This window comes from Pseudomonas sp. Pse79 (genome assembly GCF_024519615.1).
In the GTDB taxonomy this organism is placed as follows: Bacteria; Pseudomonadota; Gammaproteobacteria; order Pseudomonadales; family Pseudomonadaceae; genus Aquipseudomonas; species Aquipseudomonas veronii.
On record NZ_JALJRR010000014.1, the window covers coordinates 1 to 113,435 of the forward strand.

Genomic DNA, 113,435 nt, shown 5'->3' on the forward strand with positions numbered 1-113,435 from the left:
TGCGGTGTGTGAAGACGAAACGAACCGAAAGTTCGACTCTTACAAAACACCGAAAGCTATCACATACCCAATTTTCTGAAGCGAGGCCAGCTGGCCACGACTCAGTACCCGAATTTCTTGACGACCATAGAGCATTGGAACCACCTGATCCCATCCCGAACTCAGCAGTGAAACGATGCATCGCCGATGGTAGTGTGGGGTTTCCCCATGTGAGAGTAGGTCATCGTCAAGATTAAATTCCAGAACCCCTGTTTGCTTATGCAGACAGGGGTTTTGTTTTGGGCGGTCGGAAAGGGTCAAGTGGCTCGCCCCCCTCGGTACTCGATAAAATTGCGCAGTTATTTCTGAACCAGACCACTAGAATAGGTACCTAACCTTTTTTTAGCGTCCGAGCCCTATCTATGCCCGATCCGGTTGATGCCCCCAAGGTGTCGGATTTACCCCTGGACGACCTGGTGGCATGCCATGAGTGCGATTTATTGATGCGCAAACCTGTGCTCGCCCTCGGCGAAAAAGCCCAGTGCCCGCGCTGCGGTTACGAGCTGTACGCACATCGCCACAACGTCGTCGAACGAAGCCTGGCCTTAGTCTTGGCAGCGCTATTGTTGTACATCCCCGCGAACTTTTTGCCCATCATGCAGCTCAATCTACTCGGGCAGTCCTCGGAGGACACCGTGTGGACCGGCGTCGTCGGCCTGTTCGACACCGGCATGCACGGCGTCGCTGCCGTCGTGTTCCTGTGCAGCATGGGTATTCCCCTGCTCAAGTTGCTCTGCCAATTGGCGGTGTTGCTCAGCATCCGCTGGAACATCGGTCGCAGTTACGGGCTGCTGCTCTACCGCATTTACCATCACCTGAGAGATTGGGGGATGTTGGAGGTGTACCTGATGGGCGTCCTGGTGGCGATCGTAAAGCTCGCCGACATGGCCTCCATCACGATTGGCCTGGGTCTGGTCTGCTTCGTCAGCCTATTAATGGTTCAGGTTCTGCTTGAGGTGGTGATGTCGCCCCACCAGATCTGGCAAGCACTGTCAGGAGAGGATGATCATGCGGGCGATTGATGCAGGCATTCTGATTTGTACCGAATGCCACGAATTGAACAAGCAAGAACCAGACACCGATGAGCAAACCTGCACCCGTTGCGGTGCGCTGGTCCATGCCCGTCGCCCCAACAGCCTGACGCGCACCTGGGCCTTGCTGATCACCGCTGCGATTCTCTATATCCCGGCCAACCTGTTACCGATTATGACCGTCAATTCCCTCGGCCAGGGCGATCCCAGTACCATCATGTCCGGCGTGATCCAACTGGTGCAGCACGGCATGTTCCCCATCGCCGCCGTGGTGTTCATCGCCAGCATCCTGGTGCCGACGTTCAAGCTCGTAGGTATTGGTCTGCTACTGTTCTCGGTGCAGCGTCACCAACCGCTGTCCGCGCAACAACGGATTATCATGTACCGCTTTATCGAATTCATCGGCCGCTGGTCCATGCTGGATATCTTCGTGATCGCCATCCTGGTGGCGGTTGTAAACTTTGGACGGCTTGCCAGTGTCGAGGCCAACCTCGGCGCGGCGGCGTTCGCCAGTGTGGTGATCTTGACGATGCTTGCCGCAGTAACTTTTGATCCCCGACTGATTTGGGATAACACGGAGTCGGACGACGACCATGAGTGATTTGCCTAAAGCTAAAACCCGCCCGGCTTCCAACTGGTCGGCTATTTGGGTACTGCCCCTGATCGCCCTGATCATCGGCGGTTGGTTGGGCTGGCGTGCCTATTCTCAGCAAGGCATCGAGATCCAGGTACGCTTCGAAAGCGGCGAAGGCATCCAGGTCAACAAGACCGAAGTAGTCTACAAAGGCATGCCCGTGGGCAAGGTCAAGACCCTGGCCCTGGACGACGAAGGCAACAATCGCGGGGTGATTGCCACCATCGAGATGAACAAGGACGTCGAGCAATACCTCAAGACCAATACGCGCTTCTGGCTGGTCAAACCCAGCGTCAGCCTCGCCGGCATCACCGGCCTGGAGACCCTTGTGTCAGGGAACTACATTGCCGCCAGCCCCGGCGACGGTGAGCCCACACGCAAATTCAAGGCGCTGTCCGAAGAACCGCCCTTGTCCGACGCCAAGCCAGGCCTGCACCTGACCATCAAGGCCGACCGCCTTGGCTCGCTCAACCGCGGCAGCCCGGTGTTCTACAAGCAGATCCAGGTCGGCCAGGTCAAAAGCTACCTGTTGTCCGAGGACCAGAGCACCGTCGAGATCAAGGTCTACATCGAACCGACCTACGCCAGCCTGGTGCGCAAACACACGCGTTTCTGGAACGCCAGCGGCATCAGCATCGACGCCAACCTCTCCGGCGTGAAGGTGCGCAGCGAATCGCTCTCCAGCATCGTCGCCGGCGGTATCGCCTTCGCCACCCCGGAGAATCGCAAGGACAGCCCACCGACCGACTCGAGCCTGCCCTTCCGCCTGTATGAAGACTTCGACGCCGCCGCCGCCGGTATCAAGGTCAAGGTCAAACTCACCGACTTCGAAGGCCTGCAGGCCGGGCGCACCCCGGTGATGTACAAAGGTATCCAGGTCGGCAGCCTGAAAACCCTGAAGATCGACCCGGACCTGTCCAGCGCCAACGCCGAGCTGACCCTTGACCCATTGGCCGAAGACTACCTGGTACAGGACACCCAGTTCTGGGTGGTCAAGCCGTCGATTTCCCTGGCTGGTATCACTGGGCTCGAGGCGTTGGTCAAAGGTAACTACATCGCGGTTCGCCCCGGTGACAAAGGTTCTCCGCCCCAACGGGAATACGTGGCTCGAGCCAAGGCGCCGCCCTTGGACCTGCGTTCCCCTGGCCTGCACATGGTGCTGTTCACCGATAGCCTCGGCTCCCTGGATGTCGGCAGCCCGATCCTCTACAAGCAGGTCAAGGTCGGCTCGGTGCAGAGCTACCAGTTCTCGCGCAAAAACAAGCAACTGGTGATCGGCGTCCATATCGAGAAGGAGTACGCCAACCTGGTCAATGGTTCGACGCGTTTCTGGAACGCCAGCGGCGTGACCCTGACCGGCGGCCTCACCGGCGGTATCCAGGTGAAAAGCGAATCCCTGGCCAGCCTGATGTCCGGCGGTATCGCCTTTGAAACGCCGGAACCGAACGTGCCGCTGAAAAAACGTATCCCGCGTTTCCGCCTGTTCGCCGATCGTGAAACGGCCAATCAGAGTGGCACCCTGGTGACTATCAAAGTCGACCGCGCCGACGGCCTGCGCCCCGGCACCCCGGTGCGTTTCAAAGGCCTGGACGTCGGTAAGATCGAGAGCGTCGACCTCAGCGCCGATCTGCAATCGGTGCTGCTCGGTGCGCGCATCACCCAGGTGACGGATCGCATCGCACGCGTCGGCAGCCAGTTCTGGGTGGTCAAGCCGGAACTGGGCCTGATGAAAACCTCGAACCTGGAAACCCTGGTCACCGGCCAATACATCGAAGTACTGCCCGCGCTGAAAAACGCCGGGCCGCAGAAGAGCTTCGTCGCGTTGGACCAGCCGCCCGAAGCCGTTCATCAGGAGGCTGGCCTGAGCCTGGTACTGAGTGCCGCACGCCGTGGTTCGCTCAAAGAAGGCGTGCCCGTCACTTACCGCGAAGTCACTGTGGGCAAAGTCACCGGCTACGAATTGGGCCAGACCGCCGACCGCGTGCTGATCCACATCCTGATCGAGCCCAAGTACGCGGCGTTGGTGCGCAGCGGCAGCCGCTTCTGGAACAGCAGCGGTTTTGGTCTCGACTTCGGCCTGTTCAAAGGCGCGACGGTACGCACCGAGTCCCTGGAAACCCTGGTTGCCGGCGGCATCGCCTTCGCCACGCCCGATGGCGAACGCATGGGCAGCGCCGCGCGGCCGCAGCAAACCTTCCCGCTGTTCGACAAGTTTGAGGATGAGTGGCTGACCTGGGCGCCTAAGATTCCGCTGGGCAAGTAGGCCGAGGCGCGGCTATCGCGGGCAAGCCCCCTCCCACAGATGAGCGCATTCCTACAGGATAAACGCGGTCACTTGTGGGAGGGGGCTTGCCCGCGATGAGGCCCTCAAAAACACCACCAAACCCCAGCCCACAAAAAAGGCCGCGATCCATAAGATCGCGGCCTTTTGGCATTTCACCGCCGAACGTCAGACCTCATCCAACTCCGGCTCATCCGCCTGCACAGTCACCGTTGCCTTCACCGCATCATGGCGCCGGATGTACTTCCAGTCCGCCTCATCAATGTAGATCCCGTTCGGCCCGCTGCCGCCTTCCAGGTCGATCGCCACCTGGGCCGATACCTGCGGCTTCACGCTCGCCAGGATCGGCACGAAGCCCAATTGCAGGCTGGTCTCCAGCAGCGCCGCCTGGTTCTTCTCATCGATGTCGGCCGCTTCGTCGAGGTAGTACGGCAAGCGCACGCGCCCGGCCTGGTCGCGGTCCATCAAGTGCAGCAACAAATACATGTTGGTCAGCGCCTTGATGGTCATGGTGGTGCCGTTGGACGCCGCGCCATCGATGTCGGTGTGAATCACCGGCTGGCCATGCACCTTGGTGATCTCGAACGCCAGCTCGAACAAGTCCTTGAGGCCCAACTGGTTGTGGTTGGCCGCCACCAGGCGCGCCAGGTATTCCTTGGCCTCTTCGTTCTTGTTGTCCTGCTCGGCGCTCTGGCTCAAGTCGAACACCGACAGGGTTTCGCCTTCTTCGTACTGACCGGCGCTGTGGATGATCTGGTCGATATGCTTGAGCGCTTCCTTGTTCGGTGCCAGCACGATGCGGAAACTCTGCAGGTTCGACACCTGGCGCTTGTTGATCTCGCGGTTGAACAAGGCCAGTTGGTGTTCCAGGCTGTCGTAGTCGCTGCGGATATTGCGCAAGGTCCGTGCGATATCGGTGACCGCCGCGCGCCGTGCCTTGCCCAGGGTCAGGGCTTCGTCGGTACGGTGAGCATAGGCGTTGATCAGCAGTTGCAGGCGCCGCTCCACGTCATCCTCGCTGTCGAACTTGGCCACGCCCTTGAGGCGAACCTGGGCATACAGCGCTTCGATCTGGCCATCAGCGCGCAGCAAGCCTTGCCAACTGTCCTGATAGTCATTGAGCAGCGGCAGCAGGTTGTCCATGGAATCGTCGACCGGGTCCATGAACGGCGTGCCGAACGGCAAGTCCGCCGGCAGCAACTGGCGACGGCGCAAAGCGTCATCCAGGGTGCGTTGCTTGGCTTCCATATCGCCGATCTGGCGACCGACCAGTTGCAGCTTGGCCGACAGTTGCTGGACACGTTCGGTGAACGCATCGCTGGAGCGTTTCAATTCATCCTGGGCGGCTTCCATCTGCGCCAGCTGTTCCAGCTTCTCGCCTTCTTCGGCGCTCAGGGTTTGCGCACGGCGGAAATCCTCCAGGGCCTTTTGCGCGTCCAGCACTTGCTGGTACAGCGCTTCGGTCTGGGTTTTGCTCGCGGCGCGGTCAGAGGCCACCGCCTGCTGCGTCTTGAGCTGCTTGAGTTCTTTTTCCAGGCGCTCTTTCTGGTCGCGCAACGCCGCACGATCCGCCAGGGCCTGCAAGGCGGGCGGCTCGATGTGGGAGATGTCGATCGACAGCCCCGGCACTTCAAAGCGCTCGCCCTTGAAACCATCGAGGATCAGCTCCAGGGATTTGACCCACTGGCCGTCCTCATCCAGCGTGATGCCATGTTCACCCAGCGGCAGGCTGAACAGCGAACTGTTGAACAGACGCATCAGACGCTCGACATCTTGCTGTGAGAATTCTTCGCGCAGCTTGGCGTAGCTGTTGTTGTCTGCGTGATCGAGCTGTTGCTTGACCGACTTCAGGCGTTTTTCCAGCTCGCGCAGGCGCTCGTCCAAGTCCTCGGCGCTGAACTGCCGCGACTGCGCCAGGGCGCCGGCGAGTTCATCGTGGGCATCCTTGGCTGCCAGCAGTTGCTGTTCCAGCACCCTGACATCATCGACCAGCGCAAAGCGATGCTTGAGCACCGACAGCTCGCCCAGCCAACGCTGGATACCGCTGATTTCGCGCTCCAGGCGCATCAGCTCCTGGGTGCCGCCACGTTGGTCGTGCTGCAACGCGTCCTGCTCGTTGCGGTAGTGCTCGGCCTGGATGGTCAGCTCTTCCTTGCGCGCACTGGCGTAGTCCGACCAGGTGCCCAGCAGCGAGTCCAACAGCGGCGACAGGCGATGCAATTTGCCGCGCAGGATGTCGCGTTGTTTCACGCCATTGGCCAGGGCCTCGACCAGCGGGCCGGCGGCGACCAGGGAGTTGTAGTCCTGCTCCATGCGTCGCACGTCGCGGAAGGCTTCTTCACACGCGGCGATGTAATCGACACTGCCGGAGCGCAGGCTGTGCTCAAACGCATCGAGGAACAATTGCTTGAGCTTGGCTGCGGTGATTTCGCGCATGTGCAGCAGGTTGATAAACAGCGCGCGGAAGGTCTTCAGGCTCTGTTCGCTGGTGGAACGCAGCGGGATCAGCGTCAGGTCCAGCGGGATCGACGTGTGGCCGCCGACCAGCAAACGGCGTAGTTCATCGGGCTTGAGTTCGTAGGCTTTCAGGCCCTCGCGCTCCAGGTTGGTGAACAGCTCTTTCTGGCGCAGGCAGGTGTCGTTTTTCTGGTAGTGGGCCAGGTCGAGCTTACCGGCGTAGGCAAAGAACTGGTGACCGAAACCACCGCCCGGGCCGCGCCCGACCACGCCGATCACATGCGGGCCGTGGGGCAGGGAGACTTCCACGAGGATGTAGCTGGTGTCGGTGGCGAAGTAGAAGCGCCGCGATTGTTCCAGGGTGTACTTGCCGAAACTCATGTCCGACATGCGCGCCAGGATCGGGAACTGCAAGGCGTTGATCGATGCGGATTTACCCAGGTTGTTCGCGCCGTACACCGACAGCGGCTCTTCTAGCGGGAACAAACCGAGGCTGTAGCCGGCGGTATTCAATAGGGCGAAGCGGCGGATGCCGTAGCGTTCCTTGCTCATGCGTCGGTCTCCTGTTCTTCGGCAATGGCGCGGGCCAGGGCGTCTTCTTCGCTTTCGTCGGCAAAGTCGCTCAAGTCCAGCGGGTCATCGGTCTTCAGCAGTTTTTCATCGCTGTCTTCGTCGATGATCACCGGTGTCGGCAATGGCAGCACGCTGTGGATGCTGGCCGCGAGGTCGCGGTCCTGTTGCACCGACAGGCACACATCGAGGAAGCGATGCATCGGCGGCAGGAAGCGATAGATGCCGTTTTCTTCGCTGGCAAAACCCAGTTGGGTCATGCGGCGCATGATTTTCTCTTCGAGCTCTTCCTGGGTTTGCACTTCGGCCTGGATAAACAGGTCGCGGTATTTTTCCAGCAGCGACGGCAGTTCATCGCGGCCGAGGCTGCCGCCGTCGAGCACGGCAATCGGGTCGCGGCCCTGGTCGGCCAGGTGCTCGACGATGATGAAGGTGAACAGCGCCAGGCGCTGCGCGGTCTTGTTCACCTGCGCGCTGGCGATGGCCGAATCCGGCACGAAGTAATAGAAACCACGGGTATCGCACACCAGTTCAAAGCCCAGGGCCTTGAACAGCGTGCGGTACTGGTCCTGGAAATTCGACAGTTGCGCGTACAGCTCCGGGTCGCGGCGGCTGACGTGGTAACCCTTGAACAGCTCGCGAAAGATCGGCGCCAGCTGGGACAGTTCGGATAGATCAAGATGCATAAGGGGTGCTCGCAGAATTCTCGGCGGCGTCGGGCGTGGCCGGGAGCAGGGCGAATGAGCGCAGGCTGACCTGATGCTCGTGTGTGTGGTAATCGCGGCGTTCCAGGCGCTCGCGCTTGAAGCGTTTTTCGCGGGATAGGCGCGAGAACCAGTAGAGCAATTCGTCGGTGGCGCCGTCCGGTTCCTGTTCCAGCAGCCAGGTCATCAGGTCCGGCATCGGCAGCGCGTCTTCGCAGCGTTCGAGCATTTCCTTGACCGTGCGCGGTGCGCGCTGGGCTTCGCCTTTATGGGATTTGTGCGCCTTGGGGAAGCGCGCCGGTTTCGGCTCGAAGTTCGCCAGGGCGTACACGTAGGCCTCGACCTGGCTGGCGCTGCCGAGGAAGGTGCTTTGCGGCCGGGTGAACATCGGCATCGCGGCCTGCGGCACCGCGTCCAGGCCTTTACGGCGAATGGCCGACAGCGCCAGCGCGGCGCCACGGGTCACGGCGTTGTGCCGACGCGCTTCTTCACGCAGCGGCAGCAGCAGCTCGCGGGCGTGACGCAGGGTCAACTGGGCGCTGGTCTGCATTTCGAGGATGCGTGCGTGGGTGCGCAACAGCATGTCGTCGTCGACCAGATGGCCGAGGCGCTGCTGCTCGGTGAGCAGGCGCAGCAGCACGTTTTCGACCTTGCGCACGCCTTGTTCGAAGGCGCCGTCGGCGTTCACCAGTTGGATCATCGGTTCGACGTATTCGTCCCAGGTCGCCAGCACTTCGGCGTAGCGCTGACGCAACGGGATCTGCCGGTCGCTGGTCTTGGCGCGGTCGGCCACGGCGGCGAGGGCTTGTTCGTCGTTGGCGAGTTTTTTCAGCACGTCGCGCACGCGCATGTCGAGCAGGCGCAGTTGCCGGGCCAGGTCGTGGCCGTCACGGATGTCGAAGGCGTCCTGGATATAACCGGCCAGGCGCTCGAGGTGGCGCAGGTAGGCTTCGATTTCCAGGCACAGGCCAAGCCGGTGCTCCTTGCGAAGATAGGCGAGGAAGTCGTGGATCTGCGCATTGAGCTCGAAACGGTTCGGGCTCTTGGCGACAGGCACCAGGATATCCAGGCGAATCCACACGTCCAGCAGGCTGGTGATGTCCTGGGGCGTGCTGTCCAGTTGTTGGGCGGCCAGTTGTGCGCGCAGCTCGCCGAGGCTCAGGGTGCCTTGGTCGAAGTGTTCGCACAGTGGCTCAAGTAAGGCCCAGTGTTCGGCGAGGGCGCGCAGGACGCGCTTGGGTTCGATCATGGGAATGGCCGGCTGGTTGGCGATTAAAAGTCGCGATTGTACTGCATCAGGCGCGGGATTTATCCACAGCCGGTCAGTGCGCAGTGGGCGATTGTTACCGAACAGCGGTAGAATCCCCGCTCTTTACTTATCCACAAGTGGCCGAGCTGTGCTTATCGAGTCCCGACGTCGCGCTTACTTGACTGCCATGCAGGTGGTCAACTGGCTGCCCCGCACCGAACTGCCGTTTGCCGCCCCGTCGCGGCCCGAGCTGCTGCAGGCGCTCGAGCCCGATGACGGATTGGAAACGTCGGGCGAGGAGGCGGCTGCGCCCGTGGCGGTGGTCAAGCCTGAGCCGCCGACGCGGCCGGTGGTCGAACGCGCCAAGGTCGAGGTGCCACGCCCGTCGCCGATGGCCAAGCCGGCGGTGGCTGAAGAGGTGGCCCCGGTGGTCAAGGCGCCTGTCGTCCCACCGCCGCGGTTTGCCCTGCAATTGCTGCGGGCCGGGCGTTGCCTGTTGCTGGTCGAGCTGCCTACCGGCGAGCGCTTCCAGACCCGCGATCCGGCCTACATGCTGCTCAAGGACATGCTGCGCGCTGCCGGCCTGCCCGACAGCCCGCAAATCGTCGGCGACCCGGTGCGCTGGCCGTTGCTGGTGCGCGGCACCATGGACCAGGGCCCGGACGCCGCGCGGGATTTTGTGCAAGGTTTTGTGTCGGCACGCCTGGAAGACGAACCCTGCGTGTGCCTGTGGCTGATCGGCCTGCCCGCCGTGCGGTTTGCAGGCGAAGCCGATGCCGAAGTCTGGTACCGCGAGCTGCAGGTCGAAGGCCTGGGCTCGGTATGGGCCCTGCCGGGCCTGGAATTATTAATGGAAGAGCCACAGCGTAAGGCTGATGTCTGGCAAGCCATGCGCCGGCTGATGGCGCGCTGGAAAACAATCGATGAGTGAGGCTTTATCCTTCCGCCCGATGACCGAGGCCGACCTCGACGCCGTGCTGAAAATCGAATATGCGGCATACAGCCACCCCTGGACCCGCGGGATCTTTCTCGACGGGCTGGGCAAGTACCAGATCTGGCTGATGTTCGAAGGTGAGCAGCAAGTGGGCCACGGGGTGGTGCAGATCATCATCGATGAAGCGCATTTGCTGAACATCACCGTCAAACCGGAAAACCAGGGCCGCGGTCTCGGCCTGGCGCTGCTCGAGCACCTGATGTCCCGCGCCTATGCCGCCAGCGCACGGGAATGTTTCCTCGAAGTGCGTGACAGCAATGCCGGCGCGTTCCGGCTGTATGAACGCTATGGCTTCAATGAAATCGGCCGTCGGCGCGATTACTACCCAGCCGTCGGCGGTCGCGAAGATGCGGTCGTGATGGCCTGCACCCTCGTCGACTGAACACGCAACCCATGTGGGAGCCAGCCCCTCCCACATTTGGATCTACGGGGTGTCAGCGGTTGCCGTCTACAGGGTCGAGGTCGGCCAATTCGGCCTCATCCAACCCGTTGCCGCCGCCGATGTCATCTTCATTCACGATGCTCAGGTCCCAATCGGCCTGTTCGCCTTCGCCTTCTTCCTGTGCATCCCGTGCGCCGTCCTCGCGGATCAGGTTCTCCGGGCTCATCTCGTCATCGGTCGTCTCGGCCTCGCCCACCCGTTTATCGCGCATCCGGTGTTTGCGCTCGACAAGCGGCAGTTCATCGCCAATTTGCGCCGTCGGCTCTTGATCGTCAAAGTCCAGCTCGCGCACCGAGCCCATGCGATCCTCATTGTCATCAATCGGTTCCGGCTGTGTAGCGCCGTATGGACGTCGTGATTCAGTCATGGCCAATCCTCATACTGTGGGGCTTATAGTGTGTGGACAGGCCTGGCGCACCAAGATTCAAGTCATCGCCTGCCGTCTATCTTTATTCCGGGCGTGACCCGGACGGGCGGTCGTCTGTCAAAGCTGCGCATCATTCCTGAGGCTTTCCCTGATGAACGAACTACAAGAGCTGCTTGATAACAACGAACGCTGGGCGGATGCGATCAAACAGGAAGATCCCGAATTCTTCGCCAAACTGGCCCGCCAGCAAGCACCGGAATACCTGTGGATCGGCTGTTCCGACGCCCGCGTACCGGCCAACGAAATCGTCGGCATGCTGCCGGGTGATCTGTTCGTACACCGTAATGTGGCCAACGTGGTGCTGCACACCGACCTTAACTGCCTGTCGGTGATTCAGTACGCCGTCGATGTGCTCAAGGTCAAACACATCCTGGTCACCGGCCACTATGGCTGCGGCGGTGTGCGGGCGTCGATGCAGGACCGTCAGTTCGGCCTGATCGACGGCTGGCTGCGCACTATTCGCGACCTCTACTACGAAAACCGCGATCTGCTGGCCAAGTTGCCGACTGAGGAAGAGCGCGTCGACCGCCTCTGCGAATTGAACGTGGTTCAGCAGGTGGCCAACGTCGGTCATACCAGCATCGTGCAAAACGCCTGGCACCGGGGGCAGAGCCTGTCGATCCACGGTTGCATCTACGGCATCAAGGATGGCCGCTGGAAGAGCTTGAACACCACCATCACTGGTTTTGAGCAGTTGCCGCCGCAGTATCGCTTGCGCCCGCTGGGTGAAGCCTAAGGGCGCTTGCGCTCGCGCCACAGGGTCATGAACGTCTGCCCTTCGGCGTTCAGCGGCTCCTGGCTGCCGGTGATCCAGCCCCGGCAGTTCAGCTCGCCGCATTGGCACGCGAACTGCCGGAACAGCGCGTCCTCGGTGCTGGCGTAATCCAGGGTCAACAGGGCGCCGGCCGCGATGGGCTGCACGGTCCAGAGTTCCAGGTAGGTGGTGTCCAAAAATACATTCGGGTTGCAGGAGTGGCGCAGCAGGCCGCAGAACCAACAGTCGTACAAGTGGATGCGCGGCGACAGTTGCAAGGTGTGCGGGCGTCGCTCGTTCACCGCGTAGCCGGAGACCTTGGCAATGCGTATGCGACTCTCAAAGGCGATGCGCGCCTTGACCCTGGCCCCGGCGCCGTCCCTGGCGTGGCTGACCTGGAAGTATTTGGACGAAGGGTAGCCCTGCCCGACGAACAGTGTCTTGAACGGGTAAAGGCAGTCATTCACAGGGTTTACAGCCTTATCCATGGCGCGAGTTTTCATAACTCTCCTGGGTTGGGCTGCATCGACCTGCGGGTGGTGTCTGACTGCCAGTCTTGCAGCGGATGGGCCCGGATCAAGACTCGCTGAACATAACGCCGATTTCTACTGTCAACTTTGACAGTAGAAATCGGTTTTTTTTTGCGTTTTTACAGCGCCGGGGCGCTGATCGTCGGGGTGGGCGCGGCGTCTTTCAGCTGTTTGAGCTGGGCTTTGATCGCGGACGTGGCGCATTTGGCGTTGGCCTGTTCCGGGGTCAGGTTGCGCACCGAGGTGTAGAACAATTCGCAGGTCTGTTCTTTACGCGTGACCTGCCAGGTGTTCATGCACGCCTTGAGCAGCACATTCGCATCGCTCGCCGGTTTCTGGCCCATTCCGGCTTGCCAGCAGGCGGCGCTCAAATCCTGGCCCATCACTTTCAAACCGGCCTCGTCGGCCTTCTGCTCGTTACCGTCATACGTGTCGGGGCTTGCCGCGTACCAGATGTAACTGGGGTGGTTGGCGCCCAGGACCGAGACGGTTTTGCCGGGGATCGGGCTGATCTGCGCCAGGCCCAGCACGCCCACGGTTTGCCCGTATTGTTGCTTGATCCAACTGCGCACCGGTGCGCCGAACGCGACCATCGGCAACGCACCTTTGGGCGGCAGGCTCAGTTCCTTGACCATGCGTGTCTGGTAGTCGGTGAAGTAGCTGTAGACGTTTTCCAGGTCTTTCCCGGCGTTGGACGGCGCGGCGATCGGGGCGATGTCGATGATGGTCTGGTAGGCCGGGGTTTCGGTGGCCGGAATGCCATTGTCGACGAGCAGGGCGGCCCAGCGGTCGGTGGTGGCCGATTCCAGGTAATCCTGGGCCTGGGTCAGTGAGTAATCTGGCGGAAAGTGCAGCAGTTCGATGCTTTTGCGGTTTTCCAGGGCCATGCCCAGCGGCAGGAACAAGTACCAGTTGTAAGCCCACTTGCCATCGCTGTTAAGCCGGCTCGCGCCCTGGTAGGCCAGGTCGGCGGTAGCGAGCAAGCTCGTCAGCGGCTGGCCATAGTTGTCGGGCACGCCACTGAAGGTCGCCGCGACCTGGCCGTCATGCTTTCTGACGCTGACCTTGGCGCGGCTGTAACCGTCGCGCTGCAGGCTCTGGTTGAGGTAGTGCTCGACGGTCTGCTCCAGCGTCCACGGCCGGAAGCAGATCACGTTGCAGTTATTGGGGTAAGCGAACAACTGGGTAACCCGTTGCGTGCTGCCCAGCGGTACGTCGATGTCGGCCTGTACGACCGCACTCGCGATCAGTGCGGCCAAGGTGAAGGACAACCTGGTCGGTTTAAACATAGATGATTCCTTGTCAGCGAGAGCCCGTCTGCGCGGGGTGAAAGCCCACCTCCACACAGTAGCGGCTGACCAGGAAAACCGCGTGCAAAATCGCCGGGCGTGTCGCTATTGGATAAGCCGTCCTACACCTCGAACTGCAACGCATTGCTCAAGTCGCCCATCGGTTTCTGGCCGCGGGCGATCATGGCGTCGTCGCGCCGCTTGAGCCCGTCCAGTGTCTCCAACTGGAAGACGCGGGTGATCAGGCGCAGGATCGACGCGGTGTCGTACACCGTATGGTCCACCGTGCCTTTGCGCGCGAACGGCGACACCACCAGCGTCGGAACCCGCGTGCCAGGGCCCCAGCGGTCGCCCTTGGGCGGTGCCACGTGGTCCCACCAGCCGCCGTTTTCATCGACGGTCACCACCACCACCATGTTTTTCCACTGCGGGCTTTCCTGCAGCACCTTCAGGGCGCGGGTGATATGGCGGTCGCCCGAGGCTACGTCGGCATAACCGGCGTGCATGTTGAGGTTGCCCTGGGGTTTGTAGAAGGTCACGGCGGGCAGCTTGCCCGCCTGCGCGTCGGCAAAGAACTTGTTGGTGCTCGACTCATCGCCCAGGCCCGCGTCGCGCAGGCGCTTGTCACGCTCCGCGCGGTTTTCCGGGCCCTGTTGCTTGAAGTAGTTGAACGGCTGGTGGTGGTACTGGAAGTTGGGGATCTTCGGAATGCCGCCCGAGTCCTTGAACTGTTCCAGCGTCGCTTGCCAGGCCCCGGCGTACCAGGCCCAGTCGATGTTCTTTTTCGACAGCTTGTCACCGATGTGTTCGTGGGTCTGCGGCACCAGCACGTTGGGCAGGTCGGGCTTGGCGTAGTCCGGGTTTTGCGGGTCGCGAATCCAGGTCGGCCAGTAGGGCGGGGCCAGGGTGTTCACGGCGTAACCGTCCGGGGTCAGCGCGCTCGGGCCGAACTGCGGCGGGCCGCTCATGGCGCTGGCCGGGGATTTGTCCAGGGGCTTGAGGCGTGGGTCGGTGGGATCGTCGCTTTGCAGCGTGGCGATCTGCGCCTTGGCCACCGACTGCGCGGCGTTCGGATAAACCGGCGCGGTCGCGCTGATCAGGTATTGGTGGTTGAGGAACGAGCCGCCAAATGCGCCCTGGAAGAAGTTATCGCAGAGCACAAACTCCTTGGCCACGTCCCACAGGCGCAGGGAATAACGGCTCTGGGCGTAATGCCCCATCACCAGGCCGCCGGAGTCGGCCCAGGCGACGAAATTGTCGTTCTTGCCGCCGTTGATCTGCATCTGGTTCTGGTAGAACACGTGCCACAAATCCCGGGTGACCAGGCTCAAGGGCAGGTCTTCGGCGTTCGGGCCCTTGAGGGCGAACGGGGCGTTGGGCAGGTTTTCCTGGAATTGCACTTCGCTGGGGTAGGTCACCCCGTCGACGCTTTGCGAGCCGACTTGCAACACACCACCCCACACCGGGGGCAGGGTGGTCAATACGCTGGCGTCGCGGTCGCGCTGCTGATAGTCGGCGGGAGACAACGCCGACAGCGGTTTCTCCAGCCCGGGGAAATCGGCAAACAGGTTGTTGAAGCTGCGGTTTTCGGCGTAGATCACCACGACGGTTTTCACTTGGTCGTGTAATGCCTTATCCAACTCCTGCGGCGTGAGCGGCCGAGGCAGCGGTTTGCCCGGCGCGTCGCCGGGATTGCCGCAGGCACTCAAGGTCGCGCCCACCCCCAGCACTGCTGCGCCGCCGAGGAAGCGCCGCCGGCTGGTGTCTACCGGCGGTTGATCGATGGAATCGGGGGCCGGGCGGTCTTCGTGCTCGTCACTCATTGCGGGAGTCCTTGCTGGCGGTTTGTTGCAAGATATTTCGCCAGGACGGTAGCAGTGGAATGTGACGCAGGGAAGACAGCTTGAAGTTACACGCTTTAAGCGGAAAGCCTGGAGCTACAAACCTCAAGCTTGCCGCTGCGTTTAAGGCATCACCGGCGGCAAATACTTCAACGTCGTCCCCAGCGCCCACAACAGAAACAACACCAACGGCGCGTGTACCAGCAACTGCACGAACGAAAACCCGATCAGATCCCGCGCCTTCAGCCCCAACACGCCCAGCAACGGCAGCATATAAAACGGGTTGATCAAATTCGGCAGCGCCTCGGCCGCGTTGTAGATCTGCACGGCCCAGCCCAGGTGGTATTGCAGGTCAGTGGCCACTTGCATCACGTAGGGCGCTTCGATGATCCACTTGCCGCCGCCCGACGGGATGAAGAAACCCAGCACCGCCGAGTACACGCCCATCAACAGGGCATAGGTGTCGTGGGAGGCGATGGAGGTGAAGAAGGTCGAGATATGGTGAGCCAGGGTCTGGCCGTCGCCGCCCTTGACCACCGTCATCAGCGCGGCAATCGAGCCGTACAGCGGGAACTGGATCAGCACGCCGGTGGTGGTCGGCACCGCGCGGGCGACCGCGTCCAGAAAACTGCGCGGGCGCCAGTGCAGCAACGCGCCGACCATGATGAACAGGAAGTTATAGGTGTTCAGCCCGGAAATCGCGCTGATCGCCGGTTTGGTCGAGAACTCGTGGAACAACCAACCTGCCGCCAGCACCGCCAGCAGGATCGTCAGCACCGGGCTGTGTTCCAGCCATTCGCCCGGGCGTGTCGGGGCCTGCGGCGTGGGCAGGTTGAAGGCCGGGTCGACCCCGCAGGCCTTGGCGTCACGGGCGCTGTTCGGGCCGGGCGCGGTGGCGTAGGCGATGATCAGCGAGACCACGATCAGCGCCAGCAGCAGCACGCCGGATTGCCACAGGAAGATGGTGTCGGTGAACGGGATCACCCCGGTGATCGACAGGATCGACGGCGGCAGACTGGCCGGGTTGGCCTGCAACTGCGCGGCCGACGACGACAGCCCCAGCGCCCATACCGCGCCGAGCCCCAGGTAGGCCGCGGCACCGGCAGCGCGGTAGTCCATGCGCAAGTCCGTGCGCCGCGCCAATGCGCGCACCAGCAAACCGCCGAACACCAGGGACAGCCCCCAGTTGAGCAACGAGGCAACCATGGAAATCAACGCCACCCAAGCCACGGCCGAGCGGCCGTTCTTCGGGATGCGCGCCAGGCGGTCGATCAGTTTCACCGCCGGTGGCGAACTGGCGACCACGTAACCGCCGATCACCACGAAGGCCATCTGCATGGTGAACGGGATCAGGCTCCAGAACCCATCGCCAAACGCCTTGGCGGCTTCGGTCGGCGCGGCGCCCATGCCCAGGGTCGCCACGGCGACAATGATCACGGCGAGGGCGGCAAACACCCAGGAGTCGGGAAACCAGCGTTCGGCGAAATTGGAGCAGCGCAGGGCAAATCGGGCATAGCGGCTTTCTTCGATAGCATCGGCCACGAGTCATTCCTCTTGTAATTGTTATGGTTTTGGCAGTTTTACGGCATGTTCCGCTACGGCCATTGATATGGGAATGCAGTTATCTTCATCGATCATTGAGGAAAACAAATATATCCGCCGCGATTGCCATCATCCGGCGCAGCTCATAACCTGCACGCCATTTTGTTTGTCTGCCGAGCCTCAACATGACTGCCACCTCGCTTGCCCAGGCGCAGCGTTTTTCCCGCTCCGACTACAAAACCCTGGGTCTGGCCGCCCTCGGCGGTGCCCTGGAAATCTACGACTTCATCATTTTCGTGTTTTTCGCGCTGACCCTCAGCCAACTGTTCTTCCCGCCGGAAATGCCCGAGTGGCTGCGCCTGCTGCAAAGTTTCGGGATCTTCGTCACCGGCTACCTCGCGCGCCCGCTGGGCGGCATCCTGATGGCGCACTTCGCCGATCACCTGGGGCGCAAGCGCGTGTTCAGCCTGAGCATCCTGATGATGGCCTTGCCCTGCCTGCTGATCGGGATCATGCCGACCTACGCGCAAATCGGCTATTTCGCACCGCTGATCCTGCTGGCGCTGCGCGTGCTGCAAGGTGCGGCGGTGGGCGGTGAAGTGCCCAGCGCCTGGACCTTTGTCGCTGAGCACGCGCCGCCCCATCACCGCGGTTACGCCTTGGGCTTCTTGCAAGCCGGCCTGACCTTCGGCTACCTGCTCGGCGCACTGACCGCCACGCTGCTGGCGCAAATCTTCACCCCGGCGGAGATCCTCGACTACGCCTGGCGCTTCCCCTTCTTGCTCGGCGGCGTCTTCGGCGTGATCGGCGTGTGGCTGCGCCGCTGGCTCAACGAAACCCCGGTATTCCTCGACATGCAGGCGCGCCGCCAAGCCGCCGCCGAACTGCCGCTGCGCACCGTATTGCGCGACCATCGCCGCGTGTTGCTGCCGGCGATGATCCTCACCTGCGTGCTCACCTCCGCCGTGGTGGTGCTGGTGGTCATCACCCCGACCATGATGCAGAAAACCTTCGGCATGACGCCCAGCCACACCTTCGCCCTGAGCGCGCTGGGCATTGTGTTCCTGAACATCGGTTGCGTACTCGCCGGCCTGCTGGTGGACCGCATCGGCGCCTGGCGCGCGGTGCTGGTCTACAGCCTGTTGCTGCCACTGGGGATCGCCGTGTTATACGCCAGTCTGATCGCCGGTGGCGTCTGGCTCGGCGCGGCATATGCCGTGGCAGGCTTGAGCTGCGGCGTGGTCGGCGCAGTGCCGTCGGTGATGGTCGGACTGTTCCCGGCGCCGGTGCGGGTGTCAGGCATTTCCTTCACCTACAACATTGCCTACGCGCTGTGGGCGAGCACCACGCCCTTGATGCTGATCGCACTGATGCCGACCAGCCCGTGGATTTGCGTGGGTTATTGCGTGGTGATGGGCGCGGTGGGGGTGGTGAGTGTGGTGCTGTTCAGCAAGCGCCACGCAGTGGATGCAGGCGCTCGCGGAGCCTAAGGGCCACCAATTGACGGGTATTGCGGCCGCTCCTATAGTCAGGCCCACCCCCCGATCAGCACATAGCCCTTCATGACCCAGACGGCCCTTATCAACCCCGCCATTCTGTCCTGGTCTCGCCAGCGGGCGGGGCTGTCTGAGGCTCAGGTCGCCAAGGGGCTTACGGTCAAGACGCAAAGGGTCATGGAGTGGGAGAGCGGCCGGAGCCTTCCCACCTTTAACCAGGCGCAAAAGTGGGCTGCCATCGCGCATGTTCCTTTTGGTTTTCTCTTTCTCCAGGCGCCTCCACAGGAGCATCTGCCACTTCCGGACCTGCGCACGGTAGGCGGCGAATTACCCGATAAACCCAGCCTGGATTTGATGGACACCGTCAGGGATGTGCTACGCAAACAGGCCTGGTACCTGGAGTATTTGCAGGATCACGAACGAGCGCCGCTTTCCTTTGTCGGGAGCTTCAACAGTCGCTCGCCGATCAAGGACGTCGTTGCCGATGTCCGTCGTGTCCTGGGCGTAACCGATGCCCCGGCCCGTATGAGTTATGAAGACTATATGCGGGCATTGGTGAGTGGCGCGGAAGACGCCGGCATTCTCGTTATGCGCAGCGGTGTTGCCTTGGGCAATACCCGCAGGAAACTTGATGTCAGCGAGTTTCGAGGATTTGCGATCAGCAACGTGATGGCCCCCGTTGTGTTTATCAACAGTGCGGATGCACCCTCGGCACGGCTTTTTACCCTGGTGCATGAGCTTGCCCATCTCTGGATCGGCAGTACGGGCGTATCCGATGGGGGCAGTCAGGGGCCTGGTCAAGAGGAAGCCTTCTGCAATGCGGTGGCGGGCGAGTTTCTTGCGCCGGGAATCGCCTTCAGCGCGTACTGGGACAGCGATCTTTACTGGGAAGACAACCTGGCGCCTTTGGCGGGGCGCTTTCATGTCAGCACACTCGTCATTGCCCGCCGTGCGCGTGACCTTGGTTACATCAGCGGCGATCAATACGGCGCCTACTACCGACGGATCTTGCAGGCATATCGAGATAAGGACGGCGGTGGAGGGGACTACTACCGTACCGCCGCGACCAGGAACAGTACCCGGTTGAGCAAGGCTGTTCTGGCGCAAGCCCAGAGCGGTCAGATTTTGCTACGCGACGCGGGAAAACTGCTGGGTGTGCAGCCTGCCAAGTTGAAGACGTATGGAATGAAGCTCTCGGCATGAAGCATCTATTGGATTCGAATACGCTGATCGAGGCCAAAAATCGCTATTACGGGATGACGATTTGTCCGGGCTATTGGGCATGGATACTTCAACAACACCAGGCTTTGGAGATTGCCAGTATCGTACCGGTAAGGGACGAGCTGGCTAAAGGCAATGACGATCTGACCCATTGGGTCAAGAGCAACGCCCAGCTCTTTGAAGACGCCAGCGATGAACGGACTCAAGTGGCATTTGGGTATATCGTCGCCAAAATTGCCGAGCAGGCGCCGCTGATGAAGGTTGGCGCGCTTGAGGAGTTTCTTGAAGGGGCAGACCCGTGGCTGATTGCCAAGGCGATGACGACGGGAGCGGTGGTTGTAACCCATGAAGTGTATAACCCCGATATCAAGCGTAAATACACCATTCCCAATGTGTGCTCACTGGTCGGCGTCTCTTATATGAATACGTTTGAGTTGCTCGGTAAGCTGGACGCACGTTTCGTTTTGCACCGCTGACCCATTGGGGCAAAGAGGTTTTGGTGTCATCAAAGGTAACCGCCTGCTGGCGTGCGGATGACAATTTTGTAACCCGTGCCAGCGTATTTAGCCGATAGCTCTATGATTCATCCAACCACACCCCACGAGGATGTTTCATGAGCGCAGGACACAACCACGCCCAGGTACGCGCCGGCCACGAACGGCAGTTGTGGATGGCCCTCGGGCTGACCAGCAGTTTCATGATTGCCGAGGTGATCGGTGCCTTTATCACCGGCAGCCTGGCGCTGTTGTCCGACGCCGCGCACATGATGACCGACGCCCTGGCCATGGCGATTTCCCTGGTGGCGATCCAGATCGCCAAGCGTCCCGCCGACCGCAAGCGCACGTTCGGCTATGCCCGCTTTGAAATCCTGGCGGCGGCGTTCAATGCCTTGCTGCTGTTTGCGGTGGCGTTCTACATCCTTTATGAGGCCTATCAACGCCTGCAGGCACCCGCCGAAATCCAGTCGACCGGCATGCTGGTGATCGCCGTGCTGGGGCTGCTCGTCAACCTGATCTCCATGCGCCTGCTCAGCGCCGGCAGCGGCGAAAGCCTGAATGTCAAAGGCGCGTACCTGGAGGTCTGGAGCGACATGCTCGGCTCTATCGGCGTGATCATCGCGGCCGTCGTGATCATGTTGACCGGCTGGGCTTGGGTCGACTCCGTGGTGGCGGCGGCGATTGGTTTCTGGGTGTTGCCGCGCACCTGGGTGCTGCTCAAGGACAGCATGAATGTGCTGCTGCAAGGCGTGCCCGACGGCGTCGATATCGACAGCGTGGAGCAGGCCATGCGTGGCGTGCCCGGCGTGAAGGACGTACACGACCTGCATATCTGGGCGCTCACCAGTGGCAAGAACGTGCTGAGCAGCCATCTGGTGGCGGATGCGATGCCGGGCACCGAACAGCAGGTCCTCGCTCAAGTGACGCAATTGCTGCATGAGCAATTCGATATTTCCCACGTCACGCTGCAGGTCGAGGGCGAGGGTTTTCATCGTGACGGGCCCGAAGACTCCCATGCTTGAGCCTTGCTAACGGATTTGTAATGTTCGCCCCACCGCCCTGATAAGTACCGAAAGTTACAGTGCTCCGGCTTGGATTTATCCGCCATTTCATGGGCCTGGAACTCTCGTTATGCCAACTCGTGCAAGAACTCTACTGTGCTCGATCATCGTGTTGCTGGCGACGGCGCAAGGGGTCGGCGCCCAAACCCTGACCCTCGACGCCGCCCTGCAAACCGCCTTCGCCAACAACCCCGACCTGGCCGCCGCGCAATGGGAGATCGACATCGCCAGCGGTGGCCGCCAGCAGGCGGGGCTGATCCCCAACCCGGTGGCCTCGTGGGATGCCGAAGACACCCGCCGCGACACCCGCACCACCACGCTCAAGTTAAGCCAGACCCTGGAACTGGGCGGCAAGCGCGGCGCGCGCATCGAGCTGGCCACGCGTGGCCAGGACGTCGCGGCGCTGACCCTCGAACAGCGCCGCAACGGCTTGCGCGCCGAGGTGATCGACAGTTATTACGGCGCCCTTCGCGCCCAGGAGCGCCTCGACCTGGCGCAACGCTCCCTGGCGTTGGCCGAGCGCGGCCTGGTGATCGCCAACGGCCGCGTCAACGCCGGTAAATCGTCGCCAGTGGAAGCCACCCGCGCCCAGGTGCAGTTGTCGGAAATCCGCCTGGAACTCAACCGCGCCCAGATGGGTGTCAGCGATGCCTATCGCCGCCTGGCTGCCAGCACCGGCAGCGCCGCGCCCGACTTCGCCGCCGTCGCCACGCCAAGCAGCGGCCCGGCGACGTTGCCGCCCGCCGCGCAACTGCTGGCGCGTCTTGAACAGACCGCCGAGCTGCGCCTGGCCGAACTGCAAATCCTGCAGAACGAAGCCAGCGTGGGCCTGGAAAAAGCCCAGCGCATCCCCGACCTCGATGTGTCGATTGGCAGCCAGTACGACGCCAGCGTGCGCGAGCGCGTGAATCTGGTGGGCGTGTCGATGCCGATCCCGCTGTTCAACCGCAACCAGGGCAACGTGCTCGCGGCCACCCGCCGCGCCGACCAGGCCCGTGACCTGCGCAACGCCGCCGAACTGCGCCTGCGCACCGAAACCCGCCAGGCCCTGGACCTGTGGCAAACCGCGAACACCGAAGTGCGCGCGTTCAACCAGCAGATCCTGCCCGCCGCCCAGAGCGCGGTGGACAGCGCCACCCGTGGCTTCGAAATGGGCAAGTTCAACTTCCTCGACGTCCTCGACGCCCAGCGCACCTTGATCGCGGCCCGCACCCAATACCTCACGGCGACCGCCCAGGCCACCGACGCCTGGGTACGCATCGAACGGATCTACGGCGACCTCGCCCGTTTCTGATTTTTTTTGGAGTCCTCTATGCAGACTAAACATGGCGTGGCGCTAGCCCTTGTCCTGGGCCTGATGCTGTCCGGCCTGGCAAACGCCGAGGAAGAAGAAGGCACACTCGAACTCACCGAGCAGCAGATCGAGGCCGCCGGTATTCAACTGGCCCAGGCCCAGCCGCGGCCGATCAGCACGGTGCTGTCGTTGCCGGGTGAAGTGCGCTTCGATGAAGACCGCACGTCGCACATCGTGCCGCGTGCGGCGGGGGTGGTGGAGGCAGTGAAGGTCAACCTCGGCCAGACGGTCAAGCAAGGCGAGTTGCTGGCGGTGATCGCCAGCCAGCAGATTTCCGATCAGCGCAGCGAGCTGGCCGCCAGCCAGCGTCGCCTCGAACTGGCGCGCACCACCTTCCAGCGCGAGCGCCAACTGTGGCAGGACAAGATCTCCGCCGAGCAGGATTACCTGCTGGCGCGCCAGGCCTTGCAGGAAGCCGAAATCGCCCTGAACAACGCCCGCCAGAAGATGACCGCCCTCAGCGGCAGCGCCGTGCCGGCCGGCGGTAATCGCTATGAATTGCGCGCACCGTTCGCCGGCGTGGTGGTGGAGAAACACCTGGGCGTCGGCGAGGTGGTCAGCGAGACCAGCAACGCCTTCACCTTGTCGGACCTGTCGCAGGTGTGGGTCACGTTCGGCGTCTTTCCCAAGGACTTGAACAAGGTCCGCGTCGGCAAGCCGGTGAAAGTCAGCTCCACCGAAATGGGCACCGAAGTACTCGGTACCGTGGCCTATGTGGGCAACTTGCTGGGCGAGCAGACGCGCACCGCCACCGTGCGCGTGACCGTGCCCAACCCCGATGACGCCTGGCGCCCGGGGTTGTTCGTCGCCGTACAGATCGCCACCGACACCTACCAGGCCAAGGTCACCGTGCCCGAGGCCGCGATCCAGACCGTCGAGGACAAGCCCTCGGTGTTCGTTCGCACGGCGGACGGGTTCGTCACCCGCCATCTGGAACTGGGCGTTAGCGAAAACGGCTACGTCGAAGTGCGCCGGGGCCTCGACGCCGGGGCACAGGTGGCCACGGTTGGCAGCTTCATCCTCAAGTCCGAACTGGGCAAAGGCTCGGCCGAACACGCCCATTGATCCTGCGAGTGATTTCCCATGTTTGAGCGCCTTATCCAATTCGCCATCGAGCAGCGCATCATCGTGCTGTTGGCGGTGCTGTTGATGGCCGGTGTCGGCGTCGCCAGCTATCAGAAACTGCCCATCGACGCGGTGCCCGACATCACCAATGTGCAGGTGCAGATCAACTCGGCGGCGCCCGGTTTTTCGCCGCTGGAAACCGAACAGCGCATCACCTTTCCCATCGAAACCGCGATGGCCGGGTTGCCGGGGTTGCAGCAGACCCGTTCGCTGTCGCGCTCCGGTTTGTCCCAGGTCACGGTGATCTTCAAGGACGGCACCGACCTGTTCTTTGCCCGCCAATTGGTCAATGAACGCCTGCAAGTCGCCCGTGAACAATTGCCCGTCGGTATCGAAACGGCGATGGGGCCGATTTCCACCGGTCTTGGGGAAATTTTCCTATGGACCGTGGAAGCCGAAGAGGGCGCGCGCAAGGACGACGGCACGCCCTACACGCCGACCGACCTGCGCGTGATCCAGGACTGGATCATCAAGCCGCAACTGCGCAACGTGCCCGGCGTGGCCGAGATCAACACCATCGGTGGTTTTGCCAAGGAATACCAGATCGCCCCCGACCCCAAGCGCCTGGCGGCCTACAACCTGACCTTGAGCGATCTGGTCACCGCCCTGGAACGCAACAACGCCAACGTCGGTGCCGGCTACATCGAGCGCAGCGGCGAGCAGTTGCTGATCCGCGCACCGGGGCAAGTGGCGTCGATCGACGATATCGCCAACATCGTCATTACCACCTCGGACGGCACGCCGATCCGCGTGCGCAATGTGGCCCAGGTCGAGATCGGCCGTGAGCTGCGTACCGGCGCCGCCACCGAAAACGGCCGTGAAGTGGTGCTGGGCACGGTGTTCATGTTGATCGGCGAAAACAGCCGCACCGTGTCCCAGGCCGTGGCTGCGCGACTCGAACTGATCAACCGCTCGCTGCCCGAGGGCGTGGTCGCCGTGACCGTCTACGACCGCACCAACCTTGTCGAAAAAGCCATCGCCACCGTGAAGAAAAACCTCTTCGAAGGCGCGTTGCTGGTGGTCGCGGTGTTGTTCCTGTTCCTCGGCAACATCCGCGCGGCGCTGATCACCGCGATGGTGATCCCGCTGGCGATGCTGTTCACCTTTACCGGCATGTTCACCAACAAAGTCAGCGCCAACCTGATGAGCCTCGGCGCGCTGGACTTCGGCATCATCGTCGACGGCGCGGTGGTGATCGTCGAGAACGCGATCCGTCGCCTGGCCCATGCGCAACAGCGACACGGCCGCCTGTTGACCCGCAGCGAGCGCCTGCACGAAGTGTTCGCGGCGGCCAAGGAGGCGCGGCGCGCGCTGATCTTCGGGCAACTGATCATCATGGTGGTGTACCTGCCGATCTTCGCCCTCACCGGCGTGGCTGGGAAAATGTTCCACCCCATGGCCTTCACCGTGGTGATCGCCCTGTTCGGCGCGATGATCCTCTCGGTGACCTTTGTGCCGGCGGCGATTGCGCTGTTTGTCACCGGCAAGGTCAAGGAAGAAGAAAACCTGGTGATGCGCAGTGCGCGCCGGGTCTATGCGCCGGTGCTCGATGGGGTGATGGCGCGGCGCCCGCTGGTGTTCGGTTTGGCGCTGTTGACCATCGTCGCCTCGGGGCTGGTGGCCAGCCGCATGGGCAGCGAATTCATCCCCAGCCTCAGCGAAGGTGACTTCGCCCAGCAAGCCCTGCGCGTGCCCGGCACCAGCCTGACGCAGTCGGTGCAGATGCAACAGCAGTTGGAAAAAACCTTGATGGCCCAGGTGCCGGAAATCGAACGGGTCTTCGCCCGCACCGGCACCGCGGAGATTGCCTCCGACCCGATGCCACCGAACATTTCCGACAGCTACGTGATGCTCAAGCCCAAGGATCAGTGGCCTGATCCGCAGAAGTCCCGCGAAACGCTGATCGCCGATATCCAGCGCGCCAGTGCGATTGTGCCGGGCAGTGCGTATGAACTGTCGCAACCGATCCAACTGCGCTTCAACGAGCTGATTTCCGGGGTGCGCAGCGACGTGGCGGTGAAGGTATTCGGCGACGACATGGCGGTGCTCAACGCCACCGCCGGGGAAATCGCCGAGACCTTGCAAGGCCTGAACGGCGCCTCGGAAGTGAAGGTCGAACAGACCTCCGGCCTGCCGGTACTGACCATCAATATCGACCGCGACAAGGCCGCGCGGTTTGGCCTGAACGTCGGCGATGTGCAGGACACGATTGCCGTCGCAGTCGGTGGGCGCCAGGCCGGAACGTTGTACGAAGGTGACCGACGTTTCGACATGGTCGTGCGTTTGTCCGACGCATTGCGCACCGATATCGACGGCTTGTCGCGGCTGCTGATCCCGGTGCCGGCGCTGGCCGGTAACGCCTCCGGGCAACTGGGCTTTATCGCCTTGTCCCAGGTCGCCAGCCTCGACCTGGTGCTGGGCCCGAACCAGATCAGCCGCGAGAACGGCAAGCGCCTGGTGATTGTCAGCGCCAACGTGCGGGGGCGTGATATCGGCTCGTTTGTCCAAGAGGCCGAAGCCGCCATCGGCGCGCAGGTCAAAGTGCCGGTTGGCTACTGGACCACCTGGGGCGGGCAGTTCGAACAGTTGAAGGAGGCCTCCGACCGCCTGCGCATCGTGGTGCCGGTGGCGCTGCTGCTGGTGTTCGGGCTGTTGTTCATGATGTTCAACAACCTCAAGGACGGGCTGTTGGTGTTCACCGGGATTCCGTTCGCCTTGACCGGTGGGATCATGGCGCTGTGGCTGCGCGATATTCCGCTGTCGATCTCGGCCGGGGTGGGCTTTATCGCCTTGTCCGGCGTGGCGGTGCTCAACGGCCTGGTGATGATCGCGTTTATCCGCAACCTGCGCGAGGAAGGGCGCTCGCTGTCGATGGCCATCAACGAAGGCGCGCTGACCCGGCTGCGCCCGGTGTTGATGACGGCGCTGGTGGCCTCCCTCGGGTTTATCCCCATGGCCCTGGCCACCGGCACCGGCGCCGAGGTGCAGCGGCCGCTGGCGACGGTGGTGATCGGCGGGATCATTTCCTCTACGTTGCTGACCTTGCTGGTGCTGCCAGCGTTGTATCACTGGGCGCATCGCAAGGACGAGGAAACACCAGGCTGAAGCGCGTAAAACGCCCCGGCTGGCTGCTGACATCGGCGTGGCCCTGATGCAGGTGCATGATCGACTGCACGATGGCCAGCCCCAGGCCGGTGCCGCCCTCGGCGCGGGTACGGCTGCTGTCGGCGCGGTAGAAGCGTTCGAACAAGTGCGGCAGGTGGTGCGCTTCGATGCCGCGCCCGGGGTTGCCGACCGACAGCGATACACGCTGGCCGTAGGTTTCCACCAGCAACAACACGGTAGACGCGGTTGGCGTGTGGCGGATGGCATTGGACAGCAAGTTGGAGATGGCCCGCTGGATCATCAGGCGATCGCCCATCACCCAGGCGTCGCCGCGCAGGTTCAGGGTCACCTGCTTGTCCTCGGCGCTCAAGGCAAACAGCTCCATCACCCGCTGCGCTTCGTCACCCAACGACACCTGGGCAAACCCGGCCCGCGCCGCCGGATGGCTGACCTGGGCCAGAAACAGCATGTCGGAGACGATGCGCGACAGGCGTTCCATTTCCTCGACGCAGGATTCCAGGCCCGCTTGGTATTCCTGCGAAGGCCGCTCGCGGGACAACGTCACCTGCGCCTTGCCCATCAGGTTGGTCAACGGCGCGCGCAGTTCGTGGGCCAGGTCATCGGAGAACTGCGACAGTTGCCGCACACCGTCGTCCAGGCGGTGCAGCATGAAGTTGATGCCCTGGGCCAACTCGCCCAGCTCCTTGGGCAGGTTGTCCAGCGCCAGGCGATGGGTCAGGTCCTGGGTGCTGACCTGCGCCGCCACACGGCTGAACTGCTGCAACGGCGCCAGCCCGCGCTGCACCAGCCACCAGGCGCCCATGCCGATCAGGATCAGCAGCAGCGGCAGGGCGATCACCGTGGAGCGCAGGTAGGCACTGAGCAACGCTTCATCGTCGGAGCGGTCCAGTGAGAGCAGCACGCGCACGTTCTCGCCATTGCGCAGCGCCACCATGCGCGAGGCGCTGAGGATGCGGTTGCCATGCCCGTCCACCCAGTTCAGGTAGGCCAGGGTCTTGCCGGCCGGTACGTCGAGCAACAACGGCTGCTGGGGTTTTGCGCCCACGCTGAGGAGCACCGGCGCATCGGCCTGGGTGCTCATGATGGTCAGGTAGATATTGTCGTGGCCCATCACCAGGTCCAGCAGCGAGTGGGGGCGGCTGCTGATGTCGCGGGGGGCGAGGCTCTGGCTCAGGCTGTGTTCCAACTGATCCAGCTTGTTTTCCAGGCCCTTGCGCGCGAGTTTGTCCAGCTCGTGGGTCAAGGCCAGGTAAGCCAGGGTCGCCAGCAGCACGACCAGTCCGGCGCCCATCAGGCTGACCGTCAGACCCAGGCGCATCGACAGGCTGCTGGTCCTCATTGACGCGCCTCCAGCACGTAACCGACGCCGCGAATGGTGTGGATCAGCTTGACCTCGCTCTGGTCGTCGACCTTGCCGCGCAGGCGGCTGATGGAGACTTCGACGACGTTGGTGTCGCAGTCGAAGTTCATGTCCCACACCAGCGAGATGATTTGCGTGCGGGTCATCACCTCGCCGGCCTGGCGCATCAATACGTGCAGCAGGGCGAACTCCTTGGTGGTCAGGTCGATGCGTCGTGTGCCGCGGTAGGCGCGGTGGCGGCGCGGGTCCAGCTCCAGGTCGGCGACGCGCAACACGTCCGGCAACGGAATGTGCTCGCTGCGCCGCAACAGCGTGCGGACGCGGGCCAGCAGTTCGGGGAATTCGAAGGGTTTGACCAGGTAATCATCGGCGCCCATGTCCAGGCCCTTGATCTTGTCGGCCAGCCGGCCGCGGGCGGTCAGCATCATCACCCGCTGGTTGCCGTCGCGGCGCAGGTGTTCCAGCACTTCCCAACCGTCGGTGTTGGGCAGGTTCACGTCGAGGATCACCAGTTCATAGGTGTGTTGCCGGGCCAGGTGCAGGCCGTCGACGCCACTGGCGGCGCAATCGACGACATAGCCGCTTTCGGTCAGGCCCTGCTGCAAGTAATCGGCGGTTTTCTGCTCGTCCTCAACCACAAGGATACGCATGGGGATTTACCTTCAAAGGAAACGGAGAGGGGGCATGGCCTCATAGAGGCGCTGAATTTGGCTGTAGGAAAACTCTGAGCCGTGAAGTCGCTATAGGGTCAAGCCACGTCAGGTAGCTGCGACGATTCGCCGCTGTGCGAGTGAACAAAAAAACGCCCCAAGCGGGGCGTAAAAAGTTCATCTCCGTTCCAAAGGAGCTACACAAAAGCCGCAGAGATGAATAGTGCTCGATGCGCAGTATAAAAACTGCAACTTAACGCGAAGGTGAGGCCGATATTACAGTTCTGACAGATTTGAACCTGTGAAGAGATGTACTTCATCGGCAAGTAAATGTAAGCGTTGCTTAGAGCACCGCCAGTGGATATTCGATAATGACCCTTACTTCTTCCAGGTCCGACTCAAATGCACTTGAGCGCACGCTCGCCTGGCGCAGGCGCAGGGATAAGTCCTTCAGCGTGCCGGCCTGCACCACGTACTTGGCTTCGATATTGCGTTCCCAGCGGCGCTGATCGGTGAGCGGATTACCGGCGGCATCGCGGCGCATGTACACCGCGTTGGCGTTGCTGTAGTCGGCCCCGCTGCCTTTGGCGTAGCGGGTCATGAACGTCAGGCCGGGAATGCCGAAGGCCTGCATGTCCAGGTCGTAGCGCACCATCCATGAGCGTTCCTTGGGCGAGTTGAAGTCGCTGTACTGGATCGAGTTGTTGAGGAAGATCGAGTCCGACTGGCGCAGGTAATCGAAGTCGTCGTCGCCATTGTTGCGCTGGTGCGACACGGCAACGCTGTGGGCGCCGACTTTCACCCCGAGCCGGGCGCTCCAGATGTTGTTGTCGAATGTTCCCAGGCGCTTTTTGCCCTCGTCCACGGCCTTGTAGTAATTGACGTCGCCGAACAGCGAAACGTCTTCGGTGAGCGGGTAACTGGCGGTGCTGCCGACGTAGTATTGGTCCCAGGCGTCTTTCAGGCGGCTGCTGTACAGGCTGAAACCGAGGTGCTTGTTGAGTTGATAGTCACCGCCGAAATAGCCGATCCAGGGCGAGTCGACCGGGCCCGCATAAAACGTCGCGAAGCCTTTGTTCATGCCGCTTTCATTGGGCTGGCTCATGCCGCTCAAGCGTCCGCCCTGCAGGCTCAGGCCGGCGAGGCTGGTGTTTTGCACGGTGACGCCACGGAAACTTTCTGGCAATACACGGGAGTCGCCGTAGGCCACCACCGGCGTCAGCGGGAACACGTCGCCGGCCTTGATCACTGTGTCCAGCACGCGCAGTTTCGCGGCGCCGCCGACCTTGCTGTAGCTGTCTTCGGGGCGGTTGTCGCGGTCCGCCGGCAACATGCCGAACGAGCCCTTGCCGCCGCTGCGGCCGGTGCCCGAATCGAGTTTCACGCCGATCATGGCAAACGCATCCAGGCCAAAACCCACGGTGCCCTGGGTGAAGCCGGACTCGAACTTGCCGATCAGCCCCTGCGCCCAGGCTTCTGAATAGCCGTTGCCGGTCGGGCTGGATTGGCCTTTGCGATCATCGCGGTTGAAGTAAAAATTACGTGCCAGCACGTTCAGGCGGCTGCCTTCGATAAAACCGTCGGGCTGGTCTTCCACGGCCAGCGCTGCCAGCGGCAGGGCGGCGATGAGTGAGAGGGGGAGGGTGTAATAACGGATATGCATGTTTCGCTCCTCGGTATTGGCAGTGATCAGCTTCTTATGGAGGCGGGCGTTCTTATTGATTTGGCCCGGGCTGATAGTTGCAAACCGTGGATAACGGCTGTGTTGCGTGAACATTACAATTCTGGAACCTTAGTGCCACCTAACAAATACGTAATCTTCTGGTGAACATCGCGTCAGGGTTGTTTGGTTAGTCTCGACACTGAACTTTCAGTCGAGGAATGAACAATGAACTTTTATAAAACCAGCCTGGGTATATTGACGGCCATCCTGTCCTTCGGCGCATTGGCCGAAGGCGGCGGCGATCGCACGTTTGCGCTGATGATGGAGCGCAATGAACAAGCCATGACCGAGTACGCGGCCAGAGAGGGCAAAGCGGCCCCGGTGGTGCAGACCTATCGCTATGGCATGACCCTGGACATCGCCAAGGTGGTCAACGTGACACCACCGATCCGCTCATGCAGCCCCGTGCCCTCGCGCATGACCTACGAAGACACCAGCGGCAAGCTCAATACCCTGGAATATCAAGTGATGGGTATCTGCCGGAACAATGGCAGCTGACCGCTGTAAAAAAGAGTGACGCCGGGCATTGAAGCGCTCTTCAGAAAACGCCGGCCACACCGATGAAGGCCGGGTGGAATGGGCGAATGCCAACTTCCTGCAGGAACTGGCTTACTCGATGTCGCAACTGCTGGCGCGCGGCGAACACGTTGCCGGTGCGGTGCGCCTGATGAGCGACGGCCGCTAGCAAGCCGAGCAGGGCCTGGCCCTGGCCGCCGAAGCCGGCACGGTGATCGTGGACATCCAGGACGGCGCACAAAAGGTCGTCAGCGCAGTCGGACAGTTCGCCAACCAGCTCTCGAACTGACCCGTAGGGCTTGTGCTTGAGGTATCGTAGGTTTTTTCACGATTGAAGAGCCAATCCTCCATGAGCCCCGACCACTGCCGCCCCGTTCCGCTGTCCAAGGCCTACCGCTTGCTCAACCACGGCCCGACCGTGCTGGTCAGCGCCGCGCATGACGGTCAGCGCAACATCATGGCTGCCGCCTGGGCCATGCCGTTGGATTTCGAACCGCCGAAAGTCGCCGTCGTGCTGGACAAGGCCACCTGGACCCGGCAACTGCTGGAACGCGCCGGCACCTTCGTGCTGCAGGTGCCCTGCGCGGCCCAGGCCGATCTCGTACAGACGGTGGGCACTACCAGCGGCGCGGAACTCGACAAATTCGCCGCCTATGGCCTGCGCACCTTCAACGGTGAACACACTGAGGCGCCTTTGCTCGAAGGCTGCGTCGCCTGGTTGGAATGCCGCCTGTTGCCCGAACCGCACACCCAGCAGACCTACGACCTGTTCCTCGGCGAAGTGGTCGCGGCGTATGCCGACGAGCGCGTGTTCAGCGAAGGGCACTGGCACTTCGAAGGCTTTGATCAACTGCGCACCTTGCACCATGTGGCGGGCGGGCATTTCCTCACGATCGGCCAGCCAATTGACGGGCAGCAGCTGACGCCCGCCGGTTGAGCGCGTTCAGCGCCCGAGCATCTTCACCCAGCGCGCCGGCGGCATGCCGTAGGTGCTGTGAAATTGCCGGGTCATGTGGCTCTGGTCGGTGAAGCCGGCGATCATCGCTGCGTCCACCAGCGTTTTGCCCTGGGCCAGCAGGCTGCGTACCAGATCCAGCCGGCGCATGGTCAGGTAGCGGTAAGGGCTGGTGCCGAACAACAAACGAAAATCCCGCGACAAGGCCCAGCGGTCGCGGCCGGCGTGTTCGGCCATTTCATCCAGGGTGATGCTGCGGCCCAGGGCGCTGTGGATAAATTCCCGGGCGCGTTCGGCGGCGACGTAATCGAAGGTCTTGCGGGTGGTGATCGCTCCCGAGGCGTTGTTCAAGGCTTGGGCCAGGTCGAACAGGGCGTCCTGCTCCTGGAGCCGGTCGATCGGGCAGTCCAGGCTTTGCAGCAACACTTCGCTGGCGCGAAACAGCCACGGGTCGGTGGACACCCCGCCGGGGATAAACGGCAACGGCTTGCCGCCGAGGATCTGTTGGACCAGCGCCGGCTCCACATAGATCATGCGGTACTTGAAGCCTTCCTCGCTGCCGGCGCGGCCGTCATGGGTCTCGTCGGGATGAATCACCATGGTGGTGCCGGGCAGGCCATGGGTCATGCCGCCGCGATAATGAAAACTCTGCACGCCGAACAAGGTGCGACCGATGGCATAGGTGTCATGGCGATGCAGGTCGAACGCGATGCCGGCGAAGTACGCCTCGATACGGTCCAGGCCACTGGCATGCGGCGCGCGGTGGACCCAGTCGAGGGTGGGGGTGGGTTTACCCATGGTGACTTGTCACAAGAAGAGGTGGAAACACGTTAACCGAGTCTGAGGCCCTTGTCTGTCGGGGTCTTGTACGATTGTGCAGGGGGGCAGGCGAGGCCTATGATCGCTGTTCGTGCCCTGTGCTGATGGAGTTGCCCGCCATGGATTTGCTCAACCCCGCCTACGTGACGCCCCTGATCTCGCTGGCCCTGTTGTGGACGGTGGCGGTGGTCACGCCCGGGCCCAATTTCTTCAACACCGCGCAACTGGCCGCCAGCTGTTCGCGCCGCCATGGCGTGGTGGCCTCGGCGGGTGTCGCGACTGGGACGATCCTGTGGGGGCTGGCCGGTGGGCTGGGCATAAAGTCGCTGTTTACCGCCGCCCCCATGCTGTACCTGGCGTTCAAGATCATCGGTGGCTGCTACCTGATCTACCTGGGGTTGAAGCTGTTCAAACGCTCGGCGCCGGCGATGGGGCAGAGCCGCTTGCCGGACGGGGCTCGGCGCTCGTTGTTTTCCGCCTGGCGCCTGGGGTTGCTGGGCAATCTGTCCAATCCCAAGGCCGCGCTGTTCGTCGCCACCATCTTCGCGTCCACCATGCCGCCGTCGCCATCGCCGATGCTGTTGACCCTGGCGGTGATCATCATGGCCACCTTGTCGTTCAGTTGGTATTCCAGCGTGGCCCTGGTGTTTTCCAGTGCGCGTATGGCCGACCTCTACAGCCGCTCGCGTAAATGGCTCGACCGTTTTGCCGGGAGTTGCTACATGCTGTTCGGTGCACATCTGGTAGCGAATCGCTGACCGCTTATGGTAAGAAGCCTTACTTTCAACAGTGAGGTTGGGTCATGAGCAAGGTGCGCGTAGGGATTATTTTTGGTGGCCGTTCGGCCGAGCACGAAGTCTCGCTGCAATCGGCGCGCAATATTGTCGATGCCCTCGACCGCTCGCGCTTCGAGCCGGTGCTGATCGGCATCGACAAGGCCGGTCACTGGCACCTTAACGACACCTCGAACTTCCTGATCAACCAGGAAAACCCGGCGCTGATCGCCCTCAACCAGTCCAACCGCGAACTGGCGGTGGTGCCGGGCAAGGCCAGCCAGCAAGTGGTGGAAACCGCCGGCAGCGGCCTGCTCGCGCATATCGATGTGATCTTCCCCATCGTCCACGGCACCCTCGGCGAGGACGGTTGCCTGCAAGGCCTGCTGCGCATGGCCGACCTGCCTTTCGTCGGCTCCGACGTGCTCGGCTCGGCGGTGTGCATGGACAAAGACATCAGCAAACGCCTGCTGCGCGACGCCGGCATTGCCGTCACGCCGTTTATCACCCTCAACCGCAACAACGCGGCGCGCACGTCGTTCGACATGGCGGTGGGCAAGCTCGGCCTGCCGATGTTCGTCAAACCCGCCAACCAAGGCTCTTCGGTGGGCGTGAGCAAAGTGAACGACGAGGCCGAATACCACGCCGCCGTCGAACTGGCCCTGGGCTTTGACGAGAAAGTGCTGGTGGAGTCCGCCGTCCACGGCCGCGAAATCGAATGCGCCGTGCTGGGCAACGAACATCCCATCGCCAGCGGTTGCGGCGAGATCGTGGTGAGCAGCGGCTTCTATTCCTACGACAGCAAGTACATCGACGACCAGGCGGCCCAAGTGGTAGTGCCGGCCGATATCAGCGTGCAAGCCAGCGAGCGGATTCGCCGCCTGGCCGTCGAAGCGTTCGAGGTGTTGGGGTGCGCAGGGCTGGCGCGGGTCGATGTGTTCCTCACCGAGGACGGCGAAGTGCTGATCAACGAAATCAACTCGTTGCCGGGTTTTACCCGGATCAGCATGTACCCCAAGCTGTGGCAGGCAGCGGGGATGAGCTACAGCGAGTTGGTCAGCCGCTTGATTGAACTGGCGTTGGAGCGGCATGCGGGGCGCAAGGGGTTGAAGATCAGCCGATAGTCATCGCCCGGCGCGTCAGTAACGCCATCAGGCGTTACTGAGGACTTCCCGGAAAACGTCCGGTCTTATAGCCGCAATATGCAGCAGCGAACGTGCTGCGCCGGAGGGGGAACGACGCCCTTGTTCCCACTCTTGAAGGGTTCTTATCGACACCCCCAACAGCTCGGCAAATTTGGCTTGCGACAACCCAGTCTTACTTCTTGCGTCCGCGGCTTGAGTGATTTCAACCTGGTGGACTGCGCCGTAAAGCCCCGCTTTGACATCCTGAATGGCTGCCAGTAATTCTTCGCCGATAGTGCGCTTGGCGTCACGTTCCTTCAGCTGTTTCTCAGTGAGTGGCATGGTTCATGTCCTTCGCGATTTTGTACAGGATATGCGCTGGAATAGGCTCGGTAGCGCCCTTGCCGTAAATCAGCAGGGCTACTACTGCTCCACACGACAATTGTGTGGTGTAGATGATCCGCACTGATCCACTTTTACCTCGGCCTTCCAGGCTCCAGCGTACTTTGCGGCAGCCACCCGAGCCGGGAATAACGGTTCCGGCGTCTGACGTAGCTTCTGGCAAGAAAGGGCGGGCCAGAAAATCGCAGTAGTGGAGCCGCTGTTCAAGGGCGTTTTTATCGCAAAAAATGACATGGCACTTTGCGTTTTGTCTCAGGGAGCATAGGTATCCACACAACTTTGGCGTGGTCCTGAACCTGTGGCGAGGGAGCTTGCTCCCGTGACGGCTTGGGAGCCGACGACTATCTAACTGATGCCCCGCGACCTAAATGTGGGAGGGGTGGTGCGACGATTCGACTTGCCCCCGATGGCGGCCTGACAGCCGACCAAGATGTTGGATCAGACTGAGTACATATCCGTTGCTGCGGTAACGGCGGCTATTGGTTCCGCTCTTACAGCGGCTCACTTTTGGAAAGGCCCAAAAGTAAGCAAAAGGCCTTCGCCCCACCACTCGGCACCTCGCCTAGGCTCGGTGTGCCCGTAATCCGACATTGATTTGGGGGGCCGCCGCCACGCGCCATCCATGGCGCGGGGCGGCTAAACCGGCATCCCTGCCGGTTTACCCCCCAAATCAATATCGAATTCCGGCCAGCGTGGTTTAACGGGGCGCCTGAGATCAAAAGCAAAATCAAGAGCGGCTCGCTTCGCATCGTGGTTACCGTTGGCTGCTACAAAGTTGTGTAGATACCTATGCTCAGGGAGGGGACATTCAAAAGAGGGCTGTAGGCCTTTGTTAATCAGCTTGTACGAGCAATCCACGAATACAACAACGTCTTCGCCTCTTGCGGTTGATGCGTGCGTCGGCGGTAGCTGGCAAACGTCGGTGATGTGCAGTAGGTACACACCTCACTCACTTCAATCTGCTCGCGCCGAATGCCCGCCGCTTGCAGCAGCATCAGCCCATACCCGCTCAAGTCAAACCATGCGCTGCCCGCTTGTCTCGCCTGGGGCGGTGCAATTTCCGGCGTCAGCAGCGGTGCCGGTTGCTCAGCGCTCCATGGCGCCTGGCGGTGTGGCCACAGGTGCCCTAGGTCCGACTGGAACTCGGCAATAAACGCCGCGCTCACCTCATAACAACAGGGCTTGATCGACGGCCCGATTGCCACCTGCAATTGATCGACAGCCACTCCTTCAGCGGCAAAGCGCTGCACGGCGCTGGCGATGATCCCGCGTTGCAGGCCCTTCCAGCCACCATGCACAGCGGCCACCCAGTCACCGTTGTTCGAGGCGAACAGAATGGGCAGGCAGTCGGCGGTGATCACCGCGATCGGGTGGTGATGGCGCGTCAACACGCCATCGGCCTCGACCGTATTGGCCACCCGATCTGCCTGCCATTCCATCACCGACGCACTGTGTATCTGCTTGCAGATGAATACCTCTTCCGGCCGCTGCGGGTCATTGATCGAACAAAAACCGTGGTCGACACCAGGAACGGAACCGAGATTGTTTGCCTTGTGCACTGTGCTGTTCTCCGTGCATTAACGATCAATCGCCCAACGCCTCCCCCTCCCGCCGAGGGTCGGCACCGCCGCTCAGCAGCACCTTGCCCTGCGCATCCCGCGTGCGAACGATGGCCTGGACGCCACTGGTCATCTCGATCTCGCTCAGCGCATGGCCCTTGTCCCTGAGCGCCTGTTTCAACGCCGGGCTGAACAGGCCGGTTTCCAGTTCGGTAGCGCCATTGCGGCTGCCGAAGTTGGGCAGGCTGATCGCGGCTTGCGGGTCGAGTTGCCAGTCGAGCATCGCCACCAGGGATTTGCTCACGTATTCGATGATCTGCGAGCCGCCCGGCGAACCCAGGGCGGCCAGCAACTCACCGCTGTGGCGGTCGAACACCAGGGTCGGCGCCATGGCCGAGCGCGGGCGTTTGCCGGGTTGCACGCGGTTGGCCACCGGCTGGCCGTTTTCTTCGGGAATGAACGAGAAGTCGGTCATCTGGTTGTTGAGCACAAAGCCCTGGACCATCAGGTGCGAGCCAAATGCGGACTCCACCGTGGTGGTCATCGACACGGCGCCACCCTGGTCATCCACCGCCACCACTTGTGAGGTGGAGATGCGCAGCGGCGAGCGGTCCGGGGCATACGCCACTTGAATGCCCGCCGGTTGGCCCGGCTGCGCGATGCCCAGGCTGCGCTCGCCGATCAAGGCGGCGCGCTGGGCCAGGTAGTCGGGGGCGACCAGGCCGGCGACCGGCACCGGCACAAAGTCGGCATCGGCCACATACAGAGCGCGGTCGGCAAAGGCCAGGCGCCCGGCCTCGGCGATCAGGTGAACCGCCTCGGGCGTGGGCTCAAGGCCGGCGGGGGAGGCGCTCTTGAGCGGCGTCATGGGCGCGATGGCCAGGCGTGGGTCGCGGGCTTGCAGGGCCTGCAACGTGCCGAGGATCTGCGCGATGGCAATCCCGCCCGACGACGGCGGCGGCATGCCACAGATTTTCCAGCGCTTGTAATCGGTACACAGCGGCGCACGCTCCTTGGCCGCGTAGCCTGCAAGGTCGGCCTCGGACAGGCTGCCCGCGTTGCGGTGGCCCTGCACCTTGCGCGCAATCTCGTCGGCGATCGGGCCGTGGTACAGCGCGTCCGGGCCTTCCTCGGCGATGCGCTTGAACACGGCGGCCAGCGCCGGGTTTTTCAATAGGGTGCCGGTGGCTTTGGGCGTGCCATCGGCGTTCAGAAAGTAGGCCGCCATCTCCGGCGACTGTGGGATAAAACGGTCAGCGGCAATCAGGCTGTGCAAGCGCGGCGAAATGGCGAAGCCGTGTTCCGACAGCCGGATCGCCGGCTCGAACAACCGGGCCCAGGGCAGATGCCCGGTCTTTTTGTGCGCCAGCTCCAGCGCTCGCAACACCCCCGGCGTGCCCACCGAACGCCCGCCGATCTGCGCTGCGCTAAACGCCATCGGCTGCCCGTCGGGCTTGAGGAACAAGCGCTCGGTCGCCCCGGCCGGTGCGGTTTCCCGGCCGTCATACGCCTGCACGCGGTTCCCGTCCCACAGCATGATGAACGCGCCGCCGCCAATCCCCGACGACTGCGGCTCCACCAGCGTCAACACCGCCTGCATGGCGATCGCCGCGTCGATTGCCGAACCGCCCTGGCGCAACATCTCGCGCCCGGCTTCGGCCGCCAGCGGGTTGGCCGCTGCCGCCATATGCTGCGCGGCATGGCGCGGGCTGAGGTCGGTGCGATAGCCCGAGCCCAACTCCGGTGCCGCTGGCGGTTCGTTGACCGGGGAGTGGCAGGCCACCAGGGCCAGGGCTGCGGCAATGACCGTCAGGTGACGGCGGGCAATCGAAAACACGCGTTGAACTCCGTTCATTTTGCGAATGATCTGTCGTTCTTGGGGAGTGCGTTTTACAGGTAGATCGAGCCCTGCATATACAGCACAGCCTTGCCGGAAATAATCACCCGGTCGCCCTTGAGGGCACAGCGCAACTGGCCCTTGCGCGTGCCGCCCTGTTCGGCGCTCAGGCTTGTCTTGCCCAGGCGCTCGGCCCAGAACGGCGCCAGCGAGGTGTGCGCCGAACCGGTGACAGGGTCTTCATTGACCCCCACATTCGGGCCGAACCAACGGGAAATGAAATCGAACCGCGCACTCTTGGCCGTCACCGCAATCCCGCGTTTGGGCAGGCCCTTGAGCCGGGCGAAATCCGGGGTGAGCGCGGCGACCTGGGCTTCGTCGTCGAGCAACACGATGTAGTCATCGGTGCCGAACACCTCGGCGCGTTCAATCCCCAGCGCGCTCAACATTCCGGCAGGCGGCTCGCATGCTTGTGGCGCTTTCGCCGGGAAATCCATCGCCAGTTCATCGCCCTCGCGGGTTACCCGGAGCTCGCCGCTGCGCGTTGCAAACCGCAGCACGTCAGGCGCATCCGCCAACGCATTGATCAACACCCACGCCGCTGCAAGCGTGGCATGGCCGCACAGGTCGACTTCGACGGTCGGGGTGAACCAGCGCAACTCATAAAAATCGTCACGCGGTACGAAGTAGGCGGTTTCGGACAGGTTGTTTTCGGCGGCGATGTTTTGCAGTTGCGCGTCGCTCAGCCACTCGGTCAGCGGGCACACCGCAGCGGGGTTGCCGCCGAAAGGGTGTTGGCTGAAGGCGTCGACTTGGTAGATGTCCAGTTTCACCGTGGTGTACTCCATGTGCGAGGGGGAGGCTGGACACTAACAGCGGGCTGCGGGGAGCGTCAAAATACAGATGGGTTGTTTTTTTGCGCGCATGCACGCTGCCGCGAGGGACGCGGCGCAGCCTTTTTGGCGGCTCGGAAAAAAATGCCCCGACGGGCCGGGGCATTTCAGGTCGCGGTTTTACGTGCTGGCGCTATTTCGCCGCTTGGTTTTGCGGGCCGCCACTGCCGATCTGCCACACGTAGGGCGGTTCGGTGCCGTTGATTTCCCAATCACCGATGATCCGCTCTTTATAGATCAATGGATTATGCGAGGCCGCGGTGCGCGCATTGCGCCAGTGGCGGTCGAGTTGCAGGCTCGTGCGTGCGGCGGAAGCGCCCAGGGCGTTGAACAGGTCGCTGGTGGCGCGAAGCACCAGCTCGGCAATCACCACTTGCGCTTGGGCCGACTCCAGCTCCGCAGCGATGTTGGCCTCGCGTTCGACCTGCGCATCCTTGGCGAAGTGCGCCACGTAGGCGCGTTGCGACGCCGCGGCGGCGCGCAGGGCGGCCGCTTCGGCGGTGTAGACCTGCGCCGAGGCCTTGCCGACCACCTGCTGCACCTGGGCATCGTCACGCACCGCTGCCGCATTGCCATGGCTGAACACCCGGGCGCGAACACGTACCTGTTGGGCCACCTCTCGCACGGCCGCCTGCCCCGACCCGACCAGGACAGCCAGCAGGGTCAGTTGGTAAAACGCCGTCTGGTATTTAAAGCGCGTGGAGAAGTCGATCAGGTGGTCGTCTTCGACCACTGCGTTTTCAAACACTGACGTGCCGCTGCCGGTGGTGCGCTGCCCGAAGCCATCCCAATCGTCGCTTTGCCGCACACCCGGTTGCTGCACGCGGACCGCCGCGATCACGTCGGCGCCGGTGTCGTCCCGTTGGGCGTACAGGTCGATCCAGTCGGCGAACAGGCTACCGGTGCTGTAGAACTTGGTGCCGTTGGCGACCCATTGCTCGCCCTGGCGGCTGATGCGGGTAATCACCTGGCCGATCTTCACGTCGCCGACTTCGGTCCAGGCATTGCCGACCAGTTCCCCGGCCACAAACCGCTCGAACCAGGCGTTCTGGGCGCTGAATGCCTGAGCGTTGAGGCGGTCTTCGACAAACGCAAAATGCCCGCGCAGGGCTTGTGTCACGTTGGAGTCGGCGGCCGCCAGTTCAATCAACAGTTGGAACAGTTGCGGCAGCGAGGCGCCGGCCCCGCCGAATTCGACCGGGACGCGCACGGCGCCGAACCCGGCGTGCTTGAGCCATTGGATCGGTTCGAACGGCAGCGTGCGGCTGCGTTCGCGCTCGACCGCCCCTTCGGCAATCCGCGCAAAGATCGGCCGAAAACGCGCGGCGAGCGCTTCGTAATCGGTGCCGACAGACAATGTGTTCAGCGTGGTGAAACTGGACATAGGATGAATTCCTCTTCAGCGCAGTCAAGCGTCAAGTCAGGTCGGAGAATCTGGACGGTTTGGTGTGGTCGGTGGCGTTGGCGCCGGTTTTGAATGCTCCGCGATAACGCGCCGCCGGATGGTCATCGGCGGCGTAGGGCGAAGTGCCGTCGAGGAGGTTTTCGCGCAGGGTGTCGCCCTCATAGGCGGTGCGTACACGGCCCCGGCGTTGCAGCTCCGGAACGATGAACTCGACGAGGTCTTCGAAGGTGCCCGGGGTGATCGCATAGGCCAGGTTGAACCCGTCGATACCGCCGACGTCCACCCAGCGCTCCATCTCGTCGGCCACCGTTTTCGGGCCGCCCACCAGCACCGGGCCCAAGCCGCCGATGCTGCGGTGTTTGATGATGTCGCGCGGCGTCCACTTGCGGTCGGGGTCGGCGGTGGCGAGCAGTTCCAGCACCGAGCGGATGCTGTCGTTGTCGATCGCTTCCAGGGGTTGGTCCGGGTCGTATTCGGAGAAATCGATGCCGGTCCAGCCGCCGTAAAACGACAACATGCCTTCGCCGTTGGCATAGCTCAGGTAGTCGCGGTATTTGGCTTGCGCGGCTTCATCGCTTTCACCGGTGATCACCGTCAGCAGCGTGAACACCTTGACCGAGTCACGGCTGCGGCCGGCTGCCACGGCGCGGTTGCGGATGTCATCGGAGACCTCGCGCGCCTGTTCGGCGGTGGCCGGGCTGATGAACACCCCTTCGGCGTGCTTGGCGGCAAAGGCGCGGCCACGGCTGGAAGCGCCGGCCTGGAAAATCACCGGGGTGCGCTGTGGCGACGGCTCGGACAGATGGATGCCCGGCACATCGTAGTATTTGCCCTTGTGGCCGATCGGATGGACTTTGCTCGGGTCGGTAAAAACCCCGCGCTCGCGGTCACGCAGCACCGCGTCTTCATCCCAGGAGCCTTCCCACAGCTTGTAGGTCACGTCCAGAAACTCATCGGCGATGTCATAGCGTTCGTCGTGGGAAATCTGTTGCTTGAGGCCCAGGTTGACCGCCGCGCTGTTGAGGTACGAGGTCACCACGTTCCACGCCACGCGGCCTTTGGTCAGGTGGTCGAGGGTCGAGAACTTTCGCGCCAGGGCGTAAGGCTGTTCGTAGGTCAGCGCCGAGGTCACGCCAAAGCCCAAGTGCTTGGTGACGGTGGCCATGGCCGGCACTTGAAAGAACGGATCGTTGACCGGCACCTGGTCGGCGTCGAGCAGGGAGGTTTCCACCGAGCCGCGATAGATGTCATAGACGCCGACGACGTCGGCGATAAATACCGAGTCGAAATAGCCGCGCTCAAGCAGCTTGGCCAACTCGACCCAGTAATCGAGATCCTTGTATTTCCATGCCTGGCTGTCCGGGTGACGCCAGGTGCCCGCGGCCTGATGACTCACGCAGGTCATTTCAAACGCATTGAGGATAATGCGGGAAGCCATAGTCGATTAACTCCAGTTGTCTTGATTCATGGGGCACGCAGGGCCGTTCACTCGTGGTTTGAGGGGGTGATTGCATGGTTCATGCCGAGTGCCAAAGGCCCGTAATGCCTGGGTTTTGTCGGTTCCTGGGGCTGGCGGCCTATCACTGGAGCAACACTTTGTTGTTCTGGTGAACGGTGGCGAACACCCGGCGCGTGTGGTCAGGAATAGAAACTCGGTGTCGGCGGTTTTTTCTTCAACGCCCATTCGCCGAGTTCGCGGATGCGGTAGTCCACCGGGTCGTGCAGGGTCTGGGTCCGCAGGTTGCGCCAGTAGCGGTCGAAGCGCCGCGAGGCGTGGGTGGCGCGGGCGCCTGTCACCTCAAACAGCCTCGAACTGAGGTCCAGGCCCACTCGCGTGGCGTGGACCTTGGCGCTGCCGATGGCCAGGGCCAGGTTCGCCCGTTCCTCGGCGCTCAGTTGTTCGCCGCGGTTCCAGGTCTTGTCGAACAACGCATTGGCCCGTTCGGCCAGGGCGCGGACTGCCTCCAGGCCGGCCCAGAACTCGCCGTAGTGGGCCAGCACATACGGGTCGTCGACCGCCCGCTCGACCTCGGACTTGAACCAGGCACGTGCTTCGTGGGTGGTGTAGTGCTGCGCCTGCTCAAAGGCGCCTTCGGCAATGCCGAGGAACAGGTTGACGAACGTCAGTTGCGCCAACAGCGGTCGCAGCCCGGAAAACACCGTGCTCAGCGGGCCCGGGTCCAGCAGCAGTTCATCTTCGGCGACCCGCACGCGTTCGAAACGGGCGCTGCCGCTGTCGGTCTGGCGTTGGCCCATGTTGTTCCAGTCGTTGAGCAGGGTAATGCCGGCGCGGTCGGTGGGGATCGCGGCGATCAGCAGTTTGCCTGTGCCACTGTCCTCCAGCGCCGAGGCGATCAGGCGGTCGGAGTCGCTGGCCCCGGAACAGAAGCTTTTCATCCCGGTGAACTCGCGCCCGCCGTCCACGCGCGTGGCCACGGTGCGGGTGTCCAGCGGGTTGAGCGCGTTGCCCCAGAACCAACGCTGGCGGACCGTCTGTTCCAGCCAGGGCTGCCACTGATCGGGCCGCGAGAACAGGCGCACGGTGGCGAGCATCAAGTGTTGGAAACCGAACACGTGGGCCATCGAACTGTCGACCTTGGCGAACTCGCGCACGATGTTCAGGGTGTCGCTCCAGCTGGCGCCGAGGCCGCCGAATTCACGGGGAATACTCAGGGTCAGCAGGCCGCTGTCGCGCAGGGCATCACGCTCGCGTTTGGGTGTGCCGCCGCGTTCGTCGCGCTCGACAGCTGTACTCGCCCAGTCGGCCGCCAAACGGCGGGCGACCTGCACAGGATCGTTGGGGGTGGTCACAGGGGAACTCCTTGCAATGGAAAACAACGCCGGGCCGGCCTGGGTGGCGGTCGGTCCCAGCGTGTGGCGCGACGTGTTCTACAACCCGAACAGGCGGGCGGCGTTGCCATAGAGGACGTTGTCGAGCACCTCGGGTCGCAACCCCAGGCGCAGGACATCCTCGATGGATTGGCGAATCGGGCGGAACGGATAGGACGAGCCGAACAACAGCTGCTCTGCCAGAAAGCTGTTGGCCGCTTGCACGTAGGCTTCGCTGCCGGGCTGGAACAGGTACATGTCCGGCACCAGGTAGATGTTCGGGTAGCGAAAGGCCACGCCGAGCGCTTGCTGCACGTTGGGCCAGTAGCCGTGGTAGCAGACGATCGCCAACTGCGGGAATGCCCGGGCGACCTTGGCCAGGCGTTCGGGGTTGTTGAAGGCGGGGTCCGGGGTGGTTGGCCCGCTCATCAGAAACAGCGGAATACCGCGTGCCTGCAAATGCTCGTAGATCGGCCAGTACAACGGGTCATCCGCCTGCCTGGCCGGTTCGCCAAACCCCGGCTCCAGGTCGATTCCGGCCAGGCCCAGCGCCGAGATGGCGCGCTCGATTTCGCCCAGTGCGCCGTCGATACCCTGCAGCGCCGGGTCGATGCTGGCGATGCCGAGCAGCTCAGCGTGGTCGCGCACGATGCTGTGAATCAGGTCGTTGGGCAGATGCTGGCCGGGGGTGTGCCGACCGACCACCACCGCCCGGCTCAACCCGGCGTCGCGCACTTCATCGAGAAACCCCTGGGGTGTGCGCGAGCGGGCGAAGTGCTCGTCGTCGCCACGCGTGCCCACCCGCCGGTTCAGCCAGCGGGCGGTGGCGGTCTCGGCGCTGCCTGGGGTGGCGCCGAAAAAATCGTGCAGGTACGCCGGGCGGCAGCGCATATCAATCACGTTCATGCCGTGGCCTCTTCCTTGGCCGATGTATGGCCGGCCCGCACGTCGAACGCGCCGCCGGTGAGTACTTGGTCGCGGACCGTGACAGGCTGTTTGCCCAACAGCGGGAACACCAGTTCGGCAAAGCGGAAAGCCTCTTCCAGGTGCGGGTAGCCGGACAGTACAAAGCGGTCTACGCCGAGGTCGGCATATTCCTGCAGGCGCTTGGCCACGGTCTGAGGGTCGCCCACCAGCGCCGTACCGGCGCCGCCGCGCACCAGGCCGACACCGGCCCACAGGTTGGGCGAGACCTCGAGCTTGTCGCGCTGTCCGCCATGCAAAGCGGCCATGCGGCGCTGACCTTCGGAGTCCATCTTGGCGTAGTTCTCTTGGGCGTCGGCGATCACATCGTCGTCGAGGTGGCTGATCAGCTCTTCGGCCGCCGCCCAGGCCTGCTCGTTGGTTTCACGCACGATCACATGCAGGCGCACGCCGAAATGCAGGGTGCGGCCATATTTTTTCGCGCGCTCGCGCACATCGGCGATCTTCGCGGCCACGGCCGCCGGCGGTTCGCCCCAGGTCAGGTAGGCGTCGACCTGTTGTGCCGCCAGCTCATGGGCGGCCGGGGACGACCCGCCAAAATACAGGGGCGGGTGCGGTTGCTGCACGGGTTTGAAGAAGTTCTGCGCGCCTTCGACGCGCACATGCTTACCGGTGAAATCCACCACCTCGCCACTGAGCAAGCGACGCCACACGTTGAGGAATTCGCCAGCGGCTTCGTAGCGTTGGTCGTGGTCGAGGAAAATACCGTCGGCGGCCAACTCGGTGGCATCACCACCGGGCACCACGTTGAGTAACAGGCGGCCGTTGCTGGCCTGGTCCAGTGTGGCCGCTTGACGGGCCGACGCCGTGGGGTTGCCCAGCGAGGTGCGCAGCGCCACCAGCAACTTCAGGCGATGGGTGACCGGTACCAGGCTGGCGGCGGTAATCCATGGGTCCAGGCAACTGCTGCCGGTGGGAATCAACACCCCGTCATAGCCCAGGCTCTCGGCGGCGACCGCGATTTGCTGCATGTACTTATTGGTGGCCGGGCGGCCGCTGTCGGATCGGCCCAGGTAACGGGTGTCGCCGGAGGTGGGCAGAAACCAAAAAATATCAAGACTCATCAACATGCTCCTCGCTGCAAAAATAAGAAGCCCGCTGCCTTGGGTAAGGTAAGACGGCAGCAGGTTGTGCAACGCAGGGCCGGCACGGCTCTAGGGAGGCGCTTGTTGGAACAAGTCTGTGGCTGTGGCCGATGGTTCTGAAGGAGCAAGCATCGTACCAACCCATCAACTTATTGATTTGTAAGGTGATTGTTGTTTTTTGGCGAGACGCTGAGTGTCGCTGGAGGAGAGGAAGTGTTGAACCACTGTTGCCTGGCAGACAGTTGTGCACAAAGCGGGAAGTGTTCGCAGGGCAACAGGTGTTAAGCAGGCTGTGCCGAATCAATACATGATTGTGCTCGAGGTTTTTATATAACTAATTGATAAATAACGATTTAAACCTTGGCATGGAGACTGCAGAAGGGCCTGTATAGCACTCTGAAGGAGAGTCCCCATGGCCCAGACACTGCCTCTGGCGTTGTTACAGCAAGCCCAGGCCCGAGGTGCGGCGATTGCCCTGCGCTACAAGCGCCTGGGCATCTGGCATGCGCGCACTTGGAGCGAGTTGACGCAGGAGGTCAGCCGCCTGGCGGCAGCCCTGCATCAGCGCGGGTTCAGTCGCCACGACGATTTACTGATCATCAGCCAGGCCCGTTCCGAAGCCTTGTTACTGGCCCTGGCCGCGCAGTGGCTGGGCGGCAGCGTCACCCTGCTGGACCCCGAACGCGACAACCGCGCATTGCTGGCCCGGCTGCGCCCGAGCTTCGTGCTGGCCGAAACCCTGGAGGCGGTGCAACAGGTCGGTCATGCCGATCGTGCGCCCCCGGTATTGCTGTTCCTCGACGGGCGCGGTCTGAATGCCGGTGACGGGAAGGGGTTGAGCGCTTACGCCGATTTGTCCGCTGGCGTGGCGGCGGAACCGCCGGCCTGCGCCACTGACTCCGCAGCCGTTGCCTTCGTGTTCCATGCCGATACGCACGGGCCTTCCCTGCGGTTGAGCCATGCGCAATTGCTGGGGGGCGCACGCAAGCTGGTGGCGCGCGAGCAACTGAGCGGCGCTGAAGAAGCCTTGGCCGCCCGCGTGTTCGCCGCCAGCGGTCAGGCGCGTTACCTGCTGGCGCCCTGGCTCTGCGCCGGGTTCTGCCTGAATTTCCCGGAAGCCATGGCCACGCGCGACACCGATCGCCGTGAATTGGGGCCAACCCTGGTGCTGGGCACGCGTGAGTCCTATGCCCGTCTGGAGCTGTGGGCCCGAGAGCGCCTGCCGTTGCCCGGCACGCTCGCGCATCGGGTGTACCGCTGGGCAATGACGCCGGATGCCCAGGGTTTGCGCCGCTGGCTCGGCTACTGGCTGGTCCGCAGACCCTTGCTCGATGTGTTGGGCATGAGCCGCCTGCGCGTGCCGTTGCTGGTCGGGCCCGCGCTGAGCCAAGAGAGCGCCGCTTTCTTTGGTGCTTTGGGCATCCATCCGGGCGCCTGGCAGGAACCTTCCGCCCGGCCGGAACGTGCCGAGGCCCACACCCATCTGATTTCTCACTCCGTCTGACGAGCCCCATGAGCGCAACCACTGAATCCGAATTACTGCGGCTCGATGACATCTCCCTGTCGTTCAAGGGCGTCAAGGCCATCACCTCCATCAGCTTTGCCGTGAAGGCCGGGGAAATCTGTGCATTGATCGGCCCCAACGGCGCGGGCAAAAGTTCGCTGCTCAATGTGATCAATGGTGTCTACCAGGCCCAGAGCGGCAGCATCACCTATGCCGGACAGGCCCGGCGGCGCATGCGCCGGCACCAGGCCGCCGAGCGCGGTATTGCGCGGACCTTTCAAAATATCGCGCTGTTCAAGGGCATGAGCGTGCTCGACAACGTGCTGACCGGCCGCAACCTCAAGCGCCGCAGCAGTTGGGTCGAGCAGATGCTGCGCCTGGGCCGTGCGCCTCGCGAGGACGACGAGCAGCGCCTTCACGCCGAACACATCATCGAGTTTCTGCGCATCCACCCCTGGCGCCATGTGCTGGTGGGCACGCTGCCTTACGGTTTGCAGAAACGCGTCGAGCTGGCCCGCGCCCTTGCTGCGCAGCCCCGGTTGCTGCTGCTGGATGAACCCATGGCCGGCATGAACGCTGAAGAGAAGGGCCAGATGAGCCAATTCATCCGCGACATCAACCGCGAGTTCGGCACCACCGTGGTGTTGATCGAGCACGACATCGGGGTGGTCATGGGCTTGTGCGACCACGTGGTGGTGCTCGATTACGGCCGCAAAATCGGCGATGGCACGCCCGAGCAAGTGCGCGCCAACCCCGATGTGATCGCTGCTTACCTGGGCACGCGGCGTTCCCGTGCGGAGAGCCATTGAACATGCAATTTTTCTTCGAAGTGCTGATTGGCGGGCTGCTGGCGGGCGTCATGTACTCCCTGGTGGCGATTGGTTTTGTCCTGATCTACAAGGCCTCCGGGGTGTTCAATTTCGCCCAGGGGGCGATGGTGCTGTTCGCCGCGCTGACCTTTGTCAGCCTGCTCGAACGCGGCTTCCCGTTCGTGTGGGCCTTTGTCATCACCCTGGCGAGCATGGTGGTCCTGGCGCTGCTGATCGAAAAAATGGTGCTGCGGCCGCTGGTCAATCGCGCACCGATCATCCTGTTCATGGCCACGCTTGGGCTGTCCTACCTGATCGAAGGTTTTGCGCAGTTCCTGTGGGGCGCTCAGGTCCACGGCCTGGAGTTGGGCATCGCCGATGAGCCGTTGGAAATCCGCGGCATGCTGCTTTCGCAGTTCGACCTGTTCGCCGCCGGAACGGCCGCCACACTGGTGATCGCCCTGTCGCTGCTGTTCAACCGGACCCGCGTCGGTCTGTCGCTGCGCGCGGTTGCCGACGATCCGTTGGCGTCCCTGGCGATTGGCATCCGCCTGCCACGCATCTGGGCGCTGGTCTGGGCGGTGGCGGGTTTTGTCGGGCTGGTGGCCGGGTTGCTCTGGGGCGCTCGCCTCGGGGTGCAGTTCTCCTTGTCATTGGTGGTGCTCAAGGCCTTGCCGGTGTTGATCATCGGCGGTTTTTTCTCCATCGGCGGGGCGATTGTCGGCGGGCTGATCATCGGCGCGGCGGAAAAAATCGCGGAGATTTACCTCGGCCCGATCATCGGCAGCGGCATCGAAAACTGGGTGCCTTACGTCCTCGCCTTGCTGTTTCTGTTGGTGCGGCCTGCCGGGTTGTTCGGCGAGCGGGCGATCGAACGGGTCTGATTTTCTTTCAAGGAATGCCTCCATGCTTTATCGAGAAGCCGGTCAACTGAGCACCTCTTATGCGATGGAACGGCGCACGTTCCGCTTGCGCCAGGACCGCGTGGGCTTGTGGCTGCTGTTGGGGTTTGCCTTCATTGCGGTGCCCTGGCTGGGCAATGACTATTGGTTCAGCGCGATTCTGTTGCCGCTGCTGGTGCTGTCCCTGGCGGGGCTGGGGCTGAACCTGTTGACCGGTTATGCCGGGCAGTTGTCCCTCGGGGCGGCGGCGTTCATGGCGGTGGGTGCGTTCGCGGCCTACAACCTGCAATTGCGCGTGCCGGGTTTGCCGTTGCTGGTGAGTTTCGCGCTGGGCGGGGTGATCGCTGCGCTGGTGGCCGTGGCCTTCGGGCTGCCGAGCCTGCGGATCAAGGGTTTTTACCTGCTGGTGGCGACCCTGGCCGCGCAGTTCGTGGTGGAGTGGGTGCTGACCCGGTTCAGTTGGTTTACCAACGACAACGCTTCCGGGGTCATCACCTCGCCACCGCTGCTGATCGCGGGGCTGGATTTCAGTTCGCCCCGTGGGCGTTATCTGTTGACCCTGACGGTGGTCGTGGTGCTGTTCTGGCTGGGCAAAAACCTGGTGCGCAGCGAGTTGGGCCGCAACTGGATGGCCGTGCGCGACATGGACACCGCAGCCTCTGTGATCGGCATCCGCCTGTTCAAGGCCAAGCTACTGGCGTTTGCCATCAGTGGCTTCTACCTGGGGGTTGCCGGTTCGCTGTGGGCGTTTGCCTACCTGGGCACGGTGGAGCCCCACGGCTTCGATCTCAGTCGCTCGTTTCAAGTGCTCTTCATCATCATTATCGGCGGCCTGGGCAGTGTGCTCGGCAATGTCCTGGGCGCCGCTTTCATCGTGCTGTTCCCGATTCTGCTGGCCAACCTCTTCGGGCTGTTGCCCGGTGGGCTGATCGATTCCGGCCAGTTGGAAAACCTGCAGAAAATGCTCTTTGGCGCGTTGATCATCGCTTTTCTGATCAAGGAACCCGAGGGCCTGGCCCGACTGTGGCAACGCTTTCGCCAACGGGCGCGGATCTGGCCGCTGCGTTACTGATTGTTCTCATCCCTGACCCCCATCCTTCGTTCACGAGGAACTGCCTTCATGACTCTCACACCGCTGCGCCGCCTGCTATTGGGCCTGGCCTTGATCACCGCCGGGCTCAGTGCCGGCGCTCACGCCGACAACGAACAGTACTTCCCCTTGCAGAGCTATCGGGTCGGCCCCTACGCCGCCGGTGGCACCGGCTTCTTCGGCGGGTTTATCGACTACCTGCAATACATCAACGCAAAAGGTGGGGTGAACGGCGTCAAGCTGACCTGGAGCGAGTGCGAAACCGAGTACGTGGTGGAGAAGGGCGTCGAATGCTACGAGCGCCTCAAAGGCGGCCTCAACGGCGCGCCAGCCGCCGCGACCAACCCGCTGTCGGTGGGCATCGCCTACGCGACGCTGGACCGTTCGACGGCCGACAAATTGCCGCTGATCACCATCAACCACGGCCGCACCGATTCCACCGACGGTAGCGTGTTCCCTTACGTGTTCCCGCTGCAGCTCAACCCGTATTCGGAAGTCTCGGCAATCATCAACTACATCGGCACGCGCGAAGGTGGGGCGGACAAACTCAAAGGCAAGAAAATCGCCGTGCTGTACCACGGCTCGCCGTATGGCAAGGAAACCAATGGCGTCTTGGAAACCCTGGCGAAAAACGCTGGTTTCGAACTGACCCTGCTGGAAGTGCCGCACCCCGGCAACGAGCAGCAATCGCAGTGGCTCAATATCCGTCGCCTCAAGCCGGACTGGGTGATCCTGCGCGGTTGGGGGGTGATGAATCCGGTGGCGCTGAAGTCGGCGCAAAAGGTCGGTTACCCGGTGGATCACATCATCGGCAACATCTGGAGCAACTCGGAAGAGGACGTGGTGCCGGCAGGCGCGGCCGCCAAGGGCTTCATTTCCATCACCACGCACCCTTCCGGGACGGATTTCCCGGTGCTGCAGGGCATCAAGCAAAGCGTGGTGGACGCCGGCAAGGGCAACCTGGCCGATCCGAAGCGTTTCGGTACGGTGTACTACAACCTCGGTGTGGTGAACGGCATTCTCAACGTCGAAGCCGTGCGCCTTGCGCAGGCCAAATACGGCGCCAAACCGTTGACCGGCGAGCAGGTGCGTTGGGGCTTCGAACACCTGAACCTCGACGATGCGCGGTTGCAGGCGTTGGGCGCCAAGGGCCTGGTGCAACCGTTGAAGTTGTCGTGCGCCGATCATGAAGGCGGCGGCGCGGTGCGCTTTCAGCAATGGGACGGCCAGCGCTGGAACCTGATCAGCGACTGGGTCCAGGCCGACCGTGCGTTGCTGCGGCCGATCATCGAGGCTTCCGCGGCCCAGTACGCCAAGGAAAAAGGCATCAGCCCGCGCAATTGCAGCCAGGAGCAATAAGGTCCGTTAAGCCAGAGTCTGCAAGCCAACCCTCCCTTGTCGAGGGGCGAGCGGGTCGTTGTTTTCTACGAACAGTCGATCCCCGCCTTGCGCGGCGTAACCCAAAGGAAAGGCCACAAGCCTTTCCTTTTTTTTTGTATAGGCGACAGCACAAGTTCAACTTGTGCCAAGTGTTTGCAGTGCAACAGCGGACGCGCAAAGTGCGGATTAATACATGCGATAAATAGTGGATAACTTTATTTAACTAATTGAAATATAAGTATTTATTGTATTGGCATGATTTTCGGAATGTTAAGGCAGGATCAGCATTTTTTGCCGCCCTCCCTCCTTAACAGTTTGAAGAGAACAACATGCGTAAAGTAGCTGCTTTGTCTGCGTTTTTTGCCGTTACCGCGCCCGGTTATTCATGGGCCGCCAGTGATAAAAATGAAAATGGATTTATTGAAGACAGCCATTTGAACATTCTCAACCGGGACTTCTATTTCAGTCAGGATTTCCGTAATGGCAGCAGTGCAACCAACCCTCACACGGGGACGCGCCAGAGCCGCCGGGCGGAATGGGCCCATTCGGTCATCGGGCGCTTCGAATCCGGCTTTACCCAGGGCCCCGTGGGGTTCGGGGTCGATGCTTACGGGCAGTTCGGGGTCAAGCTCGACGGCGGTGATGGCGTGGTGGGCAACGGTGTCGGCGGGCCGGGGTTGATTCCGCGCAAAGGCGATAACAACGGCGAGCCCAAGGATGAGTGGGGCAAGGCCGGTGGCGCGGTCAAGGTGCGGGCGTTCGATACGGTGGTCAAATACGGCGATGTGTCCCCGACCAGCCCGGTACTCCATGCCGGTGATATCCGCCTGTTGCCGCAAACCCTGACCGGTCTGATCTTCGACAACACCTCCATCGCCGGCTTGAAGATCGAGGGCGGCAAACTGACGGCGTCCAGCGATCGCAGCGGCGTCAACCATAGCGGTGACCTGGGCACGGTCTACGGTGGTCGCTTGACCGGGGCGGATAATGTCCAGTACCTCGGCGCGGATTATCGCTTCAACGACAACTGGAGTTTCAAACTGCACACCAGCCGCCTGGATAACGTCTGGAACCAGTCCTTCGCCCGGGTCGACTTCAAGCAACGGCTGACCCCCACCGTCACTTGGGATACGGGGCTCAATTACTATCGCACCCGCGACAGTGGCGACGCCCTGCTGGGTAAGATCGATAACGACAGCTGGAGCACGCACCTGGGGCTGAATGTCGGATTCAACCGTTTTCTGCTGGCATACGAGCAAGTGCGCGGTGACTCGCCGTTCGACTATGTGTGGAACACCTACGACCTGGAACTCGACAACGCTTCCCAATGGTCAGACTTCAACAACCCCAACGAACGCTCTTGGCAGGCCAGTTATACCTATGACTTCGCCGGGTTAGGGCTGCCGGGGCTGAGCCTCACGGGCCGTTACCTGCGCGGTGACAACATTGATGGCACGCGAGCAACGGGCGGCTACACTGCGTTCAACAGCGTCAGTGACGGCAAGCACTGGGAGCGTGATTTCTGGGCGAGCTACATCGTTCAGAGCGGCCCGGCAAAGGACCTGAAGCTCCAAGTACTGCAAGCGACGCACCGGGTGGGAGGCGATTTCGGTAACTACGACGCCAACGTTGACGAGCTGCGGGTCATCGTCGAATACCCACTGGATTTGCGCATGCTGTAACCGCGCCATCGGTGGCATGGCAGCAACAAAAAGCCCGCGCGAGGCGGGCTTCTTGGGGATTCATAGGCGGCCGTGGACGTCTATGGATCGGTGCCTGGAACCGGTCAGATACGGAAACTGCCCACCAGATGCTTCAAGCGTGCCGCCTGCTGTTCCAGGTCGGCGCAGGCGCGCAGGGTCGACTGCAGGTTTTCCACGCCTTCCTGATTGAGCGTGTTGATTTCGGTGATGTCCATGTTGATCGACTCCACCACCGAGGTCTGCTCCTCGGTGGCGGTGGCGACCGACTGGTTCATCCCATCGATCTCGCCGATGCGCTGGGTCACGCTGCTCAAGCGTTCGCCGACCTGGTTGGCGATCTCTACGCTGTCGAGGCTGTGGCGCTGGCTTTCGCCCATGGTGTTGACCGAATCCCGGGCGCCGACTTGCAGCTCCTCGATCATCGTTTGCACCTGTTGCGCCGACTCCTGGGTGCGGTGCGCCAGGTTGCGCACTTCATCGGCCACCACGGCAAACCCACGCCCGGCGTCACCCGCCCGGGCGGCTTCGATGGCCGCGTTGAGCGCCAGCAGGTTGGTTTGCTGGGAGATGCTGGTGATCACTTCGAGGATCTGCCCGATATTCACCGTTTTGCTGTTCAGCAACTCGATATTCGTACTCGATGCGCTGAGCATTTCCGACAGCTGATTCATTGCACCGATGTTGCGCTCCACCACTTGCTGACCCTGCTCGGCCATCCCGCGCGCGTCGCTGGCCTGGTGCGAGGCCTCAGCCGCATTCCGGGCTATTTCCTGAGCCGCGGCCCCCAGTTCGTTGATGGCGGCGGCCACACTGTTGGTTCGGCTAGCCTGTTCGTCGGAGTTGAGCATGGATGAGTTGGAGGCGCTGACCACGCGCATTGCCACTTCGTTGACGTGCTCGGTCGCCGACGAGACCTCTCGGATCGAGGTGTGAATACGTTCGACAAAACGGTTGAACGCATTGCCCAGCATGCCGAACTCGTCATGCGTGTGGATGACCAGGCGTTTGGTGAGGTCACCTTCGCCTTGGGCAATGTCCTCCATTGCGCGGGTCATCGCGTGCAGCGGTTGGAGCAGTACGCGGATCAGCAGACTCAGCAGGACGATGATGATGACCACCGCAACGATGGTGGCAATCACCGCCGAATAGCGAAACTTGCTCAGCGTCGCGTAAGCCTTGTCTTTATCGATAGACAGGCCGATGTACCAGTTGGCCGAAGGGAGACCTTTGATCGGTGCGAAGGTCAGCAAGCGGGCTTGCCCGTTGACTTGGACCTCGGTCAGCTCGCCGGAAAGTTTCGGTGTGTGTGTAGGGTACAAATCCGAAAGCGACTTCATGACCAGCGCTTTGTCCGGATGGACCAGGATCTTGCCCTGATCGTTGACCAGGAAGGCATACCCCATGCCGCCAAAGTTCAACGAGTTGATGATTTCCACCAGGCCATCCAGCGCCAGATCGCCGCCGACCACGCCGATGTTGCTGGAAACCTTGCTGATGACACCAATGACCATCTTGTTGGTGGCCATATCGATATAAGGCTCAGTCAGCATGGCGCCGCTGGCGTTCATACCGTCCTTGTACCAAGTCCGGGAGCGCGGGTCATAGCCATCGGGCATCTTGGTGTTCGGACGAATACTGAAGCTGCCGTCGACCTTGCCTAGGTAGTCGGTGAGAAAACTTGAGGTCAGGACGCTTTCATCCATCAGCGTCTCGGCATTGGCAGGCTCCCTGGCAATGTTCTGCGCCAGGTTCGTCACCAGATTGATCCGCCCCTCCAGCAGGTTGCGAATATTGGTGGAGGTCGACTCACCCATTTCAGCCAAATAGTTTTCCAGGCTGGTGCGGGTGGCATTGCGTTGTAGATAGTCGTTGTACAGCGTGAACAGGGTGAAGGCGAGCATCACTATCAGCGACACGGCCAAAAGAATTTTATGACTGAAACGAAGGCTTTTATTCATGGCGTATTGAGTTCGCTAGGTCTTTTGCGGGGACTGTGGAAGCGTATCGGCTGGAGCCTGGTAAACCTTGAGATGCGAAGAGTCTGTTTACTGCGACGGAGGAAGGTAAAGGGGGCAAGGAGCGACCGCCAGAAACAACAAAGCCCGCAGGAGGCGGGCTTCTTGAGGGGCGTCATAGACTGCTGCACAGCGGCGGGGGATTTCCGCTCATTCGGTCTTTAATCGATGCTCAGGGTCTTTCCAGCGGCTCAGGTATGAAGCCTTGCTCCCTGAGGGACTTGATTACACCTCGAATGAGATAGTTGTTGGAAAAACCGATCGTGTACTGCCTCGCGCCTGCGTTCAGCGGTAGAAGCATCCCTTGGTCCACCAGCTTTTTGATCAGGTAAGTCCGTTGATTGCTCGACTGCTGTGGGAGTACGGATGCTACATCTGCCGATTTTACGACCTTCAGTTTTATTGCGGCCAACAGCACTGCTTCCTCTGTCTCCGTGATCCATTTGCGTTCGCGTGCGAAGGCCACGGCAGGCACGAGTATGCATTTGGTCAGGTATGCGTAGTCTGTGAGGCGATCGACTTTCTCCAGCTCCTCACGAACCCCTTCCAGCACGTAGGTACACCACGCCTCCAGTCCGTCCTTTGTTCCTTTGTCGGCGGTGGCAAGCATTGCGTAATAGCGCTCACGATCGTTGCAGAATACCGCCGTAGGATTCAGGACACGGCCACCGGCGTTGACGTTGAAACCATACTTGATCAGGAGTGCGTAGGTTAGCAGCCTGACCACGCGGCCATTGCCATTGCCGAATGGATGTATCCATCCAAATCTATGGTGAGCGAGCGCAACCTTCATGAGGTCGTATTTCGGGGGAGCTTCGTGATTCACGAATGCGACAAGTTCCTGCATATACGCTTGAACGTGGATGAAGTCAGGAGGCTGGTGATCAGACTGAGATATTCTGACCTCTCCACTGCGATAGGCTCCGGGCGTTTTGTCGCCCTCACGCACCAGATCGTCGACGGTCATCGCGTGCAGCTCTCGAATCATCTGCTCGGTCAGCGCTGCGCCGGGCGCCATGATCCGCTCAATGTAGTCCATCGCCTTTTCAATATTGGCCACCTCGCGCAACGGGTCCGTGTCCTGGACCTTACCTTCGACCTTGCTGTCTATATAGTCCGCCAACGTTGTGTGGTTGCCTTCTATGCGGGCAGAACCGAGGCTTTCCAGTGCATGGAAAAGCGATTTGAGTTGGTAGAACACCTGCGGCGGCGTATCACCTTCAAGCCTTAGGCGACGCAGATGCTCCAGTTCGCTCAGTACATCGACAAGGTCCGAGTCAAAGGACGGATTGAGAAGCTCAAGGTCGTGATGGATAAATGTAGGCATATGGAAAGATATCTCAAGCCGGCCGAAAGGTTATCTTGAAAAAAATCAGGGAAGCTACCGTAATTAAGGGTGTTTGCTTAGAGCGCGCTAAACATTATCTTGAATTCAGGCTTAAGCTAACTCAAAAATGAGCAATGATTAAGTGAGAAATCTCGATGGTTAGCGGAGGGCATGGCGAGGATGTGCTTTCGGCAGGTCTGACTGATGGGGCCTTTGAGCGTCATGAATCGCCGCCAGGCCTTCAAGGTCAGCAGCAAGGGCTGACCTTGGTATTGCAGGTGCTGGAAACTGCTACGGAAATAGCCGTTAGTTTGACGATGGCGGGAAGTCGATATCGGTAGCGGCGATGTTGTTCAAATAGTTGGTCAGGGTTAACAGCGTGATCTGTGCCACCACCTCCACGATCTTGCTATCGGTAAGACCGGCGTTGTGCGCTGCGGTGATCTGGGCATCACTCAATTGTCCGCGGCTTTCGGTGATTTGATGCGCCAGAGCCGCGACCGCGCTGAGTGTGCCCATGCGTGCTTTGCCAACGGCCTCATCGCTCAAGCCAGCCTTGGCCCCAAAGAATGCATGTGCGGCCACGCAGTAGTCGCAACCGTTGACCTCTGACGCAGCGAGGGCAACGACCTCACGCTCAACGGCACTCAGTGAGGTTTTACCCAAGGCCTGAGCGAGGCTCTGGTAACCACTCAATGCGGCCGGGGAGTGAGCCAGGGTTTTAAATACGTTGGGAATAAACCCAAGACCTTTTTGGATACCTTCAAGAGCAGCGCGCGAGCCAGCAGGGGCTTGGTCCAGCGAGAGAGCAGCGATACGAGTCATGGTAATTCTCCAGTAGATTGATTAGCCGGCTTGTCGATCAAGCCTGGTGACAATATTAGGGAGGCGGACTTTCCTTTCGGATTCAGATCGTCGAACTTATGCAACAGATCGTCTAAATTTGAGCGAGCCATGGACCGATTATCGACACTGCTTAAACACTTCAATCTGCATGCGTCCACGTTTCACCAGGGTGGTTTTTGCGGAACAACCAACCTCTATGGGCAGGGCCGTTTCGGGCATGCACATTTACTGCGTTCGGGACGCCTGGCCCTAAGGGACAAGCGCGGCCAGCTCATTGAGTTGACGGAACCCAGCCTGATTCTGGCGGTGCGCCCGCAGGAGCATCAGTTGCTGGCGATCGAAGCAGATGAAGCGGAGTTGGTCTGTGCAACCTTGCAATTTGATGGCGGGGCGAATAATCCCCTGACTCTGGCTTTACCGGACTTCATCATCAAGCCACTTCGTGAATTGCAGGGGCTGAGTGGCACCCTCGACTGGCTATTTGAAGAAGCCTTCGGCGACGAGTGTGGCCGTGATGTCATCCTCAATCGTCTGTTCGAGCTGATGGTGATTCAGCTGCTTCGCCACCTCATCGCCAGTCGTAGCATTGCGTCAGGGATGATGGCCGGATTGGCTAATGCTCAGCTGTCCCGCGCGCTTGTAGGCATCCACAACGAACCACAGCGCAATTGGTCCGTGGCGGAGTTGGCGGATCGCTCAGGTATGTCACGCGCCAGCTTTGCTGCGCACTTTCGCGAGACGGTGGGTAGTACCCCGGCAGATTATCTGGCGAACTGGCGAATCAGCTTGACGCAGAAACGCCTGCGTGAAGGGCGCCCCATCGCGTTGATTGCCGATGAGGTTGGCTATGAAAGTCCGTCTGCGTTAGCCCGTACTTTTCGGCGCAAAGTTGGTGCAAGCCCGAAGGAATGGCTCCAGCACACTAGGGGATGACGTCTAACCGATTGGTGGAGCAATCGCGGGAATGATCATGGTCCTGGGCTCAGTGTGGAAACCCTCACAGGTGTGCCCGGAGAAAATCGATGAACGCCATCGTCCGCGCTGAATGTCGCCGCTCACGACTGAACACGGCGCTTACAGGCAGCGCGGTGTTCTGATAATCGTTGAGCACGCTACGAACGTTGCCTTGTTCGACGTCAGCTGCGAACAGCCATTCTGGAGAAAGAGAAATGCCCAGGCCGCAGAGGACCATTTCACGGATGGCATCGCTGCTGTTGCTGGTGACGTTGCCTTTGATAGCCACATCGAACTCTCCTGCACCGTGCTTGAAGTGCCAGGTGTCATAGTGCTCCAGCAACGTGAAACCGATGCAGTTGTGGCTTGTCAGGTCATCGGGCTCGCGTGGCAGACCGTGTAGGTCCAGATAGGCGGGCGCGGCATAGACCCGCCGCGTGCTGGTACCCAGAGACATTGCCACCAATCCCTCGCTCTTGACCGCCCCGATCCGGATCGCAAGGTCGATGTTTTCCTTGAGCAGGTCTTCATTGTAATCGCTCAGCCGCAGGTCAATCCGGACGTCGGGATAGCGCTGCAGAAAAGGCCCTACCAGCGGCGCTATGCACAACCTCCCGTAACTGACCGGTGCCGTTACTCTCAGGGGACCTGCGATCTGCTCCTGGCCGCAGGCAAAGCTAAGCGTGGCGGTTTCGAGGTGGCCGAGAATTTCTTGGCAGTGGCTGTAGAAGCGTTGGCCCTGGTCGGTCAGGGCCAGGTGCCGGGTGCTGCGGGCGAACAATGGCCCGCCCAGATACTGCTCCAGTGCGCGGACTTGCTTGCTCACTGCCGGCTGCCCCATGTTCAGCTCTCGAGCTACCGCAGAAAACGACCCGCGCTCCACGACGCGTACAAAGATGTGCATGTTGTCGAACAGGTCCATCGGCAATTAGGCCTCTTTGTGGAATAAGTCATATGCAAATTCAGTTTCTTATCGGAACAATGAAAGCGCGGCAACCTGTAAGCGTCCATTCAATCATAGGGTTTGCGTCATGAATCACACCATGCTTGCCGCTATCGCCGAATCTGCCCAGGTCCCTCTGACCGTCCGCCACATCGCTCGCCCTGTTCCAGGTAAAGGGCAGGTCCTGATCAGGGTTCACGCCGCGGGGGTCAATCCTCTCGATACCAAGATCGCGATCGGCGCAGGCGCCCACGCCCGTCAGGCGCTGCCGGCAGTACTCGGCCTGGACCTGGCCGGAACGGTCATCGGACTGGGCGAGGCGGTTGAAGGCTTCACCCCTGGCCAGGAAGTCTTCGGTATGGCCGGCGGGATCGGCGGCGCCCAGGGCACTATGGCCGAGTACATTGCCGTGGATGCACGTCTGATCGCGTTAAAGCCGCACAGACTCGACATGCGTGAGGCGGCCGCATTGCCTTTGGTATTCATTACTGCGTGGGAAGGGTTGGTGGATCGCGCCAATGTCCGTGCAGGTCAACGTGTGCTGATTCATGGCGGCGCAGGCGGGGTCGGCCAAGTGGCTGTGCAACTGGCAAAGGCTCGCGGTGCCGAAGTCTATGCCACCGGTTCGGCGGCGAGTCTCGACTTCATTCGCTCACTGGGTGCAACGGCTATTGACTACCGTGCGCAGCGCGTAGATGACTATGTCGAGCAGCATACGGCGGGGGAAGGTTTCGACATCGTCTACGACACGGTGGGAGGCAGCACCCTGGATGCGGCGTTCAAGGCAGTGAAGCCTTATACCGGGCACGTACTGAGCTGCCTGGGTTGGGGGCAGCACAGCCTCGCGCCGCTGTCGTTTAAAAGCGCAACCTACTCGGGCGTATTTACTCTGACGCCGTTGCTCACAGGCAAGGGGCGCGAAAACCACGGGGCTATCCTGCGCGAGGCCGCCGCGCTGGCAAATGCCGGGCAACTGACGATCCGGATAGATCAGCAGCCATTTGGACTGAATGAAGTCAACGAAGCGTTTCGCCAGGTCGCGGAAGGTCGCGGCAAGGGCAAGACGGTAATCCATTTGGTGAGCGAATAGTCCCCAACGACTTCAACGGTGTGCAGCCCTCCGTGAATGGTTCATACCGCATTACGCACTCACATTCGCCGGTCTTCAAAATGCCTTTATTTTGTCATGTTCCTGCAATGAACCCATGCGAGTTTGGTCGCCGGAAAATAGGACGCAACCGAGTGTTTCAGTGCGCTAATACACTGTTTTAAATATGGAAAATTGATTTTAATGTCGATGTTTTGTCAGCGCATGGATAAGTCTGAGAGTGGTGGGGGTGGGTGCAAAATCCCATCCAGTGTATTGACGAAGATTCTGTCGCAAACAGCCGCGGCCACGCTGCGCATTTCCATCGACGAAGAACCGTGTCAATTGGCGTATGAGCGGTTTCTGGAGGGGATCGCCCAAGCGCTGAAGCGGCCTTCGACTGTCTCGACAACTCACGCTGTGGCCCACGTGTCATGAAGGTGGTGACCTCAGGCTCGGCCTACCTGGACATCGACGCGTATGCCTGTTGCATTGCGTACGCCGAGCTGTTGAATCTCCAGGGCGTTGATGCTCGGGCCGTCAGTAGCGCCCCGCTCAATGCCAGCATCTCCAAGACCGTGCTCGGATGGCAATCATCTCTGGACGATTATCTGCCGAGGGCGGGTGATGAGTTCGTGTTGGTGGATGTCTCCGACTACCAACATTTCGACCCGGCGGTGGTGCTTGAACAGGTGGTGGAGGTCATTGACCATCACCCAGGCTTTGAAAACTATTGGGCGCAGAAGCTCGGATCTGCGGCGGACATCCTGCCGATCGGTGCAGCGGCGACTCTGATTTTTCAGCGTTGGGAGTCGGCAGAGCTGTTGCCGCTGATCAGCAAAAAAAGTGCGGTGTTGCTGGCCACGGCGATTCTGGACAACACCCTGAATTTCACCGGGCAGTTGACCACCCAATCGGATATTCGGGCTTATGAAGCCCTCGCACAGCGGGCGAAACTGGAAGCGGACTGGCCTGAGCGGTATTTCGCCGAGTGCCAAGCCACTATCGAGTCAGACCTGATTGGCGCATTGGCGGTGGATATGAAGCGGCTGAAAGCCGATAGCAACCTGCCGCAGGTTTTTGCGCAGATGGCGGTGTGGGATGCCAGTGCGCTGATCCGAACGCATCGTTCAACGATCGGTCACTGGTTGGCGGCGCAGGGGGGCGACTGGCTGTTGAACGTCATCAGCATCCGCGAGTGCAGAAGCTACTTTCTGGCCGAGCCCTTGGTCAGTCAACAAAAGTTGAGCCAATTGCTGTCGATCGAATGGCATGCCGGAATGGCTGTGCTTGAGCGCGCGCTGCTACGTAAGGAACTGTTGAAGTTGGGGTTGGAGCGCATCTCGGTTATGAGTAAACCCCCTCTGGTTTTGTAGCCACGCCGAAGGGTTGTTTCTGGCTGTTTTCTGCTTGTCGTAACTGCTTGAATCCACCGCCAAAAGACGCCATTCAAAGGTGTCTGGGAACTAGGCGCTATTAGAGGAAGGGGACGGAAGGAGCCACGCTCCTTCCGCGGGTTCAGCTAATCAGTTCGTACCAATGTAGGGGTCCCATTGGATGAAACGTGTCGATGGCCGAAGCCCTCCAGAGGTCACCTTGACCTGGATCTGGTAGGTGGTCTGAGACGATGCGTTGCGAGCCAGGCCCACCCAATAGTTACCCGCGGCACCGACTTGCATCGGGTAGCCATCGCTGCCGAACACACTGCCCTGGGAAATTTGGAAGCCGGTGATGGACACCGTGTCGCCAGCGTTCGGATCGATCGGAACCACCTCGAAGCCGAGGTAGTCCCCGATGTTGCAGTGGGTGCGCAGTTCCAGCGTTCCTTCGCCGCTGCTGTCATTGCTCAGACGATTGTCGAACATGTACACACCGGTGGAAATGTTCCCGCCACCAGTGCCGAGTACATATGCGGTATCGATGGCAATGGTGATTGCGGTTTGCGGATTGGCGATGCCGGCAAGCACCTGCGAATCAGCCGTCCACACCTGGGCAGTACTTTTTTGGCCACTCATTGTCGTGCTCCTTCCTTAGGCAGAGACAGTCACGCTGGGGTTGAGCTTCACGGTGATACCGGAGCCGCCCGCCACCTGTACGTTGAGGGATACCGGGTAGGACGCAGTACCTGCGTTCTGCACGGTGCCGGTGTACGCGCTCGCGTTATCCGAAGCGGTTTGCGGCTGGCCACTGAAGCCCCAGGCGCTCGAGTTACCGAAGGCGGCAATGGAGACCTGCGAGGTCGACTTGGGATTGATCAGGAACACTTGCCAGCAGACATTGCTGCCTTTGGACGCAGCAGTATTCAGGTTGGCGGTGCCTTCGTGGGTGGTGCCAGCAGAGATACGGTTATCGACCAGATAGACCCCAGCGGTGGAGCCATTGGTCACTGCATTGTCGTCGACCCAGATTTGCACCTGGACGTCACAACTGGTGGTAGGAATTGCCATGAGAGAACTCCTTGTAAGGTTTCGACGCAAGCGTCGGGCGTGCCCTATGTCGACCCCACACGCTTACCTGCAGGCGTGGTGCCGAACCACCTTGAGCCTTGTGGTCGCGAGGACCTTGGCAAAGCATCTCGGTCAGGCGAGTGGGAGGATAGACAAAGCAAATAAAGGCAACTTGCCATTACGCTATTAGCAGTAGAGCCATTCGAAATAACTGCCGCGACAGCAGCCTCAAATCGCCTTGGCGAAACCACGGAGTAAAAGGTTCTCGAGATTGCAGGCATGGCAACCTCAATGCCGAAACGGCTGGCGATGACCTTGCACCCGCTCCTCGGCGGGTCAGCGCATGGCTGTCGAGGTTCTGGGTTAGTCACTGGGGATTGATGGCTAACTTCTGTCGGTCGCGACAGGTAGAAATCGGCCAATTGCTGCCCGTCACTAGCGGCAGAAATCGGCCAAAAGCAGCTCCTCAATTCAGGGGCGTTTTCGTCCGAAAAAACACCATTCGGAAATGTCTGAAAGAGGACGCGCAGGCACCTACCTCAAGGACGATGCAGCCCTGTCGCATCCCGCCAGTACAAGGTTTGTTCGAACTGAAAGCTAATAAGAAAGAAAGCCGAACACGAATGAGATATGGACTGAGCGATTTTATCCAGATCTTCCATAGCCGACTCCCCCTCTGGTTCGGGCCCTTTAATTCTGATGGTGCAACGCACAGCGACAGGGAAGTCGATACCCATTGTATTCTCAGCATAAATCGTAGGGTCATCGAGTACGTCATTGGTACTCAATTTAAGTCCCGAGGTAAATTCAGCGTATAGCCCATTTCCTGCGACCTCTATTTCCCAAGCACCGGCATTCGCAACTGCCTTGCTCAGCGTCGAAATTGTGAGCGTACTATCAGCTTCCAAGCACAGATCAAGACTCATGAATCCTCCCTTTTCCTTGGCTGCACACTTGCACCAAAATTTTTGAGTGCGATCTTCGCGACAGTGTATTTGGCTAGGGGTTTGAATGTCTGCTTTTGGCCGATAGCAGTCAGTTGTCAACACCCTCTATCAGCCGACGTTGTTGAAATATCGAGTACGAAAGCGGTTTTGTCTGGCAATTGCGCTTACTTGCCGATCCGGGCGCCAAGATGGCGCTTGCCAATCGATAATTTTCGCAAGCAAGCACAGCGCCTTACCAGTTGTAACTCACCGATCCGGTCACATTTCGGCGATACCCGTATTTGCAGCTGTCGCCCGTGTAACCGCACTGAGAGACATAGGTTTCGTCGGTCAGGTTGGACGCATTGAGCGACAGTTTCGCCCCGGCATAGGCTGAAGACAGCTTGCCAAGGTCGTAACTCAGGCTGGCGTCAAACAGCATGTAGTGGGGGATGCCTTCGCTATTTTGCGAGTCGATATAGCTCGGGCCGACGTAGCGTACCCCTCCTCCTATCGCCAAGCCCGATAGCGCACCGCTCTGAACGGTGTATTGCGACCACAGCGAGGCCAGTTGTTCAGGGGTATTGCCAGGTTGATTGCCTTTTTCACCGGCCGTATTGCTGCGGGTAATTTCAAGGTGTGAATAGCTGTAGTTGGCCATCAACTCCAGAGCATCGGACAGTTGCGCCTTGCTTTCCAGTTCGATACCGCGCGACTGGATCTCTCCGGTCGCCACCGAGAAACGATTGTTGCCGGGATCTGCCGTCAGTACGTTTTGCCGCGTCAGGTCGAACAGCGAGACAGTCACGTAGCTGTCACTCCCCTTGGGCTGGAATTTGATCCCGACTTCGTACTGGCGGCCAGTTTCGGGTTCGAAGGCACTGCCGTCACGCGCCACCGCCGTGATGTTAGGAAAAAACGACTCGGAATAGCTCGCGTAGGGTGCCACGCCGTTGTCTGCCAGGTACATCACACCGGTCCGCCACGTGAAGGCGTGATCGCGTTGCTTGAGGTCCGCCGCCGTATCGGTGGCGTAATGGATCGTTTTCGAACGTGCCCAGTCTTGACGACCACCCAGGTTGAACACCCAGTGCTCGTCAAATTTGAGCTGTTCCGAGAGATACACACCCGCCTGGTCAAGCTGACGACGCTGGTTGATGTCGTAAAAGGCGTCCAGGTCGCTGTAATCCTGGTGGTAGACCGGCGCATAGATATCCAGCGGATCAACCACGTTGCCACCCCCCAACTGATTGGTGCTGGCGTGTTGCAAATCGATACCGACCAACGTTGTGTGTTCGAAACGGCCGGCGTTCCACTGGGCTTGGAAATGGTTGTCGAGCAGCGCGTTCTTCACCTTTTCGTGGCCCAGATAACCGAAGCGGCCCACGGTGCGCTGGTCGTCATCCAGGCCGTATTGGTAAATCGTGCGTTGCTCCTGATAGGAGCGGCTGTAACGGGCGTTTTGGCGGAATGTCCAGATATCGTTGAGGTGATGCTCAAACTGATAACCCAGCGACCACTGTTCTACATCGTACTTGTCGAAGTCGGGGTCGCCGACAAAGCGATCCGTGGCAATCCGTCCGTAACGCGAGCTGTCGAGGGTGCCCACCCGTGGCAAGGCGTAGTAGCCCAGCACATTGCGGTCTTTTTGAAATGACGCCAGCACCGTCAGCGAGGTGTCTTCCGAGGGGCGCCAACTGATCGCCGGGGCGATGAATTGACGGTCGTCACGGGCGTAGTCGATTTGCGTGCCACTCTCTCGCCACAGCCCGGTGAGGCGATAAGTCAGGACGCCATCGTCGGTAAGCGGGCCGCCGAAGTCCGCAGCCAATTGCTTGCGATCAAAACTGCCGGCCTGCATCACCAGTTCATGAAGCGGCTCATCGGTGGGGCGCTTGCTGATCACGTTGACCATGCCGCCCGGTGAGGTTTGACCATAGAGCACGGATGATGGCCCGCGCAGTACTTCCACGCGCTCCAGTCCATAGACTTCACCCACGGCACGGCTCTGGTTGGCAAAGCTGTACTGGCGCAGGCCATCACGGTAGATACCCCCGCCAGTCGTCGCGTCAAAGCCACGGATGCTGATCGTGTCGCGCCGGGTATCGACGCCATTGGCTTCACCATTGACCCCCGCCGTGTAGCGCAGCACCTGCCCGATGCTTTGTGGCTGCTGGGCGTCGATCTGCTTACGGGTGACCACACTGATCGATTGAGGCGTTTCCATGATCGACGTATCGGTCTTGTTGGCACTCATGGTTCGGCTGGCGACCAGGCCGTCGTTGTTGCCCAACGAGGTGTCGTACGCGGTGCCACTGATTGCGGTCGGTGCCAACTCCAGCACGTCGCTGTTGCCCGGTACCAGCAGCAGGCTACCGTCGTCCTGGCGCTCATAAGTCAGCCCCGAGCCGAGCAAGAGCTGCGCCAGGCCGGCCTCAGTACTGAAATCGCCTTGCAGCCCCCGGGTATTCTTGCCGGCCGTGAGCGTCGAGCTGCCCGCCATGGTAATCCCCGCCTGTGCGCCAAAACGCGACAGCGCAGCATCCAGGGGGCCTGCGTCGATGCTGTAATGCTGTGAACTGCCAGCGGCGAAAACCGGCAGGCTGCAAAGCGGTTGCACGCTGAGCAACAACAGCCCAAGCGTACGGGCACGCAGGGCGCGGGAAGGTGAAGTCATACGGGGCTCCTAAGGGGTGACGACCCACCTCTGGCGGGTGGGTGATCCCTATAGGCCAAGCGAGTTTGAAAAAACTATCGCGCAGCGAAAAAAATAATTCAGGCCGGTACGATCGAGACCCAATACCGAGTCATTCGCTCGATACGCACCGGCAGCGTGCGAGCTATCAGCGTCAGTGCCGCATCGGTGTCATCCAGCGAAAAACTGCCTGTGAGGCGTAACCCTGACACCTGCTCATGACTCCGCAAAATACCGGGACGGTAACGCGAGAGCTCGGCCACCAGCGTATCCAGGCGCAGGCGATTCGCTGGCAAAATTCCGCGCAGCCAAGCCTGGGTGACCAGCAGGTCGGCGCGATTTGGCACGCCGATCCCGAAGCGGTCCACGCGTGCCTGCCATCCTGCCTCAAGCGAGGATGGCGCTTGTTGGCCCCGTGAGTGCACCTGCACCTGGCCTTCCAGCACGGTTACCTGCGTGCCTTGCCGATCATGGCGCACCTGCAAATGCGCTTCGCTACTCTGCAGGATCGCGTCCGGTGTGATTAGTTGCAGCGAGCGCGACTCTGCCCGCACGCGCAAGGCCAACTCACCCTCGATCATTTGGATGCGCCGCACCTGATCAGTGAAATCCAGGTTCACGGCACTGGCCGTGTTCAGCCACAGCGAGCTGCCATCAACCAGCGTCCACTGGTGACGCTCGCCCGTACCTGTACGGTGGTTCGCCAGTGCGGCGCGCACCGGCGTGGAACCCGCGCCTTGCCAGGCAACCCCGCCAACCGCACCAAGGACCAGCAGGCGCTTGAGTACCTGCCGACGTTTCTGCATGTCCGGTCCGGCCGACTCCAGTGCCCTACGCGCGGTGGCATCGCGCAAAAGATTCGCTCCAGGCTGTTGCAACAGCAGCAAGCTGGCGACACGTTGCCAAGCCTGTTCATGCTCATTGCTCGCCTCGCGCCAACGCTGCAATGCGTCCAGATCAGGCGCACTCATAAGCCCGGACTGCATCCTGACAAGCCAATCAATGGCGATATCGCGCACCTGCGGACTAATCTCGGCCCTCATTCGAAACGGCTCGCGTAGCAAACACGGAATGCCTTGCCCATGGCTCGTTGCACTTGAGCCACGGTCAGCCCCAACTGCGCAGCGATCTGCGGATACGTGAGGCCGTCGAGCTGAGACATGAAGAAAATCTGCCGTATGCGCTCGGAGAGGCCAATCAGCAGCGAGTCAAGTTGCAACAAGGTTTCGATCACCAGATACCGGTCCTCGGGTGACGATTCCACCCCCTCGGGCCGAGCAGCCAACGCTGCAAGATAAGCCCGCTCAATCTCCTGACGGCGCCAGCGATTGACCAGCAGTCCATTGGCAATCGCCGCTAGAAACGCCATGGGCTGACGCAACTCGCGCACCTGCTGAGGGGCGCGCAGCACGCGGATGAACGTGTCGTGGGCCAAATCCTCGGCGTCGGCACTGTGCCCCAACCGCCGGTTCAGCCAGCCCCGTAGCCAGCCGTGATGATTCTCGTACAACTGTTCGACGGACGATGTTGGGCTGGCATCCTGCATGTAAGGCTCGCACTGCGCGAATGATAATACTTCTCATCCTATTGATCGAGCGGGTGGTTGTACAGTGTTTATCATGTTTGATGTGGTGGAATTCTCCGCCAATATTCCTGAATGCCTTTGAATTACCCTGACCGGGTTTATTCGAACGCGAGAATGTTATCCCTCCAACTCTATCGGTCGCTGCAAAATGTCCGCTCCTGGCCGATCGCTGCCTTTCGCGAAGAGCAACTTAGGGTCGATTTTAGCCGGTCACAGAAGGCAGAAATGGGCTATCAGCGACATTACCGTGTCGATCTTTTAGCTTGCTGAAACGTTTCATCACGTTTATAAAAATGGCACAACTCCAAGAAAGGCTGCCGCCATGACCCCGCTCAAACTTTTTGTTGCCATCAGCGCACTGTCCGCTGCCTCCCACGCCATGGCCTGGGATTACGTTCTGCTCGACACTGACAAAGCCGCCCAGAGCTGGCAGATCACCAGTCAGCAACTCGGAATAAAAACCGACAAACCCTTCAGCGTTACCTTGCGCACCTTGCACGGCGGTCGGCAGGAGGGCGTCAGCATCGTCGACATCGATAACGGCACGATGAAACTCTCGGTAGTGCCGACTCGCGGAATGAACGTCTTGCAGGCCTCGGTTGGCAATGTACGCATGGGCTGGGATTCGCCGGTCAAGGAAGTGGTCAATCCGTCTTTCATCGAACTCAATGGCCGCGGTGGTCTGGGCTGGTTGGAAGGTTTCAATGAGCTGGTCACCCGCTGCGGATACGAATGGGTCGGCCACCCCGGCGTCGACAACGGCGAACTGCTGACCCTGCACGGTCGGGCCGCCAACATTCCTGCGAATAAAGTCACGCTGCATATCGATGAAAAACCACCGTACGCCATCACCCTGCGCGGCGAGCTGAAAGAGCAGGCGTTCAAGAAGGTCGACTTCTCGGTCGCGACCGAACTGGTCACCGAACCCGGCAGCGTCGTGTTCGCCCTCAACGACACCCTGACCAACAACGGCGACTATCCGAAGGAATACCAGGCGCTGTATCACAGCAACTTCAGCACCCCGTTCCTGGAGCAGGGCGCTCGTTTCGCCGCGCCGGTGAAACAGGTGTCGCCGTTCAACGACAAGGCCAAGGACGATCTCCCCGACTGGCAAACCTACCGCGCACCGACCAGAGACTACGACGAAACGGTGTACAACGTGGTGCCGTATGCCGATGCCAAGGGCGATACGTTGACCGTGTTGCACAACAAGGCCGGTAGCCTGGGCGTTTCGGTCGGCTTCAATACTCAGACACTGCCCGTGTTTTCCCTGTGGAAAAACACCGACACCCAAGGCCAGGGCTATGTCACGGGGCTGGAGCCGGGGACAAGTTTTTCCTACAACCGCCGTTATCAGCGGCCACTGAATCTGGTACCGACAATTGGGCCCAAGGAACACAAGCAGTTCCGCATCAGCTATAGCTTGTTGGCGGATAAGGCGGCGGTGGATAGAGCCTTGAAGCAGGTTAGCGAGATTCAGGATGGGCGGGAGACTGAGGTGCGGCAGACGCCGTTGGTTGATCTTACCAAGGGGTGACACGGGCTGAAGCATTGTCGGCCGATATTGCAGCCCCTCGGCCATATGTTCGCGTCTGAGCCCATCGGCTTGTTCAAGGTCCACCAGCAAGCGCGCGACCTTGAGCGGCGATGGGCTGCTCGCAACGATTCGGTCACTGTCTGCGGTTGGCCGATTTCTGCCCGTCACGAACGGCAGAAGTCGGCTAGAAGCGGTCATCGCGACGATGCAGTACGATGCGTGCCGACCGGTAGATCATTAGGACTAACCCATGCAATTCCATGGTTTCGTGTTCGGGCATATCGAGGTTGAGATTCACAGCCGTGCCTACGATCTGCATAACTTCTACCAAGCCAGCGCCATCAGTTACGACATCTTGGATCGGTCGGTTGTAGTTAGCTTTACTCGACGGAGTGACTCTTGGGTGCCGACTGAAGAAGCACGCAAGATTACTATCAGCTTCCATGAGGTTGACTACTTTTCAGCGAGTGGGCGGGATGAAAACTCGGCTGACAGTGACGGTAATGTTCTTCATTCGATTGGAGCGGTGGAGTCCAGTGCTGAGACACAAACCTTCTACCTCACAGATAATATCCAACCAAATCATCACCTTGTCATGCGCTTCGAGTCTGGTCTGACATTACGAGTACAGGCCGTTGAAGCACGGTGCGAAATCGTTTTCTGACCGGCGCATAACTAGGGCCCTCAACGACCCATAACTGCCGCTGGCGACAGATAGAAATCGGCCAGAAGCTGCCTCTCTATAACAAATGATCAGAACACCCTGTTCACAACCCCATGCTTCCAGACGGCGCCCACATGAACTGCCTTCGGTTTTTCATGGGTGCTGCGTTTCACGCACAAATTCGATCAGCGCCTGTAGCGCTGGCGGTACGTGACGCCGGCTGGAGTAATAGATAAAAAACCTGCTTGGCAGGGCTTTCCAGTCTTCAAGAATTTCCTCCAGTTGCCCCTGAGCCATGTAGTCCCTGGCCATCTCCTCATACACGTACGCGATCCCGGCACCGTCCTTCGCGGCTTGGATCATCAAGGTGTCATCTTCCAGTATCAACGGTCCTGCCACGGCCAGGCGCATGGGCTGGCCCTCGGCACGATATTCCCACTTGTACAGTTTGCCGCTTGGGAAGCGTCTGCCAATGCAGGCGTGTTCAAGCAGCCTTTGTGGCGTGTCCGGTGTCCCGTGCCTCCTGAGGTAACCGGGGGCAGCAACGGTGACAAATCCCTGCGGTGAGCCCACCGGGACGGCGATCATGTCACCGGCAAGGCTTTCGCCGAAGCGCACGCCTGCATCGAAGCCTTTGTCGATGATGTCGCTCAATCCATCGTCAGCCACCAGCTCCACGTTGACACGTGGGTAGGCGGCAGTGAATGGCGCCAGCAGTGGCGCAATGACGAGGTGGGCTGCGGGTCGCGATACGTTCAATCGCAGCGTACCGGTGGGAACTTCTTGTTTGAAGGTCAGTTCATGCAGCCCTTTGGCGATCTCCGCCAACGCTGGAACCAGCGTAGCGAGCAGTTGATTGCCTGCTTCAGTGGGCGTCACGCTGCGAGTGGTACGGTTGAGCAGCCTGACCCCCAGCCTGCCTTCCAAGGCACGCATGGCGTGGCTCAGGGCCGATGCAGACACCCCTCGCTCGTCGGCCGCTTTGCGAAAGCTGTGATGGCGAGCCACTGCGGCGAAGGCGTCGAGTTCGGAAAGATCGCATGGGGTTTTCATGAATAGGGTTCAGTAGTTCAAACACGATTGGCTATCTTATCGTCGGTAACCTCCCCATGGATACTTTGCGCATCAATCGATGTGAGGTGTTTATGCAAAAGAATCGACTGGGTACGTCCGAGTTGTTGATTTCGCCAATTGGCATGGGCACTTGGGCCATTGCGGGGCAAGGGTGGGAGTTCAGCTGGGGGGCACAAGATGACCGAGATAGCCTGGCGGCATTGGAGTACGCGGTCGAGCGCGGCGTCAACTGGATCGACACAGCGGGGGTCTATGGACTCGGCCATGCCGAACGGTTGACGGGGCAATTGCTGCGTCAGGTGCCGGCTTCGCGTCGTCCATTGGTATTCACCAAAGGCAGTCTGGTGTGGGATCCCCAGACCCGTGAGATTTCTCATTCGCTCGCCCCCCAGTCACTGATGAAAGAGATCGAGGACAGCCTGCGTCGCTTGCAGGTCGATGTCATCGACCTCTATCAGATTCACTGGCCAGCGTTCCCGGCAGATGGGGCCAGCGAAGGCATCGAGGAGGCTTTGGCGACTCTGGCCCAAGCCAAGGCGCAGGGCAAGATAAGGGCAATTGGCGTGTCAAACTTCGATGTTTCCCAGCTTGAGCGAGCCCGCTCGGTCACCGATATCGCCTCCCTTCAACCGCCGTATTCAGCTTTGATGCGTGATATCGAGGACCATATTCTGCCTTATTGCGCAACGGCGCAGGTCGGCGTGATTGCCTACTCGACTTTACAATCTGGCCTACTGACGGGAAGCATGACCCGCGAGCGGATTGCACAGCTGCCCGACGACGACTGGCGAAAATCGCGCAGCGCCGACTTCCAGGAACCTCGCCTCAGCAAGAATCTCGCTTTGGTAGAAGTGATGGCAAACATTGGTGCCAGGCATGGGGTCAGTGCGGCGGCCATCGCCATCGCTTGGGTGCTGCGTGATTCGGCAGTCTCCGGCGCGATAGTAGGCGCACGCCGGCCTGAACAGGTGAATGGATTGATCGATGCCATCAGCGTTCGTCTTGGTCAGGCTGAAATAGAAGAAATAAGCCACTATTTACCTGAAGGTATGGGTACGAACGTACCCAGCAGTGTGGCCTGAGCAAGCTGATGTCTGCCCGTTGATGTTCAGTGGCGTGTGATCTCTGGAGTCAGCGAGTGACTCTTGGAGATCATTCGGGTGATAGCCCGCTATCGGCCAAGACCGGCCAGTCGGTTACCGGCAGAGTCGACAGAAGGACGAGCCACCAAGACCTGTGTTGACTACGCCCGATCTATTCGCCCGGAGTAGCAACCCTGCTTGGCATTGTGAACGTGAATGTAACTAACCTCTGGATTGGCAAACATCCGGGTGACTACAGGTTCTATTGCTATTCCATCCGCTACGTCGGCGTCGAGCATCATCCCATCATCAGTGAAAGCGCGAAGTGATAGCAGGCGGATTCGCATAGACTCAGGTACTTGATCGACTGCGTCATAAGCTTGCGTGGCCCATTCCCGTATGAAGATCGCGTGTGAGGCGCGGTATGGCGTTTTGGCTGGCTGACAGACATGGTTGAGTAAAAGCACGCTCTGACCTAGCTCCGCATCTTTCATTTCGATACGGTCAGGAAACCCTGGGTTGCTGTCGACGATATAACGCTTCATCCCAAGAGATGCCAGCTCTTGGTCGGGCAATCCAAACAGTGACTGGAATGGCTCGGGGGAAAGGCCAGTTATACGGAACGCCATGGTCGAACTCCTATTGGTTTGGAGTCCTATCAGACTGGAAGTCGTACAGTACTTACTATCCGATTCTTGCTGCTTTATTCAAGCTGCCGCGACCGGCTGCTTCGGGCCGATTTCTGCTTTTTGGCAGCGCTAGCGACCGGTCAAAACCTGCCATCTGATCGATGTGCGCGGGCCTGGCGCGATGTTGAAACATGTGACGTCGGACGGGCTTGGGGTCTTTAAACCGGTCGGTTTAGAAAGACCAAGCGTGCTGCCAGAGCCGCCATTACCGCAGCGAAGCCATAAGCGCCTAGGCGTTTGGAGACCAAGCCTTTGCGCAGGCGCGCATGAAGCCGTCCGGCGCAAAATCCGAGCAGGGAATGAAACACCAAAGCGATCAGCGCAAGCAGCACACCTAAGAACATCAATTGCAACGTGACGCTGCTGCTGCCTACGGTGACGAATTGCGGTAGGAATACCATGAAGAACAACAGCGCTTTTGGGTTTAACAGGCTATTGAGCGTGGCTCGGGTAAAGATTTTCCGCAATGAAGCCTGCGTAGGTTGAGTGTCAGTATCCGAAGGGGGAGCCTTCAATGCTTGCCAAGCCAGCCACATCAGATAGCAAGCACCTGCCCAGCGCAGCAAGTCGAACGCCGGTGCCCAACTCATCACCAGCGCCCCTAGACCCGCGCTAACCAGGACGGTCATCAGCAAATCGGCCAGGGTTATTCCGAGTGCTGCCGCGAGGCCGGCTCGCCAGCCGTGGGTGACTGCGTGGCTGGTGACGATTGCCATGTTAGGGCCCGGCACAATAAGCAGCAGCAAGGCGGCAACAATGAACAGGTAGAGATTAGTAGCGTCTGGCATCGCGCAATACCTCCTTGGATGAGGAGCCATGCTAACCGGCAATGTTCAGGTAGAAGCAGATACAGTGGGGGGGTATTTGGGCGCTACAGTCTGGTGCAGAATGAGTCGGCCCTGAATTCGCAGGCACTCGATGTTCGCTCCTGGCCGGACGTAGCCGCTTATGACTGACCGCTTTCGGCCCAAGCCGGTCAGTCGTGACAGGCAGAAAACGCCCCAGACGTTGAAACCCGCGGGCACAGTCTTGAAGAATGTGTTGCTACGTAAAATCTGTCGGCGTGGGTTGATCAGCAGATCAGAAAATTGCGTAGAAACGCGATTTTCGTCCCGATCTGACAGTCGAACTGGTCTTAGGCCCCATTGTGTGTCCGGGGGCTAGAGGCCTATCGCGAGCGGGGCGTCAAGGAGGAAATAGGGGGCAGCCCCTGAGGGATCCCCGATTTTTCTTACAAAAAATCAAGAAGTTGGAATTATTGAATAGGCCTGCATGAGTCGGCAACTTGGTTTGCACCACACAAAACTAAGATCCCGAACCCATGCAGGCCATTCGATTTTTACACAGAGCGCTCGCTCAAGCACTCCCCTCAATCCATTCTCGCCGCCTGACAACGCTGGTGAGTTGTGTCAGTTCGTTACTGCAGGGCCGTCGCCTAACACTGACGGGCCTCGGGCGCTCCATGCCGGGTCAGGCCTATCCCAAACATGCCATCAAGCGCGTCGACCGTTTGCTGGGAAATCAACATGGTGGGCGAAAAGGCTTGGAAGTGTTGGAGAAAGCCCTGCGTGATGAGGTGCGCCATCAGGCGCAGAGCCTGGAGTAGATTTGTGGGGATCCCTCAGGGGCTGACCCCGTTTTACTACATGAAACAGAGCCAGTCACGCGCGGGCCAGAATTCTGCTCAACGGCCTATTAATTGCTGCAAAGGAGCTGATCACGCCATCCAAAACAAAATCCAGCGCCCTGCCATGTCCCTGATGCAATGTAGCAGTATCGAAGCCTTGGTCCTGCAATCTTTCGACAATTTTACTCACTGAATCGTGGGCGTCAGCGATACGAAGATCGTAGTTAACGAACAGCATTGCAATATCATCATTCTTGGCATTCCAGCCGTCTGGCTCATCTTTGCTTTTGAGCGCATCTGGCGCCTCACAGTTTTCATCAAAACTCGCTAGGATGTTCAGTAATCCCTGTAGAAGCTTTAAGGTACCTAGACTGGCGATCGACTTTCGCGGAACACCCATCGCTTCTAGAATCTGTTTGAGGAAACCATCGGGAAGTTTCTGCCAGATTTCATGTACAGATTTGCATCGAGCGAGAAAACCTTGCTGGGTCATATCCAAGGAAGCTACTTGGGCAAGTTTTGTAACTTGAGGATAATTTAGCCAACCATCAGCTTCAACTGCGTGCCGCGAGAACCCTAGCAGTTCGACAGCGGATTTTTCTAGGCCTAGCGCCGTCCCGAGCTGGGAAAGGTTCTCTCCCAGGGACAACATTTGTGAGAGAAACCTATCCACTTTGGAAACAATGTGTTCTTCACTCAGGTCGCGCTTCACGATCCCTAAATCAACAGCGTGGACATGAGCATGTAAAGTTTCTCGAACTGGGACCCCCTTGTACAAGTCCCTTATTTCCACCTCAATTAGATTTCTTCCTACTCGCCGGCATCCTGTAAAAGACCACTGCCCCATGTAAGAAGGGCTGCAGCTCCAATCACCATGCATATCAACAGGCGTACTATCATACAACCTGTTCTGTTCATATCGCTCGAGAAATCTATCGTCGAGATAGACCGTCATATCGCTCCTGACAATGTCGTTAGTGCTGGCGTGAGTAACTTTGCCAACAACACCTGGCCAAGTTAGTCCATCTGCAGTCTGCTGAGGGCAAAGCTCACAGGATACGGCATCTACCGTGGCCCATACTTGAAGCAGCAAACCGCCCTCTGTTTCCCGAAGGTCACCTTCAAGCCAACTTCCCGGCGCACCAAGAGAAAAAAACTTAGAGCCATTCATCAATTTACGCAATGGAAGGCTGTCTTTGAGTGTCACTTGGTAGAAGAACTGACGAACGCCACGCCCGCCCCTAAGCCACAGATACTTGCGAAGATACTCGTTGGACATTAACCATTTAACATCTCGGGAGGGGCTGAAATTGTACTGAAAAGACACTTCTCCTTCCGCGACTCCGAACTCAGGAAGGCTCAAGTCATCGTAAACTAAGCGCTGGTGCTCATTGCCAATGCAGCGTGGCGTTAAACCCAGTGACATCCATACTTTCTCGGCCAAGTTATAGGTGAAAAATAAGCTGCTACCCCAAGAGGCAACAACGTAATCATGACCGCTCACACTCGGCGCGAAATCTCGCTCGCTACCTTTCTCTCGGACAATTGGTAATCCGTGCGCCACAACACTGTCACAATGAAGGACTGGTGTCGCATTCCCGTCGTCAGGAACGACAGCCATCACCATGTGAACAGTCTCTCTGTTCCATTCTGAGCATTCGGTTTCCGTAAAACTACTTACCGCTACTCGTTCCAACGGATCGATTCCGATTGGCTCCAAAAGAGAGCGAAGGCGTTGCGGTAGTAGATCGGCCGAAATTGGAAAGTTTCCTAAGTAATCAAACATCAGCTTTCTCCTTGTCTGCTATTTCAACATACGGACCAAAAAACAATCCATTTTTAAGCAGAGTAGCTGCTAATCTGGCTTCATTGGCGCTCAATGACTGCTTCCGGCCGATACCAGTCGCAGCTGATACAGCCAAACTTTTGGCACATGCAGAATATGCCAAAAGCTTGAGTATAATTACGAATATTATTCCTGCAGAGTGACGATTTTTTGAAAGTCATCTGCATATTCATTTAAGGTTCTTGGTCAGGCTCTAGCATTCTGAGCTTAACGAGTTTCGCTAAGTCTCTTTCGATTATTTTAATAGCGCATTCTTCGCAATAGTAGACCCAGCCAAGTCCTTTTCTAACCTTTAAGCGTTTCGAGTTTTTTAAGATTTTATGGTTTTTATTGGCTCGACAGTTATGTGCTCTTAGCGCGTAATCTACATGCACTGTTTCAATGAGGGATTTAGCTGCCATTTTTCAACTCGCTCCAAGCAGTATCACAGATTTTTGCGAAATCAGCTTCGATTTTAATAAGTTCTTCGCGAGTCAGCTCGCTCCTCGACTTGGCAGCTTTACCAACATGAAAATTGACGTGCTTATCGATATTGGATTTTAGCAATGTCCAGTTGGTCCTTCCGCGGCGAAGTGGGTCAAGATCACTACCTCCTGGATTAATTCCATGCAGCTTTAAAATTCGTGCCGACTCTGTATTTACGCGCATATTTAGACTGGCGCGCATAGCTTGACGCTGTGCAACTTTCGTCATTGGAATTGGTTGGAGTGTTTCCTTTAATGGATTGAAGCCTTCCGGGATCACGCCGATACTTTTTAGTAGCTCTATTGCGGCGGCTTGATCAGGAGGTAAGAGATGTAACTCTTCAAGTTCGATCAAAGACTGGCCTTTTACAGTGACCGCATCTCCTGTTTCAATATTTGGATAGAACGCTCGAGGCGCGCCAGATTCAGATGGGTCGGAGAATTCCAATGGTAGAAGCTGATCGAAGTATTCTTGATCTGCTGCACTATATAGCTTGAAGTCATGCCACTTCTGAGCAATGTTTGCCCCTGCGTGAAATACGACAACACCTTGGTTAATTGGCGACTCCGGTTGATTTTGGATAATTACCCGCATGATCCTACCCACGAACTGGATAAATGGCGATAAGCTGCCGAACACGCTGAACACTGCTGCTACAGATAGATAGGGATGGTCAAAACCTTCTCCGAGTTTTCGAACTTGTACAATTACATCAAGCTGATGGGAGTCAAGTAGCTCCATCACCTTTTTATTTGCCGCCCCTTCTTGTTTTGAATGAACGTACTCTGCTCGCATTCCCCTTGCTCTATAAGCCTCGACGACTTGGCGGCAATGCTCAAAATTCAATACAGACGCAATTATTTTTAGTCGATTTTCTCCAGTGGTCTCTCTCAGTTTGTGAAGCTCATGAATGGAGGCGTCAGCAATCGTAGCAAGACTCTCTTTAGACGTAACGATGCTACGCCGAAAGTCTGCTTCTTGTTCGCCTAGCTTTATGACCTCTGCTAGCGAAACCTCAATTTCCTTGTCTTCCCCTCTACGTACGTAACGTAGAGTTGCTGGGTTAAGTTGTACTGCTTTTAGTTGCTTTACGTACCCCGCCTTGATTGCTTTTGAAATGGGGAAAGAATAGAGGATCTTACCGGCCATAATTTGGCCGTCTGCACGAAGCGGTGTGGCACTAAAGTTTATAATTTTCGCTTCGGGGAAATTTTTCTTTAAGAATTCCCAGGTTGCCGCGACGCTATGATGCCCCTCGTCAAAAATAATCAAATCAAAAAAGTCATTAGGAAGCTTTTTTAGCCATTTGTTATCGCCCCCTTGAAGTTGCTGAATGTTTGTTATTACTACGTCGGCATCCTCTAGGTCGGCACGATTTGTAGATGTTCCGCGGATTACGACTGGCTCGGGAAAAGGTGGGGAAAGTAATATTTTACATTTGCGATAAAACATTTTTGGATTGCTGGGGTTGAACTCTTTCTCTAATTGCTCCGAAATGGCGATGCCTGGAGCGATTACTAATGTGCGTTTTGATCCATAAGCAAAAGGTGCTATTGCGATAGTCCCTGACTTTCCGCACCCCACAGGTAACACAATGCCGACTTCTCTCTCATCCTCTGCTGCTCCCTGGACGGATTGAACTAAGGCGACGTAAGCTTCTCTCTGTGGAGCTCTTATTAGCTCATTATCGATAATATTTGGATTTAGTTTTTTAAAGGGTTCAGACATCTTCGCTCCTTGAAAATAAAGGTATTGTCTGCCCATAGAACCTCATCTGAGCGGACGCGGCCAATAGCCATTTACTATATGAGCCATCTCGGCGTCAGTAAAATGTCGTCATTCTCTTTGCTAAAGCTGAAAGGGAGTGCGTGAACAAAAAAACTCAAGGAAAAAGCCCTTTTTGCCTCCCCGCCGATGGGTTTTGCTGTATTGATTAATGCGCTACCGCCAGTCAGCGTCGGCCTCGAAGCTCTCTTCGTTACCTCAATTTGATGACCGTCTTGGGTCGTAAGCAGCCCTCGCGAACGGCTGCTTTTGGCCGATTTCTGCCGGTCATGCCCACGAATCGTGCTGGTCAAATCCGATGCAAATGACTGGTCCGCTCGAACGCAAACGGATGGGCAAGTCCGTGCACTAACCCCGCTCAGCAATGATCGCCGTTATTTTTGCAGCATGGCCGGATAGGCGTAGACAGAGGTGAACAGCCAGAAACAAGAAAGCCCGCACGAGGCGGGCTTCTTGAGGTGATTCATAGACTGCTGTAGACATCTATGGATCGGTACTTGGTGGCTACACAGGGACTTGAACCCCGGACCCCAGCATTATGAATGCTATGCTCTAACCAACTGAGCTATGTAGCCAAGTGGCGCGCATTATTCGCGGAGAACGACAAAGCGTCAAGCGTTTTTATTGAATTTTTATCTACGCTTTCAATTGTTTAACGAAAAGCCCTGGCTCGGCCGACGGGTGGCAGGGGGATTTGCAGGTCTTTATGGCACGCCCCGGTCTCCCACATTTGATCGGCGTTGGCTGTCAGGACGTGCGGGGCATGCAGTCGATGGAGCGGTCGACCACGGTCTTGGCCATTTCCAGCAGGTGCCACACGGCGTGGATCTTGGCGCGGTCGTGGGGGGGCAGGTGGTCGCCGCAGTCCAGCACGGTGGCCGAGGCGCTGTGGATCAGGTGGGCGATGTAGAGCTGGGCGTCTTCGAAGCTGAGGTGTTCGTTGACGGCGAGGCAGTCGCTAGGCGGATCGGGGAGTGCTTTGGTCATGGTGTAACTCCTGATTAAGTCAGAAGCCGGCCCCGTCGCGACTAAACGAATGGGTGGCGGCTGTACGCAGGTTAGTCGACCGGCTAATCAGGAAAATCCGGCGCACCCGAAGGTGCCCTGCGCACAACCACCATAAAACTCATGGAGGTGCATGCGCCTGATTAAGAATCCGGGCGACTAAACCCGATCACTGATTCCAGTGACGGATCGAAGACTAGCCAGCGGTTTCCACAGGCACAAGGCGCCGGGGATTGTCTAGGAAACATCCTTCAAATTAAAGCGATCCACCCTGCTGGCCTTTTACAAAGCGTGACCGCTACAGTCGTTAGCTCCCTAACGGGATAGCCTTGCCCTGGGCAAAAGTGGCACATTGTCGCACCTGCACCTGTGCATTCCCCCGCTGTACGGAACCCTCTTATGGCTCTTAGCAATTCCCCCGCCGCCGGGCAGACCAGCCCGCTGGTCATGCGGATCATCGGCGCGGTGGCGCTGGCGCATTTGATCAATGACTTGATCCAGTCGGTGCTGCCCTCGATCTACCCGATGCTCAAGGCCAGCTATGGCCTGACGTTCACCCAGGTCGGGCTGATTACCCTGACGTTCCAGCTCACCGCGTCGCTGTTGCAGCCGTGGGTGGGTTATTACACCGATCGGCATCCCCAGCCGTTTCTGTTGCCGTGCGGGATGGTCTGCACCCTCGTGGGGATTGTGATGATGTCCCAGGTCGGCAGCTTCCCGCTGATTTTGCTGGCGGCGGCGTTGATCGGGATCGGTTCGTCGACCTTTCACCCCGAGGCGTCCCGCGTGGCGCGGCTGGCGTCGGGCGGGCGCTATGGCCTGGCGCAGTCGACGTTCCAGGTCGGCGGCAACGCGGGCTCGGCGTTCGGCCCGTTGCTGGCGGCGGCGATCATCATTCCGTTCGGCCAGGGCAATGTGGCCTGGTTCGGCCTGTTCGCGGTTTTTGCGTTGGTGCTGCTGTATGCGATCAGCCGCTGGTATCGCACGCACTTGAACCTGTTCAAGCTCAAGGCCGGTCAGGCGGCGACGCATGGCTTGTCGAAACGGCGCGTGATGGCGGCGCTGGTGGTGCTCGGGCTGCTGGTGTTTTCCAAGTATTTCTACATGGCGAGCATCACCAGTTACTTCACGTTTTACCTGATCGAGAAGTTCGACCTGTCGGTGGCCAGCTCGCAGTTGCACCTGTTTCTGTTCCTCGGCGCGGTGGCGGCGGGCACGTTCTTTGGCGGGCCGATTGGCGACCGCATCGGGCGCAAGGCGGTGATCTGGTTTTCGATCCTCGGCGCGGCGCCGTTCACGTTGTTGATGCCCCATGTGGACCTGTTCTGGACCAGCGTGCTCAGCGTGATCATCGGCTTTGTACTGGCCTCGGCGTTCTCGGCGATTGTGGTGTACGCGCAGGAGTTGGTGCCGGGCAATGTGGGGATGATCGCCGGGGTGTTCTTCGGGCTGATGTTCGGGTTTGGCGGGATCGGGGCGGCGCTGCTGGGGCACCTGGCGGACAGTCACGGCATCGAGTACGTGTACCGCTTATGCGCGTTCTTGCCGTTGTTCGGGCTGCTGGCGATCTTGCTGCCGCGCACGAAAAAGGTCTGATACGGTTGGGCAGATATCCCTCTCGCCCAACGGTTGCCAGCTAGGCTGGACTACGGTTGCAACGGGTTGCGGGTGGCGCGCTTGAGGTGTTCGCGGGCCCGGGACAGGCGTGAACGCACGGTGCCGATCGGGATGTCCAGGGCGTCGGCGGTGTCCTGATAGCTGCCGTCGGTTTCCAGCGAGGCGTACAGGGTTTTGCGCATCTCGGTGGGCAGGTCCTTGATGGCGACCAGGGTTTTTTCCAGGCGGCGGTTGACCTCGAACTCCCAATCCAGGTTCTGGCTGTCTTCCTGGCCGTGCCACAGCGCTTCATCGAATTCGCAATGCACCGGTTTGGCGTACATGCGCCGGAAGTGGTTGCGGATCAGGTTCTGCGCAATGCCGCACATCCACGTGCTAAGGGTTGCCTGGCCGCTGAAACGCTCCCTGCTGCGCCAGGCCTCCAGGTACGTCAACTGCAGAATATCGTCCGCATCTTCCGGGTTGAGTACGCGCTTGTGGATGAAGCGCCGGAGTTTTTTTTGCTGGTCGTCCGTCAGGTGGAGCATGAATTGAGGCGAGTCGCCAACAAAGTGAGCTAAAGCACCAATAGGGATATCCATGATTTTTTCCTCAGGGTGGGCGCGATCGAAATGGTTTCGATGGGAACCCCTTTAGCACCGGCTGTGCCAAACAGAAAAAAATCGCAACTGGTTGATTTATATAAATAAATATTTTTTGTTCGGAAGGTTTTGTGCGGTTTCTTGCAAAAGCCCAGGCGGGTTTGTGCCGGTAATTTCAAAACACTGCAGAGGGGAAATTTGTTGGAACCGTAAAGCCAGCGTTTGCCACATAGGGACACAATCTCTTTGTCCTGGCCTGCCCCATGAAAGTCGAATCGATCAACGATGTGCAACCGCTCCAACGCGTGGACCCACCCCGCGTCAGCCCTGAAAAAACAGCGGCCGTGGCGACGGGTTTCGATGAGGTTGCGCAGGTTTTCAACCAGGAAGTCGCGCTCAACAATCAAGCGTTGAACCGGCGCTCGATGGGCCTGGCCGTGCCTGCCGTCGAGCAGCTCGTGCGGCTCTATGATCAGCTTGGCCATCCGGCCCAGGAGACCATCGCGTCCATGGCGCGGGCGTTCGTGGTGCTCAAGTATGTGGCCGCGCAAGCCGAAGCCCGCGCCGCCGACGTGGCCTTGGCGCAAGAGGCGATCGATCGGTTGCAGGTGCGCTACAGGGGCGAGATCCAGGCCGGCCTGAACATTGCCGCCGTGCTGGAGCAGGCCGCCGGCGACCCGCAAGAGCGTCAGGCCGTGCGTGGGCTGTATTACGCCAGTGTGGTCACGCGCCAATCCCTGACTTCGATGATGCAATCGTTGTTGGGGCTGTTCGGCGGGGACCGCTTCGCAGACGGCCTCAACGTGATGCGCCGGGCCCTGGCCGATGACATCGCCGCCCACTCGCCTTCGGTGCCCACGGCGCAGTTGCGCACGCTGCTGTTGGGGTTGCAAAGCTGCGCTCAGTTGGGCGGGGCGTTAGCCAATTGCCAGGCATTGCTGCAGCGCCTGAGCACCGATCAGGACTCGGTGAGTCTGTTGCAGCGCCTGTTGGGGTATACCGCCACGGGTGTCGATTCGGGCGAGGTATTGCGCCTGGCCGAAGACCTCGGTGGCGAGCTGGCGAGCGGCCAACTGGTGTCCCTCAACGCCCTGTACCCGGTGATCCAGCGTCTGCCGCAGACCTTGTGGCGTGACAACCGGGGGCGCCAGGAGGCGCTGCACAAATTCTTGTTGGTGATGGACGAGTTCGCGCGCGTGGAGCGGGGCAGCCCCCGCATTGCCGGCGAGTCGAGGGGGAACGCATGACGGTGCTGGCGACCATCAACGCTGCGTTGCTCAAGGTGGCGCGGCGTGCCGAAGTCTTGGGCGCGGTGGTGGTCATGGCCATTGTGTTCATCTTCATCGTGCCGTTGCCGACCTGGCTGGTGGATATTCTGATCGCGCTGAATATCTGTATTTCCTGCCTGTTGATCGTGCTGGCGCTGTACCTGCCCGGGCCGTTGGCGTTCTCTTCCTTTCCCTCGATTCTGCTGTTGACCACCATGTTTCGCCTGGCGCTGTCGATTGCCACCACGCGCTTGATCCTGTTGGAGCAGGACGCGGGCGATATCGTGGAAGCGTTCGGCAACTTCGTGGTGGGCGGCAACCTGGCAGTGGGGCTGGTGATTTTCATGATCCTCACGCTCGTCAACTTCCTGGTGATTACCAAGGGCTCGGAGCGGGTGGCCGAAGTGGCGGCGCGCTTCAGCCTCGACGCGATGCCGGGCAAGCAGATGTCCATCGACAGCGATCTGCGCGCCGGCTTGATCGACGGCGGCCAGGCCCGCGACAAGCGTGAGCAACTGGGCCGCGAGAGCCAGTTGTTCGGCGCAATGGACGGCGCCATGAAGTTCGTCAAGGGCGATGCGATTGCCGGGCTGGTCATCGTGGTGATCAACCTGTTGGGCGGGTTTTCCACCGGCATGTTCCAGCACGGCATGAGCGCCGGCGATTCGATGGCGCTGTATTCGGTGCTGACCATCGGGGACGGCCTGATTGCGCAGATCCCTGCGCTGCTGATCTCCCTGACCGCCGGCATGATCATCACCCGTGCGGCGCCGGATGGGCGCAAGGGTGCCAATAACATGGGCGCGGAAATTGCCCGGCAGATGACCAGCGAGCCCAAGAGCTGGATGATCGCGTCGGTGGGCATGCTGGCTTTCGCCGCCTTGCCTGGCATGCCGACCGTGGTGTTCATCCTCATTTCGCTGATGACCGGCGCCCTCGGTTACTACCTGATGCGCCAACGCCAACGCGAGGAACAGCCCGAAGCCGAAGCCACCGAGGCGGTGCGCCCCGAGGACAACGGCGACGAGGATTTGCGTGGGTTCGACCCGTCGCGGCCCTACCTGTTGCAGTTCTCCCCGGTTCTGCAAGGCTCGCCAGAGGTCACGGAACTGATCCACGGGATCCGCCAGGCGCGTAACGCGATGGTGGCCCATATCGGTCTGACGCTGCCGCCGTTCGAGGTCGAACTCGATGCCTCGCTGGCCGACGATGAGATGCGTTTTTGCGTTCACGAAGTGCCGATGATCAAGGCGTCGGTGGTCACGCTCGTGGCGGTGGAGCGCAAGGCGCTGGCGTCCGAGCCGGCCCACGCGGTGCCGGGGTTGCCCGAGCGCGACGAGCAGGACTGGCTCTGGCTGCCGCCCGACGATCCGCTGCTGGATGACCCGCAGTTGGAACGCTTCAGCGCCACCAGCCTGATCATCGACCGCATGAAGCAGGCCATGATGCTCAGCGGCCCTCAGTTTCTCGGGATTCAGGAGAGCAAGGCGATCCTCGGCTGGCTTGAGCACAACCAGCCGGAGCTGGTGCAGGAGCTGCAACGGATCATGCCGCTGTCGCGCTTCTCGGCGGTGCTGCAGCGCCTCGCGGGCGAAGGCGTGCCGTTGCGTGCCGTGCGCCTGATCGTCGAGTCGCTGATCGAGTACGGCCAGCATGAACGTGAACCGGACGCCTTGGCGGACTATGCGCGCATCGCCCTTAAATCGCAGATTTTCCACCAGTACAGCGAGGCGGACGGTCTGCATGCATGGCTGTTGTCGCCGCAGACCGAAAACGTGCTGCGCGAGGCACTGCGCCAGACCCAGACCGGGGTGTTCTTCGCCCTCGATAACGACAGCAGCGCTTCGCTGATCAACCTGCTTAACCAAGCGTTTGCCGTGCGGCCCAAAAGCAAGCGCGTGATGTTGGTCGCCCAGGATCTGCGCAGTCCCTTGCGGACCTTGCTGTTGGAAGAGTTCAGCCATGTGCCGGTGCTGTCGTTTGCTGAGCTGGGAAGTGCATCGAAGGTCAAGGTGCTGGGGCGCTTTGACCTGGGCCAGGACGAACTGATGCGAGGAGCGGCAGCATGAGTGCAACGTACATACCCACGCCAGGGAGGGCTTGCTGATGTTTGAACTGCGCGTGTTGGAGGGTTTGAATCAGGGCGCTGCGTTGCCGTTGTTTGGCGAGCAGTGGAGCCTGGGTTGTCACACGGACGCCGACCTGCTGCTGACCGACGCCGGGGTGGTCGAGCATCATGCGCGGCTGCGGTTGATCGACGGGTTCTGGTCGGTGCAGGCGGAAGCCGGGCTGTTGCAAAGCAGCACCGGGCAGGCGCTGGCACAGATCGCCGACCTGGCGCTCAATACGCCTTTTTCGCTGGGCAGCATTCGCCTGTGCGTCGCCTTGGCCGACCAGCCTTGGCCCCGGGCGGCGGTCGCGCAGGTCACGCCAGCCGCCGAGCCGCGCCAGGAGGCGCCGCCCGCGCTGGTGCTGTCGTCCATCCCGCCGTTTCAGCAGAAGCGCCTGATCAGCCTGGTGCTGGTATGTGCGGTGATTATCGTGGCGGTCGGCATGGCGTCCACCGGCGAGCATGAGGCCCAGGCGTCGTTGATGCCCGTCGAGCCGCAAAAACCCAACCTCGGTTCACCGCTCGAGGTGCGTCAGCAGTTGCTCAAGATGCTCGGCGAGCGCGAGCTGGACCATCGCGTCGGCTTGCAGGTGATCAATGGGCAGATCGCCCTCAATGGCGATGTGTCCCAGGAAGAGGTCGAACTCGTGGCGCGCATGCTCAGCCGCTTTGCTGAACAGTTCGATACCGCCGTGCCGGTGATCAGTCGTGTACGGGTACGTGACAGCATCCTGCCGTTCAAGATCTTGCAGATCGTCGGCGGGCCGAGCGGTCATGTGGTGTTGGAACACGGCGACCGTTTGTTCGTCGGCGATGAGGTGGATGGCCTGCGGCTGGTGCTGATCGACAACAGCAAGGTGGTGTTCGACGGCGCGCAACGCTATGAGGTGCGCTGGTGAGCGGCACGGTGCAGGAGCGTCTCGACGCGTGGCAATTGATTCAGTCCCAGGGCCTGGCCCGTTTCGCGCCGGTGTCGATGCGCGGGCGTATCCAGCGTGTCAACGGCATGCTGTTGCAGTGCCGGCTGCCCCAGGCGCGTATCGGTGATCTGTGCCAGGTCGAAAAAAAGCCTGGCGATTACATGCTGGCCGAAATCATCGGGTTCGATCAGCAGGATGCGGTGCTCAGTGCCCTGGGCAATCTGGAGGGGGTGCGCGTCGGCGCCGCGGTGGAGCGCCTGGGGGTGCCGCACCGGGTGCGGGTCAGCGACGAGCTGTTGGGCCAGGTGCTGGATGGTTTTGGTCGGCCGATTGCCGGCGAGGGCCCCAGTGCGTTCGTCGAGGCGGATACGCCCGACGCGACCACGGTGTTGTGCGAGGCGCCATTGCCCACGGAGCGCCCGCGCATCAGTCGCGCGTTGGCCACCGGCGTGCGCTCGATCGATGGCTTGCTGACGTTGGGCGAGGGCCAGCGTGTCGGGCTGTTCGCCGGCGCCGGTTGTGGCAAAACCACGTTGTTGGCCGAGATCGCCCGTAATGTGGAATGCGATGTGATTGTGTTCGGCCTGATCGGTGAACGGGGCCGCGAATTGCGCGAGTTCCTCGATCACGAACTGGATGACCAGTTGCGTGCCAAGGCCGTGCTGGTGTGTGCCACGTCCGACCGCTCCAGCATGGAGCGCGCGCGTGCCGCGTTCACGGCGACGGCGCTGGCCGAAGGTTTCCGGCGCAAGGGCAAGCGGGTGTTGTTGCTGATCGACTCGTTGACCCGTTTCGCCAGGGCCCAGCGTGAAATCGGCCTGGCCGCCGGTGAACCGTTGGGCCGCGGTGGTTTGCCGCCGTCGGTGTACAGCTTGTTGCCGCGCTTGGTGGAGCGCGCCGGGTTGACGCGCGAAGGCGTGATCACCGCGATCTACACCGTGCTGATCGAGCAGGACTCGATGAGCGATCCGGTGGCCGATGAAGTTCGCTCGCTGCTCGACGGCCATATCGTGCTGTCTCGCAAGCTGGCCGAGCGGGGCCACTACCCGGCTGTGGACGTGCTGGCCAGCCTTTCGCGAATTTTGAGCAACGTTGCCGAGCCTGGGCACATCCAGTCGGGCACGGCGTTGCGCCGCCTGTTGTCGGCTTACCAGCAGATCGAGTTGATGCTCAAGTTGGGCGAGTACCAGCCCGGCAACGATGCGCTGACCGATCTGGCCGTGGACAGCCGCCAGGCGGTGGATGACTTCCTGCGCCAGGACCTGCGTGAACCCTCGCCCATCGCCTCGACCCTGGATCACCTGATGGAGCTGACTGCCTATGTCCCTTTCTGAAGTATTGCCGAGTGACATCGACACCTTGCGGCGCTTGCGTCGATACCGCGCAGACCGCGCCGAGCGGGCGCTGCGCGAGGCCAAGCGGGCGCATCAAACGCTGGTCGCGCATATCCAGCAGGCCCAGGAGACGCTGGAGCAAACGCGCCAGGAAGAGGCCCGGCAATCCGCGCAACTGTTGAGTGAACACCAGGGCCAGGTGGTGACCTTCAAGGCGCTGAAAACCTGGAGCGCCAAGGAGCAGCACTTGTCGGCCGGCACCCGCCGCGAAGAAAGCCAGTTGAAGACCCTGCAAGGGCAACGCGAAGAGCAGGCGGTGCAGGTCGGCAGTGCGCAAAAGCACGTGACCTTGTGTCTGCGCCAGGTGGAAAAAATCCAAGAACTCTCCCATTTACTCGCGCAGGAACCGCTATGAACCACGTTTCAGTCAACCCGTCTGAGCGCCAGTACCCGCTTGAGTTCTGGGGCGACCGTGTGCCGGCAATCGACGCGCTGGCGCCTTGGGAGCAACGGCTGTTTGCCCAGTTGTTGAATGATGACAGCGACGACGCGAGCCAATGGCAGTTCCTGGCCGGAATCAAGGCTTCGGGGGAAACCGCCAGGGTCGATGCGTTGAGCGAGCAATTGGTTTCGCGGATGGACGGCGTGTCGCAGTGGCCGCTGACGGCGGTCTTGTATTTGCCGCACCTGGGGCGGATCGACAGCAGCATCGGCCGAGAGCAGGGCGCCTGGAGGGTCGAGTTGCGCGCCGAGCGAGAGGGCACGACGCGCTGGCTCAGCGGGGTACGGCAACAGTTCGAGCAAAGGCTCGCCGCGAGCCTGGCACGGCCGGTCAGCGTGCATTTGGCACATACGGCGCTGGCATGATGATGCCCTCCCTGGCGTTACCCACGGTCAAGGGCGATGTGGTGGCGGCCCGGCAACGCTTGGGGCGCGGATTGCGCATGTCGTACCAGGTTGGCGAGCTGCGCGGAGAGTTGCGGCTGGAGCCCGGGGCGGCCCCCATGGGCGTCCAGCCGCTCTGTTTCGAAACAGCCTGCGGCGTATTGGGGTTCAGTGAGCCGGGGCCACAATTCAGCTTGCTGGGCGAATGCCCGGTGACGTTGGCGCAGGCGGGCAACGATCCGGACTCCTGGTTCTGGGCCCTGTTTCAACATCATTTGAGTGCCCAGGTGCGGGCGCTGTTGGGGCATCTGCGGCTATTGCCCTCTGCCCGGCCGTTGAACTTCGGTTGCCGGTTGTGCGTGACGCTCGGCGCTTCCCACGTGGTGGGCTATCTGTGGCTGTCGACCGAGAGCTTTCTGGCGTTGTGCGAGGCGGGGCCGTGGCGCCGCATGGCCAGCCCGATGCCGACGCGTTTTCAGTTGGCGCTGCCCGTGACGATCGGGCGCCTGCGCGTGCCCCTCAGCCAATTGCGCGGCCTGCGCGCCGGCGATGTGCTGATGTTCGAGCAGGTGTATTTCCAAGCCCATGGCAACGGCCATGTGCAGGTCGGCAGGCAGCGCCTGTGCGTGTTTATTGATGATGAATCCGGGCCTGTCTGCCTGACCCTTACTTCGATCGAGGAAGCGCCTTTGGAAGAGGATTTCGCAACACCGCCCTATGCAGGGCATGAAGACGACACGCCGGTGGTGGATGTCTTCGGGCATGAACCGTTCGACGAACTGAGCATGGCGCTCAATGTGCGATGCGGCACGCTCAACCTGACCCTCGGCGAGCTGCGCAACCTGGCGCCCGGCGCGGTGCTGGGCATTTCCGGGTATGCGCCGGGCATGGCCGGGTTGTATTACGGCGACCGCCCGCTGGGCGTGGGGCAATTGGTGGAGGTGGACGGTCGCCTGGGGTTGCAGATGTCTCGTGTGATTTTTTCCCGATGAGTTTTCAAGGCGTAGACCCGATTGTCCTGGCCGTGTTCGTGGGGGCCTTGTCGTTGATGCCCATGCTGTTGATCGTCTGCACCGCGTTCTTGAAGATCGTGATTGTGCTGATGATCACCCGCAACGCGATCGGTGTGCAGCAGGTGCCGCCCAGCATGGCCATCAACGGCATCGCATTGGCGGCGACGCTGTTCATCATGGCGCCGGTGGGCTATGAGATCGCGGAGGTCGTCAAGGTATCGCCCCTGGACTTGAGCAACGTGAGCACGCTGCAACAGACCGGGCTTGAGGCGGTGCAGCCGTTGCGGACGTTCATGGTGCGTAACAGTGACCCGGACATCCTCACCCACCTGCTGGAAAACACCGCGCGCATGTGGCCGCCGGCCATGGCGCAGGAGGTCCAGCGCGAAGACCTGATCCTGTTGGTCCCGGCGTATGTGTTGTCGCAGTTGCAGGCGGGGTTCGAGATCGGCTTCTTGATCTACATACCCTTTATCGTGATCGACCTGATTGTCTCCAACCTGCTGCTGGCGCTGGGGATGCAAATGGTCTCGCCCATGACTATTTCCCTGCCGCTCAAATTACTGCTGTTTGTGATGGTGTCCGGCTGGTCGCGGCTGCTGGACAGCCTGTTCCTTTCCTATCTCTGAGCTGCCTATGGAACCGATCGTACTGTTCAAACAGGGCATGCTGCTGGTGGTGGTGCTGACGGCGCCGCCGCTGATTGTCGCGGTGATCGTGGGCGTCCTGACGTCACTGATCCAGGCGCTGATGCAGATACAAGACCAGACGCTGCCTTTCGGCGTCAAGCTGGTCGCCGTTGGCGTCACGTTGGTGGTGACCGGGCGTTGGATTGGCCTGGAGTTGGTCCAGTTGATCAACCTGACGTTCGACATGATCGCCCGTTCGGCCTTGAATTGAGGCGTGCCCATGCTGCTCTATCTTGATTTACTGCCAAGCCTGCTGATTGGCATGGCACGCATCTACCCCTGCGCTTTTCTGGTCGCGGCGTTCTGTTTCCAGCACATTCGCGGCATGCCCAGGCACGCCGTGGTGATGGTCATGGCGTTGATGCCCGCGCCGGGTATTCATGCGGCGCTGATGGGGCAGGAACTCTCCGCGATGATGTTGGGCGCACTGGTGCTCAAAGAGGCGATCCTGGGCGTTTTGCTGGGGGTGTTGCTGTCGATGCCGTTCTGGATGTTCGAGTCGGTCGGGGCGCTGTTGGACAACCAGCGCGGGGCTTTGGCCGGCGGTCAACTCAACCCGTCGCTGGGCCCCGACGCCACGCCGATCGGGCATTTGTTCAAACAACTGGCGATTTTTTTATTGATGGCCAGCCTGGGCCTGGGCGCACTGACCCAGGTGATCTGGGACAGCTACCTGATCTGGCCGCCGACCGTGTGGTTTCCGTTGCCGGCGGCCAATGGCCTCAGTGTGTTTGTCGAGTTGGTCGGCGACACCTTCACTCATATGATGCTGTACGCCGCGCCCTTTATCGCCGTACTGCTGTTGCTCGAGTTCGGCGTGGCACTGTTGGGGATCTACAGCCCGCAACTGCAGGTGAGTACGCTGGCCCCGCCGATCAAATGCCTGGCCGGCATCGGTATTCTGCTGCTGTATTTCGCCCTGCTGCAGGACTTGATCGTCGGGCGCATGGCGCTGCTGAGTGACCTCAAGCATTCCCTGGGCCTGCTGTTCAAGGGGCCTTTTACATGAGTGACTCAGGGGAAAAGAAACACCCCGCCAGTGCCAAGAAACTGCGTGACCAGCGCAAGAAAGGCCAAGTCGCGCAGAGCCAGGACGTGGGTAAGTTGTTGGTACTGACGGCCTTGAGCGAGATCGCCTTGTTCACGGCCGACACCAGCATGCAGCGCTTCCAGCAGATGATCGCACTGCCGCTGGCGCGCATAGGGCAACCCTTTGCGCGCGCCCTGGAAGAAGTGCTGACGGAGGCGCTGGTGTTGTTTTTCTCCTTCGGCCTGCTGATGGTCGGGGTCGCGATCGGGGTGAAACTGATCAGCAGCTGGATGCAGTTCGGCTTGCTGTTCGCCCCCGAATCCCTGAAGTTGGACTTCAACCGGCTGAACCCGCTCACCCAGCTCAAGCAGATGTTCTCCGCCCAATCCCTCATGAACTTGTTGATGGGCATCGGCAAGTCATTGCTCCTGGGCTTGATACTGTACGTGGTGATTGGCCCGTCGCTGGGGGCCCTGATCAACCTTGCCAACAGCGATCTGCAAACCTACATCCTCGCGCTGATCACACTCTTTCGGCACTTGTTGCATGCGTGTCTGGGGGTGCTGCTGGTGCTGGCGCTTATCGACCTGACGTTGCAGAAGTACTTTTTTGCCAAGCGCATGCGTATGACTCAGGTCGAGGTGGTCAAAGAGTACAAAGACATGGAGGGCGATCCCCACGTCAAGGGCCAGCGGCGCTCGTTGGCCTATCAATTGGCCCAGGAAGAACCCAAGGTCAAGCTGCCCAAGCTGGAGGAGTCGGACATGCTGGTGGTCAACCCGACGCACTTTGCCGTCGCGTTGTATTACCGCCCCGGCCAAACGCCGCTGCCGAAACTGGTGGCCAAGGGCACGGACGCGAATGCGCGTAAGCTGATTGATCGAGCCAAGGCGGCGGATGTCCCGGTGATTCAATGCGTATGGTTGGCCCGCACGCTGTACGAGGCAAAACTGGGGGCGGGCATTCCGCGCGAGACCTTGCACGCGGTGGCGTTGATCTACCGTACCTTGCGCGACCTCGACGATGAGGCCAAGCGTGAAACCCTCGAGTTGCCGGAGCTGGAGCAGCGCTGATCAGCGGCTGGCGAAACCATCCAAGGCGTCGAGGTCGGCCAGCGACAGCATTCGGCTGAGGACTTGATCCACGGCCTGAAGCTCGGCGGGCAGGGCGTGCCAGATCACCAGTGCGCCCTGGGCATCGAGGTAGATATAGCAGCCATCAAATACCACTGCCTGATCGAAGCGGCGTTCCAGCACGCGTTGCAGTTGCCCGGCTTGCAAGGCCGCCTGGCTGATGTGCAATGCCAACCCCGGGCGGGCGTTGGCGTGCCGTGTGTGCAGGGCGATGCCCAGGCACAACGGCAGGTGAGCGGCATCGCCGCTCACCAGGCTATCGAAGAATGCCTGCCGATGCCGCTCATCGTCCGGCACCCTCCCGGCGTTCATCGTTCCAGCGACACCGTTTGATAGTCCGAACGCTCCCCGGCCGGGCCGGGTTCGACGCGCATGTGCGGCGGCCACCAGATCACCAATTTATCGCTGGTCGATTGTGGGCGTGAGCAGGAGTCCCCTTTGCAGGTCGGGGTGCAACCGCTGATGAACAACGCGGTAATCATCAGGGTGGCGCACAACAGTCTTGGCTTCATGGCGTGGTCTTCCGGGTTGGCGTGAGCAGGGACGGGCGTGGCACACTCAGGTGTTCATCCTTCACCACCGGGCGCATGGCGATGAACACTTCGGCTTCTTCGCCCGGCTTGAGCCAGGCGCGTGGCCAGACGGTGACCGCCAGGGTCTCGGAGTTGCTGCATTCTTTTTCATCGATGCGGACATTGCGCTTGTACTGATTGCGCAGCACCACCACGGCTACGTTGAACTGCGGGCCGGCGTACCACTGGCTGCGCTCGGTATTGAGCGCCAACAGCTCGCGAGGGGTACACAACGTGTTCAACGCCAGCGGCATCGGTGCGGCCTTGAAGGCTTTGGGCACTTGCCCGCTGACCAGATGCGCCAGGATGCTGGTGATGTCGCTGCGGTTGATCACCGGCTGATGTGGGGCCAAGCGCCGTGCCAGGGGTTTGAGTGCGGCCTGCAACTCGCTCTGGTCGGCCTGCGGCAAGTAACGCGATGGGTCGGACTGATCGCCGATCACGCGCGGGGTGAGAATGAACAAACGTTCGCGCCGGTTGTTCTGGCGTTCCGTCGAAGAGAACAGCGCTTTGCCCAGCAACGGAATGTCCCCCAGCAAGGGGATCTTGTTTTGCTTGTCCGCGCTGTTCGTTACATGGAAACCGCCCACCACCAGGGAGCGTTTTTCCGCCATGACGGCCTGGGTGCTGACCTTGCCCCGACGCACATCGGGGCCGATGCGTTCGGGGTTGGACTCGTCGAAGTTACCGTCTTCGATGTCCACCGCCAGGTGGATCTGATGGCCGCCGCGGCTGGTGATGACGCGAGGCACGACCTGGAAACTGGTGCCGACGGTGATCGGCAGGATGGTCGCGTTCTCGCTGCCGGCCGTCAGGTACTGGGTGCGGTTGAAGTCGATCACCGCCGGTTGGTTTTCCAGGGTGAGCACCGATGGGTTGGAGACCATGGTTGCCAGCCCGCGCGCTTCCAGGGCGCGCACGTCGGCGTAAAAGCGGTCGCGGTTTTCGATCGACAATTGTGATGAGGTGCCGGGCGCCATGTTGACCCCGCCGCGGAAGCGACTGTTTTGAAAGCCCCAGTTGACGCCGAACTCACGTAATTGGGTGCGTTCGATGTCGAGGATGATGGCGTCGATTTCCACCAGTTTACGCGCCACGTCGAGCTGACTGATCAGCTCGCGGTACATCCCCTGACGCTCCGGCAGGTCATAGATCAGAATTGCGTTGTTGCGCACATCGGCCTCGACGCGGATTCGGCTGGGGTTGACCGGCGCCCGCGACGTCAGCGCTATGCCGGCGTCCACCGGCCCGGTTGGCGCGGGTGTGCCGAGCATCTGCCCCAGCAGCGGGTTGCTCAGGCGCGGGAACGCCGGCGTCAGGGGCGCGGGCTGGGACTGCGCGGGGGAGCGCTGAGTCATGCCGGTGAGCATCGCGGGATTGCGTGGGTCGAGCAGCCCGCGCAGCATGGTAGCCACGCCGGGGATGGTGATTCTTTCGTTGCGGTATTCCATTTGGCGGTCCGCGGCGTTGGCGAACTTGAGCGGATAGCTCAACACGCTCTGCTTTTCGTCCGGTGAACGGCGCTGGCTGCTGAACTGCTTGATCTGTTCGATATAGCGCCGAGGGCCGGAGACCAGGACGACACCGTCCTCCGGCAATTCGCCCCAGCCGAAACGACTGTCGAGCAGGCCGATATCGGTCAGCGCCTGCTTGAGGTCGGCAATGGTTTCGGACGACACCTCCAGGCGTGCGGACTCTTGCTGATCGAGGGTGCTGATGTGCAGGGTGTTGTTGTAGAGATACCACTGGAAGCGGTGTTCAACGCCCAGCCTGTCGAGCAGCGACTGCGGGGTATTGGCGCGTATCTTGCCGTTGACGTTGCCCTCCAGCAGGCCCTCGATCTGGAGTTGAGTGCCGAAGGTCTGGGCAAAATCTTCCAGGACTTCACGTAACGGCTTGTGCTGGGCTTCATAGGCGTATGCCGTGTTCTTCCATTCGGCGGGGATGGCGGCGAGGGCGCCTGGCGCCGGGGCCAGCAAGCAGGTCAGGGCGATCAGGCACCGCCAATCGGCGCGTCTGGATGAAGTTTCGGGCGGGTCAATGCGCAAGCTGTCGCGCTTGTGGATCTTGTTATGCATAGAAGCTTCTCTGATTAGTACAGCAACGAACGTAGGGAGGTGGGGTTGCGTCGAGGCGCCGATCTGTGGAGGCGCGCGACGGTGGCGCGCCAGGTATCGCGTTGGTTGAGCAGGGACTCGAGGCAGAGCTGCAGCTGCTGTTCGTCGTGCTTGTCATGCAGGCAATGCATCAGCCAGAGCGCGCCACTGGCCGGCGCCTGGGCGAGAGCGCCTGGAAAGTGTTCCAGGCTGACCTCGCCCAGTCGCAGCCAGCTCAGCAGCAATGATTTGTCCGGGCGAAGTGGCGTCAACTGGACACTGAGCAACAGGCTGTTCGAACAATGACGCAGGATAATTTCGTCATTGTTTTCGAATAACCTCAATTCTCCGGAGCCGCGTTTCAAACACTCGGCCAGCAGCGCGTTCAAGTTACTGACCGCTATCCAGGCCTGACTTCAGGAGCATATGTTTGACGCGGGCATGCTCATTGAAGACGTATTCGGAAGTTCGATGCTTGGCGACAAGATCGAAAAAAAAGGCAAGGTCTTCTTCAGACCCGGAATTGGTTTCTGCGGCGAGGTTGAGGTCACGTTTAACCTCCCTTGCGTCGTTTAAAAGCCGATTGCTGTAACCGTCGTAATAGTTCATGGATTCACTCCGTTGGGATGTTCTCCTTTTTGGTTTGTATTTCGAATTGGTTCCATGTGCGGCAATTTTTATTTCATGAAGTGTGTTTAAAACCCGTTGTCTGAAGGGCTGTCATCGGGCTTCATGAAAATATTGATCAAGGACGTCCAGTCAATCCGGAAGTCCCCTTCTTCGGTGGTCAATATGAGCGATTGCAGTTTGATCGTATCGTCGGCGCGCAGTGTCCAGTGCGTGCTGCCGCGGTTGGTCAGGCATGCCCGCACCGCCTCCAATTCGAGCGGGTGGCAAACCAGTGTTGCCTTCACCGCTGGCACATGGCTCGCCAGTAATTGCTTGATCAGGGCGGCCATGCGTTGGGGGGCGGGGGTGTCTTCAAGCAGCAGGTGAATCGCCTGGTTGGCGATCGAGGTGGCGTATTGTTCAAGGCTGTCGCACAGGGCCTGACGCTCGATTTCCCAGCGTTTGAGTTGTGCATTGGCACGTTGCCATACTTCAACGCTGACTTTTTCCAGCAGCGCTTCACGTTGGGCGTGTGCCGTCTTCAGCAACTGCCTGGCCTCGGCTTTTGCCTGGTCCACCACATTGCTGGCCTGGGTATAGCTCGCCAGTGTTTCGCAAGAGATCAGGCTCCCCGGCAAGGGCGGCGCGCCCCCGGGCGAGCTGATTTTATATCGGCATAACATCGTTAATCTCCGTGCCCCTCTGAGGCGGCAGCGCTACTGTTCCTGTTCATCGCGCCAATGCGCCACGCCACCGCATGCCAAAGGGTATCGAGGCGGCTATGGGAGTCGCCGAGCGACAGGGCTTTTTCGTCCAGATCCAAAATGCGCCGGCGCGCAAAACGCAACCGGATGCGCTGCCAGGTGGCCGGCGTGACCCAGGCGCGGAGCAATTGCAGCGGGTCATTATCGGGTTGCACCATATCCAGGGGCAGGGCCTTGGCCAGCCTGTTGCACCACTGCCGATGGTTGTCATCGAGTGCGGTGGCATAGGCGGGACGGCAGATGCCGTCAATCAGGGCGAGCCCCAGGTCGAGTTGATCCGTGGGGGCGAGTGCCAGTTGCAGGAGTGCGGGGTCGGGCATTGGCGGCAGGCAAGGGGCAACGCCATAAGGCGTGCCCGTGACGACCTGCCGGCTGCGGTGCAGCTCATTCAGCGCGGCGTGTTGAACGGGGGCTTTCCAGTCTTCGTGGGCACACAACCAGGGCGCGGACCACCATTGGGCCCATGAGAGATTACTCATTGCGGGCCTGGACAGGCGCATCCGGGGAGGGGCCGTCTGACAGCGCGTCTGCGGCTCTTTGTGTGCGTTTATGCCAGAACATGCCCGCCGCGATCATCAGCGCCAGGGCGATCAGCCCGAATGTCACACTGGCCCGCCAAAAACCGATGTCATCTCCCGGAACCAGGAACGGCCCGAAGTAAGTCAACCGTTGCTGCTCTAAGTAAGCGGTTGCCGGCACGAAGACGACCGTCAGTTTTTGCGGGTTTTCCACCGCGGCGGTCATCCCGGGAATACTGCTTGCAACCATCCTGCGCACCCGGGCCCTGATATTGTCGGGGTCGAGTCGCGGGTCATGCTTGATGAACACCGAGGCGGAGGCGGGTTGTACCGGTTCCCCCGGAGCGACGCGCTCGGGCAGCACCACGTGTACGCGAGCCACGATGACGCCATCAATGTTCGACAGCGTGGTCTCCAGCTCCTGGGACAGGGCATAGATGTAGCGTGCTCGTTCTTCAAGCGGCGTGGAAATAACCCCCTCTTTGCGAAAGGTGTCGCCCAGCGTCGCGCGCGCGACCCGCGGGAGGCCGGCGGCCTCCAGCGTTCGCACAGCGCGGCCGATATCGGTTGAGTTGACCACCACCACAACGCCATCTTTCGCGGGAACCTTGGTGGCGCGGATATGTTTGTCCGCCAGTTCCGCAACGACCTCATTGGCCTCTTGTTCGGTTAACTGACGATGAAGTTCGACACGGTCACTGCAGGCATTGAGCAAGAATGAGAGCGACAGGATTACTAGGATAAGCCACGGGCGAGTCATGTTGGCCTACTGGAGGTTGCTGATTTTATCGATGCACTGCGCGGTTTTACCGACGCTCTTCGACAACATATGCGTCAGCAGGAGTGCGTCGGAAAGTTGCCCCGGATATTTTCGCGCCTCTTCCAGTTTGTTCTTGCTGCTTAATGCCCGCAGGCTTTTGGTCATACGCTCAGTCATGGAATTGAGCTTGCCTGCGGCTTCGGAAAGCACATTCGGTGGCAGCGTATGATCGACCGCGGTATTCGCAACTGGGGAAGGCATGAGCGTTGAGTTGAAAAAGCTGACATCGGTGGCCGAGTGGGAGGCCTCCTGTATGCCCGAGGTGCCAGGGAGTTGATTGATTTCAGTCGTGCGGATGCTGCCTATCATCATGTTGCCCTGTCAGATAAGGGTTAGAAGATGAGCGTGTATATGACAACGCTCGTGGCGGTATGGCCTTCCCGGCATCGACTGTCGAGAAGGCCAGCAAGCGTTCAGCTATTACAGGCGGAGCATGTCAGCGGCTGCTTTAATACCGTTGGTATTAGCGTTCTCTGCTGCTTTATATGCGTTTTTTACGCCATCTTTGCGCTTCTTTGATTCTACAGCCTCCATCCCAGCATCTGCCTCATCAGCAGACATATTGTTGGCGTCACCGCCACCACCATAGGAGGCGCCAGAATACGAGCCAATCGAACCGATAGTCATGTTGTTTTCTCCGTGCTTGACGTTAGTTTCACTGGAGTCAGCGATACATCAAAAGACGCTGTTGCACACCTGTATCGCTGTTCCATGACTTATGTGGCTAAACGGATTCTTGCGTTCCATATGTTGCGGGAAGGTATGTTTCAAAAGATGTTATTGCGTTAACAGGGGCGGCACCCTGTTTCAGTTAAGTGATATTCCCAAATGCTTTATTCGGTGGTACAGCGTTCGCTTGGCGACGCCTAAAGCGATTGCCACACTGTCCACACAGTGGTCGTGTTGACGAAGCGATTCTTCAATCAACGATTTCTCCATCTGTTGCAATCGTGTCTTCAGGTTCAATTCAAGTTCATGTCGGTTGATCACCGCGGTGGATAACGGCGGCAGGCCCAACACGAAGCGCTTGGCCGTCGAGCGCAGTTCGCGCACATTGCCCTTCCACGGGTGGCACAGCAGTTGTTGCAATAACTGCTTGCTGGGGGGCGACGGCGCGGCGAGCCGGAAGTGATCGGCCTCTTGCTCAATCATGTCCAGGAACAAGGGAATGATCCGCTCTCGCCGATCCCGTAAGGCTGGAAGGTGGATATTGACCACATTCAGACGGAAGTAGAGGTCGCGTCGGAAAGTGCCTTGCTCGACCATTTCGTGCAAGGCGTGCTGGGCCGAGGCGATCACACGCATGTCTACCGGGATAAATCGTGTAGACCCCAGGCGTTCGACCCCGCGCGATTCCAGTACACGTAACAGCTTGGCTTGCAGCGACAGCGGCATGCTGTCGATTTCGTCGAGGTATAGGGTGCCCAGATGGGCGGCTTCGACAAACCCCGCGCGCGATTGCATGGCGCCCGTGTAGGCGCCGCTGTTGACACCGAACAGTTGGCTTTCGGCCAGGGTTTCCGGGATGGCGGCACAGTTAACTGCAACGAAGTTTCCTTTGCGACGAGACAGCTGATGGATGCGTTGCGCCAACGTATCTTTACCTGTGCCGGTTTCTCCCAAGAGGAGAATATCGATATCGAGAACGGCCGTATTGTTCACGGTCGTTTCGATGGCCGGGCAATCGCTAAAGGTCATGTCCGTTATAAGAACGTTTTCGCAGAGCGTCGACATCGTGTTGTGCTCCGATACTGTTGCCACTTCAGGGAGGGCAATTAACCTATGGGCCGGCACGCAGTTAAACAGGAAAGCTTAGTGTTGTCATGATGCGCAGCCGGCGTTAAGAGTGGCACCGGGTATAGGGAGGGCAAGTGCTCTGAAGTTGCAAGCGCTAGTTGAGATGGTTATCCGTGGTCGGCGTAAGATTATTCTTAGAGTGGTGAAGAATAGTTGGGAAGTTTTAATGCTTTGCAGATATGTTGCGGTGTGTGTTCTAAAGTCCTCTTATTTATAATGTATGGCAATGTTTCGCTCTCATGAGTCTTTCACCCACAAAAAAGCCGATGCAGGGCATCGGCTTCTTTATATCGCGACGTCTGCCGCGATCAATGTTTACACGTTGAAACGGAAGTGCATCACATCGCCGTCCTTGACGATATATTCCTTACCTTCCAGGCGCCATTTACCGGCTTCCTTGGCACCGGCTTCACCCTTGTACTGGATGAAGTCGTTGTAGGCGATCACTTCGGCGCGGATAAAGCCTTTTTCGAAGTCGGTGTGGATCACGCCGGCGGCCTGTGGCGCGGTGGCGCCGACCTTGACGGTCCAGGCGCGGACTTCTTCGACACCGGCGGTGAAGTAGGTTTGCAGGTTGAGCATTTCGTAACCGGCGCGGATCACGCGATTCAGGCCAGGCTCTTCCAGGCCCAGGGCCTCGAGGAACATGTCTTTTTCTTCGCCGTCATCGAGCTCGGCGATTTCCGCTTCGATCTTGTTGCACACCGGAACCACGATCGCGCCTTCTTCGTCGGCGATGGCCTTGACCACGTCGAGCAGCGGGTTGTTCTCGAAGCCGTCTTCGGCGACGTTGGCGATGTACATCACCGGCTTGGTGGTCAGCAGGTGGAAGCCCTTGACCGCGGCCTTCTCGTCAGCGCCCATGGTCTTCATCAGGCTGCGTGCCGGCTTGCCCAGGGTGAAGTGGGCGATCAGCTGCTCCAGCAGGCCTTTCTGGACCACGGCGTCCTTGTCGCCACCCTTGGCGTTACGCGCGACTTTCTGCAGTTGCTTCTCGCAGCTGTCGAGGTCGGCGAAGATCAGTTCCAGGTCGATGATCTCGATGTCGCGTTTCGGGTCGACGCTGTTGGAGACGTGAATCACGTTCTCGTCTTCAAAGCAGCGGACCACGTGGGCGATGGCATCGGTTTCGCGGATGTTGGCCAGGAACTTGTTGCCCAGGCCTTCACCTTTCGACGCACCGGCCACCAGGCCGGCGATGTCGACGAATTCCATGGTGGTCGGCAGGATGCGCTTGGGGTTGACGATCACCGCCAGGGCGTCCAGGCGTGGGTCCGGCATCGGCACGATACCGCTGTTGGGTTCGATGGTGCAGAAGGGGAAGTTCTCCGCCGCAATACCGGACTTGGTCAGCGCGTTGAACAGGGTGGATTTGCCGACGTTGGGCAGGCCGACGATGCCGCAATTGAATCCCATGGTGTTTCCCCTCGGAAAAGAGTCAGGCCTTCTGGCTGTGCAGGTTTTTCATCGCGCGGTTCCATTCCCCGGCGAGGATATCCGGCAGCACGCCGAGGGCAAAGTCGATGCAGGCATCGAGTTTTTCCTGTTCGGCGCGTGGCGCACGACCCAGGACGAAATTTGAAACCATACTGGCAACGCCTGGGTGGCCAATGCCGAGCCGCAGACGGTAAAAGGTATTCTGATTGCCCAGCTGCGCGATGATGTCGCGCAGGCCATTGTGCCCGCCATGCCCGCCGCCTTGCTTGAGCTTGGCAACGCCGGGAGGCAGGTCCAGTTCGTCATGGGCCACCAGGATTTCTTCGGGTTTGATCCGGAAGAACCCCGCAAGCGCCGCGACAGCCTGGCCGCTGCGGTTCATGTAGGTGGTGGGAATCAACAGACGAACATCCTGACCCTGATGCGAAAAGCGTCCGGTCAGGCCGAAATACTTGCGATCGGCCACCAGGTTTACACCTTGGGCGTGGGCGATGCGCTCAACAAAAAGGGCCCCCGCGTTATGCCGGGTCTGTTCGTATTCTGCGCCTGGATTTCCCAGGCCAACGATCAGTTTAATGGCAGTCACGACAGGGGCCCTTCCTTTGGAGTTGTGGATAACAATGCCGACCTGAGTGCGGCGAAAGTGGACGACAAGGGATCATTTACTCAAGAGTAAACGTCGCGTTATCGCCCGCTTTCTCGCTACGTTTCGGTCCGCGATGTTTCCTCAAGCTCCGGCAATACAGAGTGAATTACTCTGCAGCGCCTTCTTCAGCTTCTGGAGCAACGCGTGGAGCGTGAACGTTGGCAACCGCTTTGTCATCACCGTGAACCAGTGCGACAAACTCAACGCCTTTAGGGGCTTTGAGGTCGGACAGGTGCAGGATTTCGCCGATTTCCAGAGCCGACAGGTCGACTTCGATGAACTCAGGCAGGTCTTTCGGCAGGCAGGTCACTTCGATCTCGGCAACAACGTGCGAAACTTCGCCGCCTTTTTTGATCGGAGCTTCTTCACCAACAAAGTGCACAGGCACGACGGCGGTCAGTTTCTGGCCGGCAACGACGCGAACGAAGTCAGCGTGCAGCACGTGGCCTTTAGCTGGGTGACGTTGCAGGGCCTTGATGATGACGTTCTGCTTGGTGCCGCCGACGTTCAGCGAAATGATGTGGCTGTAGGCCGCATCGTTTTCCAGCAGTTTGGCAACTTCTTTGGCCAGCATGCTGATGGATTCAGGGGCTTTGTCGCCACCGTAAACTACAGCTGGAACCAGGCTTGCGAGACGACGCAGGCGGCGGCTCGCACCTTTCCCCAGGTCGGAACGCACTTCAGCATTCAGAATAAATTCGTTCATGTTGTATCTCCAAAATAACCACATTCGCCCCAGCGTTTGCGACCAGCGCTAAAGGCGATATGGGCAAAAAAGCCCCGCCCCGACAATATGCCGGGGCGGGGCGCTTTTCGTCAGTGAGGTGATCCGAAGGTTTGACCCTTAACGGAACATCGCGCTGATCGATTCTTCGTTGCTGATGCGGCGAACCGCTTCGGCAACTACCGGTGCGATATCCAGTTGGCGGATACGCGGACAGGCTTGAGCTGCAGCGGACAACGGGATGGTGTTGGTCACCACCAGTTCGTCCAGCATTGAGTTCTCGATGTTCTCGATCGCTCGGCCCGACAGCACAGGGTGTGTGCAGTAGGCGAAGACTTTTGCCGCACCGTGCTCTTTCAAGGCTTTCGCCGCGTGGCACAGGGTGCCGGCGGTGTCGACCATGTCATCAACCAGAATACAGGTACGCCCTTCGACATCACCGATGATATGCATCACTTCAGAGTGATTGGCTTTCTCGCGGCGTTTGTCGATGATCCCGAGATCAACGCCCAGGGATTTGGCGACAGCCCGTGCACGCACGACGCCACCAATGTCCGGGGACACGATCATCAGGTTTTCAAAGCGCTGGTCTTCGATGTCATCCACCAATACGGGGGAGCCGTAGATGTTATCTACCGGAATATCGAAGAACCCCTGGATTTGGTCAGCGTGCAGGTCAACCGTGAGAACACGGTCGATGCCTACCACGGTGAGCATGTCAGCCACGACTTTCGCGCTGATAGCTACACGTGCGGAACGCGGACGGCGATCCTGACGGGCATAACCAAAGTAAGGGATTACAGCTGTGATTCGAGTCGCTGAGGAGCGGCGGAAGGCATCAGCCATCACGACGAGTTCCATCAGGTTATCGTTGGTCGGAGCGCAGGTCGGCTGGATAATGAAGACGTCTTTACCGCGGACGTTTTCATTGATCTCGGCGGTAATTTCGCCGTCGGAGAATTTACCGACAGAGATGTCACCGAGAGGGATATGCAGCTGACGAACAACACGTCGAGCCAGATCGGGGTTGGCGTTCCCCGTAAAGACCATCATCTTGGACACGCGCAGTACCTAGAGGCTGAGGGTAACCTGGATGAGTAAAGGAAAATGGCAGGGGCGGCTGGATTCGAACCAACGCATGGCAGGATCAAAACCTGCTGCCTTACCGCTTGGCGACGCCCCTGTATCTGTTGCAACGAGTACCCAGTACTCGGTTCCTTTTAGAGCAGACTTTGCAGCTTGCGATGCAACATCGAAACGTTGCTTCCTTTCGCTACAAACCCTGTAAGGGTCTCTGTAAGAAGGGCCGAGACTTTATCAGCTTCAGCTTTGTTTGGGAAGCCCCCAAACACACAACTTCCAGTGCCGGTTAATTTTGCTTCGGTAAATTTACCTAACAAATTCAAAGCGTTACGTACTTCTGGATAACGCCTTGCTACAACCGGTAAGCAGTCATTTCGACTGTTTCCCTTGGGAACGGGGCGCACTTTAATGGGAGGAGAGTTACGTGTCAACAGTGGATCTGAAAAAATTTCTGCTGTACTTACAGATACTTGCGGGACAAGCACGACATACCAAGGCTCTTCGGGGTTTTCCGGGGTGAGTTTTTCTCCCACGCCCTCGGCAAAAGCCGCGTGCCCACGCACGAAAACCGGGACGTCGGCGCCCAGTGTCAGGCCCAGCGTGGCCAGGCGATCGAGGTCCCAGCCGAGCTTCCACAAGTGGTTCAGGCCCAGCAGTGTGGTCGCGGCATTCGAGCTGCCGCCACCGATGCCGCCGCCCATGGGCAGGATTTTATCGATCCAGATGTCGATGCCCAGGGCGCAACCCGATTGCGCCTGAAGTTTTTTCGCGGCCTTCACGATCAGGTTGCTGTCGTGGGGCACCCCTTCGAATTCGGTGTGCAGTCGGATCACGCCATCGTCGCGCACGGCGAATGTCAGTTCATCGCCGTAGTCGAGAAATTGAAACAGCGTCTGCAACTCGTGGTAGCCGTCTTCGCGGCGTCCCAGGATGTGCAGCATCAGATTGAGTTTGGCCGGGGAGGGCAGTGTCAGTTTCTCTACGGTCACGTTATTGCCCCAGCTTGCGTGGTTGCCAGTCCTTGATCACCAGCGTGATATCAAGGTCGGTGCCGTGCAGTTTGATCCGCTCGGGCAGCCAATAACCGCTCTGTTGCACGTAGCTCAGGTATTCGACCTGCCAGCCGTCCTGCTCCAGGGAGGCCAGGCGGCTGTCGCCATTGAGGCTCAGGCGGCTTTTGCTGTCGGGGGCGGGCAAGCCGCGTACCCACCAGACCAGGTGCGACACCGGCAGTTTCCAGCCGATCTGCTCTTCCAGCAGCGCCTCCGGGGAGACGGCTTCGTAGCGACCCTGGTTGGCCACTTCGAGGCTGACTTGCCCCGGTCGGCCGGTCAGGCGGGCGGCGCCGCGCCCCAATGGGCCGGACAGGCGGATATCGTAGTAGTCCTGGCGTTGCAGCCAGAACAAGGTGCCGCTGCCGGAATCTTTCGGCGCGCGTACCCCGACTTTTCCTTCGATCTGCCAGCCATCGATGCTGCTGAGCTGGGCCTTGTGCTGTTTCCATTGCGCCGGGTTGCCCTGACCCTCAACGGACTCGCGGGCACCGAAGCCCGCGCAACCGGCGAGCAAGGCGATGAAGCTGAAAACGATAAAGTGGCGCAAGAACATAAACTTAAAGGGTCTCGGAACCGGTCAGGCGCTTGATGGTGCCGCGCAGGATGGGGCTTTCGGGTTGTTCCTTGAGGAACTTCTCCCAGATTTGTCGGGCTTCGCGCTGTTTGCCATTGGCCCAGAGCACTTCGCCCAGGTGGGCGGCGACTTCTTGGTCGGGGAAGCGCTCCAGCGCCTGGCGCAGCAGGCGCTCAGCCTCGTCCAGGTTGCCCAGGCGGTAGTTCACCCAGCCCAGGCTGTCGAGTACGGCCGGGTCTTCCGGGTTGAGCTTGTGGGCCTGTTCGATCAGCACCTTGGCTTCGGCGTAACGCGTGGTGCGGTCGGACAGGGTGTAGCCCAGGGCATTGAGCGCCATGGCGTTGTCCGGGTCGCGCTTGATGATCAGGCGCAGGTCTTTTTCCATCTGCGCCAGGTCATTGCGTTTTTCCGCCTGCATCGCACGGGTGTAGAGCAGGTTCAGGTCGTCGGGGTATTGCAGCAAGGCTTGTTGCAAGACTTTCCAGGCGCGCTCGGCCTGATTGTTGGCCGACAAGGTTTCGGCCTGGATCAGGTACAGCTGGATCGCGTAGTCCGGTTCCGCCTCGCGCGCCGCGACCAGGCGTTTTTCCGCCTCGTCGGTGCGCCCGTTGCTCATCAGAATGTCGGCCTGGCGCAACTGGGCGGGCAGGTAGTCGTTGCCGGGGCCGACCTTGGCGTATTCGAGCAGGGCGGCCTGGGGATCGTTGTTTTCTTCGGCGATGCGGCCGAGGTTCAGGTGCGCCGAGTCCACATGGCTTTCGCGCTCGATCAACTCTTCCAGATAGCCCTTGGCCTCGTCCCAGGCCTTGGCTTCCAGGCACACCAGCGCCAGGGAGTAGCGCAATTCGTCATCGTCCGGGTATTGCTGGACCAGGTTGGCGAACTGCACTTTGGCGTCCTCCATGCGGTCCTGCTCCACCAGCGTGCGTGCGTAAGTCAGGCGCAGGCGCTTGTCGTCCGGGTACTTCTTGATGCTTTTTTCCAGCAGCGGAATCGCTTCCTTGCCGCGATTGAGGTTCTGCAACAGGCGTGCGCGCAGCAGGATCGGCGCGATCTCGCCTTCTTCCGGCGGGTTCTGTTCCAGCAGCTTCAGCGCGGCTTCGGCTTCGTCGTCCTGTTGCAGCAGCAAGGCCTTGCCGAACACGAGCTGGCTGTTCTTCGGGTGTTTTTGCAGCAGGCGGTCGAAACTCTTCATCAGCCCGTTGCGCGTGTCCTGGTCGGTATCGGCCGCCGACAGCGCAAGAAAGTCGAAATGCGTGTCGCCCTTGCCCTGCAGGACTTTCTCCATATAGGTCATGGAGTCGTCGTAGCGCCCCGAGCGCGCCAATTGAATGGCTGCCGCCCGTTGTGCTTCCAGGTCGTGCGGCGCGTTTTTCGCCCAGATCAGCGAGGTGTCCAGCGCAGCCTGGTCGGCCCCCAGGTACTCGGCGATGCGAAACGCCCGCTCCGAGATGCCCGGATCTTGCGTATTGATGGCCTGGGTCACGTAATTATCCAGCGCAATATCGAAACGATTGCGCTGGCCGGCCAGTTCTGCGGTCAGCAGGCTGTACACCGTATCTTCAGTGAACGAGGAGTAAACCTTGGGCTTTTCAGGGGCTGGGGTGCTCTCTTCCACCGGCGGTGTACCGTCGGTCGACACGGGGGCCATGGCCTGGCAGCCGTTGAGGAAGACAAAAGCGAGGAGCAACGCGGAGGATCTATTCATATAGGAAGAGGACGACTAACCTGCGGTCGGATCATCATGACACAAGCCTTCGGCCAAACATAACCGAGTCTCAGTGGATGCCTTTATAGGCACAACGTATAGGGACAATAGACGACGGTGGTTGTTCTGAATCTATCGAAGTAGGACAATTGTCGGCTTCCCGACATCATCAGCGATATTGAATGGCCTTCCTCGCACTCGGTATTAACCACAAGACTGCCTCCGTAGACGTGCGCGAGCGCGTGGCGTTTACGCCTGAGCAGTTGGTTGAGGCCTTGCAGCAGCTCTGCCGACTCACCGACAGCCGCGAAGCTGCGATCCTTTCCACCTGCAATCGCAGCGAGCTTTATATAGAGCAGGAGCATCTTTCAGCGGATGTCGTGCTGCGCTGGCTGGCCGATTACCACCATTTGGACTTCAATGACCTGCGCGCGAGCGCTTATGTGCATGAGGACGATGCGGCAGTTCGTCACATGATGCGTGTGGCGTCCGGTCTCGATTCGCTGGTCCTGGGCGAGCCGCAGATCCTCGGCCAGATGAAATCCGCCTACGCCGTGGCGCGTGAGGCTGGCACCGTGGGGCCGCTGCTGGGGCGCCTGTTCCAGGCCACGTTCAATTCCGCCAAGCAGGTACGCACCGACACCGCCATCGGGGAAAACCCGGTGTCCGTGGCGTTTGCCGCCGTCAGCCTGGCCAAACAGATTTTCAGCGACTTGCAGCGCAGCCAGGCCTTGCTGATCGGTGCCGGCGAGACCATCACCCTGGTCGCCCGTCACCTGCACGACCTCGGCGTGAAGCGTATCGTGGTGGCCAACCGCACCCTGGAGCGTGCCAGCATCCTCGCCGAACAGTTCGGCGCCCACGCCGTGCTGCTGGCCGATATCCCGGCCGAGCTGGTGCGCAGCGACATCGTCATCAGTTCCACCGCCAGCCAGTTGCCGATCCTGGGTAAAGGCGCGGTAGAAAGCGCGCTGAAGCTGCGCAAGCACAAGCCGATCTTCATGGTGGATATTGCCGTTCCCCGGGATATCGAGCCTGAAGTCGGCGAGTTGGACGACGTTTACCTGTATAGCGTCGACGATCTGCACGAAGTGGTCGCCGAAAACCTCAAGAGCCGTCAGGGCGCAGCCCAGGCCGCCGAGGAAATGGTCAGCGTCGGCGCCGAAGACTTCATGGTGCGCCTGCGCGAACTGGCGGCGGTGGACGTGCTCAAAGCGTATCGTCAACAGGGCGAACGCCTGCGCGACGAGGAGTTGAGCAAGGCCCAGCGCTTATTGGCCAATGGCGGCAACGCCGAAGACGTGCTGATGCAACTGGCCCGCGGCTTGACCAACAAGTTGCTGCACGCTCCCAGCGTACAACTGAAAAAACTCACTGCCGAAGGCCGCCTCGATGCGCTGGCCATGGCGCAGGAACTCTTTGCCCTCGGTGAGGGCGCGTCAGATAGCTCTTCGGATAAAAAACCGTAATGAAAGCGTCACTGCTCAACAAACTGGACGTGCTCCAGGACCGTTTCGAAGAACTGACTGCGTTGCTCGGCGACGGCGAGGTCATCTCCGATCAGGCCAAGTTCCGCGCTTATTCCAAGGAATACGCCGAAGTTGAGCCCATTGTGCTCACCTATCAGAACCTGTTGAAAGTACAGGCCGACCTGGAGGGCGCCCAGGCCCTGCTCAAGGACAGCGACCCGGACATGCGTGAAATGGCCGTGGAAGAAGTCCGTGAAGCCAAAGACAAACTGGCCGAGCTCGAAGGCGACCTGCAACGCATGCTACTGCCCAAGGACCCCAACGACGGGCGCAACGTGTTCCTCGAAATCCGCGCCGGCACCGGCGGCGACGAGGCGGCGATTTTCTCCGGCGACCTGTTCCGCATGTACTCGCGTTATGCCGAGCGGCGTGGCTGGCGCGTCGAGATCCTGTCCGAGAACGAAGGCGAACACGGCGGCTATAAAGAAGTCATCGCCCGCGTCGAAGGCGACAACGTGTACGGCAAGCTGAAATTCGAGTCCGGCGCGCACCGCGTGCAACGGGTGCCGGCCACCGAATCCCAAGGCCGTATCCACACCTCGGCGTGTACCGTGGCGGTGTTGCCCGAGCCGGACGAGCAGGAAGCCATCGAGATCAACCCGGCGGACCTGCGCGTCGACACCTACCGTTCATCCGGTGCCGGTGGTCAGCACATCAACAAGACCGACTCGGCGATCCGCATCACGCACTTGCCGTCGGGCATCGTGGTTGAATGCCAGGAAGAGCGTTCGCAGCACAAGAACCGGGCGCGGGCCATGTCCTGGCTGTCGGCCAAATTGAATGACCAGCAGACCAGCGCCGCCGCCAACGCGATTGCCAGTGAACGCAAACTGCTGGTGGGCTCGGGCGACCGTTCCGAGCGCATCCGCACCTACAACTTTGCCCAGGGCCGGGTCACCGACCACCGGGTCAACCTCACGCTCTACTCCCTGGACGAGATTCTCGCCGGTGGCATCGACGCGGTGATCGAGCCGTTGCTCGTCGAATACCAGGCCGACCAATTGGCGGCGATAGGTGAATAAATGACCATCATCGCCAGCCTGCTCCGCGCCGCCGACCTGCCCGACTCGCCCACCGCACGCCTGGACGTGGAGCTGTTGCTCGCGGCTGCCCTGGGCAAGTCCCGTAGCTACCTGCACACCTGGCCGGAAAAAATCGTCAGCAGCGAAGCCGCGCTGACCTTCGCCGATTACCTGCAACGCCGCCGCGCCGGTGAGCCGGTGGCCTACATCCTCGGCCAGCAAGGTTTCTGGAAGCTGGACCTGGAAGTCGCGCCCCACACGCTGATCCCGCGCCCGGACACCGAACTGCTGGTCGAGGCGGCCCTGGAATTATTGCCCGCCACGCCGGCCAAGGTGCTCGACCTCGGCACCGGCAGCGGCGCCATCGCCCTGGCCCTGGCCAGCGAGCGCCCGGCCTGGCACGTCACCGCCGTCGACCGCGTGCTCGAAGCCGTGGCCCTGGCCGAACGCAATCGCCAGCGCCTGAACCTGCACAATGCCACTGTGCTCAACAGTCATTGGTTCAGCGCGTTGCAAGGCCACACCTACGACCTGATCATCAGCAACCCGCCCTACATCGCCGCCAACGATCCGCACCTGGCGGCTGGCGACGTGCGTTTTGAGCCGGCCAGCGCGCTGGTGGCGGGCCATGATGGGTTGGACGACCTGCGGCTGATCATCGCCGAGGCGCCGGCCCACCTCAACGCGGGCGGTTGGTTGTTGCTGGAACACGGTTACGACCAGGCCGCGGCGGTGCGTGACCTGCTGCTGAGTCAGGGCTTTGAAGGCGTCCACAGCCGCATCGACCTCGGCGGCCACGAACGCATCAGCCTGGGGCGCCGGCCATGCTGAGCGACCAGGAGCTGTTGCGCTATAGCCGACAGATTCTGTTGAAACAGGTCGACATCGACGGCCAATTGCGCCTGAAAAACGGTCGCGCCTTGATCGTCGGCCTCGGCGGCCTGGGCGCGCCGGTGGCGCTGTACCTGGCGGCCGCCGGGGTCGGCGAGTTGCATCTGGCGGATTTCGACACCGTCGACCTGACCAATCTGCAACGCCAGATCATCCATGACACGGACAGTGTCGGCCTGAGCAAGGTCGATTCGGCCATCCGCCGTCTGACCGCGCTCAACCCCGAGATCAAACTGCTCGCCCATCGCACTGCGCTGGATGCCGACTCCCTGGCCGCGGCAGTGGCGGCGGTGGATGTGGTGCTCGATTGCAGCGACAACTTTTCCACCCGCGAAGCGGTCAACGCCGCCTGCGTGGCCGCCGGCAAGCCGTTGGTCAGCGGCGCGGCGATCCGCCTGGATGGGCAATTGTCGGTGTTTGACCCGCGGCGCGCCGACAGCCCGTGCTACCACTGTTTATACGGGCACGGCAGCGACACCGAACTGACCTGCAGCGAAGCCGGCGTGGTCGGCCCGCTGGTCGGTCTGGTCGGCAGCCTGCAGGCCCTGGAAGCATTGAAGTTGCTCGCCGGTTTCGGTGAGCCCCTGGTCGGACGCTTGTTGCTGATTGATGCCTTGACCACGCGTTTCCGTGAGTTGCGCGTCAAGCGCGATCCCGGTTGCAGTGTGTGTGGGACGCAGCATGGTTAAGGATGCACCGATCGGTGTGTTCGACTCCGGTATCGGCGGGTTGACGGTGCTCGAGGAAATCCAGCAACTGTTGCCCCATGAGTCGCTGCTGTACGTCGCCGATTGCGGGTACATCCCCTACGGCGAGAAAACGCCGGCCTTTATTTGCGAGCGTTTACACCGGGTTGCAGAGTTTTTTCGCGAGCGCGGCGCCAAAGCCTTGGTGATTGCCTGCAACACGGCGACCGTTGCTGCCGTGGCCGACTTGCGCAAGAGCTACCCCGACTGGCCGCTGGTGGGGATGGAACCCGCCGTCAAACCCGCTACCGCTGCGACCCGCAGTGGCGTGGTCGGCGTACTCGCCACCACCGGCACCCTGCAAAGCGCCAAGTTCGCCGCGTTGCTCGACCGTTTCGCCACCGATGTACGGGTGATCACCCGGCCGTGCCCAGGCCTGGTGGAACTGATTGAAACCGGCGACCTGGGCAGCCCGGCCCTGCGCCAGTTGTTGCAAAGCTACGTCGAACCGTTGCTCAGCGCCGGCTGCGACACCATCATCCTCGGTTGCACCCACTACCCCTTCCTCAAGCCGCTCCTGGCGCAGATGCTGCCCCCCGGCATCAGCCTGATCGACACCGGCGCCGCCGTGGCCCGCCAACTCAAGCGCCTGCTCGGCGAACGCGATCTGCTGGCCGCCGGCACTCCGGGCCCTGCCCAGTTCTGGACCAGCGGCGATGTGTGTCATCTAAGAAATATCCTACCGACACTATGGAAACATCCCGGAGTTGTGAGAAGCTTCGGCTCGTGAAAATTTCGTCAAAATTCGCCGTTAGACGCTGAATTTCTGGCAGTAAGTCGGCTTCTATAAGCGAGATTTCCCTGTGTAAAAACCTATAACTTCGTTCGGAAAGGATGTTTCTTATGAAGCGCTTGTTCTGTTTGGCCGCGATTGCGGCCGTTGTGGTGGGACACTCTTTTTCGGCGCAGGCCGCCGGCCTTGAGTTTGGCCTGGGGGCCACCGGTGATTCGACGCTCACCTATCGATTGGGGCTGACGTCGGATTGGGATAAGAGCTGGATGCAGAGCGACGTCGGTCGCCTGACCGGCTATTGGAGTGGTGCATACACCTATTGGGAAGGTGATCACCGTGCAGGCGCGAGCAGCCTGTCGTTCTCCCCGGTATTTGTGTATGAGTTCGCCGGGGAATCGGTAAAGCCTTACATCGAGGCCGGGATCGGGGTGGCGGCATTCTCCCGCACGCGGTTGGAAGACAACAACCTCGGCCAGGCCTTCCAGTTCGAAGACCGCCTGGGCTTCGGTTTGCGCTTTAACGGCGGGCATGAAGTGGGCATTCGTGCCATGCACTACTCCAACGCCGGGCTCAGCGACCATAACGACGGCATCGAAAACTACTCGTTGCACTACACGATGCCGCTGTAACTTCAGAACCCTGCAAAACCCTGCAAAACCTGTGGGAGGGGGCTTGCCCCCGATAGCGCAGTGTCAGTCGCAGAATTTGCCAACTGACCCACTGCTATCGGGGGCAAGCCCCCTCCCACATTGAGATATTCGTCGGCCTGAGATCAGCGGTAAGCGGTCGCAATCCCTTCGCGTTCGGTCAGGCATTCCGGCGCGCCCATCTCGAATTCCCGGCAGATCAGCGGCCGACGCGTATAAATCGTACACATCATCGTGTCCCGGTCCAGCGCTGCGCACCAGCCGTCGTCCAGGCGCAGCATGACTTCGCCGCCCCAATCGTCGGTGTCGATATAGCGCTCGGGCACGCCCGTGTCGGTGATCAGCATGACTTCCAGCTGGCAGCAGCAGGCCGCGCACGTCGAGCAGGTGACGGCGGGGGTGGTGATTTGGGTGTGGGGGATGTTGGTCATAGGCACGCAGTGTAAGGCAAGCGGGTGACACAGGTGTGAAAGGGCTGACAGACGTTAGCGTACCCGGCGCATTGGTTAAGCACTGAAACGCCCAAGCAACGGCGGGTTGATGGCTGCCGGCTTGGCCAGCAGCAACTGCGCGGTGCCGATGGTGCGCTCCATAAAGCCGCCTTCGCAGTAGCACAGGTAAAACTCCCACAACCGCAGGAAGTATTCGTCGTAGCCCAATTCCATGAGACGGCCGTGAGCGCGGCGAAAGTTCTCATGCCACAAGCGCAGGGTTCGCGCGTAATGCAGGCCGAAATCTTCCATGTGCAGCAGGTTCATGTCGGTGTCGCGGCTGATGATCTGCAGCATGTTCTGCACACAGGGCAGGGCGCCGCCGGGGAAGATATAGCGCTGGATGAAGTCGACGCTGTTCTTGGCCTGTTCAAAGCGTTGCTCACGGATGGTGATGGCTTGCAGCAGCATCAGCCCATCGCTCTTGAGCAGGCGCGCGCACTGTTTGAAGTAGGTCGGCAGGAAGCGATGGCCCACCGCTTCGATCATTTCGATGGACACCAGCTTGTCGTATTGGCCGCTCAGGTCGCGGTAGTCCTGCAACAGCAGCGTCACCTGGTCTTGCAGCCCCATGGCGGCGATGCGTTGCTGGGTGTAGACAAACTGTTCCCTGGACAAGGTCGTGGTGGTGACTTTGCAGCCATAGTGCCGCGCCGCGTACAACGCCATGCTGCCCCAACCGGTGCCGATCTCCAGCAGATGGTCGGTGGGTTTAAGCGCGAGTTTCTGGCAGATGCGTTCCAGCTTGTTCAGTTGCGCCTGTTCCAGGGTGTCTTCGGCGCTCAGGAACTGCGCCGCCGAATACATCATGGTCGGGTCGAGGAATTC

General features: G+C 60.3%; 106 protein-coding genes, 2 tRNA genes, 1 rRNA gene and 2 pseudogenes (1 of these 111 running past the window's edge). 50 read left to right on the top strand and 61 right to left on the bottom strand.

The genetic code is table 11. The annotated features are described in order from the left end of the window. The first annotated feature begins 116 nt into the window (after window positions 1–116). From rrf to NR164_RS18195, 4 genes are all read left to right on the top strand, one after another. Window positions 117–232: ribosomal RNA gene (gene rrf, locus NR164_RS18180) — 5S ribosomal RNA — on the top strand. Window positions 233–401: 169 nt separating this feature from the next. After that, on the top strand, window positions 402–1,061 hold the full coding sequence (locus tag NR164_RS18185) for a paraquat-inducible protein A (protein WP_046384830.1): 660 nt from the start codon (window positions 402–404) through the stop codon (window positions 1,059–1,061). Then, window positions 1,048–1,671: a paraquat-inducible protein A gene (locus tag NR164_RS18190; RefSeq protein WP_046384829.1), complete on the top strand. Its 624-nt coding sequence runs from the start codon at window positions 1,048–1,050 to the stop codon at window positions 1,669–1,671. Before NR164_RS18185 ends, NR164_RS18190 begins: the two co-directional genes overlap by 14 nt. Continuing rightward, entirely contained in the window at window positions 1,664–3,967 is a 2,304-nt protein-coding gene (locus NR164_RS18195; RefSeq protein WP_046384828.1) for a PqiB family protein, read from the top strand. The genes NR164_RS18190 and NR164_RS18195 overlap by 8 nt, the downstream gene beginning before the upstream one ends. A 186-nt stretch (window positions 3,968–4,153) precedes the next feature. Here NR164_RS18195 and mksF read toward each other — a convergent pair whose 3' ends face one another. The 3 genes from mksF to mksB are packed head-to-tail and all read right to left on the bottom strand — an operon-like array spanning window position 4,154 to window position 8,965. After that, window positions 4,154–6,994, bottom strand: coding sequence for an Mks condensin complex protein MksF (gene mksF / locus NR164_RS18200; protein WP_017844513.1), 2,841 nt, complete (start codon window positions 6,992–6,994; stop codon window positions 4,154–4,156). Continuing rightward, the gene (gene mksE, locus NR164_RS18205) at window positions 6,991–7,698 is read right to left on the bottom strand and encodes an Mks condensin complex protein MksE (protein WP_017844512.1); all 708 of its coding nucleotides are present in this window, start codon (window positions 7,696–7,698) and stop codon (window positions 6,991–6,993) included. Before mksE ends, mksF begins: the two co-directional genes overlap by 4 nt. Then, window positions 7,688–8,965 (bottom strand): Mks condensin complex protein MksB, encoded by a 1,278-nt coding sequence (mksB, locus tag NR164_RS18210; protein ID WP_017844511.1) that lies wholly within the window; start codon window positions 8,963–8,965, stop codon window positions 7,688–7,690. The genes mksE and mksB overlap by 11 nt, the downstream gene beginning before the upstream one ends. A 187-nt stretch (window positions 8,966–9,152) precedes the next feature. On the opposite strand from mksB, the gene NR164_RS18215 reads away from it, so the two are divergent. Together NR164_RS18215 and rimI are read left to right on the top strand one after the other, a co-directional pair. Beyond that, a complete protein-coding gene (locus NR164_RS18215; protein WP_256823116.1) occupies window positions 9,153–9,896 on the top strand; it encodes an energy transducer TonB in 744 nt (247 codons plus the stop codon). Beyond that, window positions 9,889–10,341 (top strand): ribosomal protein S18-alanine N-acetyltransferase, encoded by a 453-nt coding sequence (gene rimI / locus NR164_RS18220; RefSeq protein WP_079442761.1) that lies wholly within the window; start codon window positions 9,889–9,891, stop codon window positions 10,339–10,341. Before NR164_RS18215 ends, rimI begins: the two co-directional genes overlap by 8 nt. Before the next feature lie 52 nt (window positions 10,342–10,393). On the opposite strand, the gene NR164_RS18225 is transcribed toward rimI, so the two are convergent. Then, window positions 10,394–10,768: a serine kinase/phosphatase gene (locus NR164_RS18225; protein WP_256823062.1), complete on the bottom strand. Its 375-nt coding sequence runs from the start codon at window positions 10,766–10,768 to the stop codon at window positions 10,394–10,396. Between the two features lie 151 nt (window positions 10,769–10,919). Between NR164_RS18225 and can the strand changes: the two genes are divergently transcribed. After that, window positions 10,920–11,564 carry a carbonate dehydratase gene (gene can, locus NR164_RS18230; RefSeq protein WP_017844507.1) on the top strand — a complete coding sequence of 215 codons (645 nt, stop codon included), beginning with the start codon at window positions 10,920–10,922 and terminating at the stop codon, window positions 11,562–11,564. Here the strand turns inward: can and NR164_RS18235 are convergent. The 4 genes from NR164_RS18235 to NR164_RS18250 all read right to left on the bottom strand — a co-directional run bounded on the left by NR164_RS18235 (window position 11,561) and on the right by NR164_RS18250 (window position 16,784). Continuing rightward, on the bottom strand, window positions 11,561–12,085 hold the full coding sequence (locus NR164_RS18235) for an SET domain-containing protein-lysine N-methyltransferase (RefSeq protein WP_256823063.1): 525 nt from the start codon (window positions 12,083–12,085) through the stop codon (window positions 11,561–11,563). The genes can and NR164_RS18235 overlap by 4 nt on opposite strands. Window positions 12,086–12,231: 146 nt before the next feature. Then, window positions 12,232–13,401 carry a hypothetical protein gene (locus tag NR164_RS18240; RefSeq protein ID WP_057005635.1) on the bottom strand — a complete coding sequence of 390 codons (1,170 nt, stop codon included), beginning with the start codon at window positions 13,399–13,401 and terminating at the stop codon, window positions 12,232–12,234. 122 nt (window positions 13,402–13,523) lie between these two features. Further along, window positions 13,524–15,224: an acid phosphatase gene (gene acpA, locus NR164_RS18245; protein ID WP_017844504.1), complete on the bottom strand. Its 1,701-nt coding sequence runs from the start codon at window positions 15,222–15,224 to the stop codon at window positions 13,524–13,526. A 141-nt stretch (window positions 15,225–15,365) separates the two neighbouring features. Then, the gene (locus NR164_RS18250; RefSeq protein ID WP_017844502.1) at window positions 15,366–16,784 is read right to left on the bottom strand and encodes a short-chain fatty acid transporter; all 1,419 of its coding nucleotides are present in this window, start codon (window positions 16,782–16,784) and stop codon (window positions 15,366–15,368) included. 185 nt (window positions 16,785–16,969) lie between these two features. Between NR164_RS18250 and NR164_RS18255 the strand changes: the two genes are divergently transcribed. The 7 genes from NR164_RS18255 to NR164_RS18285 all read left to right on the top strand — a co-directional run bounded on the left by NR164_RS18255 (window position 16,970) and on the right by NR164_RS18285 (window position 26,643). Beyond that, window positions 16,970–18,274, top strand: coding sequence for an MFS transporter (locus NR164_RS18255; protein ID WP_128191653.1), 1,305 nt, complete (start codon window positions 16,970–16,972; stop codon window positions 18,272–18,274). Between the two features lie 72 nt (window positions 18,275–18,346). Further along, window positions 18,347–19,483 carry an XRE family transcriptional regulator gene (locus tag NR164_RS18260; RefSeq protein WP_177031399.1) on the top strand — a complete coding sequence of 379 codons (1,137 nt, stop codon included), beginning with the start codon at window positions 18,347–18,349 and terminating at the stop codon, window positions 19,481–19,483. After that, on the top strand, window positions 19,480–19,977 hold the full coding sequence (locus NR164_RS18265) for a DUF4411 family protein (protein ID WP_256823064.1): 498 nt from the start codon (window positions 19,480–19,482) through the stop codon (window positions 19,975–19,977). Before NR164_RS18260 ends, NR164_RS18265 begins: the two co-directional genes overlap by 4 nt. A 137-nt stretch (window positions 19,978–20,114) precedes the next feature. Continuing rightward, entirely contained in the window at window positions 20,115–21,020 is a 906-nt protein-coding gene (locus tag NR164_RS18270) for a cation diffusion facilitator family transporter (protein WP_079442766.1), read from the top strand. A gap of 109 nt (window positions 21,021–21,129) precedes the next feature. After that, complete coding sequence (locus NR164_RS18275) at window positions 21,130–22,353, top strand: TolC family protein (protein ID WP_057005636.1); 1,224 nt, start codon at window positions 21,130–21,132, stop codon at window positions 22,351–22,353. A gap of 18 nt (window positions 22,354–22,371) precedes the next feature. Further along, window positions 22,372–23,478, top strand: a complete 1,107-nt coding sequence (locus NR164_RS18280; protein WP_057005637.1) for an efflux RND transporter periplasmic adaptor subunit — start codon at window positions 22,372–22,374, stop codon at window positions 23,476–23,478. Between the two features lie 18 nt (window positions 23,479–23,496). Continuing rightward, window positions 23,497–26,643, top strand: a complete 3,147-nt coding sequence (locus tag NR164_RS18285) for a CusA/CzcA family heavy metal efflux RND transporter (protein WP_256823065.1) — start codon at window positions 23,497–23,499, stop codon at window positions 26,641–26,643. Here NR164_RS18285 and NR164_RS18290 read toward each other — a convergent pair. The 3 genes from NR164_RS18290 to NR164_RS18300 form a co-directional block, all read right to left on the bottom strand. Continuing rightward, window positions 26,567–28,003, bottom strand: coding sequence for a heavy metal sensor histidine kinase (locus tag NR164_RS18290; RefSeq protein WP_256823066.1), 1,437 nt, complete (start codon window positions 28,001–28,003; stop codon window positions 26,567–26,569). The genes NR164_RS18285 and NR164_RS18290 overlap by 77 nt on opposite strands. After that, entirely contained in the window at window positions 28,000–28,674 is a 675-nt protein-coding gene (locus NR164_RS18295; protein ID WP_046384814.1) for a heavy metal response regulator transcription factor, read from the bottom strand. Before NR164_RS18295 ends, NR164_RS18290 begins: the two co-directional genes overlap by 4 nt. Before the next feature lie 343 nt (window positions 28,675–29,017). Further along, window positions 29,018–30,337 (bottom strand): OprD family porin, encoded by a 1,320-nt coding sequence (locus tag NR164_RS18300; protein WP_256823067.1) that lies wholly within the window; start codon window positions 30,335–30,337, stop codon window positions 29,018–29,020. A gap of 225 nt (window positions 30,338–30,562) precedes the next feature. Between NR164_RS18300 and NR164_RS18305 the strand changes: the two genes are divergently transcribed. The 3 genes and pseudogenes from NR164_RS18305 to NR164_RS18320 all read left to right on the top strand — a co-directional run bounded on the left by NR164_RS18305 (window position 30,563) and on the right by NR164_RS18320 (window position 31,850). After that, complete coding sequence (locus NR164_RS18305) at window positions 30,563–30,895, top strand: DUF2790 domain-containing protein (RefSeq protein ID WP_046384813.1); 333 nt, start codon at window positions 30,563–30,565, stop codon at window positions 30,893–30,895. A 151-nt stretch (window positions 30,896–31,046) separates the two neighbouring features. Next, window positions 31,047–31,202, top strand: a pseudogene (locus NR164_RS18315) (chemotaxis protein); the annotation flags it as partial. Between the two features lie 60 nt (window positions 31,203–31,262). Further along, a complete protein-coding gene (locus tag NR164_RS18320) occupies window positions 31,263–31,850 on the top strand; it encodes a flavin reductase family protein (protein ID WP_046384811.1) in 588 nt (195 codons plus the stop codon). A 6-nt stretch (window positions 31,851–31,856) separates the two neighbouring features. Here the strand turns inward: NR164_RS18320 and NR164_RS18325 are convergent, their stop codons facing one another. Beyond that, a complete protein-coding gene (locus tag NR164_RS18325) occupies window positions 31,857–32,666 on the bottom strand; it encodes an AraC family transcriptional regulator (RefSeq protein ID WP_017844488.1) in 810 nt (269 codons plus the stop codon). A gap of 140 nt (window positions 32,667–32,806) precedes the next feature. Between NR164_RS18325 and NR164_RS18330 the strand changes: the two genes are divergently transcribed. Together NR164_RS18330 and ddlA are read left to right on the top strand one after the other, a co-directional pair. Next, on the top strand, window positions 32,807–33,445 hold the full coding sequence (locus tag NR164_RS18330; RefSeq protein WP_079442770.1) for a LysE family transporter: 639 nt from the start codon (window positions 32,807–32,809) through the stop codon (window positions 33,443–33,445). 44 nt (window positions 33,446–33,489) lie between these two features. Next, window positions 33,490–34,584 carry a D-alanine--D-alanine ligase gene (ddlA, locus tag NR164_RS18335; RefSeq protein ID WP_017844486.1) on the top strand — a complete coding sequence of 365 codons (1,095 nt, stop codon included), beginning with the start codon at window positions 33,490–33,492 and terminating at the stop codon, window positions 34,582–34,584. Window positions 34,585–34,611: 27 nt separating this feature from the next. Here the strand turns inward: ddlA and NR164_RS18340 are convergent, their stop codons facing one another. From NR164_RS18340 to ssuD, 9 genes are all read right to left on the bottom strand, one after another. Continuing rightward, entirely contained in the window at window positions 34,612–34,926 is a 315-nt protein-coding gene (locus NR164_RS18340; RefSeq protein WP_046487461.1) for a DNA-binding transcriptional regulator, read from the bottom strand. An 896-nt stretch (window positions 34,927–35,822) separates the two neighbouring features. Further along, the gene (pgeF, locus tag NR164_RS18345) at window positions 35,823–36,545 is read right to left on the bottom strand and encodes a peptidoglycan editing factor PgeF (protein ID WP_256823068.1); all 723 of its coding nucleotides are present in this window, start codon (window positions 36,543–36,545) and stop codon (window positions 35,823–35,825) included. A 25-nt stretch (window positions 36,546–36,570) separates the two neighbouring features. Then, entirely contained in the window at window positions 36,571–38,400 is a 1,830-nt protein-coding gene (ggt, locus tag NR164_RS18350) for a gamma-glutamyltransferase (protein WP_128191650.1), read from the bottom strand. A 35-nt stretch (window positions 38,401–38,435) separates the two neighbouring features. Next, window positions 38,436–39,215, bottom strand: coding sequence for a PhzF family phenazine biosynthesis protein (locus NR164_RS18355; protein ID WP_017844482.1), 780 nt, complete (start codon window positions 39,213–39,215; stop codon window positions 38,436–38,438). A gap of 193 nt (window positions 39,216–39,408) precedes the next feature. Continuing rightward, on the bottom strand, window positions 39,409–40,659 hold the full coding sequence (locus NR164_RS18360) for an acyl-CoA dehydrogenase family protein (RefSeq protein WP_046384805.1): 1,251 nt from the start codon (window positions 40,657–40,659) through the stop codon (window positions 39,409–39,411). A gap of 31 nt (window positions 40,660–40,690) precedes the next feature. Beyond that, window positions 40,691–42,118: an LLM class flavin-dependent oxidoreductase gene (locus NR164_RS18365; protein ID WP_126588926.1), complete on the bottom strand. Its 1,428-nt coding sequence runs from the start codon at window positions 42,116–42,118 to the stop codon at window positions 40,691–40,693. A gap of 200 nt (window positions 42,119–42,318) precedes the next feature. Next, window positions 42,319–43,491 (bottom strand): acyl-CoA dehydrogenase family protein, encoded by a 1,173-nt coding sequence (locus NR164_RS18370; RefSeq protein ID WP_256823069.1) that lies wholly within the window; start codon window positions 43,489–43,491, stop codon window positions 42,319–42,321. A 78-nt stretch (window positions 43,492–43,569) separates the two neighbouring features. Next, complete coding sequence (locus NR164_RS18375; RefSeq protein WP_256823070.1) at window positions 43,570–44,415, bottom strand: amidohydrolase family protein; 846 nt, start codon at window positions 44,413–44,415, stop codon at window positions 43,570–43,572. Then, window positions 44,412–45,557, bottom strand: a complete 1,146-nt coding sequence (ssuD, locus tag NR164_RS18380) for an FMNH2-dependent alkanesulfonate monooxygenase (RefSeq protein ID WP_169881871.1) — start codon at window positions 45,555–45,557, stop codon at window positions 44,412–44,414. Before ssuD ends, NR164_RS18375 begins: the two co-directional genes overlap by 4 nt. 433 nt (window positions 45,558–45,990) lie before the next feature. On the opposite strand from ssuD, the gene NR164_RS18385 reads away from it, so the two are divergent. The 6 genes from NR164_RS18385 to NR164_RS18410 all read left to right on the top strand — a co-directional run bounded on the left by NR164_RS18385 (window position 45,991) and on the right by NR164_RS18410 (window position 52,945). After that, on the top strand, window positions 45,991–47,082 hold the full coding sequence (locus tag NR164_RS18385; RefSeq protein WP_256823071.1) for an AMP-binding protein: 1,092 nt from the start codon (window positions 45,991–45,993) through the stop codon (window positions 47,080–47,082). An 8-nt stretch (window positions 47,083–47,090) separates the two neighbouring features. Continuing rightward, window positions 47,091–47,891 carry an ABC transporter ATP-binding protein gene (locus tag NR164_RS18390; protein ID WP_256823072.1) on the top strand — a complete coding sequence of 267 codons (801 nt, stop codon included), beginning with the start codon at window positions 47,091–47,093 and terminating at the stop codon, window positions 47,889–47,891. A gap of 2 nt (window positions 47,892–47,893) precedes the next feature. Further along, on the top strand, window positions 47,894–48,775 hold the full coding sequence (locus tag NR164_RS18395; protein ID WP_256823073.1) for a branched-chain amino acid ABC transporter permease: 882 nt from the start codon (window positions 47,894–47,896) through the stop codon (window positions 48,773–48,775). Window positions 48,776–48,797: 22 nt separating this feature from the next. Next, window positions 48,798–49,865 carry a branched-chain amino acid ABC transporter permease gene (locus NR164_RS18400; protein WP_256823074.1) on the top strand — a complete coding sequence of 356 codons (1,068 nt, stop codon included), beginning with the start codon at window positions 48,798–48,800 and terminating at the stop codon, window positions 49,863–49,865. Window positions 49,866–49,913: 48 nt separating this feature from the next. Further along, entirely contained in the window at window positions 49,914–51,242 is a 1,329-nt protein-coding gene (locus tag NR164_RS18405) for an ABC transporter substrate-binding protein (protein WP_256823075.1), read from the top strand. Window positions 51,243–51,592: 350 nt separating this feature from the next. Further along, complete coding sequence (locus tag NR164_RS18410) at window positions 51,593–52,945, top strand: OprD family porin (protein WP_256823076.1); 1,353 nt, start codon at window positions 51,593–51,595, stop codon at window positions 52,943–52,945. A 104-nt stretch (window positions 52,946–53,049) separates the two neighbouring features. Here the strand turns inward: NR164_RS18410 and NR164_RS30595 are convergent, their stop codons facing one another. The 4 genes and pseudogenes from NR164_RS30595 to NR164_RS18425 all read right to left on the bottom strand — a co-directional run bounded on the left by NR164_RS30595 (window position 53,050) and on the right by NR164_RS18425 (window position 57,133). Further along, a complete protein-coding gene (locus tag NR164_RS30595) occupies window positions 53,050–53,844 on the bottom strand; it encodes a methyl-accepting chemotaxis protein (RefSeq protein WP_372340299.1) in 795 nt (264 codons plus the stop codon). Between the two features lie 63 nt (window positions 53,845–53,907). Continuing rightward, a pseudogene (locus NR164_RS30600) lies at window positions 53,908–54,924 on the bottom strand (cache domain-containing protein); the annotation flags it as partial. A 229-nt stretch (window positions 54,925–55,153) separates the two neighbouring features. Then, entirely contained in the window at window positions 55,154–56,308 is a 1,155-nt protein-coding gene (locus NR164_RS18420) for a Fic family protein (protein ID WP_256823078.1), read from the bottom strand. Window positions 56,309–56,614: 306 nt separating this feature from the next. Continuing rightward, entirely contained in the window at window positions 56,615–57,133 is a 519-nt protein-coding gene (locus tag NR164_RS18425) for a carboxymuconolactone decarboxylase family protein (RefSeq protein WP_057005654.1), read from the bottom strand. Between the two features lie 129 nt (window positions 57,134–57,262). On the opposite strand from NR164_RS18425, the gene NR164_RS18430 reads away from it, so the two are divergent. Beyond that, window positions 57,263–58,087 carry an AraC family transcriptional regulator gene (locus tag NR164_RS18430; RefSeq protein ID WP_177031389.1) on the top strand — a complete coding sequence of 275 codons (825 nt, stop codon included), beginning with the start codon at window positions 57,263–57,265 and terminating at the stop codon, window positions 58,085–58,087. Window positions 58,088–58,151: 64 nt separating this feature from the next. Here NR164_RS18430 and NR164_RS18435 read toward each other — a convergent pair whose 3' ends face one another. Beyond that, window positions 58,152–59,030, bottom strand: coding sequence for a LysR family transcriptional regulator (locus NR164_RS18435; RefSeq protein WP_177031388.1), 879 nt, complete (start codon window positions 59,028–59,030; stop codon window positions 58,152–58,154). Between the two features lie 109 nt (window positions 59,031–59,139). Here NR164_RS18435 and NR164_RS18440 point away from each other — a divergent pair, with 109 nt between their 5' ends. Both NR164_RS18440 and NR164_RS18445 read left to right on the top strand, forming a co-directional pair. Further along, window positions 59,140–60,141 carry a zinc-dependent alcohol dehydrogenase family protein gene (locus NR164_RS18440; protein ID WP_046384790.1) on the top strand — a complete coding sequence of 334 codons (1,002 nt, stop codon included), beginning with the start codon at window positions 59,140–59,142 and terminating at the stop codon, window positions 60,139–60,141. Between the two features lie 431 nt (window positions 60,142–60,572). Next, window positions 60,573–61,514 carry a DHH family phosphoesterase gene (locus NR164_RS18445; RefSeq protein ID WP_201021786.1) on the top strand — a complete coding sequence of 314 codons (942 nt, stop codon included), beginning with the start codon at window positions 60,573–60,575 and terminating at the stop codon, window positions 61,512–61,514. Window positions 61,515–61,664: 150 nt separating this feature from the next. On the opposite strand, the gene NR164_RS18450 is transcribed toward NR164_RS18445, so the two are convergent. The 6 genes from NR164_RS18450 to NR164_RS18475 all read right to left on the bottom strand — a co-directional run bounded on the left by NR164_RS18450 (window position 61,665) and on the right by NR164_RS18475 (window position 67,752). Next, a complete protein-coding gene (locus NR164_RS18450) occupies window positions 61,665–62,153 on the bottom strand; it encodes a hypothetical protein (RefSeq protein WP_017844471.1) in 489 nt (162 codons plus the stop codon). 15 nt (window positions 62,154–62,168) lie between these two features. Then, a complete protein-coding gene (locus NR164_RS18455) occupies window positions 62,169–62,585 on the bottom strand; it encodes a hypothetical protein (RefSeq protein WP_017844470.1) in 417 nt (138 codons plus the stop codon). Window positions 62,586–63,124: 539 nt separating this feature from the next. Then, complete coding sequence (locus NR164_RS18460) at window positions 63,125–63,511, bottom strand: hypothetical protein (RefSeq protein WP_256823079.1); 387 nt, start codon at window positions 63,509–63,511, stop codon at window positions 63,125–63,127. A gap of 253 nt (window positions 63,512–63,764) precedes the next feature. Further along, a complete protein-coding gene (locus NR164_RS18465) occupies window positions 63,765–66,188 on the bottom strand; it encodes a TonB-dependent siderophore receptor (protein WP_128191640.1) in 2,424 nt (807 codons plus the stop codon). A 98-nt stretch (window positions 66,189–66,286) separates the two neighbouring features. Continuing rightward, window positions 66,287–67,249: a FecR domain-containing protein gene (locus NR164_RS18470; protein ID WP_079442791.1), complete on the bottom strand. Its 963-nt coding sequence runs from the start codon at window positions 67,247–67,249 to the stop codon at window positions 66,287–66,289. Next, on the bottom strand, window positions 67,246–67,752 hold the full coding sequence (locus NR164_RS18475) for a sigma-70 family RNA polymerase sigma factor (protein ID WP_256823080.1): 507 nt from the start codon (window positions 67,750–67,752) through the stop codon (window positions 67,246–67,248). The genes NR164_RS18470 and NR164_RS18475 overlap by 4 nt, the downstream gene beginning before the upstream one ends. A 361-nt stretch (window positions 67,753–68,113) precedes the next feature. Here NR164_RS18475 and NR164_RS18480 point away from each other — a divergent pair, with 361 nt between their 5' ends. Together NR164_RS18480 and NR164_RS18485 are read left to right on the top strand one after the other, a co-directional pair. Further along, window positions 68,114–69,328: an aldose 1-epimerase family protein gene (locus NR164_RS18480; RefSeq protein WP_057005660.1), complete on the top strand. Its 1,215-nt coding sequence runs from the start codon at window positions 68,114–68,116 to the stop codon at window positions 69,326–69,328. Between the two features lie 250 nt (window positions 69,329–69,578). Next, window positions 69,579–69,992, top strand: coding sequence for a hypothetical protein (locus tag NR164_RS18485; RefSeq protein ID WP_079442793.1), 414 nt, complete (start codon window positions 69,579–69,581; stop codon window positions 69,990–69,992). Between the two features lie 153 nt (window positions 69,993–70,145). Here the strand turns inward: NR164_RS18485 and NR164_RS18490 are convergent, their stop codons facing one another. After that, window positions 70,146–71,045 carry a LysR family transcriptional regulator gene (locus NR164_RS18490; RefSeq protein ID WP_079442794.1) on the bottom strand — a complete coding sequence of 300 codons (900 nt, stop codon included), beginning with the start codon at window positions 71,043–71,045 and terminating at the stop codon, window positions 70,146–70,148. A gap of 92 nt (window positions 71,046–71,137) precedes the next feature. Here NR164_RS18490 and NR164_RS18495 point away from each other — a divergent pair, with 92 nt between their 5' ends. Then, entirely contained in the window at window positions 71,138–72,148 is a 1,011-nt protein-coding gene (locus NR164_RS18495; protein ID WP_306218201.1) for an aldo/keto reductase, read from the top strand. A 161-nt stretch (window positions 72,149–72,309) separates the two neighbouring features. Here the strand turns inward: NR164_RS18495 and NR164_RS18500 are convergent, their stop codons facing one another. Together NR164_RS18500 and NR164_RS18505 are read right to left on the bottom strand one after the other, a co-directional pair. Continuing rightward, window positions 72,310–72,777: a DUF1203 domain-containing protein gene (locus NR164_RS18500; RefSeq protein ID WP_057005668.1), complete on the bottom strand. Its 468-nt coding sequence runs from the start codon at window positions 72,775–72,777 to the stop codon at window positions 72,310–72,312. A gap of 218 nt (window positions 72,778–72,995) precedes the next feature. Then, the gene (locus NR164_RS18505; RefSeq protein ID WP_256823082.1) at window positions 72,996–73,625 is read right to left on the bottom strand and encodes a LysE family translocator; all 630 of its coding nucleotides are present in this window, start codon (window positions 73,623–73,625) and stop codon (window positions 72,996–72,998) included. A gap of 533 nt (window positions 73,626–74,158) precedes the next feature. On the opposite strand from NR164_RS18505, the gene NR164_RS18510 reads away from it, so the two are divergent. Then, window positions 74,159–74,443, top strand: coding sequence for a hypothetical protein (locus NR164_RS18510; RefSeq protein WP_256823083.1), 285 nt, complete (start codon window positions 74,159–74,161; stop codon window positions 74,441–74,443). 55 nt (window positions 74,444–74,498) lie between these two features. Here NR164_RS18510 and NR164_RS18515 read toward each other — a convergent pair whose 3' ends face one another. The 4 genes from NR164_RS18515 to NR164_RS18530 all read right to left on the bottom strand — a co-directional run bounded on the left by NR164_RS18515 (window position 74,499) and on the right by NR164_RS18530 (window position 79,547). Beyond that, the gene (locus NR164_RS18515) at window positions 74,499–76,250 is read right to left on the bottom strand and encodes a hypothetical protein (protein ID WP_256823084.1); all 1,752 of its coding nucleotides are present in this window, start codon (window positions 76,248–76,250) and stop codon (window positions 74,499–74,501) included. 450 nt (window positions 76,251–76,700) lie between these two features. Further along, window positions 76,701–78,503: a DEAD/DEAH box helicase gene (locus tag NR164_RS18520; RefSeq protein ID WP_256823085.1), complete on the bottom strand. Its 1,803-nt coding sequence runs from the start codon at window positions 78,501–78,503 to the stop codon at window positions 76,701–76,703. 555 nt (window positions 78,504–79,058) lie between these two features. Continuing rightward, window positions 79,059–79,135: transfer RNA gene (locus NR164_RS18525), tRNA-Met, on the bottom strand. A gap of 172 nt (window positions 79,136–79,307) precedes the next feature. After that, a complete protein-coding gene (locus NR164_RS18530) occupies window positions 79,308–79,547 on the bottom strand; it encodes a hypothetical protein (protein ID WP_046384782.1) in 240 nt (79 codons plus the stop codon). 417 nt (window positions 79,548–79,964) lie between these two features. On the opposite strand from NR164_RS18530, the gene NR164_RS18535 reads away from it, so the two are divergent. Further along, window positions 79,965–81,161, top strand: coding sequence for an MFS transporter (locus NR164_RS18535; RefSeq protein WP_046384781.1), 1,197 nt, complete (start codon window positions 79,965–79,967; stop codon window positions 81,159–81,161). A 50-nt stretch (window positions 81,162–81,211) separates the two neighbouring features. Here the strand turns inward: NR164_RS18535 and NR164_RS18540 are convergent, their stop codons facing one another. After that, the gene (locus tag NR164_RS18540; RefSeq protein ID WP_026139726.1) at window positions 81,212–81,763 is read right to left on the bottom strand and encodes an RNA polymerase sigma factor; all 552 of its coding nucleotides are present in this window, start codon (window positions 81,761–81,763) and stop codon (window positions 81,212–81,214) included. A gap of 263 nt (window positions 81,764–82,026) precedes the next feature. Between NR164_RS18540 and NR164_RS18545 the strand changes: the two genes are divergently transcribed. From NR164_RS18545 to sctU, 11 genes are read left to right on the top strand one after another with little or no spacing between them, the layout of a single operon-like run. Continuing rightward, complete coding sequence (locus NR164_RS18545) at window positions 82,027–83,010, top strand: TyeA family type III secretion system gatekeeper subunit (RefSeq protein ID WP_256823086.1); 984 nt, start codon at window positions 82,027–82,029, stop codon at window positions 83,008–83,010. Then, window positions 83,007–85,100: a type III secretion system export apparatus subunit SctV gene (gene sctV / locus NR164_RS18550; RefSeq protein WP_017844429.1), complete on the top strand. Its 2,094-nt coding sequence runs from the start codon at window positions 83,007–83,009 to the stop codon at window positions 85,098–85,100. The genes NR164_RS18545 and sctV overlap by 4 nt, the downstream gene beginning before the upstream one ends. A gap of 37 nt (window positions 85,101–85,137) precedes the next feature. Continuing rightward, complete coding sequence (locus NR164_RS18555; protein ID WP_046384779.1) at window positions 85,138–86,040, top strand: FHA domain-containing protein; 903 nt, start codon at window positions 85,138–85,140, stop codon at window positions 86,038–86,040. Next, window positions 86,037–87,395: a FliI/YscN family ATPase gene (locus tag NR164_RS18560; protein WP_046384778.1), complete on the top strand. Its 1,359-nt coding sequence runs from the start codon at window positions 86,037–86,039 to the stop codon at window positions 87,393–87,395. The genes NR164_RS18555 and NR164_RS18560 overlap by 4 nt, the downstream gene beginning before the upstream one ends. Then, window positions 87,382–87,810 carry a YscO family type III secretion system apparatus protein gene (locus tag NR164_RS18565; RefSeq protein ID WP_256823087.1) on the top strand — a complete coding sequence of 143 codons (429 nt, stop codon included), beginning with the start codon at window positions 87,382–87,384 and terminating at the stop codon, window positions 87,808–87,810. The genes NR164_RS18560 and NR164_RS18565 overlap by 14 nt, the downstream gene beginning before the upstream one ends. Beyond that, a complete protein-coding gene (locus NR164_RS18570; RefSeq protein ID WP_046384776.1) occupies window positions 87,807–88,262 on the top strand; it encodes a type III secretion system HrpP C-terminal domain-containing protein in 456 nt (151 codons plus the stop codon). Before NR164_RS18565 ends, NR164_RS18570 begins: the two co-directional genes overlap by 4 nt. After that, window positions 88,259–89,272 carry a FliM/FliN family flagellar motor switch protein gene (locus NR164_RS18575; RefSeq protein WP_057005747.1) on the top strand — a complete coding sequence of 338 codons (1,014 nt, stop codon included), beginning with the start codon at window positions 88,259–88,261 and terminating at the stop codon, window positions 89,270–89,272. Before NR164_RS18570 ends, NR164_RS18575 begins: the two co-directional genes overlap by 4 nt. After that, on the top strand, window positions 89,269–89,922 hold the full coding sequence (gene sctR / locus NR164_RS18580; RefSeq protein WP_256823088.1) for a type III secretion system export apparatus subunit SctR: 654 nt from the start codon (window positions 89,269–89,271) through the stop codon (window positions 89,920–89,922). Before NR164_RS18575 ends, sctR begins: the two co-directional genes overlap by 4 nt. 7 nt (window positions 89,923–89,929) lie before the next feature. Beyond that, entirely contained in the window at window positions 89,930–90,193 is a 264-nt protein-coding gene (gene sctS, locus NR164_RS18585; protein ID WP_017844422.1) for a type III secretion system export apparatus subunit SctS, read from the top strand. Window positions 90,194–90,202: 9 nt separating this feature from the next. Continuing rightward, window positions 90,203–90,991, top strand: a complete 789-nt coding sequence (sctT, locus tag NR164_RS18590; RefSeq protein ID WP_017844421.1) for a type III secretion system export apparatus subunit SctT — start codon at window positions 90,203–90,205, stop codon at window positions 90,989–90,991. After that, window positions 90,988–92,085, top strand: coding sequence for a type III secretion system export apparatus subunit SctU (gene sctU / locus NR164_RS18595; RefSeq protein WP_046488028.1), 1,098 nt, complete (start codon window positions 90,988–90,990; stop codon window positions 92,083–92,085). The genes sctT and sctU overlap by 4 nt, the downstream gene beginning before the upstream one ends. Here sctU and NR164_RS18600 read toward each other — a convergent pair whose 3' ends face one another. From NR164_RS18600 to NR164_RS18690, 19 genes are all read right to left on the bottom strand, one after another. Next, the gene (locus tag NR164_RS18600; protein WP_256823089.1) at window positions 92,086–92,457 is read right to left on the bottom strand and encodes a transcriptional regulator; all 372 of its coding nucleotides are present in this window, start codon (window positions 92,455–92,457) and stop codon (window positions 92,086–92,088) included. Then, window positions 92,454–92,657 carry an HrpT family type III secretion system protein gene (gene hrpT, locus NR164_RS18605; protein ID WP_057005746.1) on the bottom strand — a complete coding sequence of 68 codons (204 nt, stop codon included), beginning with the start codon at window positions 92,655–92,657 and terminating at the stop codon, window positions 92,454–92,456. Before hrpT ends, NR164_RS18600 begins: the two co-directional genes overlap by 4 nt. After that, a complete protein-coding gene (gene sctC, locus NR164_RS18610) occupies window positions 92,654–94,795 on the bottom strand; it encodes a type III secretion system outer membrane ring subunit SctC (RefSeq protein ID WP_057005745.1) in 2,142 nt (713 codons plus the stop codon). The genes hrpT and sctC overlap by 4 nt, the downstream gene beginning before the upstream one ends. Before the next feature lie 14 nt (window positions 94,796–94,809). Beyond that, window positions 94,810–95,202, bottom strand: coding sequence for a hypothetical protein (locus NR164_RS18615; RefSeq protein ID WP_046384772.1), 393 nt, complete (start codon window positions 95,200–95,202; stop codon window positions 94,810–94,812). A 1-nt stretch (window position 95,203) separates the two neighbouring features. After that, complete coding sequence (locus NR164_RS18620) at window positions 95,204–95,422, bottom strand: hypothetical protein (RefSeq protein WP_026139725.1); 219 nt, start codon at window positions 95,420–95,422, stop codon at window positions 95,204–95,206. A gap of 86 nt (window positions 95,423–95,508) precedes the next feature. Beyond that, window positions 95,509–96,105 (bottom strand): type III secretion system stator protein SctL, encoded by a 597-nt coding sequence (gene sctL / locus NR164_RS18625; protein ID WP_017844414.1) that lies wholly within the window; start codon window positions 96,103–96,105, stop codon window positions 95,509–95,511. Window positions 96,106–96,107: 2 nt separating this feature from the next. Next, on the bottom strand, window positions 96,108–96,665 hold the full coding sequence (locus tag NR164_RS18630) for a hypothetical protein (RefSeq protein ID WP_046488039.1): 558 nt from the start codon (window positions 96,663–96,665) through the stop codon (window positions 96,108–96,110). Beyond that, on the bottom strand, window positions 96,658–97,464 hold the full coding sequence (gene sctJ / locus NR164_RS18635) for a type III secretion system inner membrane ring lipoprotein SctJ (protein WP_256823090.1): 807 nt from the start codon (window positions 97,462–97,464) through the stop codon (window positions 96,658–96,660). Before sctJ ends, NR164_RS18630 begins: the two co-directional genes overlap by 8 nt. Window positions 97,465–97,470: 6 nt before the next feature. Next, on the bottom strand, window positions 97,471–97,833 hold the full coding sequence (locus NR164_RS18640) for a hypothetical protein (protein ID WP_256823091.1): 363 nt from the start codon (window positions 97,831–97,833) through the stop codon (window positions 97,471–97,473). A 111-nt stretch (window positions 97,834–97,944) separates the two neighbouring features. Further along, the gene (locus tag NR164_RS18645) at window positions 97,945–98,151 is read right to left on the bottom strand and encodes a hypothetical protein (protein ID WP_046384768.1); all 207 of its coding nucleotides are present in this window, start codon (window positions 98,149–98,151) and stop codon (window positions 97,945–97,947) included. Window positions 98,152–98,331: 180 nt separating this feature from the next. Then, entirely contained in the window at window positions 98,332–99,258 is a 927-nt protein-coding gene (locus NR164_RS18650; RefSeq protein WP_017844409.1) for a sigma 54-interacting transcriptional regulator, read from the bottom strand. A gap of 378 nt (window positions 99,259–99,636) precedes the next feature. Next, a complete protein-coding gene (gene ychF, locus NR164_RS18655) occupies window positions 99,637–100,737 on the bottom strand; it encodes a redox-regulated ATPase YchF (RefSeq protein ID WP_046384760.1) in 1,101 nt (366 codons plus the stop codon). Between the two features lie 22 nt (window positions 100,738–100,759). Beyond that, window positions 100,760–101,344 carry an aminoacyl-tRNA hydrolase gene (pth, locus tag NR164_RS18660; RefSeq protein WP_017844407.1) on the bottom strand — a complete coding sequence of 195 codons (585 nt, stop codon included), beginning with the start codon at window positions 101,342–101,344 and terminating at the stop codon, window positions 100,760–100,762. Between the two features lie 166 nt (window positions 101,345–101,510). Continuing rightward, complete coding sequence (locus NR164_RS18665; protein WP_017844406.1) at window positions 101,511–102,110, bottom strand: 50S ribosomal protein L25/general stress protein Ctc; 600 nt, start codon at window positions 102,108–102,110, stop codon at window positions 101,511–101,513. Window positions 102,111–102,248: 138 nt separating this feature from the next. Further along, window positions 102,249–103,190, bottom strand: a complete 942-nt coding sequence (locus tag NR164_RS18670) for a ribose-phosphate pyrophosphokinase (protein WP_017844405.1) — start codon at window positions 103,188–103,190, stop codon at window positions 102,249–102,251. 46 nt (window positions 103,191–103,236) lie between these two features. Further along, window positions 103,237–103,311, bottom strand: a tRNA-Gln gene (locus NR164_RS18675). Between the two features lie 37 nt (window positions 103,312–103,348). Next, complete coding sequence (ispE, locus tag NR164_RS18680) at window positions 103,349–104,152, bottom strand: 4-(cytidine 5'-diphospho)-2-C-methyl-D-erythritol kinase (RefSeq protein ID WP_186352149.1); 804 nt, start codon at window positions 104,150–104,152, stop codon at window positions 103,349–103,351. 49 nt (window positions 104,153–104,201) lie between these two features. Next, window positions 104,202–104,819 carry a lipoprotein insertase outer membrane protein LolB gene (gene lolB / locus NR164_RS18685; RefSeq protein ID WP_046488043.1) on the bottom strand — a complete coding sequence of 206 codons (618 nt, stop codon included), beginning with the start codon at window positions 104,817–104,819 and terminating at the stop codon, window positions 104,202–104,204. Between the two features lie 4 nt (window positions 104,820–104,823). Further along, on the bottom strand, window positions 104,824–106,548 hold the full coding sequence (locus NR164_RS18690) for a tetratricopeptide repeat protein (protein WP_026139722.1): 1,725 nt from the start codon (window positions 106,546–106,548) through the stop codon (window positions 104,824–104,826). A 182-nt stretch (window positions 106,549–106,730) separates the two neighbouring features. Here NR164_RS18690 and hemA point away from each other — a divergent pair, with 182 nt between their 5' ends. The 6 genes from hemA (at window position 106,731) to NR164_RS18720 (ending at window position 112,098) form a co-directional block, all read left to right on the top strand. Then, a complete protein-coding gene (gene hemA / locus NR164_RS18695) occupies window positions 106,731–108,017 on the top strand; it encodes a glutamyl-tRNA reductase (RefSeq protein WP_017844401.1) in 1,287 nt (428 codons plus the stop codon). Next, window positions 108,017–109,099, top strand: a complete 1,083-nt coding sequence (gene prfA / locus NR164_RS18700) for a peptide chain release factor 1 (protein ID WP_017844400.1) — start codon at window positions 108,017–108,019, stop codon at window positions 109,097–109,099. The genes hemA and prfA overlap by 1 nt, the downstream gene beginning before the upstream one ends. After that, window positions 109,100–109,930 carry a peptide chain release factor N(5)-glutamine methyltransferase gene (prmC, locus tag NR164_RS18705; RefSeq protein WP_017844399.1) on the top strand — a complete coding sequence of 277 codons (831 nt, stop codon included), beginning with the start codon at window positions 109,100–109,102 and terminating at the stop codon, window positions 109,928–109,930. It abuts the gene before it with no gap. Beyond that, window positions 109,924–110,679: a molybdopterin-synthase adenylyltransferase MoeB gene (locus NR164_RS18710; protein ID WP_046384757.1), complete on the top strand. Its 756-nt coding sequence runs from the start codon at window positions 109,924–109,926 to the stop codon at window positions 110,677–110,679. The genes prmC and NR164_RS18710 overlap by 7 nt, the downstream gene beginning before the upstream one ends. After that, window positions 110,672–111,466, top strand: coding sequence for a glutamate racemase (gene murI, locus NR164_RS18715; protein WP_104903974.1), 795 nt, complete (start codon window positions 110,672–110,674; stop codon window positions 111,464–111,466). Before NR164_RS18710 ends, murI begins: the two co-directional genes overlap by 8 nt. Before the next feature lie 113 nt (window positions 111,467–111,579). After that, window positions 111,580–112,098, top strand: coding sequence for an acyloxyacyl hydrolase (locus tag NR164_RS18720; protein ID WP_046384755.1), 519 nt, complete (start codon window positions 111,580–111,582; stop codon window positions 112,096–112,098). 143 nt (window positions 112,099–112,241) lie between these two features. Here the strand turns inward: NR164_RS18720 and NR164_RS18725 are convergent, their stop codons facing one another. Together NR164_RS18725 and NR164_RS18730 are read right to left on the bottom strand one after the other, a co-directional pair. Beyond that, window positions 112,242–112,547, bottom strand: a complete 306-nt coding sequence (locus tag NR164_RS18725; RefSeq protein WP_026139835.1) for a YkgJ family cysteine cluster protein — start codon at window positions 112,545–112,547, stop codon at window positions 112,242–112,244. A gap of 75 nt (window positions 112,548–112,622) precedes the next feature. Beyond that, window positions 112,623–113,435: the 3' portion of a cyclopropane-fatty-acyl-phospholipid synthase family protein gene (locus tag NR164_RS18730; protein WP_256823092.1), read on the bottom strand. The gene runs 459 nt beyond the window's last position; 813 of the gene's 1,272 nt are visible here — the last part of the coding sequence; the start codon falls outside the window, past its right edge — the gene reads right to left on this strand; it ends in the stop codon at window positions 112,623–112,625.

Coding starts and splice junctions, on each gene's coding strand:
- NR164_RS18305 (WP_046384813.1), top strand. CDS start 30,563: ATGAACTTTTATAAAACCAGCCTGGGTATATTGACGGCCATCCTGTCC.
- NR164_RS18375 (WP_256823070.1), bottom strand. CDS start 44,415: ATGAACGTGATTGATATGCGCTGCCGCCCGGCGTACCTGCACGATTTT.
- NR164_RS18400 (WP_256823074.1), top strand. CDS start 48,798: ATGCTTTATCGAGAAGCCGGTCAACTGAGCACCTCTTATGCGATGGAA.
- NR164_RS18185 (WP_046384830.1), top strand. CDS start 402: ATGCCCGATCCGGTTGATGCCCCCAAGGTGTCGGATTTACCCCTGGAC.
- NR164_RS18540 (WP_026139726.1), bottom strand. CDS start 81,763: ATGGATATCCCTATTGGTGCTTTAGCTCACTTTGTTGGCGACTCGCCT.
- NR164_RS18600 (WP_256823089.1), bottom strand. CDS start 92,457: ATGAACGCCGGGAGGGTGCCGGACGATGAGCGGCATCGGCAGGCATTC.
- NR164_RS18365 (WP_126588926.1), bottom strand. CDS start 42,118: ATGGCTTCCCGCATTATCCTCAATGCGTTTGAAATGACCTGCGTGAGT.
- hrpT (WP_057005746.1), bottom strand. CDS start 92,657: ATGAAGCCAAGACTGTTGTGCGCCACCCTGATGATTACCGCGTTGTTC.
- NR164_RS18420 (WP_256823078.1), bottom strand. CDS start 56,308: ATGCCTACATTTATCCATCACGACCTTGAGCTTCTCAATCCGTCCTTT.
- NR164_RS18555 (WP_046384779.1), top strand. CDS start 85,138: ATGTTTGAACTGCGCGTGTTGGAGGGTTTGAATCAGGGCGCTGCGTTG.
- NR164_RS18390 (WP_256823072.1), top strand. CDS start 47,091: ATGAGCGCAACCACTGAATCCGAATTACTGCGGCTCGATGACATCTCC.
- NR164_RS18570 (WP_046384776.1), top strand. CDS start 87,807: ATGAACCACGTTTCAGTCAACCCGTCTGAGCGCCAGTACCCGCTTGAG.
- NR164_RS18440 (WP_046384790.1), top strand. CDS start 59,140: ATGAATCACACCATGCTTGCCGCTATCGCCGAATCTGCCCAGGTCCCT.
- NR164_RS18475 (WP_256823080.1), bottom strand. CDS start 67,752: ATGCAGGATGCCAGCCCAACATCGTCCGTCGAACAGTTGTACGAGAAT.
- sctS (WP_017844422.1), top strand. CDS start 89,930: ATGGAACCGATCGTACTGTTCAAACAGGGCATGCTGCTGGTGGTGGTG.
- sctR (WP_256823088.1), top strand. CDS start 89,269: ATGAGTTTTCAAGGCGTAGACCCGATTGTCCTGGCCGTGTTCGTGGGG.
- NR164_RS18195 (WP_046384828.1), top strand. CDS start 1,664: ATGAGTGATTTGCCTAAAGCTAAAACCCGCCCGGCTTCCAACTGGTCG.
- NR164_RS18520 (WP_256823085.1), bottom strand. CDS start 78,503: ATGTCTGAACCCTTTAAAAAACTAAATCCAAATATTATCGATAATGAG.
- NR164_RS18515 (WP_256823084.1), bottom strand. CDS start 76,250: ATGTTTGATTACTTAGGAAACTTTCCAATTTCGGCCGATCTACTACCG.
- sctT (WP_017844421.1), top strand. CDS start 90,203: ATGCTGCTCTATCTTGATTTACTGCCAAGCCTGCTGATTGGCATGGCA.
- lolB (WP_046488043.1), bottom strand. CDS start 104,819: ATGTTCTTGCGCCACTTTATCGTTTTCAGCTTCATCGCCTTGCTCGCC.
- NR164_RS18290 (WP_256823066.1), bottom strand. CDS start 28,003: ATGAGGACCAGCAGCCTGTCGATGCGCCTGGGTCTGACGGTCAGCCTG.
- NR164_RS18385 (WP_256823071.1), top strand. CDS start 45,991: ATGGCCCAGACACTGCCTCTGGCGTTGTTACAGCAAGCCCAGGCCCGA.
- sctC (WP_057005745.1), bottom strand. CDS start 94,795: ATGCATAACAAGATCCACAAGCGCGACAGCTTGCGCATTGACCCGCCC.
- NR164_RS18630 (WP_046488039.1), bottom strand. CDS start 96,665: ATGAGTAATCTCTCATGGGCCCAATGGTGGTCCGCGCCCTGGTTGTGT.
- prfA (WP_017844400.1), top strand. CDS start 108,017: ATGAAAGCGTCACTGCTCAACAAACTGGACGTGCTCCAGGACCGTTTC.
- NR164_RS18710 (WP_046384757.1), top strand. CDS start 109,924: ATGCTGAGCGACCAGGAGCTGTTGCGCTATAGCCGACAGATTCTGTTG.
- NR164_RS18190 (WP_046384829.1), top strand. CDS start 1,048: ATGCGGGCGATTGATGCAGGCATTCTGATTTGTACCGAATGCCACGAA.
- NR164_RS18565 (WP_256823087.1), top strand. CDS start 87,382: ATGTCCCTTTCTGAAGTATTGCCGAGTGACATCGACACCTTGCGGCGC.
- NR164_RS18215 (WP_256823116.1), top strand. CDS start 9,153: ATGCAGGTGGTCAACTGGCTGCCCCGCACCGAACTGCCGTTTGCCGCC.
- NR164_RS18285 (WP_256823065.1), top strand. CDS start 23,497: ATGTTTGAGCGCCTTATCCAATTCGCCATCGAGCAGCGCATCATCGTG.
- NR164_RS18320 (WP_046384811.1), top strand. CDS start 31,263: ATGAGCCCCGACCACTGCCGCCCCGTTCCGCTGTCCAAGGCCTACCGC.
- NR164_RS18460 (WP_256823079.1), bottom strand. CDS start 63,511: ATGAGTCTTGATCTGTGCTTGGAAGCTGATAGTACGCTCACAATTTCG.
- can (WP_017844507.1), top strand. CDS start 10,920: ATGAACGAACTACAAGAGCTGCTTGATAACAACGAACGCTGGGCGGAT.
- NR164_RS18395 (WP_256823073.1), top strand. CDS start 47,894: ATGCAATTTTTCTTCGAAGTGCTGATTGGCGGGCTGCTGGCGGGCGTC.
- NR164_RS18340 (WP_046487461.1), bottom strand. CDS start 34,926: ATGCCACTCACTGAGAAACAGCTGAAGGAACGTGACGCCAAGCGCACT.
- NR164_RS18575 (WP_057005747.1), top strand. CDS start 88,259: ATGATGATGCCCTCCCTGGCGTTACCCACGGTCAAGGGCGATGTGGTG.
- NR164_RS18535 (WP_046384781.1), top strand. CDS start 79,965: ATGGCTCTTAGCAATTCCCCCGCCGCCGGGCAGACCAGCCCGCTGGTC.
- NR164_RS18265 (WP_256823064.1), top strand. CDS start 19,480: ATGAAGCATCTATTGGATTCGAATACGCTGATCGAGGCCAAAAATCGC.
- NR164_RS18430 (WP_177031389.1), top strand. CDS start 57,263: ATGGACCGATTATCGACACTGCTTAAACACTTCAATCTGCATGCGTCC.
- NR164_RS30595 (WP_372340299.1), bottom strand. CDS start 53,844: ATGCGCGTGGTCAGCGCCTCCAACTCATCCATGCTCAACTCCGACGAA.
- ispE (WP_186352149.1), bottom strand. CDS start 104,152: ATGCTGCACATCCTGGGACGCCGCGAAGACGGCTACCACGAGTTGCAG.
- sctV (WP_017844429.1), top strand. CDS start 83,007: ATGACGGTGCTGGCGACCATCAACGCTGCGTTGCTCAAGGTGGCGCGG.
- NR164_RS18360 (WP_046384805.1), bottom strand. CDS start 40,659: ATGTCCAGTTTCACCACGCTGAACACATTGTCTGTCGGCACCGATTAC.
- NR164_RS18225 (WP_256823062.1), bottom strand. CDS start 10,768: ATGACTGAATCACGACGTCCATACGGCGCTACACAGCCGGAACCGATT.
- ddlA (WP_017844486.1), top strand. CDS start 33,490: ATGAGCAAGGTGCGCGTAGGGATTATTTTTGGTGGCCGTTCGGCCGAG.
- NR164_RS18620 (WP_026139725.1), bottom strand. CDS start 95,422: ATGAACTATTACGACGGTTACAGCAATCGGCTTTTAAACGACGCAAGG.
- NR164_RS18295 (WP_046384814.1), bottom strand. CDS start 28,674: ATGCGTATCCTTGTGGTTGAGGACGAGCAGAAAACCGCCGATTACTTG.
- NR164_RS18300 (WP_256823067.1), bottom strand. CDS start 30,337: ATGCATATCCGTTATTACACCCTCCCCCTCTCACTCATCGCCGCCCTG.
- NR164_RS18725 (WP_026139835.1), bottom strand. CDS start 112,547: ATGACCAACATCCCCCACACCCAAATCACCACCCCCGCCGTCACCTGC.
- ychF (WP_046384760.1), bottom strand. CDS start 100,737: ATGGGATTCAATTGCGGCATCGTCGGCCTGCCCAACGTCGGCAAATCC.
- sctL (WP_017844414.1), bottom strand. CDS start 96,105: ATGTTATGCCGATATAAAATCAGCTCGCCCGGGGGCGCGCCGCCCTTG.
- NR164_RS18480 (WP_057005660.1), top strand. CDS start 68,114: ATGACCCCGCTCAAACTTTTTGTTGCCATCAGCGCACTGTCCGCTGCC.
- ggt (WP_128191650.1), bottom strand. CDS start 38,400: ATGAACGGAGTTCAACGCGTGTTTTCGATTGCCCGCCGTCACCTGACG.
- mksB (WP_017844511.1), bottom strand. CDS start 8,965: ATGATCGAACCCAAGCGCGTCCTGCGCGCCCTCGCCGAACACTGGGCC.
- prmC (WP_017844399.1), top strand. CDS start 109,100: ATGACCATCATCGCCAGCCTGCTCCGCGCCGCCGACCTGCCCGACTCG.
- NR164_RS18465 (WP_128191640.1), bottom strand. CDS start 66,188: ATGACTTCACCTTCCCGCGCCCTGCGTGCCCGTACGCTTGGGCTGTTG.
- NR164_RS18470 (WP_079442791.1), bottom strand. CDS start 67,249: ATGAGGGCCGAGATTAGTCCGCAGGTGCGCGATATCGCCATTGATTGG.
- NR164_RS18260 (WP_177031399.1), top strand. CDS start 18,347: ATGACCCAGACGGCCCTTATCAACCCCGCCATTCTGTCCTGGTCTCGC.
- NR164_RS18455 (WP_017844470.1), bottom strand. CDS start 62,585: ATGGCAATTCCTACCACCAGTTGTGACGTCCAGGTGCAAATCTGGGTC.
- NR164_RS18330 (WP_079442770.1), top strand. CDS start 32,807: ATGGATTTGCTCAACCCCGCCTACGTGACGCCCCTGATCTCGCTGGCC.
- NR164_RS18490 (WP_079442794.1), bottom strand. CDS start 71,045: ATGAAAACCCCATGCGATCTTTCCGAACTCGACGCCTTCGCCGCAGTG.
- NR164_RS18690 (WP_026139722.1), bottom strand. CDS start 106,548: ATGAATAGATCCTCCGCGTTGCTCCTCGCTTTTGTCTTCCTCAACGGC.
- NR164_RS18270 (WP_079442766.1), top strand. CDS start 20,115: ATGAGCGCAGGACACAACCACGCCCAGGTACGCGCCGGCCACGAACGG.
- NR164_RS18445 (WP_201021786.1), top strand. CDS start 60,573: ATGAAGGTGGTGACCTCAGGCTCGGCCTACCTGGACATCGACGCGTAT.
- murI (WP_104903974.1), top strand. CDS start 110,672: ATGGTTAAGGATGCACCGATCGGTGTGTTCGACTCCGGTATCGGCGGG.
- sctJ (WP_256823090.1), bottom strand. CDS start 97,464: ATGACTCGCCCGTGGCTTATCCTAGTAATCCTGTCGCTCTCATTCTTG.
- NR164_RS18275 (WP_057005636.1), top strand. CDS start 21,130: ATGCCAACTCGTGCAAGAACTCTACTGTGCTCGATCATCGTGTTGCTG.
- NR164_RS18720 (WP_046384755.1), top strand. CDS start 111,580: ATGAAGCGCTTGTTCTGTTTGGCCGCGATTGCGGCCGTTGTGGTGGGA.
- NR164_RS18410 (WP_256823076.1), top strand. CDS start 51,593: ATGCGTAAAGTAGCTGCTTTGTCTGCGTTTTTTGCCGTTACCGCGCCC.
- sctU (WP_046488028.1), top strand. CDS start 90,988: ATGAGTGACTCAGGGGAAAAGAAACACCCCGCCAGTGCCAAGAAACTG.
- NR164_RS18280 (WP_057005637.1), top strand. CDS start 22,372: ATGCAGACTAAACATGGCGTGGCGCTAGCCCTTGTCCTGGGCCTGATG.
- NR164_RS18240 (WP_057005635.1), bottom strand. CDS start 13,401: ATGTTTAAACCGACCAGGTTGTCCTTCACCTTGGCCGCACTGATCGCG.
- rimI (WP_079442761.1), top strand. CDS start 9,889: ATGAGTGAGGCTTTATCCTTCCGCCCGATGACCGAGGCCGACCTCGAC.
- NR164_RS18505 (WP_256823082.1), bottom strand. CDS start 73,625: ATGCCAGACGCTACTAATCTCTACCTGTTCATTGTTGCCGCCTTGCTG.
- NR164_RS18255 (WP_128191653.1), top strand. CDS start 16,970: ATGACTGCCACCTCGCTTGCCCAGGCGCAGCGTTTTTCCCGCTCCGAC.
- NR164_RS18665 (WP_017844406.1), bottom strand. CDS start 102,110: ATGAACGAATTTATTCTGAATGCTGAAGTGCGTTCCGACCTGGGGAAA.
- NR164_RS18500 (WP_057005668.1), bottom strand. CDS start 72,777: ATGGCGTTCCGTATAACTGGCCTTTCCCCCGAGCCATTCCAGTCACTG.
- NR164_RS18405 (WP_256823075.1), top strand. CDS start 49,914: ATGACTCTCACACCGCTGCGCCGCCTGCTATTGGGCCTGGCCTTGATC.
- mksE (WP_017844512.1), bottom strand. CDS start 7,698: ATGCATCTTGATCTATCCGAACTGTCCCAGCTGGCGCCGATCTTTCGC.
- NR164_RS18325 (WP_017844488.1), bottom strand. CDS start 32,666: ATGGGTAAACCCACCCCCACCCTCGACTGGGTCCACCGCGCGCCGCAT.
- NR164_RS18425 (WP_057005654.1), bottom strand. CDS start 57,133: ATGACTCGTATCGCTGCTCTCTCGCTGGACCAAGCCCCTGCTGGCTCG.
- hemA (WP_017844401.1), top strand. CDS start 106,731: ATGGCCTTCCTCGCACTCGGTATTAACCACAAGACTGCCTCCGTAGAC.
- NR164_RS18450 (WP_017844471.1), bottom strand. CDS start 62,153: ATGAGTGGCCAAAAAAGTACTGCCCAGGTGTGGACGGCTGATTCGCAG.
- NR164_RS18235 (WP_256823063.1), bottom strand. CDS start 12,085: ATGAAAACTCGCGCCATGGATAAGGCTGTAAACCCTGTGAATGACTGC.
- mksF (WP_017844513.1), bottom strand. CDS start 6,994: ATGAGCAAGGAACGCTACGGCATCCGCCGCTTCGCCCTATTGAATACC.
- NR164_RS18510 (WP_256823083.1), top strand. CDS start 74,159: ATGCAGGCCATTCGATTTTTACACAGAGCGCTCGCTCAAGCACTCCCC.
- NR164_RS18640 (WP_256823091.1), bottom strand. CDS start 97,833: ATGATAGGCAGCATCCGCACGACTGAAATCAATCAACTCCCTGGCACC.
- NR164_RS18650 (WP_017844409.1), bottom strand. CDS start 99,258: ATGTCGACGCTCTGCGAAAACGTTCTTATAACGGACATGACCTTTAGC.
- NR164_RS18485 (WP_079442793.1), top strand. CDS start 69,579: ATGCAATTCCATGGTTTCGTGTTCGGGCATATCGAGGTTGAGATTCAC.
- NR164_RS18435 (WP_177031388.1), bottom strand. CDS start 59,030: ATGGACCTGTTCGACAACATGCACATCTTTGTACGCGTCGTGGAGCGC.
- ssuD (WP_169881871.1), bottom strand. CDS start 45,557: ATGAGTCTTGATATTTTTTGGTTTCTGCCCACCTCCGGCGACACCCGT.
- NR164_RS18530 (WP_046384782.1), bottom strand. CDS start 79,547: ATGACCAAAGCACTCCCCGATCCGCCTAGCGACTGCCTCGCCGTCAAC.
- NR164_RS18645 (WP_046384768.1), bottom strand. CDS start 98,151: ATGACTATCGGTTCGATTGGCTCGTATTCTGGCGCCTCCTATGGTGGT.
- NR164_RS18495 (WP_306218201.1), top strand. CDS start 71,138: ATGCAAAAGAATCGACTGGGTACGTCCGAGTTGTTGATTTCGCCAATT.
- NR164_RS18545 (WP_256823086.1), top strand. CDS start 82,027: ATGAAAGTCGAATCGATCAACGATGTGCAACCGCTCCAACGCGTGGAC.
- acpA (WP_017844504.1), bottom strand. CDS start 15,224: ATGAGTGACGAGCACGAAGACCGCCCGGCCCCCGATTCCATCGATCAA.